Origin of the sequence: Streptomyces sp. NPDC006529 (genome assembly GCF_040611795.1) — a bacterium.
Classification (GTDB): Bacteria; Actinomycetota; Actinomycetes; order Streptomycetales; family Streptomycetaceae; genus Streptomyces.
Genome location: NZ_JBEXPB010000011.1, coordinates 1 through 115343, shown reverse-complemented (window position 1 = coordinate 115343; position 115343 = coordinate 1). Strand labels below are relative to the sequence as shown.

At 72.3% G+C, this 115343-nt stretch carries 100 protein-coding genes, 1 pseudogene and 1 riboswitch (1 of these 102 running past the window's edge); of the genes and pseudogenes, 73 read left to right on the top strand and 28 right to left on the bottom strand.

Annotation, left to right across the window (positions count from 1 at the left end; genetic code table 11):
* Window positions 1-1467, top strand: partial view of a signal recognition particle protein gene (gene ffh, locus ABZY31_RS11830; RefSeq protein ID WP_356407937.1) — the 3' portion only. 105 nt of this gene lie to the left of the window's left edge; the window shows 1467 of its 1572 coding nt (coding positions 106-1572); its start codon lies off the left edge, out of view; the stop codon is at window positions 1465-1467.
* Between the two features lie 234 nt (window positions 1468-1701).
* Window positions 1702-3534: an ATP-dependent zinc metalloprotease FtsH gene (gene ftsH, locus ABZY31_RS11825; protein ID WP_356408009.1), complete on the top strand. Its 1833-nt coding sequence runs from the start codon at window positions 1702-1704 to the stop codon at window positions 3532-3534.
* 36 nt (window positions 3535-3570) lie between these two features.
* On the opposite strand, the gene ABZY31_RS11820 is transcribed toward ftsH, so the two are convergent.
* Window positions 3571-4254, bottom strand: coding sequence for a methyltransferase type 11 (locus ABZY31_RS11820; RefSeq protein WP_356407934.1), 684 nt, complete (start codon window positions 4252-4254; stop codon window positions 3571-3573).
* A 131-nt stretch (window positions 4255-4385) separates the two neighbouring features.
* Here ABZY31_RS11820 and proS point away from each other — a divergent pair, with 131 nt between their 5' ends.
* The 18 genes and pseudogenes from proS to ABZY31_RS11730 all read left to right on the top strand — a co-directional run bounded on the left by proS (window position 4386) and on the right by ABZY31_RS11730 (window position 19187).
* Complete coding sequence (gene proS / locus ABZY31_RS11815) at window positions 4386-5798, top strand: proline--tRNA ligase (protein ID WP_356407931.1); 1413 nt, start codon at window positions 4386-4388, stop codon at window positions 5796-5798.
* A 199-nt stretch (window positions 5799-5997) separates the two neighbouring features.
* Complete coding sequence (locus tag ABZY31_RS11810) at window positions 5998-6597, top strand: hypothetical protein (protein ID WP_356407929.1); 600 nt, start codon at window positions 5998-6000, stop codon at window positions 6595-6597.
* A 210-nt stretch (window positions 6598-6807) separates the two neighbouring features.
* Window positions 6808-7248: a 30S ribosomal protein S16 gene (gene rpsP, locus ABZY31_RS11805; RefSeq protein WP_330332868.1), complete on the top strand. Its 441-nt coding sequence runs from the start codon at window positions 6808-6810 to the stop codon at window positions 7246-7248.
* Between the two features lie 2 nt (window positions 7249-7250).
* A complete protein-coding gene (locus ABZY31_RS11800) occupies window positions 7251-7490 on the top strand; it encodes an RNA-binding protein (RefSeq protein ID WP_330332869.1) in 240 nt (79 codons plus the stop codon).
* Between the two features lie 96 nt (window positions 7491-7586).
* Window positions 7587-8189: a ribosome maturation factor RimM gene (gene rimM, locus ABZY31_RS11795; RefSeq protein ID WP_356407927.1), complete on the top strand. Its 603-nt coding sequence runs from the start codon at window positions 7587-7589 to the stop codon at window positions 8187-8189.
* A complete protein-coding gene (trmD, locus tag ABZY31_RS11790; RefSeq protein ID WP_356407925.1) occupies window positions 8189-9010 on the top strand; it encodes a tRNA (guanosine(37)-N1)-methyltransferase TrmD in 822 nt (273 codons plus the stop codon). The genes rimM and trmD overlap by 1 nt, the downstream gene beginning before the upstream one ends.
* Window positions 9011-9142: 132 nt before the next feature.
* Window positions 9143-9493, top strand: coding sequence for a 50S ribosomal protein L19 (gene rplS, locus ABZY31_RS11785; RefSeq protein ID WP_356407922.1), 351 nt, complete (start codon window positions 9143-9145; stop codon window positions 9491-9493).
* Window positions 9494-9539: 46 nt separating this feature from the next.
* Window positions 9540-10313, top strand: a complete 774-nt coding sequence (gene lepB, locus ABZY31_RS11780) for a signal peptidase I (protein ID WP_356407919.1) — start codon at window positions 9540-9542, stop codon at window positions 10311-10313.
* Window positions 10314-10404: 91 nt separating this feature from the next.
* Window positions 10405-11118 (top strand): annotated as a pseudogene (lepB, locus tag ABZY31_RS11775) (signal peptidase I); the annotation flags it as partial.
* A gap of 165 nt (window positions 11119-11283) precedes the next feature.
* Complete coding sequence (gene lepB, locus ABZY31_RS11770) at window positions 11284-12153, top strand: signal peptidase I (protein ID WP_356407916.1); 870 nt, start codon at window positions 11284-11286, stop codon at window positions 12151-12153.
* Between the two features lie 45 nt (window positions 12154-12198).
* On the top strand, window positions 12199-12978 hold the full coding sequence (gene lepB / locus ABZY31_RS11765; protein ID WP_356407913.1) for a signal peptidase I: 780 nt from the start codon (window positions 12199-12201) through the stop codon (window positions 12976-12978).
* Window positions 12965-13456 carry an NUDIX hydrolase gene (locus ABZY31_RS11760; protein WP_356407910.1) on the top strand — a complete coding sequence of 164 codons (492 nt, stop codon included), beginning with the start codon at window positions 12965-12967 and terminating at the stop codon, window positions 13454-13456. Before lepB (ABZY31_RS11765) ends, ABZY31_RS11760 begins: the two co-directional genes overlap by 14 nt.
* A gap of 55 nt (window positions 13457-13511) precedes the next feature.
* Window positions 13512-13820 (top strand): DUF2469 domain-containing protein, encoded by a 309-nt coding sequence (locus ABZY31_RS11755; protein WP_005311352.1) that lies wholly within the window; start codon window positions 13512-13514, stop codon window positions 13818-13820.
* 347 nt (window positions 13821-14167) lie between these two features.
* The gene (locus ABZY31_RS11750) at window positions 14168-14557 is read left to right on the top strand and encodes a YraN family protein (protein WP_356407908.1); all 390 of its coding nucleotides are present in this window, start codon (window positions 14168-14170) and stop codon (window positions 14555-14557) included.
* On the top strand, window positions 14557-16191 hold the full coding sequence (locus ABZY31_RS11745) for a YifB family Mg chelatase-like AAA ATPase (RefSeq protein ID WP_356407905.1): 1635 nt from the start codon (window positions 14557-14559) through the stop codon (window positions 16189-16191). Before ABZY31_RS11750 ends, ABZY31_RS11745 begins: the two co-directional genes overlap by 1 nt.
* Complete coding sequence (gene dprA, locus ABZY31_RS11740) at window positions 16188-17492, top strand: DNA-processing protein DprA (protein ID WP_356407902.1); 1305 nt, start codon at window positions 16188-16190, stop codon at window positions 17490-17492. The genes ABZY31_RS11745 and dprA overlap by 4 nt, the downstream gene beginning before the upstream one ends.
* 251 nt (window positions 17493-17743) lie before the next feature.
* Window positions 17744-18577: an RNA polymerase sigma factor WhiG gene (gene whiG, locus ABZY31_RS11735; protein ID WP_356407899.1), complete on the top strand. Its 834-nt coding sequence runs from the start codon at window positions 17744-17746 to the stop codon at window positions 18575-18577.
* 52 nt (window positions 18578-18629) lie between these two features.
* On the top strand, window positions 18630-19187 hold the full coding sequence (locus tag ABZY31_RS11730; RefSeq protein ID WP_356408006.1) for a helix-turn-helix domain-containing protein: 558 nt from the start codon (window positions 18630-18632) through the stop codon (window positions 19185-19187).
* Between the two features lie 46 nt (window positions 19188-19233).
* On the opposite strand, the gene ABZY31_RS11725 is transcribed toward ABZY31_RS11730, so the two are convergent.
* Complete coding sequence (locus ABZY31_RS11725) at window positions 19234-19752, bottom strand: M23 family metallopeptidase (protein ID WP_356407896.1); 519 nt, start codon at window positions 19750-19752, stop codon at window positions 19234-19236.
* 248 nt (window positions 19753-20000) lie between these two features.
* On the opposite strand from ABZY31_RS11725, the gene rpsB reads away from it, so the two are divergent.
* The 9 genes from rpsB (at window position 20001) to ABZY31_RS11680 (ending at window position 30003) form a co-directional block, all read left to right on the top strand.
* Complete coding sequence (rpsB, locus tag ABZY31_RS11720) at window positions 20001-20936, top strand: 30S ribosomal protein S2 (protein WP_356407894.1); 936 nt, start codon at window positions 20001-20003, stop codon at window positions 20934-20936.
* 135 nt (window positions 20937-21071) lie between these two features.
* On the top strand, window positions 21072-21908 hold the full coding sequence (gene tsf, locus ABZY31_RS11715; protein ID WP_356407892.1) for a translation elongation factor Ts: 837 nt from the start codon (window positions 21072-21074) through the stop codon (window positions 21906-21908).
* A 162-nt stretch (window positions 21909-22070) separates the two neighbouring features.
* The gene (pyrH, locus tag ABZY31_RS11710) at window positions 22071-22850 is read left to right on the top strand and encodes a UMP kinase (protein ID WP_267011952.1); all 780 of its coding nucleotides are present in this window, start codon (window positions 22071-22073) and stop codon (window positions 22848-22850) included.
* A 68-nt stretch (window positions 22851-22918) separates the two neighbouring features.
* Window positions 22919-23476, top strand: a complete 558-nt coding sequence (gene frr / locus ABZY31_RS11705; RefSeq protein ID WP_356408003.1) for a ribosome recycling factor — start codon at window positions 22919-22921, stop codon at window positions 23474-23476.
* Complete coding sequence (locus tag ABZY31_RS11700; RefSeq protein WP_356407889.1) at window positions 23476-24543, top strand: phosphatidate cytidylyltransferase; 1068 nt, start codon at window positions 23476-23478, stop codon at window positions 24541-24543. The genes frr and ABZY31_RS11700 overlap by 1 nt, the downstream gene beginning before the upstream one ends.
* 118 nt (window positions 24544-24661) lie before the next feature.
* Window positions 24662-25774 (top strand): 23S rRNA (adenine(2503)-C(2))-methyltransferase RlmN, encoded by a 1113-nt coding sequence (gene rlmN, locus ABZY31_RS11695; protein WP_356407886.1) that lies wholly within the window; start codon window positions 24662-24664, stop codon window positions 25772-25774.
* Window positions 25775-25884: 110 nt separating this feature from the next.
* Window positions 25885-25993, top strand: a riboswitch (TPP riboswitch).
* A 97-nt stretch (window positions 25994-26090) separates the two neighbouring features.
* Window positions 26091-27185, top strand: coding sequence for a thiamine ABC transporter substrate-binding protein (locus tag ABZY31_RS11690; RefSeq protein ID WP_356407883.1), 1095 nt, complete (start codon window positions 26091-26093; stop codon window positions 27183-27185).
* 176 nt (window positions 27186-27361) lie between these two features.
* Entirely contained in the window at window positions 27362-28978 is a 1617-nt protein-coding gene (locus ABZY31_RS11685; RefSeq protein WP_356408000.1) for an iron ABC transporter permease, read from the top strand.
* Window positions 28978-30003: an ABC transporter ATP-binding protein gene (locus ABZY31_RS11680; RefSeq protein ID WP_356407880.1), complete on the top strand. Its 1026-nt coding sequence runs from the start codon at window positions 28978-28980 to the stop codon at window positions 30001-30003. The genes ABZY31_RS11685 and ABZY31_RS11680 overlap by 1 nt, the downstream gene beginning before the upstream one ends.
* 395 nt (window positions 30004-30398) lie before the next feature.
* Here the strand turns inward: ABZY31_RS11680 and ABZY31_RS11675 are convergent, their stop codons facing one another.
* From ABZY31_RS11675 to ABZY31_RS11650, 6 genes are all read right to left on the bottom strand, one after another.
* Entirely contained in the window at window positions 30399-31304 is a 906-nt protein-coding gene (locus tag ABZY31_RS11675) for a hypothetical protein (RefSeq protein ID WP_356407877.1), read from the bottom strand.
* Window positions 31305-31353: 49 nt separating this feature from the next.
* The gene (locus tag ABZY31_RS11670; protein WP_356407874.1) at window positions 31354-32487 is read right to left on the bottom strand and encodes a Rossmann fold nucleotide-binding protein; all 1134 of its coding nucleotides are present in this window, start codon (window positions 32485-32487) and stop codon (window positions 31354-31356) included.
* A gap of 26 nt (window positions 32488-32513) precedes the next feature.
* On the bottom strand, window positions 32514-33593 hold the full coding sequence (locus ABZY31_RS11665; RefSeq protein WP_356407872.1) for a hypothetical protein: 1080 nt from the start codon (window positions 33591-33593) through the stop codon (window positions 32514-32516).
* Entirely contained in the window at window positions 33575-34411 is an 837-nt protein-coding gene (locus tag ABZY31_RS11660; protein WP_356407869.1) for an ATP-binding cassette domain-containing protein, read from the bottom strand. Before ABZY31_RS11660 ends, ABZY31_RS11665 begins: the two co-directional genes overlap by 19 nt.
* Window positions 34412-34581: 170 nt before the next feature.
* The gene (locus tag ABZY31_RS11655; protein ID WP_356407866.1) at window positions 34582-35961 is read right to left on the bottom strand and encodes an aspartate aminotransferase family protein; all 1380 of its coding nucleotides are present in this window, start codon (window positions 35959-35961) and stop codon (window positions 34582-34584) included.
* On the bottom strand, window positions 35946-36449 hold the full coding sequence (locus ABZY31_RS11650; RefSeq protein WP_356407864.1) for an Lrp/AsnC family transcriptional regulator: 504 nt from the start codon (window positions 36447-36449) through the stop codon (window positions 35946-35948). Before ABZY31_RS11650 ends, ABZY31_RS11655 begins: the two co-directional genes overlap by 16 nt.
* Window positions 36450-36618: 169 nt before the next feature.
* Here ABZY31_RS11650 and ABZY31_RS11645 point away from each other — a divergent pair, with 169 nt between their 5' ends.
* The 3 genes from ABZY31_RS11645 (at window position 36619) to ABZY31_RS11635 (ending at window position 39931) form a co-directional block, all read left to right on the top strand.
* Window positions 36619-38058: a gamma-aminobutyraldehyde dehydrogenase gene (locus tag ABZY31_RS11645; protein WP_356407861.1), complete on the top strand. Its 1440-nt coding sequence runs from the start codon at window positions 36619-36621 to the stop codon at window positions 38056-38058.
* A 107-nt stretch (window positions 38059-38165) separates the two neighbouring features.
* On the top strand, window positions 38166-39344 hold the full coding sequence (locus tag ABZY31_RS11640; RefSeq protein ID WP_356407859.1) for a spermidine/putrescine ABC transporter substrate-binding protein: 1179 nt from the start codon (window positions 38166-38168) through the stop codon (window positions 39342-39344).
* A gap of 92 nt (window positions 39345-39436) precedes the next feature.
* Window positions 39437-39931: a hypothetical protein gene (locus ABZY31_RS11635; protein ID WP_356407856.1), complete on the top strand. Its 495-nt coding sequence runs from the start codon at window positions 39437-39439 to the stop codon at window positions 39929-39931.
* Here ABZY31_RS11635 and ABZY31_RS11630 read toward each other — a convergent pair.
* The 5 genes from ABZY31_RS11630 to ABZY31_RS11610 form a co-directional block, all read right to left on the bottom strand.
* A complete protein-coding gene (locus ABZY31_RS11630) occupies window positions 39921-41117 on the bottom strand; it encodes a serine hydrolase domain-containing protein (protein ID WP_356407854.1) in 1197 nt (398 codons plus the stop codon). The two genes, ABZY31_RS11635 and ABZY31_RS11630, sit on opposite strands and share 11 nt — an antisense overlap.
* 162 nt (window positions 41118-41279) lie before the next feature.
* On the bottom strand, window positions 41280-42023 hold the full coding sequence (locus ABZY31_RS11625; RefSeq protein WP_356407851.1) for a response regulator transcription factor: 744 nt from the start codon (window positions 42021-42023) through the stop codon (window positions 41280-41282).
* Window positions 42020-43111: a histidine kinase gene (locus ABZY31_RS11620; RefSeq protein ID WP_356407997.1), complete on the bottom strand. Its 1092-nt coding sequence runs from the start codon at window positions 43109-43111 to the stop codon at window positions 42020-42022. Before ABZY31_RS11620 ends, ABZY31_RS11625 begins: the two co-directional genes overlap by 4 nt.
* Before the next feature lie 128 nt (window positions 43112-43239).
* The gene (locus ABZY31_RS11615; RefSeq protein ID WP_356407848.1) at window positions 43240-43929 is read right to left on the bottom strand and encodes a glycerophosphodiester phosphodiesterase; all 690 of its coding nucleotides are present in this window, start codon (window positions 43927-43929) and stop codon (window positions 43240-43242) included.
* A gap of 33 nt (window positions 43930-43962) precedes the next feature.
* Window positions 43963-44988, bottom strand: coding sequence for an adenosine deaminase (locus tag ABZY31_RS11610; protein ID WP_356407845.1), 1026 nt, complete (start codon window positions 44986-44988; stop codon window positions 43963-43965).
* A gap of 113 nt (window positions 44989-45101) precedes the next feature.
* Between ABZY31_RS11610 and ABZY31_RS11605 the strand changes: the two genes are divergently transcribed.
* Entirely contained in the window at window positions 45102-45857 is a 756-nt protein-coding gene (locus ABZY31_RS11605) for a DUF4190 domain-containing protein (RefSeq protein ID WP_356407842.1), read from the top strand.
* 34 nt (window positions 45858-45891) lie between these two features.
* Here ABZY31_RS11605 and ABZY31_RS11600 read toward each other — a convergent pair whose 3' ends face one another.
* Together ABZY31_RS11600 and ABZY31_RS11595 are read right to left on the bottom strand one after the other, a co-directional pair.
* Complete coding sequence (locus tag ABZY31_RS11600; protein WP_356407839.1) at window positions 45892-47535, bottom strand: TROVE domain-containing protein; 1644 nt, start codon at window positions 47533-47535, stop codon at window positions 45892-45894.
* A gap of 337 nt (window positions 47536-47872) precedes the next feature.
* Window positions 47873-48424, bottom strand: coding sequence for an NADAR family protein (locus ABZY31_RS11595; protein WP_356407836.1), 552 nt, complete (start codon window positions 48422-48424; stop codon window positions 47873-47875).
* 174 nt (window positions 48425-48598) lie between these two features.
* On the opposite strand from ABZY31_RS11595, the gene ABZY31_RS11590 reads away from it, so the two are divergent.
* The 8 genes from ABZY31_RS11590 to ABZY31_RS11555 all read left to right on the top strand — a co-directional run bounded on the left by ABZY31_RS11590 (window position 48599) and on the right by ABZY31_RS11555 (window position 58331).
* The gene (locus tag ABZY31_RS11590; RefSeq protein ID WP_356407833.1) at window positions 48599-50113 is read left to right on the top strand and encodes a gamma-aminobutyraldehyde dehydrogenase; all 1515 of its coding nucleotides are present in this window, start codon (window positions 48599-48601) and stop codon (window positions 50111-50113) included.
* 48 nt (window positions 50114-50161) lie between these two features.
* The gene (locus ABZY31_RS11585; RefSeq protein ID WP_356407830.1) at window positions 50162-51415 is read left to right on the top strand and encodes a spermidine/putrescine ABC transporter substrate-binding protein; all 1254 of its coding nucleotides are present in this window, start codon (window positions 50162-50164) and stop codon (window positions 51413-51415) included.
* Window positions 51416-51500: 85 nt separating this feature from the next.
* Entirely contained in the window at window positions 51501-52652 is a 1152-nt protein-coding gene (locus tag ABZY31_RS11580; protein ID WP_356407827.1) for an ABC transporter ATP-binding protein, read from the top strand.
* Window positions 52649-53569, top strand: coding sequence for an ABC transporter permease (locus tag ABZY31_RS11575; protein WP_356407824.1), 921 nt, complete (start codon window positions 52649-52651; stop codon window positions 53567-53569). The genes ABZY31_RS11580 and ABZY31_RS11575 overlap by 4 nt, the downstream gene beginning before the upstream one ends.
* A complete protein-coding gene (locus tag ABZY31_RS11570) occupies window positions 53569-54375 on the top strand; it encodes an ABC transporter permease (RefSeq protein WP_356407821.1) in 807 nt (268 codons plus the stop codon). Before ABZY31_RS11575 ends, ABZY31_RS11570 begins: the two co-directional genes overlap by 1 nt.
* A 26-nt stretch (window positions 54376-54401) precedes the next feature.
* Window positions 54402-55820, top strand: coding sequence for an FAD-dependent oxidoreductase (locus tag ABZY31_RS11565; protein ID WP_356407818.1), 1419 nt, complete (start codon window positions 54402-54404; stop codon window positions 55818-55820).
* A gap of 155 nt (window positions 55821-55975) precedes the next feature.
* Complete coding sequence (locus ABZY31_RS11560; protein WP_356407815.1) at window positions 55976-56452, top strand: hypothetical protein; 477 nt, start codon at window positions 55976-55978, stop codon at window positions 56450-56452.
* 70 nt (window positions 56453-56522) lie between these two features.
* Window positions 56523-58331 carry a glycoside hydrolase family 18 protein gene (locus ABZY31_RS11555; RefSeq protein ID WP_356407812.1) on the top strand — a complete coding sequence of 603 codons (1809 nt, stop codon included), beginning with the start codon at window positions 56523-56525 and terminating at the stop codon, window positions 58329-58331.
* Here ABZY31_RS11555 and ABZY31_RS11550 read toward each other — a convergent pair.
* Both ABZY31_RS11550 and gabT read right to left on the bottom strand, forming a co-directional pair.
* Entirely contained in the window at window positions 58270-58773 is a 504-nt protein-coding gene (locus ABZY31_RS11550) for a phosphatase PAP2 family protein (protein ID WP_356407809.1), read from the bottom strand. The genes ABZY31_RS11555 and ABZY31_RS11550 overlap by 62 nt on opposite strands.
* Window positions 58774-59301: 528 nt before the next feature.
* Complete coding sequence (gene gabT / locus ABZY31_RS11545) at window positions 59302-60636, bottom strand: 4-aminobutyrate--2-oxoglutarate transaminase (RefSeq protein WP_356407806.1); 1335 nt, start codon at window positions 60634-60636, stop codon at window positions 59302-59304.
* Window positions 60637-60900: 264 nt separating this feature from the next.
* Between gabT and ABZY31_RS11540 the strand changes: the two genes are divergently transcribed.
* The 11 genes from ABZY31_RS11540 (at window position 60901) to ABZY31_RS11490 (ending at window position 76970) form a co-directional block, all read left to right on the top strand.
* Entirely contained in the window at window positions 60901-63201 is a 2301-nt protein-coding gene (locus ABZY31_RS11540) for an ATP-binding protein (protein ID WP_356407803.1), read from the top strand.
* A 108-nt stretch (window positions 63202-63309) separates the two neighbouring features.
* A complete protein-coding gene (locus ABZY31_RS11535) occupies window positions 63310-64896 on the top strand; it encodes a PucR family transcriptional regulator (RefSeq protein ID WP_356407800.1) in 1587 nt (528 codons plus the stop codon).
* Between the two features lie 268 nt (window positions 64897-65164).
* Window positions 65165-66610 (top strand): aldehyde dehydrogenase family protein, encoded by a 1446-nt coding sequence (locus tag ABZY31_RS11530; protein WP_356407797.1) that lies wholly within the window; start codon window positions 65165-65167, stop codon window positions 66608-66610.
* Between the two features lie 154 nt (window positions 66611-66764).
* The gene (locus tag ABZY31_RS11525; RefSeq protein ID WP_356407794.1) at window positions 66765-68699 is read left to right on the top strand and encodes an acyl-CoA dehydrogenase family protein; all 1935 of its coding nucleotides are present in this window, start codon (window positions 66765-66767) and stop codon (window positions 68697-68699) included.
* A gap of 59 nt (window positions 68700-68758) precedes the next feature.
* Window positions 68759-69502, top strand: a complete 744-nt coding sequence (locus ABZY31_RS11520; RefSeq protein WP_356407791.1) for a hypothetical protein — start codon at window positions 68759-68761, stop codon at window positions 69500-69502.
* Window positions 69503-69570: 68 nt separating this feature from the next.
* Window positions 69571-70821, top strand: coding sequence for a 1-deoxy-D-xylulose-5-phosphate reductoisomerase (dxr, locus tag ABZY31_RS11515; protein WP_356407788.1), 1251 nt, complete (start codon window positions 69571-69573; stop codon window positions 70819-70821).
* Window positions 70818-72119 (top strand): site-2 protease family protein, encoded by a 1302-nt coding sequence (locus ABZY31_RS11510; protein ID WP_356407785.1) that lies wholly within the window; start codon window positions 70818-70820, stop codon window positions 72117-72119. The genes dxr and ABZY31_RS11510 overlap by 4 nt, the downstream gene beginning before the upstream one ends.
* Window positions 72120-72350: 231 nt before the next feature.
* Complete coding sequence (gene ispG / locus ABZY31_RS11505) at window positions 72351-73508, top strand: flavodoxin-dependent (E)-4-hydroxy-3-methylbut-2-enyl-diphosphate synthase (RefSeq protein WP_356407782.1); 1158 nt, start codon at window positions 72351-72353, stop codon at window positions 73506-73508.
* A gap of 164 nt (window positions 73509-73672) precedes the next feature.
* Window positions 73673-74518, top strand: coding sequence for a GNAT family N-acetyltransferase (locus ABZY31_RS11500; protein WP_356407779.1), 846 nt, complete (start codon window positions 73673-73675; stop codon window positions 74516-74518).
* Window positions 74519-74623: 105 nt separating this feature from the next.
* On the top strand, window positions 74624-75193 hold the full coding sequence (locus tag ABZY31_RS11495) for a GNAT family N-acetyltransferase (protein WP_356407776.1): 570 nt from the start codon (window positions 74624-74626) through the stop codon (window positions 75191-75193).
* 79 nt (window positions 75194-75272) lie between these two features.
* Window positions 75273-76970 carry a proline--tRNA ligase gene (locus ABZY31_RS11490; RefSeq protein WP_356407773.1) on the top strand — a complete coding sequence of 566 codons (1698 nt, stop codon included), beginning with the start codon at window positions 75273-75275 and terminating at the stop codon, window positions 76968-76970.
* A 312-nt stretch (window positions 76971-77282) separates the two neighbouring features.
* Here the strand turns inward: ABZY31_RS11490 and ABZY31_RS11485 are convergent, their stop codons facing one another.
* From ABZY31_RS11485 to ABZY31_RS11470, 4 genes are all read right to left on the bottom strand, one after another.
* Window positions 77283-78170: a slipin family protein gene (locus ABZY31_RS11485; RefSeq protein ID WP_356407770.1), complete on the bottom strand. Its 888-nt coding sequence runs from the start codon at window positions 78168-78170 to the stop codon at window positions 77283-77285.
* A gap of 73 nt (window positions 78171-78243) precedes the next feature.
* A complete protein-coding gene (locus ABZY31_RS11480; protein ID WP_356407767.1) occupies window positions 78244-79161 on the bottom strand; it encodes an aminoglycoside phosphotransferase family protein in 918 nt (305 codons plus the stop codon).
* A 16-nt stretch (window positions 79162-79177) separates the two neighbouring features.
* A complete protein-coding gene (locus tag ABZY31_RS11475; RefSeq protein ID WP_356407764.1) occupies window positions 79178-79663 on the bottom strand; it encodes a ferritin-like domain-containing protein in 486 nt (161 codons plus the stop codon).
* On the bottom strand, window positions 79660-80262 hold the full coding sequence (locus ABZY31_RS11470; protein WP_356407761.1) for a hypothetical protein: 603 nt from the start codon (window positions 80260-80262) through the stop codon (window positions 79660-79662). The genes ABZY31_RS11475 and ABZY31_RS11470 overlap by 4 nt, the downstream gene beginning before the upstream one ends.
* A 155-nt stretch (window positions 80263-80417) precedes the next feature.
* On the opposite strand from ABZY31_RS11470, the gene rimP reads away from it, so the two are divergent.
* From rimP to ABZY31_RS11430, 8 genes are all read left to right on the top strand, one after another.
* Entirely contained in the window at window positions 80418-80930 is a 513-nt protein-coding gene (gene rimP, locus ABZY31_RS11465) for a ribosome maturation factor RimP (RefSeq protein ID WP_356407758.1), read from the top strand.
* 2 nt (window positions 80931-80932) lie between these two features.
* Complete coding sequence (nusA, locus tag ABZY31_RS11460) at window positions 80933-82006, top strand: transcription termination factor NusA (protein ID WP_356407755.1); 1074 nt, start codon at window positions 80933-80935, stop codon at window positions 82004-82006.
* Between the two features lie 127 nt (window positions 82007-82133).
* Window positions 82134-82406: a YlxR family protein gene (locus tag ABZY31_RS11455; protein WP_356407752.1), complete on the top strand. Its 273-nt coding sequence runs from the start codon at window positions 82134-82136 to the stop codon at window positions 82404-82406.
* A gap of 166 nt (window positions 82407-82572) precedes the next feature.
* On the top strand, window positions 82573-85725 hold the full coding sequence (gene infB / locus ABZY31_RS11450; protein WP_356407750.1) for a translation initiation factor IF-2: 3153 nt from the start codon (window positions 82573-82575) through the stop codon (window positions 85723-85725).
* Window positions 85726-85888: 163 nt separating this feature from the next.
* The gene (locus tag ABZY31_RS11445) at window positions 85889-86182 is read left to right on the top strand and encodes a DUF503 domain-containing protein (protein ID WP_356407747.1); all 294 of its coding nucleotides are present in this window, start codon (window positions 85889-85891) and stop codon (window positions 86180-86182) included.
* Window positions 86183-86208: 26 nt separating this feature from the next.
* On the top strand, window positions 86209-86658 hold the full coding sequence (gene rbfA, locus ABZY31_RS11440; protein ID WP_356407744.1) for a 30S ribosome-binding factor RbfA: 450 nt from the start codon (window positions 86209-86211) through the stop codon (window positions 86656-86658).
* A complete protein-coding gene (truB, locus tag ABZY31_RS11435) occupies window positions 86655-87563 on the top strand; it encodes a tRNA pseudouridine(55) synthase TruB (RefSeq protein WP_356407741.1) in 909 nt (302 codons plus the stop codon). Before rbfA ends, truB begins: the two co-directional genes overlap by 4 nt.
* Before the next feature lie 334 nt (window positions 87564-87897).
* Window positions 87898-88854, top strand: coding sequence for a bifunctional riboflavin kinase/FAD synthetase (locus ABZY31_RS11430; protein ID WP_356407738.1), 957 nt, complete (start codon window positions 87898-87900; stop codon window positions 88852-88854).
* A 72-nt stretch (window positions 88855-88926) separates the two neighbouring features.
* Here ABZY31_RS11430 and ABZY31_RS11425 read toward each other — a convergent pair whose 3' ends face one another.
* The 3 genes from ABZY31_RS11425 to eccE form a co-directional block, all read right to left on the bottom strand.
* A complete protein-coding gene (locus ABZY31_RS11425; protein ID WP_356407735.1) occupies window positions 88927-91767 on the bottom strand; it encodes an SCO5717 family growth-regulating ATPase in 2841 nt (946 codons plus the stop codon).
* A gap of 374 nt (window positions 91768-92141) precedes the next feature.
* Window positions 92142-92840: a hypothetical protein gene (locus ABZY31_RS11420; protein ID WP_356407732.1), complete on the bottom strand. Its 699-nt coding sequence runs from the start codon at window positions 92838-92840 to the stop codon at window positions 92142-92144.
* A gap of 13 nt (window positions 92841-92853) precedes the next feature.
* On the bottom strand, window positions 92854-94083 hold the full coding sequence (gene eccE / locus ABZY31_RS11415) for a type VII secretion protein EccE (RefSeq protein ID WP_356407729.1): 1230 nt from the start codon (window positions 94081-94083) through the stop codon (window positions 92854-92856).
* 356 nt (window positions 94084-94439) lie between these two features.
* Here eccE and eccB point away from each other — a divergent pair, with 356 nt between their 5' ends.
* The 4 genes from eccB (at window position 94440) to ABZY31_RS11395 (ending at window position 98179) form a co-directional block, all read left to right on the top strand.
* Window positions 94440-96044 carry a type VII secretion protein EccB gene (eccB, locus tag ABZY31_RS11410; protein ID WP_356407727.1) on the top strand — a complete coding sequence of 535 codons (1605 nt, stop codon included), beginning with the start codon at window positions 94440-94442 and terminating at the stop codon, window positions 96042-96044.
* Window positions 96045-96058: 14 nt separating this feature from the next.
* Window positions 96059-97390, top strand: a complete 1332-nt coding sequence (mycP, locus tag ABZY31_RS11405) for a type VII secretion-associated serine protease mycosin (protein WP_356407725.1) — start codon at window positions 96059-96061, stop codon at window positions 97388-97390.
* A gap of 129 nt (window positions 97391-97519) precedes the next feature.
* Window positions 97520-97840: a WXG100 family type VII secretion target gene (locus tag ABZY31_RS11400; RefSeq protein ID WP_356407723.1), complete on the top strand. Its 321-nt coding sequence runs from the start codon at window positions 97520-97522 to the stop codon at window positions 97838-97840.
* A gap of 48 nt (window positions 97841-97888) precedes the next feature.
* Complete coding sequence (locus ABZY31_RS11395; RefSeq protein WP_356407720.1) at window positions 97889-98179, top strand: WXG100 family type VII secretion target; 291 nt, start codon at window positions 97889-97891, stop codon at window positions 98177-98179.
* Between the two features lie 77 nt (window positions 98180-98256).
* Here ABZY31_RS11395 and ABZY31_RS11390 read toward each other — a convergent pair whose 3' ends face one another.
* Together ABZY31_RS11390 and eccCa are read right to left on the bottom strand one after the other, a co-directional pair.
* A complete protein-coding gene (locus tag ABZY31_RS11390; RefSeq protein WP_356407719.1) occupies window positions 98257-98490 on the bottom strand; it encodes a DUF397 domain-containing protein in 234 nt (77 codons plus the stop codon).
* Between the two features lie 112 nt (window positions 98491-98602).
* The gene (gene eccCa, locus ABZY31_RS11385) at window positions 98603-102556 is read right to left on the bottom strand and encodes a type VII secretion protein EccCa (protein WP_356407716.1); all 3954 of its coding nucleotides are present in this window, start codon (window positions 102554-102556) and stop codon (window positions 98603-98605) included.
* A gap of 241 nt (window positions 102557-102797) precedes the next feature.
* On the opposite strand from eccCa, the gene eccD reads away from it, so the two are divergent.
* The 6 genes from eccD (at window position 102798) to ABZY31_RS11355 (ending at window position 109935) form a co-directional block, all read left to right on the top strand.
* Window positions 102798-104312, top strand: coding sequence for a type VII secretion integral membrane protein EccD (gene eccD, locus ABZY31_RS11380; RefSeq protein ID WP_356407713.1), 1515 nt, complete (start codon window positions 102798-102800; stop codon window positions 104310-104312).
* A gap of 182 nt (window positions 104313-104494) precedes the next feature.
* Window positions 104495-104782 carry a 30S ribosomal protein S15 gene (gene rpsO, locus ABZY31_RS11375; protein ID WP_356407710.1) on the top strand — a complete coding sequence of 96 codons (288 nt, stop codon included), beginning with the start codon at window positions 104495-104497 and terminating at the stop codon, window positions 104780-104782.
* A gap of 288 nt (window positions 104783-105070) precedes the next feature.
* Complete coding sequence (locus ABZY31_RS11370; RefSeq protein ID WP_356407994.1) at window positions 105071-107293, top strand: polyribonucleotide nucleotidyltransferase; 2223 nt, start codon at window positions 105071-105073, stop codon at window positions 107291-107293.
* The gene (locus tag ABZY31_RS11365; protein ID WP_356407707.1) at window positions 107290-108666 is read left to right on the top strand and encodes a pitrilysin family protein; all 1377 of its coding nucleotides are present in this window, start codon (window positions 107290-107292) and stop codon (window positions 108664-108666) included. Before ABZY31_RS11370 ends, ABZY31_RS11365 begins: the two co-directional genes overlap by 4 nt.
* A gap of 44 nt (window positions 108667-108710) precedes the next feature.
* Entirely contained in the window at window positions 108711-109463 is a 753-nt protein-coding gene (gene dapB / locus ABZY31_RS11360) for a 4-hydroxy-tetrahydrodipicolinate reductase (protein ID WP_356407704.1), read from the top strand.
* A 19-nt stretch (window positions 109464-109482) separates the two neighbouring features.
* Window positions 109483-109935: a hypothetical protein gene (locus tag ABZY31_RS11355; protein WP_356407701.1), complete on the top strand. Its 453-nt coding sequence runs from the start codon at window positions 109483-109485 to the stop codon at window positions 109933-109935.
* A 52-nt stretch (window positions 109936-109987) separates the two neighbouring features.
* On the opposite strand, the gene ABZY31_RS11350 is transcribed toward ABZY31_RS11355, so the two are convergent.
* Together ABZY31_RS11350 and ABZY31_RS11345 are read right to left on the bottom strand one after the other, a co-directional pair.
* The gene (locus tag ABZY31_RS11350) at window positions 109988-110554 is read right to left on the bottom strand and encodes a PH domain-containing protein (RefSeq protein ID WP_356407699.1); all 567 of its coding nucleotides are present in this window, start codon (window positions 110552-110554) and stop codon (window positions 109988-109990) included.
* A 101-nt stretch (window positions 110555-110655) separates the two neighbouring features.
* Entirely contained in the window at window positions 110656-110895 is a 240-nt protein-coding gene (locus ABZY31_RS11345; protein WP_356407696.1) for a hypothetical protein, read from the bottom strand.
* 195 nt (window positions 110896-111090) lie between these two features.
* Between ABZY31_RS11345 and thyX the strand changes: the two genes are divergently transcribed.
* From thyX to ABZY31_RS11330, 3 genes are all read left to right on the top strand, one after another.
* A complete protein-coding gene (gene thyX, locus ABZY31_RS11340; RefSeq protein ID WP_356407694.1) occupies window positions 111091-111852 on the top strand; it encodes an FAD-dependent thymidylate synthase in 762 nt (253 codons plus the stop codon).
* A 236-nt stretch (window positions 111853-112088) separates the two neighbouring features.
* Window positions 112089-112988: a 4-hydroxy-tetrahydrodipicolinate synthase gene (gene dapA, locus ABZY31_RS11335; protein ID WP_356407691.1), complete on the top strand. Its 900-nt coding sequence runs from the start codon at window positions 112089-112091 to the stop codon at window positions 112986-112988.
* Window positions 112989-113141: 153 nt separating this feature from the next.
* On the top strand, window positions 113142-114827 hold the full coding sequence (locus ABZY31_RS11330; protein ID WP_356407688.1) for a ribonuclease J: 1686 nt from the start codon (window positions 113142-113144) through the stop codon (window positions 114825-114827).
* The last annotated feature ends 516 nt before the right edge of the window (window positions 114828-115343 follow it).

Sequence of the window (115343 nt, the reverse complement as noted above, 5' to 3'; positions counted from 1 at the left end):
ATCGCCCTCCTCGAGGCCGACGTCGCCCTCCCCGTCGTCCGGTCCTTCATCGCGAAGGTCAAGGAGCGCGCCCTCGGCGCGGAGGTCTCCAAGGCCCTCAACCCCGGCCAGCAGGTCCTCAAGATCGTCAACGAGGAACTCGTCGGGATCCTCGGCGGCGAGACCCGCCGCCTGCGGTTCGCGAAGACCGCCCCGACCGTGATCATGCTCGCGGGCCTCCAGGGTGCCGGTAAGACCACCCTCGCCGGAAAGCTCGGCTTCTGGCTCAAGGGCCAGGGACACGCCCCGCTGCTCGTCGCGTGCGACCTCCAGCGCCCCAACGCGGTCAACCAGCTCAGCGTGGTCGCCGAGCGCGCGGGCGTCGCGGTCTACGCGCCCGAGCCCGGCAACGGCGTCGGCAACCCGGTCCAGGTCGCCAAGGACTCCATCGAGTACGCCCGTACCAAGCAGTACGACGTCGTGATCGTCGACACCGCGGGCCGCCTCGGCATCGACGCCGAGCTGATGCGCCAGGCCGCGGACATCCGCGACGCCGTCAGCCCGGACGAGATCCTCTTCGTCGTCGACGCGATGATCGGCCAGGACGCGGTCAACACCGCCGAGGCCTTCCGCGACGGCGTCGGCTTCGACGGCGTGGTGCTCTCCAAGCTCGACGGCGACGCCCGCGGCGGCGCCGCGCTTTCCATCGCGCACGTCACCGGCAAGCAGATCATGTTCGCCTCGAACGGCGAGAAGCTCGACGAGTTCGACGCCTTCCACCCGGACCGCATGGCCGGCCGGATCCTCGACATGGGTGACATGCTCACCCTGATCGAGCAGGCCGAGAAGACCTTCAGCCAGGCCGAAGCCGAGAAGATGGCGGCGAAGCTGGCGAAGGGGCCGAAGGAGTTCACGCTCGATGACTTCCTGTCCCAGATGGAGCAGGTCCGCAAGATGGGCTCCATCTCCAAGCTGCTCGGCATGCTGCCCGGCATGGGGCAGATCAAGGACCAGATCAACAACATCGACGAGCGCGACGTCGACCGCACCGCGGCCGTCATCAAGTCGATGACCCCGGCCGAGCGCCAGGACCCGACGATCATCAACGGCTCCCGCCGCGCCCGTATCGCCAAGGGCGCCGGCGTCGAGGTCAGCGCCGTGAAGTCGCTCGTCGAGCGGTTCTTCGAGGCCCGCAAGATGATGTCCCGCATGGCCCAGGGCGGCGGCATGCCCGGGATGCCGGGCATGCCGGGCATGGGCGGCGGCCCCGGCCGGCAGAAGAAGCAGGTCAAGCAGGCCAAGGGCAAGCGCAAGAGCGGCAACCCGATGAAGCGCAAGGAAGAGGAGGCCGCGGCCGCCCTGCGCAAGGAGCAGGGCCCGCAGGCCGCCCCGGCGGACGGTGACGCGGGCAACCCGTTCGGCCTGCCCACCGGCCCGGGCGGCCAGGACTTCGAGCTCCCCGACGAGTTCAAGAAGTTCATGAAGTAGCACGTCACGGGGCGCTCGCGCCCGGAGGGGCCCCGGTCGCGGCAAGCGGCCGGGGCCCTTCGCACGTCCGGAAGCACTTCGTGGGGCGATGATCCAGTTTGTGGCTTAATGTCGGCCGGGAGGACGGCAGAAGGAGGCCTCGTGCCCAGCCCCACCCCCGTACCGCCGCGCGACCGGGCCGACACGCCCTGGCGCTCCGAGGGCGCCCCGCCCGCCCCGCCGCCCAAGAAGAAGATGCCCGGCGGCTGGCGCGGACTGATCCTGACCGCGCTCGTCGTCTACCTGCTCACCAACCTCGTGCTCTCCTTCTTCAACGAGGGCGACGAGCCGACGATCCCGTACACCGAGTTCAGCAAACAGGTCACCAGCGGCAACGTCTCGAAGATCTACTCCAAGGGCGACGCGATCCAGGGCGAGCTGAAGAACAAGCAGCCCCGGCCCGCCGGTGACGGGGACGGCGACTACACCAAGTTCACCACCCAGCGCCCCGCCTTCGCCGACGACCAGCTCTGGTCCAGCCTGACCGCCAAGGGCGTCGTCGTCACCGCCTCCCCGGTCGTGGAACACCGCAGCTTCCTCGCCAACCTGCTGATCTCGCTCGCCCCGATGCTGCTGCTCGTCGGCCTGTGGGTGCTCGTCGCCCGCAGGATGAGCGGCGCCGGGATGGGCGGCCCCGGCGGACTCGGCCGCAAACAGCCCCCCAAACCCGTCGAACTGGAGGGGAGCGAGCGCACCACCTTCGAGGACGTGGCCGGCATCGACGAGGTCGAGGGCGAACTGAGCGAGGTCGTCGACTTCCTCAAGAACCCCGAGCGCTACCACCGGATGGGCGCCCGGATGCCCGGCGGCGTGCTGCTCGCCGGCCCGCCCGGCACCGGCAAGACCCTGCTGGCCCGCGCGGTCGCGGGCGAGGCCGGGGTGCCCTTCTTCTCCGCCTCCGCCTCCGAGTTCATCGAGATGATCGTCGGCGTCGGCGCCTCCCGGGTCCGCGAACTGTTCACCGAGGCCCGCAAGGTGGCCCCCGCGATCATCTTCATCGACGAGATCGACACCATCGGCCGGGCCCGCGGCGGCGGCGCGGGCATGGGCGGCCACGACGAGCGCGAGCAGACCCTGAACCAGATCCTCACCGAGATGGACGGCTTCTCCGGCTCCGAGGGCGTCGTCGTCATCGCCGCCACCAACCGGGCGGACGTCCTCGACCCCGCCCTCACCCGGCCCGGCCGCTTCGACCGCACGGTCGTCGTCTCCCCGCCCGACCGCGGCGGCCGCGAGGCCATCCTGCGCATCCACACCCGCGACATCCCGCTCGCCGACGGGGTGAGCCTCGCCCAGGTGGCCCGCACCACCCCCGGGATGACCGGCGCCGAACTGGCCAACCTCGCCAACGAGGCGGCCCTGCTCGCCGTCAAGCGGGAGCAGCGGGAGGTCACCCAGACCGACCTGTCCGACGCCCTGGAGAAGGTCCAGCTCGGCGCGGAGCGGCCGCTGGTCATGCCGGAGGACGAGCGCCGCCGGACGGCGTACCACGAGAGCGGCCACGCGCTGCTCGGCATGCTCCAGCCGGGCGCCGACCCCGTCCGCAAGATCACCATCGTGCCGCGCGGCCGCGCCCTCGGCGTCACCCTCTCCACCCCGGACGCCGACCGGTACGCCTACACCGAGGAGTACCTGCGCGGGCGCATCATCGGCGCGCTCGGCGGGATGGCCGCCGAACAGGTGGTCTACGACGTCATCACCACCGGCGCCGAGAACGACCTCGAACAGGTGACGAAGCTGGCCCGCGGCATGGTCGCCCGCTGGGGCATGAGCGAGCGCGTCGGCAGGCTGACCGCGATCCCCTCGGACGGCCAGGGCCCCTACGGCCTCGCCGCGGCCCCCGCCACCCTCGACGCGGTGGACCACGAGATGCGGCGGATCGTCGACGAGTGCTACGAGACGGCCCGCCGGCTCCTCGTCGAGAACCGCGACAAGCTCGACGCCCTCGCCGAGGCCCTCCTGGCGAACGAGACCCTGGAGGAGGCGGCGGCGTACGAGGCGGCGGGCATCACCCGGCTGGTGAAGTAGCCGCGGGCGCGGGGCCGGCCGCCCCGCGCCGCCGCGTCAGGCCGTACGGGCGATCACGTACCGGAAGATGTTCGGCAGCCACACGGACCCGTCGGGCCGCTCGAACGGGTGCAGCGCCTCCACCAGTTCCTTCTCCGCCTGCACCGGGTCCGAGCGGTCGTAGAGCCCCGTCGACAGCAGGCCCCGCGCCGCGCTCTCCATATCCGCGTAGCCGAAGGGGCAGAACACCCGCCCCGAACCGTCCGGCCGCAGCCCGGCCGCCGCCACCAGCGCGTCCAGGTCCACCGGTACGGGCCCGCCGCCCGGCAGCGCCGGGACCGTGCAGCGCTCCGGCGGCCCCCAGTCGGCCAGCACCACCGCGGCGCCCCGCCGCAGCGCGCCCACGGCCGCGGGCAGCGCCCGGGGATCCGGTCCCACACAGGTCAGCACGGAGTACGCGCCCGGGCCCGGCCCGGGTCCGGGCGGCGCGCCCAGCACCTCCAGTCCCCGCTCACCGGCCAGGGCCCGCAGCGCGGGCCGTTCCTCCACCCCGGTCGCCCGGGCACCCCGGCCCGCGGCCAGCAGCAGGCCGAGCCCGGCCCCGCAGTCCAGGCCGAGGACCCGGTCCCCCGGCCCGACCTCCAGCCGGTCGTAAACCGCTTCGTAGAGCGGTACCAGCATCCGTTCCTGGATCTCCGCCCAGTCCCGGGCAACGAGAGTCGCCGTCGGCGTCGGTGTCATCGAGAGAGCGCTCCTGATTCCGTGTAGCCCCGTGGCCCCCGTTGCCAGGGAACTCCCCATTCGCCCCCGCGTCCAGAGGAGCGCCCGACCCGATTCACGCTCGGCGCGCCGGGCGCCGTACCATTCGCGCCATGGCAAAGGCACCCGTTCTCACCCCCCAGGCGGAGGATTTCCCCCGCTGGTACCAGGATCTGATCAACAAGGCCGAGCTGGCCGACAACGGTCCGGTGCGCGGCACCATGGTCATCCGGCCGTACGGCTACGGCCTGTGGGAGCGGATGCAGCAGGAGATGGACGCGCGCATCAAGGACGCGGGCGCCCAGAACGCGTACTTCCCGCTGTTCATCCCGCAGTCGTACCTGACGAAGGAAGCCGAGCACGTCGAGGGCTTCGCCCCCGAGCTGGCGGTCGTCACGCACGGCGGCGGCAAGGAGCTTGACGAGCCCGTCGTGGTCCGCCCCACCTCCGAGACGATCATCAACGACTACTTCTCGAAGTGGGTCCAGAGCTACCGCGACCTGCCCCTGCTGATCAACCAGTGGGCGAACGTGGTGCGCTGGGAAATGCGTCCGCGCATCTTCCTCCGTACGAGCGAGTTCCTCTGGCAGGAGGGCCACACGGCCCACGCCACCTACGAGGACGCCCGCGCGTACGCCGCCCGGATCCACCGGGACGTCTACGGCGACTTCATGACGAACGTGCTCGGCATCGACGTCGTGCTCGGCCGCAAGACCGCCAAGGAGCGCTTCGCGGGCGCCATCAACACCCTCACCCTCGAGGGCATGATGGGCGACGGCAAGGCGCTCCAGCTGGGCACCAGCCACGAGCTGGGCACCAACTTCGCCAAGGCCTTCAACACGCAGTACCTGTCGAAGGAAGGCAAGCAGGAGCTGGTCTGGCAGACCTCGTGGGGCGTCTCGACCCGCATGGTCGGCGGCCTGATCATGTCCCACGGCGACGACAACGGCCTGCGGGTGCCGCCGCGGCTGGCGGCCGTGCAGGTCGTGGTCATGGCGATCAAGGGCGACGAGGCCGTCGCGAAGGTGCGCGAGCTGGGCGACCAGCTCAAGGCCGCCGGCATCCGCGTGCAGGTCGACGACCGCGTCGACACCCCCTTCGGCCGCCGCGCCGTGGACTGGGAGCTCAAGGGCGTACCGGTGCGCATCGAGATCGGCCCCCGCGACCTGGAGGCCGGTACCGCGATGCTGGCCCGCCGCATCCCGGGCGGCAAGGAGCCGGTGCAGATCACGGCCCTGGCCGAGCTGCTGCCCACGGTGCTGGAGGAGGACCAGGCGCAGCTGCTGCGCGAGTCCCGCGAGCGCCGTGAGGCCCGTACCTCCGACGTCGCGACCATCGGGGAGGCCGCGGAGGCCGCCGTCGCCGGCGGCTGGGCGCGCATCCCGTGGGCCGACCTCGGCCCCGAGGGCGAGGCCAAGCTCGCCGAGCAGGCCGTCTCCGTGCGCTGCCTGATCGCCGAGGACGGCTCCGTGCCGCTGGCGGACGACGCCCCGGGGACCCTCGCGATCGTGGCGCGTTCCTACTGAGGTGACCGGAAGTGACGCAGGGGGTGCCCCCGGAAGGTGACTGACCACCTCCGGGGGCACCCCCATACGTACCGACTCCTCCGGAGATCTGCGCACCCGGCCTCATCAGGACGCATGAGACTGAACTGACTGGTACGTGCAAAAAATTTGGAATGGCCCGGAATCGGAACACCGGGGCACCCCGGCTCGTTGTCACGACGTGAGCACGACACCACCTGTTCTCGCCGCAGAGCTGGCGCAGGCGTGGGCCGATATTCAGCGGTACCACCCCGAGCTGCCTGACCTTGCCGCGCCCGAGTCCCTGATCGGAGAGTCCTCGTCCGCCTGCGGCGCGGAACTCTCCTTCGAGCGACTGCTGCACGAGGCAGTCCACGGCATCGCCGCAGCCCGCGGTGTCCGTGACACGTCGCGTGCCGGCCGCTACCACAACCGCAGATTCCTCGCGATCGCCGAGGAGATGGGGCTGGACCACTCCGAAGAGCCCCATGCCAGCAGCGGGTTCTCGCTGGTCGCCCTCAACCCCGAGGCGAAGAAGCGGTACCGGCCGACCATGGAGCGCCTCCAGCGCGCCCTGAAGGCCCACACCGCCGCCACCGCCGCGGACACCAAGCGCAGCTTCCGCGGACCGGCCGCCCGGCACGGCTCCTCCGGCGGCGGCGTGCGCGTCAAGGCCGTCTGCGACTGCGGGCGCAACGTCCGCGTCGTGCCCTCGGTGCTGGCCCAGGCGCCGATCGTGTGCGGCGGCTGCGGCAAGCCCTTCCGCATCCCCGAGGCGGTCCTCGCCGCCGCGGCGTCCTGAGCGCGGCCCGGCGGCGGGCCGGGCGGCCGCGGGCGGGGGCGGCCCCGGGAGGAAGCGCCGCGGGCATGTGGCACAATGGCTAGCTGTACTCGACAGTCGAACAGGACCCCTCTCTCCTACGGCTGACGCGTCCATCGGGCACCCGAGTACCGCAACCCCACGTGGCATCTCATGTGCCCAACCACGTCAAGTTCAGGAGACACCACTCCAGTGGCAGTCAAGATCAAGCTCAAGCGCCTCGGCAAGATTCGCCAGCCGCACTACCGCATCGTCGTCGCCGACTCGCGCACCCGCCGCGATGGCCGTGCGATCGAGGAAATCGGTCTGTACCACCCCACGTACAACCCCTCTCGCATCGAGGTGGACGCCGAGCGCGCGCAGTACTGGCTCTCCGTCGGCGCCCAGCCGACCGAGGCCGTCCTGGCGATCCTGAAGCTCACCGGTGACTGGCAGGCGCACAAGGGCCTCCCGGCCCCCGCGCCGCTGCTGCAGCCGGAGACCAAGGAAAGCAAGCGTCGCACCTTCGACGAGTTCGCCAAGGCCCTCGAGGGCATCGGCGAGACCAAGGGCGAGGCCATCACGCAGAAGGCCAAGAAGGCCGACAAGAAGGCGGACGAGGCTGAGGCCGCCGCCGAGTCGACCGAGGCCTGATCATGCTCGAGGAGGCTCTTGAGCACCTCGTGAAGGGCATTGTGGACAACCCCGACGAAGTGCAGGTCGCCTCGCGCACCCTGCGTCGCGGGCAAGTGCTCGAGGTCCGGGTCCACCCGGATGACCTCGGAAAGGTGATCGGCCGCAACGGTCGCACCGCACGTGCCCTGCGTACCGTCGTGGGCGCCATCGGCGGCCGTGGCATCCGCGTCGACCTCGTCGACGTGGACCAGGTCCGCTGAGGACGCGTCCATCGCAGGAATGAAGCACCGGCACGGGCCGGGGAGGGCATCTGTGCCCTTCCCGGCCCGTCGTCGTCTGAACAGGAGAAAACAAGCGTGCAGCTCGTAGTCGCGCGGATCGGCCGCGCCCATGGGATCAAGGGTGAGGTCACCGTCGAGGTCCGCACCGACGAACCGGAGCTGCGGCTCGGGGTCGGGGCCGTCCTCCAGACCGAACCGCTGTCGGCGGGTCCGCTGACCATCGAGACCGGACGCGTCCACAGCGGCCGGCTCCTGCTCCGCTTCGCCGGGGTCAAGGACCGCACCGCCGCCGAGGCGCTGCGCAACGTCCTGCTGATCGCCGACGTGGACCCCGAGCAGGTCCCGGAGGACCCGGAGGAGTTCTACGACCACCAGCTGATCGACCTGGACGTGGTCCTCGCCGACGGCACCGCGGTCGGCCGGATCACCGAGATCTCGCACCTGCCCTCGCAGGACCTCTTCATCGTCGAGCGGCCGGACGGCACCGAGGTGATGATCCCCTTCGTCGAGGAGATCGTCCTGGAGATCGACCTGTCGGAGCAGCGCGCGGTCATCGACCCGCCGCCGGGACTGATCGACGACCGGGCGGTGATCGCTTCCGAGCGCGACGCCGACGCGGACGCCGACACCACCGCCGCCGATGCCGACACCACCGAACCCGCCGAGGGCGATGCCTGATGCGGCTGGACGTCGTCACGATCTTCCCGGAGTACCTCGACCCCCTCGACGTCTCCCTCGTCGGCAAGGCGCGGGCGCGCGGCCAGCTGGACGTGCACGTCCACGACCTGCGGGAATGGACGTACGACCGGCACAACACGGTCGACGACACCCCCTACGGCGGCGGCCCCGGGATGGTCATGAAGACCGACCCGTGGGGTGAGGCGCTCGACAGCGCCCTCGCCGACGGCTACGAATCCGGCGCCCACGGCCCGGTCATGGTCGTCCCCACCCCCAGCGGGCGCCCGTTCACCCAGGAACTCGCCGTCGAACTGGCGGAGCGGCCCTGGCTGATCTTCACGCCCGCCCGGTACGAGGGCATCGACCGCCGGGTGATGGACGAGTACGCCACGCGCATGCCGGTCTACGAGGTCTCCATCGGGGACTACGTGCTGGCCGGCGGCGAGGCGGCCGTCCTGGTCATCACCGAGGCCGTGGCCCGGCTGCTGCCCGGAGTCCTCGGCAACGCCGCCTCGCACCAGGACGACTCCTTCGCCCCCGGCGACATGGCCAATCTGCTGGAGGGGCCCGTCTACACCAAGCCGCCCGAGTGGCGCGGGCGCGGCATCCCGGAGGTCCTGCTCAGCGGGCACCACGGGAAGATCGCCCGCTGGCGCCGGGACGAGGCGTTCCGCCGCACGGCCCGCAACAGGCCCGATCTGATCGAGCGGTGCGAGGCGTCCGGCTTCGACAAGAAGGACCGCGAGATCCTCTCCGTCCTCGGCTGGACCCCGACGCCCGACGGCCGATTTTGGCGCAGGCCCCCCGCCGTGGAAGAATAGGCGGCTGCTGTACGCCCACGCGCGCCCCTGCCACAGGGGGACCGTCGCCCGTCGGTCGGGACAGCACCCGAATTCTCTCCGGAAACCCGCTCGGCGGCCTGTGGCGTCGTGCGAAGAAAGCAGACGAAGAACATGTCTCACGTGCTCGATGCCGTCACCGCCGGCACCCTGCGTTCGGACCTCCCGGCCTTCCGTCCGGGTGACACCGTCAACGTCCACGTCCGCGTGATCGAGGGCAACCGCTCCCGTATCCAGCAGTTCAAGGGCGTCGTCATCCGTCGCCAGGGCTCCGGCGTCAGCGAGACCTTCACGGTCCGCAAGGTCTCCTTCAGCGTCGGCGTGGAGCGTACCTTCCCGGTGCACTCGCCGATCTTCGAGAAGATCGAGCTCGTCACCCGCGGTGACGTGCGTCGCGCCAAGCTGTACTTCCTCCGTGAGCTCCGCGGCAAGGCCGCGAAGATCAAGGAGAAGCGCGACCGCTGAGGTCCCCTCCGGTGTCCGGAGGCGGCCGGATAGGCTCGCCCCCGATATGGACACCGAGGCATCTCACACGCAGCGCGGCCGTACCTCCCCCGTCGAGGGGGAGGCGCGGTCGCGTTTCGCGTTTTCCGGGGCCCGGCTGCGGCGCCCCGGCTGGTTCACCTGGCGCCGCGCCGCTCTGCTCGGGGTCGTCTGCACCGTCTTCCTGCTGCTCCTCAGCCACTTCGCCGTGCAGCCCTTCCTGATCCCGAGCCGCTCGATGGAGCCCACGCTGGCGGTCGGCGACCGGCTGCTGGTGAACAAGCTGGCGTACGGACCCGGGGACGGGCCGAAGCGCGGGGACGTCGTCGTCTTCGACGGGACGGGGTCCTTCGTACCGGAGCACGCGGGGGGCGGCGGCAATCCGGTGGGCGGCGCGCTGCACGACGTCGCGTCGGCCCTCGGGCTCGCCGAACCGTCCGACACCGACTTCGTGAAGCGGGTCGTCGGCGTCGGCGGCGACGACGTGGTGTGCTGCGACGCGGGCGGGCGGCTGAAGGTCAACGGGGTCCCGGTCGAGGAGCCCTACCTGTATCCGGGGGACACGGCCTCGACGGTGCCCTTCCGGATCGTCGTACCGCTTGGCACCCTGTGGGTCATGGGTGATCACCGCTCCCAGTCCCGCGACTCCCGGGACCACCTCGGGGAGCCGGGCGGCGGGATGGTGCCGGTGGACAAGGTGATCGGGCGGGCCGACTGGATCGGCTGGCCCGCGTCCCGCTGGCGGACCCTGGGCGCGGCTGGCCCGGCAGGCGCGGCGGTTTCCGGCGGCCGACGTGGGTAGCCGGGGCCGGGGGCACGGCGAGGAGCCGCAGCCCGCCCGTACCGCTCCCGCGGCCGACGCGCAGACTTCCGATCCCGAGCTGGTCGTGCTCGGCGGCCGGGCGGAGCGGCGCAGGCTGGCCCGCAAGGTCAAACGGCGCAGGCGCACCCGGCGGGTCGGCGAGCTGCCGCTGCTCGTGGCGGTGGCGCTGTGCATCGCCCTGGTCCTCAAGACCTTCCTCGTCCAGGCCTTCTTCATCCCGTCGGGCTCCATGGAGCAGACCATCCGGATCGGCGACCGCGTCCTCGTGGACAAGCTGACGCCCTGGTTCGGCTCCAGGGTCGGGCGGGGCGACGTCGTCGTCTTCAAGGACCCGGGCGGCTGGCTGCGCGGCGAGTCCGCCCGGCCCGCACCCGACCCGGTGGTCGTCAAGCAGATCAAGCAGGGCCTGACCTTCATCGGACTGCTGCCCTCCGCCGACGAGCAGGACCTGATCAAGCGGGTCGTCGGCGTGGGCGGCGACACCGTCAAGTGCTGCGACGCCCAGGGCCGGGTCACCGTCAACGGAGCGCCGCTCGATGAGCCGTACGTGTCTCCCGGCAACGCCCCCTCCGAGATCATGTTCGAGGTGAAGGTCCCCGCGGGCCGGCTCTTCGTCCTCGGTGACCACCGGGCCAACTCCTCCGACTCGCGCTACCACCTCGACGAGGCCTTTCAGGGCACGATCGCCGAAAGCGGTGTGGTGGGCCGGGCCATCGTGATCGCGTGGCCCTACGGCCACTGGCGGGAGTTCGACCAGCCCGCCACCTTCCTGTCGGTGCCGGACCAGCCGCGGCGCGGCCGCCGCGGGCGTCGCGGGCCCGCTCCGTTCGCATAGTGTGTGCCAGGTCTCCCGCGCCTTACTTAGGGAACTCCCGCTCGTTAAGGGAGGGGAGGGCCCCGCCGGTTCGGCGCGGGCGGCACATCGGAGTGAGGAGTGGATGTGGGGGACGTGGCGGTAGGCGCACGATCCGGACGCGACGAGCCCGAGGAGCGGCCGGAGGCGGCCGTCGAGGGCGAGGCCCACGACGACGAGGGCGCTCCGCGCGCGCAGCGCTCCTTCTGGAAGGAGCTGCCGCTCCTCATCGGCATCGCGCTGGTGCTGGCCCTGCTGATCAAGACCTTCCTGGTCCAGGCCTTCTCGATTCCGTCCGAGTCCATGCAGAACACCCTGCAGAAGGGTGACCGGGTCCTCGTCGACAAGCTCACCCCGTGGTTCGGTTCCGAGCCGGAGCGCGGTGAGGTCGTGGTCTTCCACGATCCGGCGAACTGGCTGGACGGCGAGCCCACTCCGGACCCCAACATCGCGCAGAAGGTCCTCAGCTTCATCGGTCTGATGCCCTCGGCCGAGGAGAAGGACCTGATCAAGCGGACCATCGCGGTCGGCGGGGACACCGTGGAGTGCAAGAAGGGCGGCCCGGTCGTCGTCAACGGCAAGCAGCTCGACGAGCCGTACATCTTCCCCGGCAACACCCCTTGCGATGACAAGCCGTTCGGCCCGCTGACGGTCCCCAAGGGCAAGATCTGGGTGATGGGCGACCACCGCCAGAACTCGCAGGACTCCCGCTGGCACCAGGAGGACTCGACCGGTGGCTTCGTGCCGGTCGACGAGGTCGTCGGTCGCGCCGTGGTCGTCGCCTGGCCGGTCACCCGCTGGTCCACGCTGCCGGTGCCGGACACCTTCGACCAGCCGGGCATCGACAAGCACCCCGCGGCGACGGCGCTCGGTGCGGCCGCTCCCGCCGGTCTGGGCCTCGCGACGGCGCTGCCGATCGTGCTGTGGCGCAGGCGGAAGCTGACCGGGACGCCTACCGCCGGGTAGGGTGCCGCCCAGGTCGACGATCTCCGAGGTGCTGGGGGCGCTGTTATGGGCGGAACGCAAGGTGCGATACGTGGTGGAGACGGCCGCGGCGGCCTCGGCAATGTCTTGTCGGGGATCGTCGTGGCCGTTGGTTTCGCCCTCTTCCTCGGCGGTTTCGTGTGGGGCGCGCTGGTGTACCAGCCGTACACCGTGCCGACCGAGTCGATGGTGCCCACGGTGCAGGCCGGGGACCGGGTGCTGGCCCAGCGGATCGACGGCTCCGCGGTGCGCCACGGAGACGTGGTGATCTTCACGGATACGGTGTGGAGCGACTCGCCGATGGTCAAGCGCGTCGTCGGGCTCGGCGGCGACACCGTGCGCTGCTGTGACGCGGCCGGCCGGCTGACCCTGAACGGGAAGCCGCTGATCGAGCCCTACATCGCAGACCCGGCGTCCACGGGGCTCGCCACCGGTTCGGGCAAGGCGTCGGACGTCACCTTCGAGGTCACCGTGCCGCAGGGCAAGCTCTTCCTGCTGGGCGACCGGCGCGCGATCTCCCTCGACTCACGGGCCCACCTCCAGGAAGCCGGGCAGGGCATGGTCCCGCTCACCTCGGTGAGCGCCCGGGTGGACGCGCGGGCCTGGCCGGACCCCTCGATGCTGGCGCGGCCGACGACGTACGACGCGCTGCCGGGCGGCACCTCCCGTCCGGGCCCGCTGCGGCTCCAGCTGGCCGCGGTGGTGGCCGGGGCGGCGCTGGTGGTCCTCGGGGCCGCCTACGGGCCGCTGGCGAGGATCCTCGGGCGTACGGGACGGCGACGGGAGCGCGCCGGTGCCCGGGGGTGAGGTCCGCCAGGTGTCCCGGGTGATCCTGCTGGACCCGGCGGACCGGATCCTGCTGCTGCACGGGTTCGAACCGGACGATCCCGCCGAGAGCTGGTGGTTCACCCCCGGCGGCGGGCTGGAGGGCGCCGAGAGCCGCGAGCAGGCCGCGCTGCGGGAGCTGGCGGAGGAGACCGGGATCACCGAGGTGGAGCTGGGGCCGGTGCTCTGGCAGCGCCACTGCGCGTTCCCCTTCGACGGGCGCCGCTGGGAGCAGGACGAGTGGTACTTCCTGGCCCGGACGCAGCGCACGGAGGTCGTCACGGACGGGTTCACCGAACTGGAGCGGCGCAGCGTCACCGGAGCCAGGTGGTGGACCTCCGAGGAACTTCTCGCGGCCCGTGAGACGGTGTACCCGACCAAACTCGGCGAGCTGCTGCGCACGCTGCTCGCGGAGGGTCCGCCGGGTGCGCCGGTGATCCTGGCCCCGGAAATCGTTTAGGGGCGCGCGGGCCTGGCGCACAATAGGTGGACGCACGGCTGAAGGGGAACATGCCATGAGCGCCGAGGACCTCGAGAAGTACGAGACCGAGATGGAGCTGAAGCTCTATCGCGAGTACCGCGACGTCGTCGGGCTGTTCAAGTACGTGATCGAGACCGAACGTCGTTTCTATCTGACCAACGACTACGAGATGCAGGTGCATTCGGTCCAGGGCGAGGTCTTCTTCGAGGTCTCGATGGCGGATGCCTGGGTCTGGGACATGTACCGGCCGGCCCGGTTCGTCAAGCAGGTCAGGGTCCTGACGTTCAAGGACGTGAACATCGAGGAGCTCAACAAGAGCGACTTGGAGCTGCCGGGCAGCTGAGGGGGGAGCCTCCCGGGGTGCCGGCCCGGGACGTGAGCAGACAGCCGATTCACCCGAGAGGGTGAGTCGGTTGTCCACAACACCCGGCTTGTCCACCAAGATCCACAGTGTGCCCGGTACCGCGGGATCGTCGGTGCCGGAGGTGGTGCCGGATGGACGCGAAGGGCGTGGCACAGCGAGGGGCGTCGGCTCGGCCGACACCGGCGGTACGGGGGCCCGGGGTGCCGGGACCGGCGGTAGGGGAGCCCGGGGTCTCGGGGCTGGAGGTACGGGTGCCCGGGGTGCCGGGGCCCGCGGTGGGGACACCGGCGGTACGGGCGCCTGCGGTGCGGGGACCTTCGGTACGGGTGCCCGCGGGCCCGGCGGCGGCCCGGCAGGCGCTCGGGCGGTACGGCGAGGAACTGGCCGCCCGGCGGCTGACCGGCGCCGGGATGACCGTGATCGCCCGGAACTGGCGCTGCCGGGGCGGTGAGATCGACATCATCGCCCGCGACGGGGACGCCCTCGTCGTCTGCGAGGTGAAGACCCGCCGGGCGGGGCGCTCCGGGCACCGGATGTTCGAGCACCCCATGGCCGCGCTGCGCCCGGGCAAGACCGACCGGCTGCGGGTGCTCGCCGGCCGCTGGCTCGCCGATCACGGCGGACCGCCCGCGGGCGGGGTCCGCATCGACCTGATCGGGGTGGTGCTGCCCCGGCGCGGGGCGCCCGTGGTGGAACACGTCAGGGGGGCCGCCTGATGGGCTTCGCGCGGACCTGCTCGGTGGCGCTCGTGGGCGTCGAGGGCGTGGTGGTCGAGGTCCAGGCCGACCTCGAACCGGGGGTGGCCGCCTTCACCCTGGTCGGGCTGCCCGACAAGACCCTGGTGGAGAGCCGGGACCGGGTGCGGGCCGCCGTGGTGAACTCCGGCGCCGAGTGGCCCCAGAAGAAGCTCACGGTGGGGCTCAGCCCCGCCTCCGTGCCCAAGTCCGGCTCCGGGTTCGACCTCGCCGTCGCCGCCGCCGTCCTGGGCGCGGCGGAGCGCCTGGACCCGGCGGTGATCGCGGACCTGCTGCTCATCGGCGAACTCGGGCTCGACGGGCGGGTGCGGCCCGTGCGCGGGATCCTGCCCGCCGTGCTCGCCGCCGCCGAGGCGGGGTACCGGCAGGTGGTGGTGCCGCAGCAGTGCGCGGCGGAGGCGGCGCTGGTGCCCGAGGTGTCGGTGCTGGGGGTGCGGAGCCTGCGCCAGCTGATCGCGGTGCTGACCGACGGGGAGGTGCCGGACGAGGGGCCGCCGGACGCCTTCGGGCGCCCCGATCCGATGACGGCGGGGCTGGTGGTTCCCTGGGCCGGCCTGGGCGCGGGGCTGGCGAGCGGGGGGTACGGGGCTGGCGCGCCGCCCGACCTCGCGGACGTGGCGGGGCAGCGCGGAGCCCGGCGGGCGCTGGAGGTGGCCGCCGCGGGCGGGCACCACCTGTTCCTCACGGGGCCGCCGGGGGCGGGCAAGACCATGCTGGCCGAGCGGCTGCCCGGGATCATGCCGCCGCTCACCCGCCAGGACTCCCTGGAGGTCACCGCCGTCCACTCGGTCGCGGGCATCCTGCCGCCGGGGGAACCCCTGGTCACCGTGGCGCCGTACTGCGCTCCGCACCACTCCGCGACCATGCAGTCCCTGGTGGGCGGGGGGAACGGGATGCCGCGGCCCGGCGCCGTGTCGCTGGCCCACCGAGGCGTCCTGTTCCTGGACGAGGCGCCCGAGTTCAGCGGGCGGGTACTGGACGCGCTGCGGCAGCCGCTGGAATCGGGGCAGGTGGTGATCGCGCGGGCCGCCGGGGTGATGCGGCTGCCGGCCCGGTTCCTGATGGTGCTCGCCGCCAACCCCTGCCCCTGTGGGCGCCACACCCTGCTCGGCGCGGGCTGCGAATGCTCGCCCTCGATGGTCCGGCGCTACCAGGGCAGGCTCTCCGGGCCGCTGCTGGACCGGGTGGACCTGCGGGTCGAGGTGGAGCCGGTCAGCCGGTCCGACCTCGTGGGCCGGGGCGACGGGGGCGATCGGGGCGAGACCAGCGAGGTGGTGGCACGGCGCGTGGCCGGTGCCCGGGCCCGGGCGGCGGAGCGGCTCGCGCAGACCCCCTGGCGGATCAACGCCGAGGTGCCGGGCCACGAGCTGCGCACCCGCTGGCTCCCCGCGCCGGGCGCCCTCGCCCAGGCCGAACGGGACCTGGAGCGGGGCCTGCTCACCGCGCGCGGCCTGGACCGGGTGCTGCGCGTCGCCTGGACGGTGTCCGACCTGGCCGCCAAGGACCGCCCCGACGCACAGGACGTCGCGGTGGCCCTCGAACTGCGCACCGGCATCGTCCGCGGTGTCGCCCTCCCGCAGGGACGCGCGTCATGACCCCGGCGGCAGCGGCGGAGGAGGAGCGGCGGGCCCGCGCCGCGCTGACCAGGGTGTTGGAGCCCGGGGACGAGCGGGCCGGGCGCCTGCTGCGGGAGCGGGGCGCGGTCGCGCTGATACGGGAGCTGACCGCACCCGGCCCCGGACCACGGGAGCCGGCCGGGGGCAGCCCGGGACCACGGGACCTGACGGCGCCCGACCCCGGGTCATGGGGCCATGACGGGCCCGATGCGGGAGCGGGAGACCCGGGATCGCGAGGCCCGACGGCGCCCGGCCCCGGACCACGGGACCTGAGGGCGCCCGACCCCAGATCGCGGGGACCGGCCGGGCCGGGGCCCCGTGCGCTCGACGGCTACCGCAGGCGGGCTGCGGCCGCGGATCCCGACCGGGACCTGGCCGCCGCGGAGGCGGTCGGCGCCCGCTTCGTCTGCCCGGGCTCGCCCCACTGGCCGACCCAGCTGGACGACCTCGGCGACGCCCGCCCCGTCGGCCTGTGGCTGCGGGGCCTGCCCGACCTGCGCACCTGGGCCCTGCGCTCGGTCGCGGTGGTGGGGGCGCGGGCCTGCACCCCGTACGGCGCGCACATGGCGCAGACCCTGGCCGCCGGGCTCGCCGAGCGGGGCTGGGTGGTGGTGTCCGGGGCGGCGTACGGCGTCGACGGCGCGGCCCACCGCGGGGCGCTCGCCGCGGGCGGGGCGACGGCGGCGGTGCTGGCCTGCGGCGTGGACGTCTCCTACCCGCGCGGACACGCCGGACTGCTCGGCCGGATCGCCGAACAGGGGCTGCTGATCGGCGAACTCCCGCCGGGCAGCCACCCCACGCCGAGCCGGTTCGTCCTGCGCAACCGGGTCATCGCGGCCCTGACCCGAGGGACCGTGGTCATCGAAGCAGCCCACCGCAGCGGATCCCTGGTCACCGCCCGGCGGGCGGGGGCGCTCGGCCGTTTCGTCATGGGCGTCCCCGGGCCGGCCACCAGCGGGCTCTCGGCCGGGGTGCACGAACTGCTGCGTGGTGAAGGGGTGCTGGTTACGGACGCCGACGAGGTGGTCGAGCTGGTCGGCGGGATGGGGGAACTGGCCCCCGAGCGGCACGGACCGGTCCTCGCCCGGGACCTGCTGCGGCCGGAGACCGCCCGGGTGCTCGACGCCCTGCCGGCCGGACGGGCCGTCAGGCCGGCCGATCTCGCACATGCCACCGGCACCGGCACCGATGAAGTCATCGGCAGACTGTACGAACTTCACTCTCTGGGGTTCGTCGAACGGCAGGGCGACGATTGGAGGTTGATCAGGCACACACTTTGAGGAGCCACTCGAACCGGTGGCGCTCGGCGAGGCGGTCATTGACCTGGGGCGTTCCGGTGAAAGAGTGAAGCCGATGAGAGACGCGGTCTTCCCGGTGGCAGCCGCCGGGACCGTGCGCGCGGCGCCGGTCCCGGGCCTCCCGTGCGAGGCGGGGGGCCCCGGCGCCCCCGCGCGATCCCGTACTCTTCGCGCACCGCGACACTCTCGTCACGCTACGCTCCCAAGGAATCCGGCTCCGGCAAAGGCGAAGCATGCCCCAGCACATCTCAGGGTCTGACCGCGCTGCGGTGCCCCCCGCTGCCCGTGGCAGCGTGCGGACCACCGCGCCCTCGTCCCTGGACGTGCTCTGGCGCTCGTACAAGGAATCGGGGGACGAGCGTCTGCGGGAACAGCTGATCCTGCACTACTCGCCGCTGGTCAAGTACGTTGCCGGCCGAGTGAGCGTGGGGCTGCCGCCCAACGTGGAGCAGGCCGACTTCGTCTCCTCGGGCGTCTTCGGACTGATCGACGCCATCGAGAAGTTCGACATCGAGCGGTCCATCAAGTTCGAGACCTACGCGATCACCCGGATCCGGGGTGCGATGATCGACGAACTGCGGGCCCTGGACTGGATCCCGCGCTCGGTCCGGCAGAAGGCGCGGGCCGTCGAGCGGGCGTACGCCACCCTCGAAGCCCAGCTGCGCCGCACCCCGACCGAGATCGAGGTCGCCGACGAGATGGGCGTCGCGCTGGAGGAACTGCACGCGGTCTTCAGCCAGTTGTCGCTCGCCAACGTGGTCGCCCTGGAGGAGCTGCTGCACGTCGGCGGCGAGGGGGACCGCCTCTCGCTGATGGACACGCTGGAGGACACCGCCGCCGACAACCCCGTGGCGGTGGCCGAGGACCGCGAGCTGCGCAGGCTGCTCGCGCGGGCCATCAACACGCTCCCGGACCGGGAGAAGACGGTGGTGACCCTCTACTACTACGAAGGGCTCACCCTGGCCGAGATCGGCCACGTCCTCGGGGTCACCGAGAGCCGGGTCAGCCAGATCCACACCAAGTCGGTCCTCCAGCTGCGGGCCAAGCTCGCGGATGTGGGGCGCTGAGCCCGCACCACCTCCGTACAGTGGTCGCGTGCCCAGGATTCGAGCGGCCTCCGTGGCCGAGCACCGGACGATGCAGCGAGGCGCCCTGCTGGACGCCGCGCGCTCCCTGCTGTCCGAAGGCGGGACGGAAGCGCTGAGCTTCCCCGCCCTCGCCGAGCGGACCGGTCTCGCCCGGTCCTCCGTCTACGAGTACTTCCGCTCCCGCGCGGCCGTGGTCGAAGAGCTGTGCGCGGTGGACTTCCCCGTCTGGGCCGCCGAGATCGAGGCCGCGATGGAGCGCGCCGCGACCCCGGAGGCGAAGATCGAGGCGTACGTCCGCAGCCAGCTGGGCCTGGTGGGCGACCAGCGGCACCGGGCCGTGGTGGCGATCTCCGCCAGTGAGCTGGACGCCGGCGCCCGGGAGAAGATCCGGGCCGCGCACGGCGCTCTGATCGCGATGATCGTCGAGGCGCTGGCCGCCCTGGGCCACGAGCACCCGCGGCTGGTCGCGATGCTGCTCCAGGGGGTCGTCGACGCCGCCGTGCGCCGGATCGAGCTGGGCGCCGGCGAGGACCCGGCCGCGGTCACCGAGACCGCCGTGTCCATGGCCCTGCGCGGTGTCCGCGGCTGAACCCCGGAATCCCGGGACCGGACCCCTGAACCGCGCACCCCCGCCGTCAGGGACCCCGCGGCAGCAGCCGGGGTGCCGGTCGCGGGAGCAGGGTCAAGGGGTTCAGGTAGCTCTCGCCCGCCAGCAGGCCCCAGTGCAGGCACGGGGTCGCGCAGTGACCGCCCGCTTCGAGCACCGCGACCGGGAGCCCCGCGCTCACCTCGTCCCCTTCGGCGACCAGCGCCCGTACCGGCTCGTACGTCGTGCGCAGGCCGCCCGGCAGGGTGAGCGAGAGCACCCCGCGGCCCGCGACCCGGCCGGCGAAGTGCACCCGGCCCGGTCCCACCGCGCGGACCTCCGTGCCCACCGCGGCGGTCAGGTCCACGCCCCGGTGGCCCGCCGCGTACGGGGTGGGCGGCGGCTCCCACCACCGCGCCACCCGGAGCGGAGCGGGCACCGGCCGCCCGCCCCCCGCGGCGGACACCGGTCCGGACACGCGCTCCGGCAAAGGCCCCGGCAAGGGCGTCGGCACCGTCAAGGACACCGACGCCAGCAGGGTCGTCAGCAGCGGGATCAAGGTCTTCATGCCCCACGGTCCCGCACCCCGGAGCGCCCCCGCCGGGGCCTGTGGACAGCGGGCAGCGTGTGGATATCGGCGTCACCCGCACACCGCCGGGTCCCGTACACTTCTTGTGGCGATCCGGGTCACCGGGTCGACTTCGCACGCCCCAGCAGCGGCCCGTCAGGCCGCGTCGCAGCGTCTCTCGGTCCCCTGGTCGGGGGCAGGGCGCGGTGGGGCGTCAGGAACCAAACCGAGAAAACAAGGAGATGGCCATGGCCGTCGTCACGATGCGGGAGCTGCTGGAAAGCGGCGTCCACTTCGGTCACCAGACCCGTCGTTGGAACCCGAAGATGAAGCGCTTCATCTTCACGGAGCGCAACGGCATCTACATCATCGACCTGCTCCAGTCGCTGTCGTACATCGACCGCGCCTACGAGTTCGTCAAGGAGACCGTCGCCCACGGCGGCTCCATCATGTTCGTCGGTACCAAGAAGCAGGCCCAGGAAGCCATCGCCGAGCAGGCGACGCGCGTGGGCATGCCGTACGTCAACCAGCGGTGGCTCGGTGGCATGCTCACCAACTTCTCCACCGTCTACAAGCGCCTCCAGCGTCTGAAGGAGCTTGAGGCGATCGACTTCGAGGACGTCGCGGCCTCGGGTCTCACCAAGAAGGAGCTCCTCGTGCTCTCGCGCGAGAAGGCCAAGCTGGAGAAGACCCTCGGCGGTATCCGCGAGATGTCGAAGGTTCCCAGCGCCGTCTGGATCGTCGACACCAAGAAGGAGCACATCGCCGTCGGTGAGGCGCGCAAGCTCCACATCCCGGTCGTCGCGATCCTCGACACCAACTGCGACCCCGACGAGGTCGACTACAAGATCCCGGGCAACGACGACGCGATCCGCTCCGTCACCCTGCTCACCCGCGTGATCGCCGACGCCGTCGCCGAGGGCCTCATCGCCCGTTCCGGTGCCGCCACCGGTGACTCGAAGCCGGGCGAGAAGGCCGCCGCCGAGCCGCTCGCCGAGTGGGAGCGCGACCTGCTCGAGGGCGACAAGAAGGCTGACGACGCTGCCGAGGCTCCGGCCGAGGCCGCCGCCGTCGAGGCCGACGCCGCTGTCGAGGCTCCGGCCGCCGAGGCCCCGGCCGCCGAGGCCGAGGTCGCCGCCGAGCCCGTCGTCGAGGCTCCGGCCGCCGACGCCGAGCAGGCCTGACCCACTGAGAGCGCCCGGCGTACACCCGCCGGGCACTCCGGGCACGGACGATGACGGCGGGGGAGCCGCGCCACGAGCGCGTCTCCTCCGCCGTTCACCCGTAGATCCACGACTTCGAGAGAGAATCACAGACTCATGGCGAACTACACCGCCGCTGACGTCAAGAAGCTCCGCGAGCTGACCGGCGTCGGCATGATGGACTGCAAGAACGCTCTGGTCGAGTCCGACGGCGACGTCGACAAGGCCATCGAGGCGCTCCGCATCAAGGGCCAGAAGGGCGTCGCGAAGCGCGAAGGCCGTTCTGCCGAGAACGGCGCCGTCGCCTCCCTCATCTCCGACGACCACACCTCCGGTGTCATCGTCGAGCTGAAGTGCGAGACGGACTTCGTCGCCAAGGGCGACAAGTTCCAGGCCGTCACCAACCAGCTGGCCGCCCACATCGCCGCGTCCAACCCGGCCGACCTCGAGGCGCTGCTCGCGTCCGAGATCGAGCCCGGCAAGACGGTCCAGGCGTTCGTGGACGAGGCCAACGCCAACCTCGGCGAGAAGATCGTCCTGGACCGCTTCGCGCAGTTCACCGGCGGTTACGTCTCCTCGTACATGCACCGCACCATGCCCGACCTGCCGTTCCAGATCGGCGTCCTGGTCGAGCTGGACAAGGAGAACGCCGAGGTCGCCCGCGGCATCGCGCAGCACATCGCCGCGTTCTCCCCGAAGTGGCTCTCCGAGGACGAGATCCCGGCCGAGATCCTCGAGTCCGAGCGTCGCGTCGCCGAAGAGGTCACCCGCGCCGAGGGCAAGCCCGAGGCTGCCCTGCCGAAGATCGTCGAGGGTCGCGTCAAGGGCTTCGTCCGCGACAACACCCTGCTCGGCCAGGCCTACGCCCTGGACGCCAAGAAGTCCGTCCAGAAGGTTCTGGACGAGGCCGGTGTCACCCTGGTGCGCTTCGCGCGCATCAAGGTCGGCATCTGAGTCCGTCCGTACGCGACGGACACCGGACCCCGGTAGGGTCTGAGGCAGTCGTCCGCGTTCGCGCCGGTCGACCGCAGATCTGACGAGGAGGCCATTGCCGTAGAGGGAACCGCGAGGACCCACCGGCAATGGCCTCCTTCGTATGTGCACGAGGAGATCTCCATGAATCAGGGCGTGGACCCCCACACCGCTTCCGACGACAAGAGCGACCACGAGAAGAAGGGTCGCCGCTTCATGCTCAAGCTGTCCGGCGAAGCCTTCTCCGGCGGCGGCGGGCTGGGCGTCGACCCTGACGTCGTGCACGCCATCGCCCGTGAGATCGCGGCCGTGGTCCGCGACGGCGCCGAGATCGCGATCGTGATCGGCGGCGGCAACTTCTTCCGCGGCGCCGAGCTCCAGCAGCGCGGCATGGACCGGGCCCGGTCCGACTACATGGGCATGCTCGGCACCGTGATGAACTGCCTCGCCCTCCAGGACTTCCTGGAGAAGGAGGGCATCGACTCCCGGGTCCAGACCGCCATCACCATGGGGCAGGTCGCGGAGCCGTACATCCCGCTGCGCGCCGTGCGCCACCTGGAGAAGGGGCGCGTCGTCATCTTCGGCGCGGGCATGGGCATGCCGTACTTCTCCACCGACACCACCGCCGCCCAGCGCGCCCTGGAGATCGACGCCGAGGCCCTGCTGATGGGCAAGAACGGCGTGGACGGGGTCTACGACTCCGACCCGAAGAAGAACCCGGACGCGGTGAAGTTCGACGCGCTGGAGTACAGCGAGGTGCTGTCCCGCGACCTCAAGGTCGCCGATGCCACGGCCATCACGCTGTGCCGCGACAACAAGCTGCCGATCCTGGTCTTCGAACTGCTCGCCGAGGGCAATATCGCCCGCGCCGTCAAGGGTGAGAAGATCGGCACGCTCGTCAGCGACCAGGGCACCCGGGCCTGACACGGGCGCCCGGGGCCGGCCGGCCCCGCCAGCCTGAACCATCCATTCAAGACATGCAGGAGCACGTGGTGATCGAAGAAACCCTCCTCGAGGCCGAGGAGAAGATGGAGAAGGCCGTCGTCGTCGCCAAGGAAGACTTCGCGGCGATCCGCACCGGCCGCGCGCACCCGGCGATGTTCAACAAGATCGTGGCCGACTACTACGGCGCCCTCACGCCGATCAACCAGCTCGCGTCCTTCGCGGTGCCCGAGCCGCGCATGGCGATCGTCACGCCGTTCGACGCCTCCGCCCTGCGCAACATCGAGCAGGCCATCCGCGACTCCGACCTCGGCGTCAACCCGAGCAACGACGGCCGCATCATCCGGGTCACCTTCCCCGAGCTGACGGGCGAGCGCCGCAAGGAGTACATCAAGGTCGCCAAGACCAAGGCCGAGGACTCCAAGATCTCCATCCGCTCCATCCGCCGCAAGGCGAAGGACACCCTCGACAAGATGGTGAAGGACAAGGAGGCCGGCGAGGACGAGGTGCGCCGCGCGGAGAAGGAGCTCGACGACGCCACCGCGAAGTACGTCACGCAGGTCGACGAGCTGCTGAAGCACAAGGAAGCCGAGCTGCTCGAAGTCTGATGAACGACTCTCCCTGGCGGGCGGAGCCGGTTCCGGCGGGTCCCGCATACGATGCGCGGGTGGGCCCGCACACTCGGCCCATGCCCATCGTGCCCGATGCCGCCGGCCGTGACTTCGACGACCGGGAAGCACGCGATCCGGGGGCCGCCGACGCCGGCGGCCCCCTGTTCCGCGCCGAGACGCCGCCGCAGGAGCCCATGTCCACCCCACCTTCGCAGGCCCCGCAGGGCGCCTCGCAGCCCCCGCAGAAGAAGCGGGCCGGCCGTGACCTGCGTGCCGCCATAGGGGTCGGCATCGGCCTCGGCGCGGTGATCTTCGCCTCGCTGTTCATCGTCAAGGCCGTCTTCGTCGGCGTCGTCGTCGTCGCGGTCGTCGTGGGGCTGTGGGAGCTGACCTCCCGCCTCCAGGAGAAGAAGGGCATCCGGGCCCCGCTGGTACCGCTCGCGGTCGGCGGCGCGGCCATGGTCATCGCCGGGTACGTGCGGGGTGCCGAGGGCGCCTGGATCGCGATGGCCCTGACGGCGCTCGCCGTGCTCGTGTGGCGGATGACCGAACCGCCGGAGGACTACCTCAAGGACGTCACGGCGGGCGTGTTCGCCGCGTTCTACGTGCCCTTCCTGGCCACCTTCGTCGCGATGCTCCTCACCGCCGACGACGGCCCGCAGCGGGTGGTCACCTTCCTGCTCCTGACGGTCGTCAGCGACACCGGGGCGTACGCGGTGGGCTGGCGCTTCGGCAAGCACAAGCTGGCCCCGCGCATCAGCCCCGGAAAGACCCGCGAGGGGCTCTTCGGTGCGGTGGCCTTCGCGATGGCGGCCGGCGCGCTGTGCATGGAGTTCCTGATCGACGGCGGTGCCTGGTGGCAGGGCCTGCTGCTGGGCCTGGCCGTCGCGGTCAGCGCCACGCTGGGAGACCTCGGCGAGTCGATGATCAAGCGGGACCTGGGCATCAAGGACATGGGCACGCTGCTGCCGGGGCACGGCGGGATCATGGACCGGCTGGACTCGCTGCTGCCGACCGCGCCCGTGGTGTGGCTGCTGCTGGCGGCGTTCGTTGGTACCGGCTGAGCCCTCGGGGAGACCGGGGGAATCCGTCCGAGAGGGGCGGAACCGCCCGGGCGGTTACCCTTGAAAGGCGCGCTGCTTCTTGCGGTGCGCCTTTCGTCTTTACCGAGGAGTACCTGCCATGGCCCGCCCTGTTCCGGGAGAGCTCACTTTCGTCGCCCCGCGCGGAGCCAAGAAGCCCCCGCGGCACCTGGCCGACCTCACCCCTGAGGAGCGGCGCGAGGCGGTGGCCGCGATCGGTGAGAAGCCCTTCCGGGCCAAGCAGCTGTCGCAGCACTACTTCGCCCGGTACAACCACGACCCGGCGCAGTGGACGGACATCCCCGCGGCCTCGCGCGAGAAGCTCCGCGAGACGCTGCTCCCGGACCTGATGTCGGTCATCCGCCACATCTCGTGCGACGACGACACGACCCGCAAGACCCTGTGGAAGCTGCACGACGGCACGCTCGTCGAGTCGGTGCTGATGCGCTACCCCGAGCGGGTCACCATGTGCATCTCCTCGCAGGCCGGCTGCGGCATGAACTGCCCGTTCTGCGCCACCGGCCAGGCGGGCCTGGACCGCAACCTCTCCACCGCGGAGATCGTGCACCAGATCGTCGACGGCATGCGCGCCCTGCGCGACGGCGAGGTGCCCGGCGGTCCGGCGCGCCTGTCGAACATCGTCTTCATGGGCATGGGCGAGCCGCTGGCCAACTACAACCGTGTGGTCGGCGCGATCCGCCGGCTCACCGACCCGGAGCCCGACGGCCTCGGCCTGTCGCAGCGCGGCATCACCGTCTCCACGGTCGGCCTGGTCCCGGCCATGCTCCGGTTCGCCGACGAGGGCTTCAAGTGCCGCCTCGCCGTCTCGCTCCACGCCCCCGACGACGAGCTGCGCGACACCCTGGTGCCGGTGAACACCCGCTGGAACGTCCGCGAGGTGCTGGACGCGGCCTGGGAGTACGCCGACAAGTCCGGCCGCCGGATCTCCATCGAGTACGCGCTGATCCGCGACATCAACGACCAGGCCTGGCGCGGTGACCGTCTCGGGCGGCTGCTCAAGGGCAAGCGCGTCCACGTGAACCTGATCCCGCTGAATCCCACCCCGGGCTCGAAGTGGACCGCCTCGCGCCCCGAGGACGAGAAGGCCTTCGTCGAGGCGATCGCGCGGCACGGCGTGCCGGTGACCGTACGGGACACCCGCGGCCAGGAGATCGACGGCGCCTGCGGTCAGCTCGCCGCGTCCGAGCGCTAGGAGCACGGGGAACACCGGGAGTGCCCGGAGCGGCCGGAGTGGTCGGCCGCCCGGTGCCGGGCTGACCCGGTGGTTCGGCCGCGGGGTACCCTGTGGCCGAAACCAACTGCATATTCCGACAGGGGAGCGCCACAGCGCTGAGAGTGCGGTAACCGTCACCGCAGACCCTCTGAACCTCGCCCGGGTCATTCCGGGTAGGAAGTTCGGTCACCACTCAAGCTGTTGCGCCCTGCCCGGCGACCGCTCCCGCGTCCACGTGCGCGGGGCGCCGGGCGGGGCCGCGTCTTCTCCTGGTCATCCCAGGAGGAAGCATTTCATGAGCACCACCCAGAAGATCGCGGGCAGCGCGCTCGCCGTCGCGCTCGGCATCGCCGCGCTCGCCGCGTGCGGCGACGCCAAGGACACCTCGGCGGGCGCGGGCGACGCGGCCAAGCCCAAGACGATCACCCTCGTCAGCCACGACTCCTTCAACGTGACCCCGGCCGTCCTGAAGGAGTTCGAGCAGCAGAGCGGTTACACCGTCAAGGTCCTCAAGAGCGGCGACGCGGGCGCCGCCCTCAACCAGGAAATCCTGACCAAGGGCTCGCCGCGCGGCGACGTCTTCTTCGGCGTCGACAACACCCTGCTCTCGCGCGCACTCGACAACGGCATCTTCACCCCGTACGAGGCCAAGGGCCTCGCCGGCGTCGGCGCCGAGTACCAGCTCGACAAGGAGCACCGGGTCACCCCGGTCGACTCCGGCGACATCTGCGTCAACTACGACAAGGCGTACTTCGCCGACAAGAAGATCGCCCCGCCGCAGACGCTGGACGACCTGGTCAAGCCGGAGTACAAGAACCTGCTGGTCACCGAGAACGCGGCGACCTCCTCGCCCGGCCTCGGCTTCCTCCTCGCCTCCGTCGGCGCGCACGGCGAAGACGGCTGGAAGGACTACTGGACCAAGCTCAAGGCCAACGGCGTCGAGGTCGTCGACGGCTGGGAGCAGGCCTACAACGAGCGGTTCTCCGGCTCCGCGGGCGGCAAGAAGGCCAAGGGCGACCGCCCGCTGGTCGTCTCCTACGCTTCCAGCCCGCCGGTCGAGGTCCTGTACGGCGAGCCGCAGCCGGCCGAGGCACCGACGGGCGTCGCCACCGGCACCTGCTTCCGCCAGATCGAGTTCGCGGGCCTGCTCAAGGGCGCGAAGAACGAGGAGGGCGGCAAGGCCCTGGTCGACTTCCTGGTGAGCAAGAAGTTCCAGGAGGACATGCCCCTCCAGATGTTCGTGAACCCGGTGGTCAAGGACGCGAAGCTGCCGGAGCTCTTCACGAAGCACGGCGTGGTGATCGACAAGCCGCAGACGGTCGCCCCCGACGCCATCGCGAAGAACCGCGAGCAGTGGGTCAAGGCATGGTCTTCGCTCGTCGTGAAGTAGACGCCGCGAAGGAGTCCGATGCGGCGCCGGGGGGCGCCGCGCCGGACTCCGGCGCCGGCCGGGGCGAGGGGCCCCTCACGGGCCCCGGGCCCGGCCCCGGCCTCCCTTCCGGTTCGGGCCCCGGGACGCAGCCGGGCGCCGAAGGACGCCGGGCCGTCGCGGTGCGACTTGCCCTGATGGCCGTGCCCCTCGCCTTCTTCGGCCTCTTCTTCGCCTACCCGGTCGCCGCGATCGTCGGCCGCGGGCTGAAGAGCGACGGAGCGTGGCACTTCGGCCGCATCGGCGAGGTGCTCGCCCGGCCCGACATCGGCGACGTGCTGTGGTTCACCACCTGGCAGGCGCTGGCCTCGACCGCGCTGACGCTGCTGATCGCGCTGCCCGGTGCCTACGTCTTCGCCCGCTTCGAGTTCCCCGGCAAGCGCCTCCTGCGCGCGGTGGTCACCGTTCCGTTCGTGCTGCCCACCGTGGTGGTCGGCACCGCCTTCCTGGCCCTGGTCGGACGCGGCGGGATGCTCGACGAGCTGTGGGGCGTCCGCCTGGACACCACCGTCTGGGCGATCCTGCTCGCCCACGTCTTCTTCAACTACGCCGTCGTCATCCGCACGGTCGGCGGCCTGTGGGCGCAGCTCGACCCGCGCCAGGAGGAGGCCGCCCGGGTGCTCGGAGCGGGGCGCTTCGCGGCCTGGCGGCGCGTGACCCTGCCCGCGCTCGGCCCCGCCGTCGCCGCGGCCGCCCTCATGGTGTTCCTGTTCACCTTCACCTCCTTCGGCGTCGTGCAGATCCTCGGCGGACCGGCGTACTCCACCCTGGAGGTGGAGGTCTACCGGCAGACCGCGCAGCTGCTGGACCTGCCGACGGCCGCCGTCCTGACGATGGTGCAGTTCGCGGCCGTCGGCGCCATCCTCGGCGTCCACGCCTGGACCGTGCGCAAGCGGGAGACCGCGCTCCGCCTGGTCGATCCGGCGCGGACCGCGCGGCGGCCGCACGGAACCGGGCAGTGGCTGCTGCTCGCCGGGGTCCTCGCGACGGTGGCCCTGCTGGTCGTGCTGCCGCTCGGGGTGCTGGTGGAACGCTCCTTCGACGCCCCCGGCGGGTACGGGCTCACCTACTACCGGGCGCTGGCGGACCAGGGCGCCGGGGGCGGGACCTTCCTGGTGCCGCCGCTGGAGGCGATCTGGAACTCGCTGCAGTACGCCCTCGCCGCCACCGGCATCGCGCTGGTCGTCGGGGGGCTCGCGGCCGCGGCGCTCACCCGGCGCGGGGGCCGTTTCGTACGCGGCTTCGACGCGCTGCTGATGCTCCCGCTGGGCGTGTCCGCCGTGACGGTCGGCTTCGGTTTCCTGATCACCCTGGACGAACCGCCGCTGGACCTGCGGACGTCGTGGATCCTGGTGCCGCTGGCCCAGGCGCTGGTCGGCGTCCCCTTCGTCGTACGGACCATGCTGCCCGTCCTGCGCGCGGTGGACGGGCGGCTGCGCGAGGCCGCGGCGGTGCTCGGAGCCTCACCGCTGCGGGTCTGGCGGGAGGTGGACCTGCCGCTGGTGCGGCGGGCGCTGCTGATCGCGGCCGGGTTCGCCTTCGCGGTCTCGCTCGGCGAGTTCGGCGCGACCGTCTTCATCGCGCGGCCCGACCACCCGACGCTGCCCGTGGCCGTGGCCCGGCTGCTGGGGCGTGCGGGTGGGATGAACTACGGGCAGGCGATGGCCCTGAGCACGATCCTGATGCTGGTGTGCGCGGTGTCCCTGCTGGTGCTGGAGCGACTGCGACCCGACAAGACCTCCGGAGAGTTCTGATGACCCTGCTGGAACTGAGCGGAGTGTCGGTGCGCTTCGGCGAGCGCACGGTCGTGGACGCCGTGGACCTCGCGGTCGCCGAACACGAGACGGTGTGCGTGCTGGGCCCCAGCGGCAGCGGGAAGTCCACGCTGCTGCGGGTCGTCGCCGGGCTCCAGGCGACCGCCGCCGGGCGGGTGCTGCTCGGGGGCGCCGACCAGCGGGGAGTGCCGGTGCACCGGCGCGGGGTGGGCCTGATGTTCCAGGACCACCAGCTCTTCCCGCACCGGGACGTCGGCGGGAACGTGGCCTTCGGGCTGCGGATGCGGGGGGCGGCGCGGCCGTCGTACGAGGCCCGGGTGGCCGAACTGCTGGAGATGGTCGGGCTCCCGGGCGCGCAGCGCCGGGCCGTGGCCTCCCTGTCCGGGGGCGAGCAGCAGCGGGTGGCGCTGGCCCGCGCGCTGGCTCCCTCGCCGCGGCTGCTGATGCTCGACGAACCGCTGGGGCAGCTGGACCGGGGGCTGCGGGAGCGGCTGGTGGTCGAGCTGCGGGGACTTTTCTCCCGGCTGGGCACGACCGTCCTGGCCGTGACGCACGACCAGGGCGAGGCCTTCGCGCTGGCCGACCGGGTGGTGGTCATGCGGGACGGGCGGATCGCGCAGGCCGGGACCCCGTTGGAGGTCTGGCAGCGGCCGGCGTCCGAGTTCGTGGCGCGGTTCTTGGGCTTCGAGAACGTGGTGACGGCGACGGTGTCGGGGGGTGTCGCCGACACGGTGTGGGGCCGGATCCCGGTCCCGGCGGGATCCCCGGAAGGACCCTGCCGGGTGCTGGTCCGGCCCGCGGGGGTGGTGCCGGGGGGACTCGGCGGCCTGCCGTGCGTGGTGGAGGCGCGGACCTTCCGGGGGTCGCACGTGGCGCTGCTGCTGAGGGCGGGGGCGGGGCCGGTGCTGGAGGCCGAGTGTGATCTGGCCGGGGCGCCGGAGCCGGGGGACCGCGTGGCGGTCCGCTTCACCCCGTCCGAGGTGGTCGTCCTCCCGCCCCGGTAACGGCCCCGGCCGTACGCGTGCGCAGCCCGCCCCACCCATGGGTGCGGTGCTGGGGTGATGCCGACCCGCGGGCCTTCGCCCGGATCCCACCGGAAGGCTGCCCGACCCGTCCTCCGGAGGCGCCTCAAACGCCGGCGGGGCTGGGGTTGCGTGCGCTGAGCCGTTGGCGAGCCCGCCGGGGACTGGGCTTGCGTGCGCGTAGCCGTGAGGCTCAGGCCTCCGGGCGACTCGGGACGCCCGGAGGGCATTTTCAGCCTGCCCGGCGTTTGAGGGCCCGCCGGAGGCCACACAGGGGCGACCCGGGCTGGGATGCCCGGGAAAAGTCAGCCCGCCCGGCGTTTGAGGGCACCTCGGCGGAGGCTGCCGTGCCCCGGGGGGACCGGGGGAGGCAGGGGTCAGGGGACCGGGAGGGGGGATGGGGTCGGGGCGGGGGACTCGGCGGCTTCGTGGTTGCCGAACCAGGCCACCGCCACCGCACCCGCCACCGCCAGGACGAAGCCGAGTACGGCCAGCCACGCCAGCCCGGGACGCGACGCGTCACCGAGCCACAGCACACCGATCGCCCCCGGCAGCACCGTCTCGCCGACGACCAGCGCCGCCGTCGCGCCGTTCACCGAGCCGATCTGCAGGGCCACGGTGTGCAGGTACATGCCGCCGGTCCCGGCGATGAGGATCGCGTACAGGGCCGGGTCGGCCAGCAGCGACCCCAGAGCGAAGGGCTCGACGCCGTCGAGGATCCGTACGCCGACCCCGAGCGCGCCGAACGCCAGGCCCGACAGCAGACCCGCGAGGATCGCGGCCCGCCCGCCGAGGAACCGTACGGCCACCGTCCCGCCGACGATGATCAACACAGTCACCGCCAGCAGCCACCAGTGCGTGGCGGCCGCGGCGTGGTGCCCGCCCTCGTGGCCCGCGGCGGTCGCCAGCAGCACCAGCGCCCCGCAGACGACGCCGATGGAGGTCCACTCCTTGCGGGTCAGCCGGATGCCGAGCAGCTTCACGCTCAGCACCGCGGTGATCACCAGGTTGGCGCTGATCACGGTCTGGGACAGGAAGAGCGGCAGCAGCCGCGCGGCCAGCGCGCCGAGCCCGAACCCCACGAAATCCAGGATCGTGCCGACGATGAACTCCCAGGTCATCGCGGCCTTGGCGGTGGAGGCGAGGTTCGGGCCGCCGTGTTGGGTGACCCCCGCGCCGGCATCGGAGCTCCGGGCCGCCTTGCGGGAGCCGACGGCTTGCAGGACGGATCCCGTGCCGTAGCAGATGGACGCCGCGACAGCGGTCAGCAGGCCTATGAGCACAGAAGGCTCCGTTCACGTCTGGCAGATTTTGCGTTCCTATTACTCTTACTCATGCCAGACGGCGCAGAGGCCCGCCGAGTTGCCTCGTCCCCTGAACGAATGACGCGAGCACCGCCGGAACCTCCTCGACGGAGTCGACCAGGGCGATCCGGGACTCCATCGGCCGGCCCGCCGCGAGGGAGCGGAGCAGCGGCCACACCGGCAGCCGCTCGGTCCAGTGCTCGCGGTCGACCAAAATCATCGGGGCGGGCTCGCCCCGGGAGCCGTAGTAGTTCGGGGTGGCGTTGTCGAAGACCTCCTGGACCGTCCCGGCCGCGCCCGGCAGGAACACCACGCCGGCGGTGGACCGGGCGAGGAGCCCGTCCTCGCGGACGGCGTTCGCGAAGTACTTCGCGATGTGGCCCGCGAAGGCGTTCGGCGGCTCGTGACCGTAGAACCAGGTGGGGATGCCCACCGAGTCGCCTCCTCCGGGCCAGCGTTCCCGGACGGCGAAGGCCGCCCGCGCCCAGTCGGAGACCGACGGGGCGAACGACGGCGCCTTGGCCAGCATCTCCAGCGCTTCCGGCAGCGCCTCGTCCGGCGCCGGGGCGAGGTACGCGCCGAGGTTGGCCGCCTCCATCGCACCGGGGCCGCCACCGGTGGCGACGGTCAGACCGGCCCGGGCCAGGCTCCGGCCCAGCCGGGCCGCGCCCGCGTAGGCCGCGCCGCCGCGGACCAGGGCGTGGCCGCCCATGACGCCCACCACCGGCGCGTCCCCGAGGTGCTCGTCGAGCGCGTCCGAGATGGCGTCGTCGTGCAGCGAGCGCAGCATGGAGGAGAAGACGTCGCCATCGGCCTTCGTCTCCTGCAACCAGGCGTACGCCTCGGCGTCCGGGGTCGCCTCGTAGCCGGCGGGGAGCGAGGCGAACAGCTCTTCGGGGGTGTAGAGCAGCCCCCGGTAGGGGTTGAACGGAAGGTCCGGCACCGGAGGGAAGACCAGGGCCCCGTCCGCGCGCACCTTCGCGGCGGCGTCCGGCTCCATGGGGCAGCCCAGGAAGACGGCGGCGGAGGTGTCGCACGACAGCAGGGGCAGGGTCCGCTCCAGCAGGTTGACCGACTGGATGCGGTAGCCGCTCAGGTCCCCGCGGGCGACGACCTGGTCGAATTCGGCGAGTGTCTCGATCTCGATGTCCGGGTAAGCCATTCCGCCCACACTAGGGGCTGAACGCGTCAGCGGGTCAGGGCCAGCACCGTCAGCTGCGCCACACCCCAGCTGAGCGGCGCGCACAGGACGAGCAGCGCGCCCGCCCGCAGGAGCACCGCGCCGCGCAGGACGCCGCCCGCGCCGCCGAGGCCCCGCAGGGTCTCGCGGGCGGGGGTGCGCACCTGGCGGATCTCGACGGCGGTGATCAGCAGGGTCGCGGCCGCGCAGAGGCCGACGAGCGCGGCCGCGGGCCCGGTCAGCGGGCCCAGCGGCACCTCCAGCCCCCCGCGCTCGCGCAGCGCCAGGGCGGTCAGCGCCCCCGCGGCCACCGCGCACAGGACGCCGAGGGGGCGCCCGACCCGGGGCGCCTCCTCCTGGAGGGTCCGCCCGGCGAGCAGCCGCAGCGCGCCCGGACGCACCGCCTGGACCAGCGTCCCGCAGGCGTAGGCCAGGCCCGGCCCCGCCAGGGACAGCCCGACGGCAATCAGCGTCCAGCCCGCGAGCATCCCGGGTCCGCCCCGGCCCGTGTACGCCTCGACGGCGAGCCCGCAGGCGGTGAGTGAGATGCCCCACGGCAGCTCGGCCTGCGGGGCGCGCCGCGCCCGGGACCGCGGCCGCAGGGCGAGCGCGGCGGTCACCGAGGCGATGAGCGGTACGAGCGCGAGCAGGGTGAGGGCGGCGGCGAGCGGCAGCGGCTGGTCGGCGTGCAGCAGCTTCGCCCCGGCCCCGTCGAAGGGCAGTCCGGAGACCTCCCCGCGCAGGTGCAGGAAGGCGGCCAGGGCGAGCGCGCTGCCCAGGGCGCAGGCGATGGCGGTGGAGATCGCCGCGACGAGACCGAGGCGTACGGGCCCCAGCCCGGCCGCGTCCATGCCCTCGGGGGGCCGGGTGGCCGGATCGGTACGGGCCACCGCGACGGCGAAGTGCACGGTCGCGGCGAGCGGCACGAGGGTCCACAGCAGCCGGGGGAACGATCCGGCGGGCCCGGCGAGCGCGCCGGCCAGCACGTAGAGCAGCAGGAAGCCGGTCCCGGCCGACGCGGCCGCGACCAGGAGGCGGCGGAACTGGACGAGCGGCCGGGAGCCCCGGGTCAGGCGGAGAGCGAGCACGCGCCCTGGCCCTCCGCTTCGTCCGGCAGCCCGAGGGCCGCGGTGCCGGCATCGGTATCGGTATCGGTACCGGGCTGGGCGTCGGCGTCGGTGTCCGCGCCTGCGCCCTTGGGCGGGGCGGAGTCCGCGGCGCGGCCCGCCGAGGTGGCCGGGCGGCCGTCCAGGAGGGCCACGCGGCGGTCGGCGACCTCCGCGGTGCGCTCGTCGTGGGTGGCCAGCAACACGGTGATCTCGTGCGACCGGGCGGCGGTGGTGAGGGTGCGCAGCAGCGTGGCCTGCTCGGCGCGGTGCAGGGGGGCCGTCGGCTCGTCCGCAAAGATCACGGAGGGCTCGCCGACCAGGGCCCGGGCCAGCGCGACCCGCTGCGCCTCGGCGCGGGTCAGGGCGCCGGGCCGCTTGCGGGCGAAGCCGCCGATGTCGAGCCGGTCCAGCCATTCGCAGGCGGCGCGCTTGGCGGCGCGGTGCGAGGCGCCGGAGAGGAGCAGCGGCAGCGCCGCGTTCTCCCACACCTTCAGTTCGGGCAGCAGTCCGGGCTCGGGGCCGATCCAGCCGAACCGGTCGCGGCGCAGCCGCTCCCGGGCCACCGCGCCCATGGTGTGCACGGGGACGCTGTTGAACCACACCTCGCCCTGTTCGGGCACGAGCTGCCCGGACAGGCAGCGCAGCAGCGTGGTCTTGCCGCTGCCGCGGGGGCCCGTGACGGCGAGGACCTCACCGTGGCGGACGCCGACCGAGACACCGATGAGGCCGGGCGAACCGCTGTGGGAGTAGTGCAGGGAGCGTGCCCAGAGCACGTCGTTGTCCGGTGGAGCAACCATGGCGTACACCTCCGTCCGGGGGAACGAAGCGGAGCCTGCTTGGTCACTGGCGCCGCAATGAGATGTAAGGAGATGAACGTCCCGGTCGGCTACAGCACACGGCCCGGACCCCCTCGTTCTCACTCGAACGGAGGATCCGGGCCGTGGGGACCGGCGGAGCCGGGGCCGCTCTAGAGCTTGGTCCACGCCTCGGTGAGCACCGAGCGCAGGATGCCCTCGATCTCGTCGAAGGTGCCCTGATCGGCGATCAGCGGCGGGGCCAGCTGGATGACCGGGTCGCCGCGGTCGTCGGCGCGGCAGTACAGGCCGTTCTCGAAGAGCGCCTTGGAGAGGAAGCCGTAGAGCACGCGCTCCGTCTCCTCGTCCGTGAAGGACTCCTTGGTGTTCTTGTCCTTGACGAGCTCGATGCCGTAGAAGAAGCCGTTGCCGCGGACGTCACCGACGATCGGCAGGTCGTGCAGCTTCTTCAGCGTCGAGAAGAAGGCGTCCTCGTGGTCCAGCACGTGCTGGTTGAGGCCTTCCTTGTCGAAGATGTCGAGGTTGGCGAGGGCCACGGCCGAGGAGACCGGGTGGCCACCGAAGGTGTAGCCGTGCAGGAAGGTGTTGTCACCCTTGTAGAACGGCTCGGCGAGCTTGTCCGAGATGATGCAGGCACCGATCGGGGAGTAGCCCGAGGTCATGCCCTTGGCGCAGGTGATCATGTCCGGGACGTAGTCGAACTTGTCACAGGCGAACATCGTGCCGAGGCGGCCGAAGGCGCAGATCGTCTCGTCGGAGACGAGCAGCACGTCGTACTGGTCGCAGATCTCGCGGACGCGCTGGAAGTAGCCGGGCGGCGGCGGGAAGCAGCCACCGGCGTTCTGCACCGGCTCCAGGAAGACGGCGGCGACGGTGTCCGCGCCCTCGAACAGGATCTCCTGCTCGATCTGGTCGGCGCACCAGCGGCCGTAGGCCACCGGGTCGTCGCCGTGGATCGGGGCGCGGTAGATGTTGGTGTTGACCACCTTGTGCGCGCCGGGGACCAGCGGCTCGAAGGGGGCCTTGAGGGCCGGCAGGCCGGTGATGGACAGGGCGCCCTGCGGGGTGCCGTGGTAGGCGACCGCGCGGGAGATGACCTTGTACTTGGTGTGCTTGCCCTGGAGCTTGAAGTACTGCTTGGCCAGCTTCCAGGCGGTCTCGACGGCCTCGCCGCCACCGGTGGTGAAGAAGACCTTGTTCAGGTCGCCGGGGGCGTAGTGGGCGAGGCGCTCGGCCAGCTCGACGGCCTTGGGGTGCGCGTACGACCAGATGGGGAAGAACGCGAGTTCCTGCGCCTGCTTGTAGGCGACCTCGGCCAGTTCCTTGCGGCCGTGACCGGCGTTGACCACGAACAGTCCGGCCAGACCGTCCAGGTAGCGCTTGCCCTTGTCGTCCCAGATGTAGGTGCCCTCGCCCCGGACGATGGTGGGGACGGGCGCGTTCTCGTAGGACGACATGCGGGTGAAGTGCATCCACAGGTGGTCGTACGCGGTCTTGGAGAGGTCCTGGCTCACGGTTATCGGGTTCCCCACATGTAGGTCTGCTTCTTCAGCTTCAGGTAGACGAAGCTTTCGGTGGATCGCACGCCGGGGAGCGCGCGGATCTTCTTGTTGATCGTGTCGAGCAGGTGGTCGTCGTCCTCGCAGACGATCTCCACCATCAGATCGAAGGAGCCCGCGGTCATCACCACGTACTCGCACTCGGCCATCGCCGTCAGCGCGTCGGCCACCGGATCGAGGTCCCCCTCGACATTGATGCCGACCATCGCCTGACGCCGCAGCCCCACGGTGAGGGGGTCGGTGACGGCCACGATCTGCATGACGCCCTGGTCGAGCAGCTTCTGCACGCGCTGGCGCACGGCGGCTTCGGACAGGCCGACGGCCTTGCCGATCGCTGCGTAGGGACGGCGACCGTCCTCCTGCAGTTGCTCGATGATCGCCAGGGACACAGCATCGACCGAAGGGGACGGTTGTCTGTTCCTGGAATCTGCGCTTCGACTGACCACACCCTCACTGTGCACGAGGAGTCGTCTGTTCCGCAAGCCATGACCGATGTATTTCGTTGTTCGAGGGCTCGGATAGCGCGGATTTCGCAGTTCGTGGCGTCCGGCTCTGTCGAAAGCGTCTCCCCAGCGGCTAGGCTGGGGTTTTGTCTCAACCGTTGGACATGTGATCAGGAGAGTGGCTGTAGTGACCAGCGAACTGCGTCGTCTGCGCAACTACATCGGCGGGGAGTTCAAGGACGCCGCCGACGGGCGGGTCACCGAGGTGGTCAACCCCGCCACCGGCGAGGTGTACGCGACCGCCCCGCTGTCCGGGCAGGACGACGTCGACGCCGCCATGGCCGCCGCCGCGGCCGCCTTCCCGGGCTGGCGCGACACCACCCCCGCCGAGCGGCAGAAGGCCCTCCTCAAGATCGCGGACGCCTTCGAGGCGCGCGCCGAGGAGCTGGTGGCCGCCGAGTCCGAGAACACCGGCAAGCCCCTCGCCCTGACCGCGAGCGAGGAACTGCCGCCGATGGTGGACCAGATCCGCTTCTTCGCGGGCGCCGCGCGCCTGCTGGAGGGCCGCTCGGCCGGTGAGTACATGGAGGGCATGACCTCCATCGTGCGCCGCGAGCCGGTCGGCGTCTGCGCCCAGGTCGCCCCGTGGAACTACCCGATGATGATGGCCGTGTGGAAGTTCGCCCCGGCCATCGCGGCGGGCAACACCGTGGTCCTCAAGCCCTCGGACACCACCCCGGCCTCGACGGTCCTGATGGCCGAGATCATGGACGCGATCCTGCCCAAGGGCGTCTTCAACGTCGTGTGCGGCGACCGGGAGACCGGCAAGGCGATGGTCGAGCACGCCACCCCGGCGATGGCCTCCATCACCGGTTCCGTGCGCGCGGGCATGCAGGTCGCCGAGAGCGCCGCGAAGGACGTCAAGCGCGTCCACCTGGAGCTGGGCGGCAAGGCCCCGGTCGTCGTCTTCGAGGACGCCGACATCGCCAAGGCCGCCGAGGACATCGCGGTCGCCGGCTTCTTCAACGCCGGCCAGGACTGCACCGCGGCCACCCGCGTCATCGTCCACGAGTCGGTCCACGACGAGTTCGTCGCGGCGCTCGCCAAGAACGCGGCGGACACCAAGACGGGTCAGCCGGACGACGAGGACGTGCTCTACGGCCCGCTGAACAACCCGAACCAGCTCAAGCAGGTCTCCGGTTTCATCGAGCGCCTCCCCGCGCACGCCAAGGTCGAGGCGGGCGGCCACCAGGTCGGCGAGAAGGGCTACTTCTACGCCCCGACCGTGGTCTCCGGGCTCCGCCAGGATGACGAGATCATCCAGAACGAGGTCTTCGGACCGGTCATCACCGTCCAGTCCTTCACGGACGAGGCGCAGGCCCTGGAGTACGCGAACGGCGTCGAGTTCGCCCTCGCCTCCTCGGTGTGGACCAAGAACCACGGCCGCGCGATGCGCATGTCCAAGAACCTGGACTTCGGCTGCGTGTGGATCAACACCCACATCCCGCTGGTCGCCGAGATGCCCCACGGCGGCTTCAAGAAGTCCGGCTACGGCAAGGACCTCTCGGCCTACGGCTTCGAGGACTACACCCGGATCAAGCACGTGATGACCTCGCTCGACGGCTGACCGGTCGCCGGCCCGCCGGCGCATCGTCCACCCGCGTTCGCGGAAGGGGCGGGCGGTAGACAACATGTCTATTGCCCGCCCCTTCGGCATTCGCCCAGTCTGGGCGCATGCCTGAACTCGCTCTCTCCCGCCGCGCGGCACTGCGCGGCCTCGGCGCCGCGGGCCTGCTGGCCGGCCTCGTCGGCTGTGGTGTGCCCGCCGCGTACGTCCCGGAAGACCGGCGGGAGGGGGCGGACCGGTCGGCCGACGACCGGAGCCTGGCCTTCGCGAACTGGCCGCTCTACATCGACACCGACGAGGCGGACGAAACCCGGCGCCCGACGCTGGACGCCTTCTCGGAGCGCACCGGGACCGCGGTGAAGTACACCGAGGAGATCAACGACAACGACGAGTTCTTCGGCAAGGTCAGCCCGGCCCTGATGAACCACCAGGAGACCGGCCGCGACCTGATCGTGGTCAGCGACTGGATGGCGGCCCGCTTCGTCCGGCTGGGCTGGGCCCAGACGATGAACCGGGCGGCGCAGCCGAACGTCACCGCGCACCTCGACCCGCAGCTGCGCTCCCCGGCCTTCGACCAGGGCCGCCTGCACACCGTCCCCTGGCAGTCCGGGATCACCGGCATCGCCTACAACCGCAAGGCGCTGGGGCGGGAGATCAAGTCCGTCAAGGACCTGTGGCACCCGGACCTGGCGGGCAAGGTGACGCTCTTCTCCGGGCTCGACGAGTCCTTCTCCCTGCTCATGCAGGGCAACGGCGTGGACGTCACGCGGTGGACCGAGACCGACTTCCACCGGGTGTGCGACCAGGTGGAGGAACTGGTCCGCAAGAAGCACATCCGCCGCTTCACCGGCAACGACTACACCTCCGACCTCAGCAAGGGCGATGTGCTCGCCTGCCAGGCCTACTCCGGCGACGCCATCCAGCTCCAGGCCGACAACCCCGACATCGAGTTCGTGGTGCCGGAGGAGGGCGCCGAACTCTGGGCGGAGAGCCTGCTGATCCCCAACCTCGCCCGCCACAAGGCCGCCGCCGAAGCCCTCGTCGACCACTACTACCAGCCGGAGGTCGCCGCGGAACTGGCCGCCGCCGTCAATTACGTCTGCCCGGTGCCCGCCGCCCGTGAGGTGCTGGCCGGCTCCGACGACAAGGAGACCGCCGAACTGGCCGCGAACCCGCTGATCTTCCCCGACGGCGACATGCGCAAGCGGCTGGCCGTGGCCCGGGACATCCCGGCCGCGCAGCGGCAGCCCTTCGCGAAGCGCTGGAACGCCATCGTCGGCCTCTGAGCCGCGGGGCGGTCCGTCACGGTCGGGCCACGGAACTGAACGCGTTCAGGATTTTTGCTGAACGTGTTCAGAAATCGGCGTACCCTTCGATCATGAGCGAAAGAAGCGTGCTCCTGCGCCGCATCCGTGCCTGGCTGGCCGTGTTCCTCGTCTGCCTCGTCCTCAGCGGTCTCACGGCCTTTCCCCTCGTCAGCGAGCTCCGGTGGGCCAACTCCCTGGTCTCCCACGAGTGGCTGCGCCGGGTCGGTGAGGGGCTGGACCGCGCCGACGCGGACTACCCCTTCCTCCTCTACGGAACCGACTGGCTCGCCTTCGCCCACCTCGTGATCGCGGTGTTCTTCTACGGGGTCCACCGCGATCCGGTCCGCAACATCTGGATCGTCGAGGCGGGCATGATCGCCTGTGCCGGCATCATCCCGCTGGCCCTGATCTGCGGGCCGATCCGCGGCATCCCGTTCGGCTGGAGCGTCATCGACATGGCCTTCGGGGTGTTCGGCGTCATCCCGCTCCTGATGCTGCGCCGCATGATCAAGCGGCTGGAGGCGATGGCCGACGTACCGGCGGGGGCGGCGGCCCTCACTTCTTGAAGGCGGCCAGCACCAGCTTCTGGGTTATGGGGTTGGCCTCCAGGCCCTTGGCGTCCGTGGAGTTGACCGAGTAGACCAGGGTGCGGGACAGGTCGCGGGTGCCGCCGATCGCCGTGTTGTACCCGTACCGGCCGCCCGTCTTGCCCCAGGCGACCACGCCGCCCGGCAGCAGGAACCGTCGCAGGCCGGCCGACATGTCCGCGTCCTTCCCGTCGACGCCCTTCACCGCCGGCACGGTGAACATCTCCTCCAGCTGGGCCTTCGGCACGATCCGTCCGCTGAAGAGGGCCACCGTGAAGCGTTCCAGGTCCGCCGTGGTCGAGATGAGGTCGCCCGCCGCGAACTCGCGGGAGGAGTTCCAGTCGCTCACATCGACCAGCTCCGTGCTCCCGTCGGCCCCGGGTACGGCCTGGTAGCCGTGGTGGTGCGGCCCGGGGATGCGGACCCGCACGGGCCCCGGGAAGGAGGTGTCCCGCAGCCCCAGCGGCTTGATGATCCGGGCCTCGACGGCCTTCGCGTACGGGGTCCCCGTCAGCTTCTCGATCAGCACGCCCAGGACCGTGTAGCCGATGTTGAGGTACTCCTGCTTGGTGCCCGGATCGAAGGCCGGCCCCTTCGCCACCGCGTTGGCGATCATGGCGTGCGGGTCGGCGATGTCGAACCGGTGGGCGTAGGCATCGGCGAACGCGTCCCCCGGACCGTCGGCCGGCCGGAGGCCGCTCGTGTAGTCGAGCAGCTGGCGCACCGTCACGGGCCGGAAGGTGCCGGGCAGCAGCCCCGGCAGGTAGCGCTGAACGGGCTGGTCGAGGCCCACCCTGCCCTCGGCCACCAGCTGGAGCACCACCGCGGCGGTGAAGGTCTTGGTCACCGACCCCACCCGGAACCGGGCCTCCGTGATGGCCGGGTGGCCGGTGCGGACGTCCGAGACGCCCGAACCGCCCTGCCAGCTGCCGCTGGTGCCCCCGACGCGGACCAGCGCGGCCGTCGCGTCCTTGTTCCCGGCGCCGAGCCCCGCGATCGCCTCCGCCAGGGCCGTCGCGTCGGGCGTCGAAGCCACCACGGGCGCAGCGGGCGCTGCGGACGTCACGGCGGATCTCGGGGCCGCACTCGCCTGGGCGACGAGCGGACCGGACGCGATGCCCAGGGCCACGGTGACGGCGATCAGTGTGCGCGTACGAACGTTCATGGTGTTCCCCCGTGAAGTGCGGTGCGGGCTCCGGGCCCTTTGCGGCCCCGGCCCTCGATGACTCCATGGTGCTGCTCGCGGGGGTGGTTGCGGATCACCGCTGAGAGGGGTCTTCAGCGGTATGACAACTCACCGGCGCGGGGGAGCCGACACGCCCACTCCTCACTCTGCAGAGCGAGATACCACAGAGGGAGACACTCCGGAGGGAGAACCTCCGGCCGCCGTCCCCGCCGCGATCAGCCCCGTCTCGTACGCGCAGATCACCGCCTGGATCCGGTCCCGCAGGCCAAGCTTCGCCAGCACGTTGCCCACGTGCGACTTGACCGTGTGCTCGCTGACCACCAGCGCGGCCGCGATCTCCGCGTTCGACAGCCCCCGCCCCAGGTGCAGCAGGGTCTCCCGCTCCCGGGCCGTCAGCCCCGCCAGCCGCCGCGCCGCGGCGGCCTCGGCGGCCGGGTCCGCCGACCCGGGCCGGCCCCCCGCCGTCGCGGCGGTGTACTCCTCGATCAGCCGCCGGGCCGCCGAAGGCGCCAGCAGCGACTCGCCCGCCGCCACCACCCGCACCGCGTGCACCAGATCGTCCCGCCGCACGTCCTTGAGCAGGAACCCGGCCGCCCCCGCGTGCAGGGCCTCGTACAGGTACTCGTCCGCGTCGAAGGTCGTGAGCATCACCGCCCGGCAGGAGCTCGTCGCCGAGATCGTCCGGCACGCCTCGATCCCGTCCATGACCGGCATCCGGATGTCCAGCAGCGCCACGTCCGGCGCGAGGCCGCGCACCGCGGCGACCGCCGCCGCGCCGTCACCCACCTCCGCGACGACCTCGATGTCCTCCTGGGCGTCCAGGATCATCGCGAAACCGCTGCGCACCAGCTCCTGGTCGTCCGCGACCACCACACGGATCGTCAATTCCCCACCCCCTGCCGCGAGGTTACAAGGCTGACGCGCAGCTCGAAGCCGCGTCCGCCCGGCGCCGGACCGGACCGCGCCGTTCCGCCGTGGGCCGCCGCCCGCTCCCGTATCCCGATCAGCCCGTGGCCCCCGCCCGGCCCCGCTCCCGGGCCCCCGCGCGGCCCCCGCCCGTCGTCCGTCACCGTCACCGCGAGCGTCCCCGCCCCGTACTCCAGGGTGACCGCGACCCGCTCGGCGCCGGCGTGCTTCACCACGTTCGTCAGGGCCTCCTGCACGACCCGGTGCACGGTCGCCCCCAGCGCCGCGGGCAGTGCGCGCACCGCGCCGGTGCGCTCGTACGACACCTCCAGCCCGCTGCCCCGGACCCGGTCCAGCAGCTCCGCCAGCTCCTCGATCCCCGGCTGCGGCCGCCGCGGGGAGGCGCCGTCGGTCCGCAGCACCCCCAGCATCGTCCGCAGCTGGGCCATCGCGTCCCGCCCGGTCTCCGCGATGGCGTCGAAGGCCGCCTCGGCCCGCTCGGGGGCCCGGCGCACCGCCACCGGACCGGCCTCCGCCTGCACGATCATGATGCTGACCGCGTGCGAGAGGACGTCGTGCATCTCCCGGGCGATCCTGGCCCGCTCCCGCGCTGCGGCCTGTTCCGCCTCGATCCGGTTCGCCCGTTCCAGCTGCTCCGCCCGGTCCTCCACCGCGGCCGTGTAGGCCTGCCGGGTGTGCTGGAGTCGCCCCAGGGCGTACGCCGCGGCCGAGACGAAGAAGGTGAAGAGCAGCTCGCGCGCCGTACCGGTGCTCCAGCCCACGGACAGGGCGACCACGAGGACCGCGAGCGCGCCCACCGCCATCCGGACCCGGGCCGGACAGAGCAGGGCGACGGTGTAGAAGGAGATCAGTCCCGCGTACGGAAGCGGCTGCCCCGGTCCGTCCAGCGCCAGCCTGTACACCCCGCCGAGCAGCAGGATCGCCACCAGTACGGTCACCGGGGCCCGCCGCCGCCAGACCAGCGGCAGCACGCCGAGCGTGGTCATCGCGTACGCCGCCCAGTCCGCGGGCGGCAGCTCGGCCGACCGCGGCACCACGAACGGCATCGTGACGGCCAGCTGCACCAGCAGCGTCAGCCCCCAGTCCTGCGCGCGCGGATCGGCCCGCCGGATCCGGTGGGCGAACTCCCCGAACTCCCCTCGGATCCGGTGAGCGAGCTCCCCCCGGCCCCGTATCACCGCCCGGTGCCGGCCCGTACGGCGGCCAGCGCGTCGATCCGGTTCGTCGTGACCGAGTCCACCCCGGCCGCCAGCACCCTGCGCATCGACCGCTTCGTGTCCGGGGTCCACACCGAGACCCGCAGCCCGTCCGCGTGCAGCGCGTCCACCAGCGGCCGGTCCACCAGCCCGAAGCGGTAGTTGAGCCAGGCGGGCGCCACCGCGTCCAGCAGCACCCGGCGCGGCGGGCTCAGCGAGGTCCACGTCAGGGCGATCTCCGCACCCGGATCGGCGGCCCGGACGGCCAGCATCGTGCGCCCGCCCGCGCAGTAGTAGGCCCGCTCGCGCGCCCCGCACTCGCGCACCTGGCCCACCACCGTCCGCACCGCCTCCGCGCTCGCGCCCGGCAGGTCGATCATCACGCGTCCCGCGCCCGTGGCGATCAGCGCCTCCCGCAGGGTCGGCACCCCTGCGCCGGTCAGTTCCCGCAGCTGCGCGGCGCTCAGGGCGTCGAGCCGGACGTCGTGGCCCCACAGCCGCTGGAGGGTGTCGTCGTGCAACAGCACCGGGACCCCGTCGCGGGTCAGGCGGACGTCGATCTCGACGGCGTCCGCTCCGCGTGCGAAGGCGGAGCGGAGCGAGGGCAGGGTGTTCTCGCGGACGCGGTAGGGATCACCGCGGTGGCCGACGGCAGTCAGAGTGCGCATGATCCCCATTCTCCGCGGGCGGGCGACGGCCTGTCAGGGAGCGAGCCACGCCTCGGTGTACGTGTCGATCTCCGCCGTCAGCCGCGCCTTGCCCGCCGGGTCGAGGAAGGACGCCTCGACGGCGTTCTTGGCGAGCTGCGCGAGACCGCGCTCGTCCAGCTCCAGCAGGCGCGCGGCGACCGCGTACTCGTTGTTGAGGTCGGAGCCGAACATCGGAGGGTCGTCGCTGTTGATGGTGACGAGCACGCCCGCCGCGACCATCTCCTTGACCGGGTGCGCGTCCAGGTCGGTCACCGCGCGCGTGGCGATGTTGGAGGTCGGGCAGACCTCCAGCGCGATCCGGTGCTCGGCGAGGTGGGCGAGGAGTTCCGGGTCGCGCGTGGCGCTGGTGCCGTGCCCGATGCGCTCGGCGCCCAGGTCGCGCAGGGCGTCCCAGATGGTCTCGGGCCCGGTGGTCTCGCCCGCGTGCGGCACGCTGTGCAGGCCGGCCGCCCGGGCGCGGTCGAAGTACGGCTTGAACTGCGGGCGGGGAACACCGATTTCGGGGCCACCGAGGCCGAAGGAGACCAGGCCCTCCGGGCGCAGGTCCACGGCGAGCCGGGCGGTTTCGGCGGCGGCCTCCAGACCGGCCTCGCCGGGGATGTCGAAGCACCAGCGCAGGATGACGCCGAGTTCGGCCTCGGCGGCCTTGCGGGCGTCCTCGATGGCGGCCATGAAGGCCGTCTCCTCGATGCCCCGGCGGGTGGAGGAGTAGGGGGTGATGGTCAGTTCGGCGTAGCGGATGTTCTGCCGGGCCATGTCGCGCGCGACTTCGTACGTCAGGTGGCGGACGTCGTCCGGGGTGCGGATCAGGTCGACGACGGACAGGTACACCTCGATGAAGTGCGCGAAGTCGGTGAAGGTGAAGTAGTCGGCGAGCGCCTCGGGGTCGGTCGGGACCTTGGAGTCGGGGTGCCGGGCGGCCAGGTCGGCCACGATGCGCGGGGAGGCCGAACCGACGTGGTGGACGTGGAGTTCGGCTTTGGGCAGCCCTGCGATGAAGGGGTGCAGATCGGGCATGGGGAGTCTCCGTCGGGACGCGCGTGCGGGCAGGTCTGGGGGTTCATCGTAGGCAGCCCGGGGCCTGTCGGTGGCAGCCCGTAGCATGGCTGTACGAGAGAGGGGGGCGCCGCATGACCGAACACAGCCCCGAACCCAGGGACCCGTGGGCGCCGCCGGAGCGGCCGGCCGTGGACCTGGGTAAACAGCAGGGCGCGCCGGGGGGCGCCGCCGCTCCGGGCACACCGGGGGCCTCGGGCGTGCACGACCAGCCGACCATCGTCGGCATGCCGGGCGGTGAGGGCACGGGCCGTTCCTCCGGTACGACGCCCCCGCAGGGCTTCGCGCCGATACCGGGCGCGCAGGCGCCGGGCGCCCCGATACCCGGCGCCGCGCCGTCGGCGCCCGCCTACGGGTACCCGGCGCAGCCGGCCCCGCCCGCAGCCGGCGCCGGTGCGTACGGCTATCCGGCCCAGCCGGATCCGGCCGGCTACGGCTATCCCGGCTACCCGGGCCACCCGAGCCAGGGCGGCTATCCGGGCGCCTACCCGGGCGGTTACGCGGCGCCGCGCAACGGCTTCGGCATCACCGCGCTGGTCCTCGGCATCCTGGCCGTGGTCGGCTGCGTCACCAGCGTCTTCGCGATCGTCCTGGGCATCCTGGCCGTGGTCTTCGGCGTGCTGGGCCGTCAGCGGGCCGCGCGCGGCGAGGCCAACAACGCGGGGATGGCGCTGGCCGGGCTGATCCTCGGCATCGTCGGGGTCGTACTCGGCGGCCTCATGCTCGCCGCGATCGTGGTCGGCGGCTTCATGGGGGAGAACGGCAAGGACCGTTTCGGCACGGACTACGACTCCCCGGCCTCGGTCTCGCAGACACCTTTCGGCACCTGAGCCCACGCCCGCGGCGGACGCCGGGCCCGGCAGGTCACCTGCTCGGCCCGCGCCCGCCGTGCGCGTCCTGCGCCTCCCAGGGCCACCGTGCGTCGCGGCCGTCCTCCAGCAGGGGCACCATGCGGAACGCCGCGTCGGTGAGCCCCCCGAAGACGTGCCGGTTCGCACCGCCCGAGGGACCGTGGCCCACCGGGTAACCGGCCAGGTTCCAGGTGTAGACGGGAACCTCCGGCGGCACCTGTGCGGTCGGGTCCCCGGCGCGGTGGCAGGAGGCCTGCTCGTCGGTGACGATCAGCACCCGGTCGTGCCCGGCGTAGTGCCTGCGCACCGCCCCCGTGGTGTCGGTGCCGCCGAGGTGGCCGAACCGTTCCAGCACCTTCAGCAGCGACTCGTCCTTCGCGTAGGGCACGGGCGCGCTGCCCGTGCCGAAGGCGACGAGGTCGGCGTCCACCGCCCGCAGGGCCAGCGCCGATCCGAAGACCGCCGCAGCGTCCGCCCGGCTGAGTTGCGAGCGGTCGGACAGCGGCGCATCCATCGACCAGGACCGGTCGACCAGGACCAGTGTCCGGCCGGGCAGCGCGGGGACGGCTCCCAGCGAGTGCCCGAGCGCCCTCTCCAGCGGCCCGGCCCAGCGCGGGGAGGGGGCGTGCCGGTGGGCGGCCAGGTAGCGGAAGGGGAACTGCCGGGACCGGGCGAGCGTCTCCGGATCGCTGATCCGCTCCGCGACCGCCGCCGCCACCTCGTCCGAGATCCCCGCCCGGTCGAAGTTCCGCAGGTTCCGCAGCAGCGCCATCGTCCCCATGGAGGGGATGACGGCTTCCCAGGCGGCCGCGTCCAGCGGCCCCTGGAGCCACCCGGCCAGCGCCTCCCACGTCATCCCGGCCGCCGCGAGCCGCTCCGCGCCGCCGGGCCCGGTGACCACGGCCCGCCGCTCGCCGACGGGCAGCGCCATGAGCGTCCGGTGGGCGGTCAGGGTACGGGCGCCCTCGGGCGGGACCGCGGACTGCGGGTGGTGGCGCCGGTCGAGGGCGTACCGGAACAGCTCGCCCTGCCACGGCTTGGCCGGGTCGGGTGCGGCGTGCACGAGGTTGAGGACGTCGCCGAAGCGGTGGGCTCGCCGGTCGCCGGAGGTGTCGTACTTCAGCAGCGAGCGGGCGCAGTAGAGGCGGCGCGCGGCGTCGGCGACGCCGCGCTTGACGGGCTTGGGCACGGCGCGGCCGTGCGCCGCCGTCCAGTACGCGAGCAGTTCACCGGGCTCGTCGGCCCGTTGCAGCACCGAGTCGACGACCTGCCGGTTCGAGGGCCCGTCCGCGTCGGCGTCCGGCGCGGCCGCGGCGTCGAGGCGGGCCCTGACGTACTCGGCGGCTCCCACGAGCGCCGCGGTGCGCAGGTTCCCCTCGCCGCGCAGCCAGCCGAGCAGTCCCGCGGTCCAGCGCGGGTCCTCGACGGCGAGCTCGCGCACCAGCGCGGTGAAGCGGTCGTCGCGCCGGACGGCGTCCTCGTGGAAGGTCCGCTGCGTCACGAAGTGCCCGACGGCGAGCAGGAAGAGTTCCGAGCGGGCGTCACGCGAGCGGCCCGGGCCGCCCTGCGCGGTCGTGGCGGCCCCCGGGAGGGACCGTACCGGTGAGCGCGGTGCGGCGGGCGCCGCGGCGGGAGCGGGCGGGTCGAAACGCGTCATGTGGATCCCCCCACTGCGTGGAACGGGCGCACCCGCGGCCCGCTCGCGCGGAGCGCGAGCGGTCGGGGGGCGGGCGGACGAGTGGGGAAGCGCGCGAGGGGGATGCCCGAGATCAAGGTCGGTGACGGTGTAGTCGCCTGCTCTACCGGACTGAGCTACCGGCCGGAGCCGGGCGGGAGTCGAACCCGCGACACGATGATCCGGAAGGAACCGTCGCCTGCGCACCGGACACCCTCCGCGCGCGCCTCCCGAGGCCGGAAGGGCCGCGGCGTACGTCGTGCGCACACGCTCACTGTAGGAGGCGAACCCCGCGCTCAGCGACGCCTTTTTCTCCCCCTCAGCCCCCGGCCGACAGCTGCTGCCGGGCCTCCATCAGGGCGAAGCCCAGGAGGTTCAGGCCGCGCCAGCGGGTCGGGTCCAGGGCGCCCGGGTGGTCGGCCGCCAGGCCGGTGCCCCAGATGCGGTCCAGCGGTGAGGCCTCCACGAGCACCCGGTCACCGGTGCCGAGGAGGTAGGCGCGCAGCCGCGGCGTGGAGGCGAACTTGGCCACGCTGCCCGCCACCACGGTGGCGAAGCGCTCCCGTTCCCACGTCGCCGCGTCGAAGTCGCGCACCAGCCGCCCGGCCTTCTTCGCCGCGGCGGGGCTCGTCGCGTCCAGCGCCGCGCGCTCCGCGTCCGCGTCCCCGAACAGACGGGCCTTCTCGGCCATCATCCAGTGTTCGGCGGTCGCGTAGCGGACCTCACGCACAGTGAAGGGCGCGGGCCACCACTGGCTCAGACAGCTCGGTCCGAGGGCCCCGTCATGCCGGGGCGTGTGTCCCCAGAACGGCAGATACTTGACTCGTTCACCTCGGTTGACCTGCTCGATCAATGCGTCGATCCGCTCCATGCACGCGAGTCTGACAGCCGCCACGGACACTTCGTACGGGATTTGCGGTCCTCCTCGACACTTGGTCGACCGATTCCGTCGCGTAATCAAAAGGCAACAACGGAATCACTTGGCGGAGGGCATCCCCTCTGCCAGGATCGGCACTCAATTCGAGCTGTAGCTACGGAGAGCGCGATGGGCAACCGCTTCCAGGTCAAAGACCGCTTCACAGACGGCGCGCAATTCATCGACGGCCGGCTGAGAGCCGGTACCTCGGGCGCGTCACACACCGTCGTCGACCCGGCCACCGGAGACGAGGCCCTCACCTACGAGCTGGCGGGCACGGCCGATGTCGACGAGGCCGTGGCCGCCGCCAAGCGGGCGTTCCCCGGCTGGTCCGGGGCCACCCCCGGCGAGCGCTCGGACGCCCTGCACCGGCTGGCCGCCGTACTGGCCGAGCAGGCCGACGACTTCGCCCACGCCGAGTCCCTCCAGTGCGGCAAGCCGGTCAAGCTGTCCACGGAGTTCGACGTACCGGGGACCATCGACAACACCGCCTTCTTCGCGGGCGCCGCCCGCCACCTCCAGGGGCAGGCCGCCGCCGAGTACTCGGGGGACCACACCTCCTCCGTGCGCCGCGAGGCGATCGGCGTGGTCGGCTCCATCGCCCCCTGGAACTATCCGCTCCAGATGGCTGCCTGGAAGATCCTCCCGGCGATCGCCGCCGGCAACACGATCGTGCTGAAGCCGGCCGAGCTGACCCCGCTGACCTCGCTGATGTTCGCCCAGGCGGCCCAGCTGGCCGGGATCCCCGACGGCGTGATCAACATCGTCACCGGCGCGGGCCGGGTCGCGGGGGAGCACCTCGTGGGCCACCCCGACGTGGTGATGACCTCCTTCACCGGCTCCACCGGCGTCGGCAAGCGGGTGGCCGAGATCGCCACCGCCACCGTCAAGCGGCTCCACCTGGAGCTGGGCGGCAAGGCGCCCTTCCTGGTCTTCGACGACGCCGACCTGGAAGCCGCCGCCCACGGCGCGGTCGCCGCCTCGCTGATCAACAGCGGCCAGGACTGCACCGCGGCCACCCGCGCCTACGTCCAGCGCCCGCTGCACGACGCCTTCGTCGCCCGCGTGGCCGAACTGATGGAGACCGTCCGGCTCGGCGACCCCTTCGACCCCTCCACAGACCTCGGCCCGCTGGTCTCGCACGCGCAGCGCGACCGGGTCGCCGGTTTCGTCGAGCGCGCCCGCGGCTACGCCACCGTCGTCACCGGCGGCGAGATCCCCGGCGGGGACCTCGCCCAGGGCGCCTACTACCGGCCCACGCTGATCGCCGGGGCCGCGCAGGACAGCGAGGTCGTGCAGAGCGAGATCTTCGGTCCGGTGCTCGTCGTCCTGCCCTTCGACGGCGACGACGAGGGCATCGCGCTGGCCAACGACACCCCGTACGGCCTCGCGGCCTCCGCCTGGAGCCGTGACGTCTACCGGGCCGGCCGGGCCACCCGCGAGCTGAAGGCCGGATGCGTGTGGGTCAACGACCACATTCCGATCATCAGCGAGATGCCGCACGGAGGCTACAAGGCGAGTGGTTTCGGCAAGGACATGAGCGCTTACTCCTTCGAGGAATACACGCAGATCAAGCACGTCATGTACGACATCACCGCAGTCGCCGAGAAGGACTGGCACCGCACGATCTTCGGGGACAGATAACCCACGCTGCCTGACCAGCGGCCCACACCTCCCGAAAGGGCACAGTTCATGGAGCAGTTCGAGCCCGACCGCCTCTCGGCGGCGCAGCTCGCCGCGATGCGGCGCAGTCTCACCAGCGGGCGCGGCGCCCTGACCCGCCGTTCGCTGCTGCGTGCCTCCGGCGTCGGAGCGCTCACCCTCGGCGGCCTGTCGGCGCTGAGCGCCTGCGGCATCCCGCCCGCCCAGCGGACCGGTACGGGCGCCCAGGCCGCCTCGGACGACCACTCGGCCGGGGAGAAGGAGATCACCTTCTCCAACTGGACCGAGTACATGGACACCAGCGACGACGAGAAGACCCGTCCCACGTTGGACGCGTTCACCCGGCGCACCGGCATCAAGGTCAAGTACACCGAGGACATCAACGACAACGTCGAGTTCTTCGGCAAGATCCGCCCCCAGCTCGCGGCCGGCCAGGACACCGGCCGCGACCTGATCGTCGTCACCGACTGGCTCGCCGCCCGCATCATCCGGCTCGGCTGGGCGCAGAAGCTCGACCCCGCGCTGCTGCCGCACGCCTTCGCCAACCTGTCCCCGCAGTTCCGCAGCCCCGACTGGGACCCGGGCCGCGCCTACAGCTACCCGTGGACCGGCATCTCCACCGTCATCGCCTACAACGCCAAGGCGACCGACGGCAGGAAGGTCGACTCCGTCACCCAGCTGCTGGACGACCCGACGCTCAAGGGGCGGGTCGGCTTCCTCACCGAGATGCGCGACAGCGTCGGCATGACCCTCCTCGACCAGGGCAAGGACCCGGCGAACTTCACCACCGCGGACTTCGACGGCGCCGTCGGCCGGCTCCAGAAGGGCGTGGACAGCAAGCAGATCCGCCGCTTCACCGGCAACGACTACACCGCCGACCTCGACAAGGGCGACCTCGCCGCCTGCCTCGCCTGGGCGGGCGACGTCATCCAGCTCCAGGCGGGCAACCCGGACATCAAGTACGCGATCCCCGCGGCCGGTTACATCACCTCCAGCGACAACATGCTGGTCCCGGCCCATGCCCGGCACAAGGCCAACGCCGAGAAGCTCATGGACTACTACTACGAGCTCCCGGTCGCCGCCCAGCTGGCCGCGTACATCAGTTACGTCTGCCCCGTCGAAGGGGTCAAGGACGATCTCGCCAAGATCGATCCCGCCCTCGCGGACAACACCCTGATCGTCCCGGACAAGGCGATGACCGCCAAGTCCCACGCCTTCCGGTCCCTCAGCAGCGAGGAAGAGACGGCGTACGAGGAGAAGTTCACCAAGCTCATCGGCGCCTAGGCCGGCTACCCCGGCCGGCCCACCCGGCCTGCCCGTCGGCCCCCGTTCCGGCCCCCTTGACCGCATCCAACTCCGGGATCCCTCCATGACTGACAAGACCGAGGGCGGCGACGTCCGCCTCACCGGGATCAGCAAGCACTACGGCTCCTTCACCGCCGTGCACCCGCTCGATCTCACCATCCCCCAGGGCTCCTTCTTCGCCCTGCTCGGCGCCTCCGGCTGCGGGAAGACCACCACCCTGCGCATGATCGCCGGACTGGAGGAGCCCTCGACCGGCACGGTCCACCTCGGCGACCGCGACGTCACGCACCTGCCGCCCTACAAGCGCCCGGTGAACACCGTCTTCCAGAGCTACGCCCTCTTCCCCCACCTCGACGTCACCGAGAACATCGCCTTCGGACTGCGGCGCCGCGGCGTCAAGTCCGTGCAGAAGCAGGTCGACGACATGCTGGAGCTGGTCCAGCTCGGCCAGTTCGCCCGCCGCAAGCCGCACCAGCTCTCCGGCGGCCAGCAGCAGCGCGTCGCCGTCGCCCGCGCCCTGATCAACCACCCGCAGGTGCTGCTCCTCGACGAGCCCCTCGGCGCCCTCGACCTCAAGCTGCGCCGCCAGATGCAGCTGGAGCTCAAGCGCATCCAGACCGAGGTCGGCATCACCTTCGTGCACGTCACGCACGACCAGGAGGAGGCCATGACCATGGCCGACACCGTCGCCGTGATGAACGGCGGCCGGGTCGAGCAGATGGGCGCCCCCGCCGAGCTGTACGAGAACCCACGCACCACCTTCGTCGCCAACTTCCTCGGCACCTCCAACCTCATCGAGGCCGAGGTCCTGGAGGCCGGCGCCGAGGAGATCGTCGTCGGCTCCGCGGGCACGAAGCTCCGGCTGCCCGCGCCGCGATGTTCGACCACGCCCCGCGCCGGCGGGAAACTGCTGGTCGGCGTGCGTCCCGAGAAGATCTCCCTGGCCCACGCGGACGAGGAGCACACCATCGCGGCCGGCCGCAACAAGGTCCCCGGCCGGATCGTCGACTCCTCCTTCATCGGCGTCTCCACCCAGTTCGTCGTCGACAGCCCGGTCTGCGCGGAGCTGGAGGTCTACGCCCAGAACATCGAGCGGGACGCGCGCCTGGTCCCGGGCGCCGAGGTGATCCTGCACTGGAACCCCGCGCACACCTTCGGCCTCGACGCCGACCAGGACATCGACGCGGGCGCGCTGACGGTGGAGGAGGGGGCATGACCGTCACCGAAGCCCCGCCCCGGGCCGAGGGGCCGCCGGTCCACAAGCCCTCGGTGCGCAAGCGGCTCGTCCCGTACTGGCTGCTGCTCCCCGGCATCCTGTGGCTGCTCGTCTTCTTCGTCCTGCCGATGGTCTACCAGGCCTCCACCTCGGTGCAGACCGGTTCGCTGGAGGAGGGCTTCAAGGTCACCTGGCACTTCCAGACCTACTGGGACGCCTTCACCGAGTACTACCCGCAGTTCCTGCGCTCGCTGGTCTACGCGGGCACCGCGACCGCGCTGTGCCTGCTGCTCGGCTACCCGCTGGCCTACCTGATCGCCTTCCGGGCGGGGCGGTGGCGCAACCTCCTGCTGATCCTGGTCATCGCGCCCTTCTTCACCAGCTTCCTGATCCGCACCCTGGCCTGGAAGACGATCCTGGCCGACGGCGGTCCGGTGGTCGGCGCCCTGAACGCGGTCGGCTTCCTGGACGTCACCAGCTGGCTCGGGATGACCGAGGGCGACCGGGTGCTCGCCACCCCGCTGGCCGTGGTCTGCGGTCTGACGTACAACTTCCTCCCCTTCATGATCCTGCCGCTCTACTCCTCGCTGGAGCGGATCGACACCCGCCTGCACGAGGCGGCCGGGGACCTGTACGCCCGCCCCTTCACCACCTTCCGCAAGGTCACCTTCCCGCTGTCGATGCCCGGCGTGGTCTCCGGGACCCTGCTCACCTTCATTCCGGCGAGCGGCGACTACGTGAACGCGGAGCTGCTCGGTTCCACCGACACCCGCATGATCGGCAACGTCATCCAGTCGCAGTACCTGCGGATCCTCGACTACCCGACCGCGGCCGCGCTCTCCTTCATCCTCATGGCCATCGTGCTGGTGATGGTCACCGTCTACATCCGCCGAGCGGGAACGGAGGACCTGGTCTGATGCGCACTCTCCTCACCCGGCTCCGGCGCGACCTCGTGGTCATCGCGGGCCTCGGCACGCTCGCCTACATGATCCTGCCGAACCTCGTCGTCACGGTCTTCTCCTTCAACAACCCCACCGGGCGGTTCAACTACGCCTGGCAGGAGTTCTCGCTCGACGCCTGGAAGGACCCCTGCGGGGTCGCCGACCTGTGCGGCTCCCTCTCGCTCTCCCTCCAGATCGCCGTGTGGGCCACCCTCGGCGCGACGGTCCTCGGCACGGCGATCGCCTTCGCGCTGGTCCGCTACCGCTTCCGGGCGCGCGGCGCGGTCAACTCGCTGATCTTCCTGCCGATGGCCATGCCCGAGATCGTGATGGCCGCCTCGCTGCTGGCCCTCTTCCTCAACATGGGCATCCAGCTGGGCTTCTGGACGATCCTGATCGCCCACATCATGTTCTGCCTCAGCTTCGTCGTCGCCGCCGTCAAGGCCCGCGTCCTGTCGATGGACCCGCGGCTGGAGGAGGCTGCCCGCGACCTCTACGCGGGACCCGTGCAGACCTTCCTGCGGGTCACCCTGCCGATCGCCGCACCCGGCATCGCGGCGGGCGCGCTGCTCTCCTTCGCGCTCTCCTTCGACGACTTCATCATCACCAACTTCAACTCGGGCAACACCGTCACCTTCCCCATGTTCGTGTGGGGTTCGGCCCAGCGCGGTACGCCCGTGCAGATCAACGTCATCGGTACGGCGATGTTCGTCATCGCGGTACTGGTGGTCCTCGCCGGCATGACGATCGGCAACCGCCGCAAAAAGGCTCAACCCAAGTAACCGTATTCCGTAGGGAGTTGGAAGACATGGCCCCAGTTGCCATGCGCACCGCTGCACGATCCCTTTCCGAAGCACTGCCGGTCCCGTACTGGCTGGACGACCCCGGCAAGCCCGCCCCCGAGCCCGCCCTGACCGGCGACGAGCGCTGCGACCTGCTCGTCATCGGCGGCGGCTACAGCGGACTGTGGACCGCGCTCATCGCCAAGGAGCGCGATCCCGGCCGGGACGTCGTCCTGATCGAGGGCCACGAGGCGGGCTGGGCCGCCTCGGGCCGCAACGGCGGCTTCTGCGCCGCCTCCCTCACCCACGGCTTCGCCAACGGGCTGGCCCGCTGGCCGGGCGAGCTCGCGAAGCTGGAGGAACTGGGCGCCCGCAACCTCGACGAGATCGAGGCCGCCGTCGCCCGATACTCCCTGGACTGCGACTTCGAGCGCACCGGCGAGATCGACGTGGCCACCGAGCCCCACCAGGTCGAGGAACTGCGTGCACTCCACGAGGAGGCGAAGCGCCTCGGCCTCGCGGGGGGCTCCGAGTGGCTCGACCGGGACGCGCTGCGCGCCGAAGTCGACTCGCCGACCTTCCTCGGCGGGGTCTGGGACCGCGAGGGCGTGGCCATGCTGCACCCGGCCAAGCTCGCCTGGGGCCTCAAGCGCGCCTGCCTCGGCCTCGGCGTGCGGATCTACGAGAACACGCGCGGCCTGGACCTGGCCGCCTCCGGCGCCGGGATGGCCGTACGCACCCCCTACGGCCGGATCTTCGCGCGGCGGGTCGCGCTCGGCACCAACATCTTCCCCAGCCTGGTCAAGCGGATCCGCCCGTACACCGTGCCCGTCTACGACTACGCGCTGATGAGCGAGCCGCTCAACGCCGAGCAGCTCGCCGCCATCGGCTGGAAGAACCGACAGGGGCTCGGGGACAGCGCCAATCAGTTCCACTACTTCCGCATCACCGCCGACCACCGGATCCTGTGGGGCGGCTACGACGCCATCTACCCCTACGGCGGCCGGCTCGACGCGGAGCGCGACCACCGCCCCGAGACCTACCTCAAGCTCGCGGAGCAGTTCTTCACCTGCTTCCCGCAGCTGGAGGGCCTGCGCTTCAGCCACGCGTGGGGAGGGGCGATCGACACCTGCTCACGCTTCTCCGCGTTCTTCGGCACCGCGCACGCGGGCAAGGTGGCCTACGCCGCCGGGTTCACCGGCCTCGGCGTGGGCGCCACCCGCTTCGGCGCGGACGTGATGCTGGACCTGCTGGACGGCGTGCGCGGGGAGCGCACGGGGCTGGAGATGGTGCGCAGCAAGCCGCTGCCCTTCCCGCCCGAGCCGTTCGCCTGGACCGGGATCGCGCTCACCAAGTGGTCGCTGGCGCGCTCCGACGCCCGTGGGGGGCACCGCAACCTCTGGCTGAAGACGCTGGACCGCTTCGGGCTCGGCTTCGACAGCTGACGGCCCGCGCCGGGGCGTCAGGGCGCACGGCCGTCACCGCGGTGTGACCCGCTTCACCACCACGGAGTGACGGAACCCGCGTCATGACCGCCCCCGACTCCGCTCTCTCCGGGTGAGGACCTTCCTCGACGCGGAGAGAGAGCGGAGGCCGGGCGATGACAGTCCCGGAGGCCAAGACGGCAGTGGAGTGGCTGGTTTCGGCGGCGCCCGACCCCGATGCCTGCCGGTGGGAATGGGAGCACAACCCCCTCGGGGTGGCACTGCTGCCCGCCGGACGGCGCTGGGACGTGCTGATCCTGCCGGGGGAGCTGGGTCAGGCCACCCTCGACGTCCTGACCCTGCTCATCGAGAAGCCCGGCCCGGTGCTCGCCGATTTCGGCGACTCCCGGCTGGGCTTCTTCGTTCCCGCGGGCACCGCCTCGCGCTGGCTCGGTACGGGCGTGCGCGGCGCCGGGCGCGGCACCTGGATCGTGGTCCCGTACCCGGGCCGCGCCACCGGCGGGGTGCGCTGGCTGGTGGTGCCGGACGGGCACGGCACGCTCACGGATCCGGCCGTACTGGAACTGGCGATGCACGAGGCGGCGGCCCAGGTGGCCGGCTCCGCCGCGGCGAAGGAGGACCGGAAGCCTTGACAAGAGCATTGGTCTGGACCATCTTGAGCGCCACTCCTCCCCTCCATCCCCCCATGCTCCGGAGGCAGTTGTGCGCAGAAGACTGTCCGTACTTACGGCCGCCGCCCTGGCGGTGGCCGGTCTGCTGACCGCGGGCCCGCCCGCCGTGGCGGCCGACACCGACCTCGTCCGCAACGGCGGCTTCGAGTCCGGCCTCGACGGCTGGGCCTGCTCCGCGGGCAGCGGAGCCGTCGTCAGCACCCCCGTCCACGGCGGGAGTTCCGCCCTCAAGGCCACCCCGGCGGGCCAGGACCCCGCCCAGTGCGCCCAGAGCGTCACCGTCAAGCCGGACTCCGCCTACACGCTCAGCGCGTGGGTGCAGGGCGGGTACGCCTACCTCGGCGCGAGCGGCACCGGCACCACCGACGTGTCCACCTGGACCCAGTCCCCGGGCGCCTGGAAGCAGCTCACCACCACCTTCCGCACCGGCCCCGCCACCACCTCCGTGACCGTCTGGACCCACGGCTGGTACGGCCAGGGCCCGGTCCTGACCGACGACATCGCCCTGGTCGGCCCCGACCCCGGCGGGACCGGCCCCGGCCAGCCCCGGCCCCCGGCCGCCCCCACCGGCCTGACCGCCTCCGGAGCCACCGCCGACGCGCTGACCCTGTCCTGGTCGCCCGTCACCGGCGCCACCGGCTACACCCTCTACCGGGACGGCGCGGCGCCGCTCGCGGTCACCGGGACCTCGGTGACCGTCACCGGCCTGGCCGCGTCCACGGCGTACTCCTTCCAGGTCAGCGCGCGCAACGCCGCGGGCGAGTCACCGCGCGGCCCGGTCCTCTCGGCGAGCACCACCGGAGCCGGGAACCCCGGCACCCCCGGGCTGCCGGCCCACGCGCTGGTCGGCTACCTGCACGCGAGCTTCGCCAACGGCTCGGGCTACCTGCGGATGGCCGACGTGCCCTCCTCCTGGGACGTCATCGACCTCGCCTTCGGCGAACCCACCTCGGTGACCTCCGGCGACATCCGCTTCCGGCTCTGCCCCGTCACCGAGTGCCCGGGCGTGGAGAGCCCCGCCGAGTTCAAGGCGGCGATCAAGGCCAAACAGGCCGCGGGCAAGAAGGTGCTGATCTCCATCGGCGGCCAGAACGGCCAGGTCCAGCTGGCCACCACGGCCGCGCGGGACGCCTTCGTCTCCTCCGTCGGCAAGATCATCGACGAGTACGGGCTCAACGGCCTCGACATCGACTTCGAGGGCCACTCGCTCTCCCTGGCGACGGGGGACACCGATTTCCGCAACCCCACCACCCCGGGAATCGTCAACCTGATCTCCGCCGTGAAGACGCTGAAGGCCAAGTACGGCCCCGGCTTCGTCCTGACCATGGCCCCCGAGACCTTCTTCGTCCAGCTCGGCTACCAGTACTACGGCTCCGGTCCCTGGGGCGGCCAGGACCCGCGCGCCGGCGCCTACCTGCCGGTCATCCACGCCCTGCGCGACGACCTCACCCTGCTGCACGTCCAGGACTACAACTCGGGCTCGATCATGGGCCTCGACAACCAGTACCACTCCATGGGCGGCGCGGACTTCCACGTCGCCATGACCGACATGCTGCTCACCGGCTTCCCCGTCGCGGGCGACGCCGCACGGGTCTTCCCGCCGCTGCGCCCCGACCAGGTGGCCATCGGCCTGCCCGCCACCACCAACGCGGGCAACGGCCACACCGCGCCCGCCGAGGTGAACAAGGCCCTGGACTGCCTGACGAAGAAGACGAACTGCGGGAGCTACCAGCCCCACGGCAGCAGGCCGGCGCTGCGCGGCCTGATGACCTGGTCGGTCAACTGGGACCGGTTCGGCGGCTGGGAGTTCTCGAAGAACTTCCACGCGTACTTCGGCTGACGGCGCCCACGAAGAGGAGCAGCGGCAGGCACAGCAGCCAGCTGGCCAGCACGTCCAGCGGCCAGTGGAACCCGCGCAGCACCAGGCCGGTGGCCGTGGCCCCCGCGAGCAGCAGGGCCGCGGCCATCGGCCACGGGCGCCGGGCGTACGGGCCCACGAGCAGGGCGGCGCCCACGTAGGCGACGGCCGAGGTGGCGGTGTGGCCGGAGGGGAAGTACCCCGAGGCCCACGGCTCCAGCGGGCCCGGCCGCGCGGTCCAGGCCTTGAGCGGCACGACCAGCGCGGGCACCAGGGCCATCGCGAGGGCCGCGGCCAGCGCGGGCCGCCACCGCCGGGCGCGGTGGACGGCGTACGCCATGGCGAGCAGCAGGACCGGCACGGCGACCTGGACGTTGCCGAGGTCGGAGAGGCGTTCGGTGACCGCGTCGGGCACGGTGCGCACTACGGCGCGGCTCAGCCGCTCGTCCGGGACGAGCAACGGGCCCGCGGCCAGGACCTGCCAGGTGATCAGTGCGAAAGCCGCCCACGCGGCGGCGGCCGGCGCGAGGAGCCGGAAGCGGGAGCGCGGGGGGAGGGGGGACCGAAAGGCCGGCCGTCCCGGAACAGGGGGGGTGGTTCCGGGACGGCCGCCCGGACCGGGTTGCCGCCCACCCCGGGGGGTGTGGAGTGAACGGCTGTCCGATCGGTGAGGAGTGTGCGCGAACGCATGCCCGGTACGGCGCTGGGGAAGCCCGTTGCCAGGGTCGCCCGCGGAATCCCGCGGGCGGGCTGTTTCACTCATCTGCAGAAACCGTACGTCAGCGAAAGGGGGACCGACAGCGAGAACGCGCTCCCGCCATCGGCCCCCCACACCTTCTTCACAGCGCCCGACCGTTACCGGCGGTATCGGTCGAGCAGGGGATCGAGCGTGGTGCTCGGGTGTTCGCCCGCGCCCGCACGCCGCCCTCCCCGGGTCCCGTCAGGGACCGCCTCAGATGGTCGCGAACGCGCTCTCGATGATGTCCAGGCCCTCGTTCAGCAGGTCCTCGCCGATGACGATCGGGGGCAGGAAGCGGAACACGTTGCCGTAGGTGCCGCAGGTGAGGACCAGCAGGCCCTCGGCGTGGCAGGCCTTGGCCAGCGCGGCCGTGGCGGCCGGGTTCGGCTCCTTGGTCGCGCGGTCGGTGACCAGCTCGATCGCGATCATCGCGCCGCGGCCGCGGATGTCACCGATGATGTCGAACTTCTCCGCCATCGCGGTCAGGCGGGCCTTCATCAGGGACTCGATCTTCTTCGCCTTGGCGTTGAGGTCGAGCTCCTTCATCGTCTCGATGGAACCGAGCGCGCCGGCGCAGGCCACCGGGTTGCCGCCGTAGGTGCCGCCCAGGCCGCCCGCGTGCGCGGCGTCCATGATCTCGGCGCGGCCGGTGACGGCCGCGAGCGGCAGACCGCCCGCGATGCCCTTGGCGGTGGTGATCAGGTCGGGGACGATGCCCTCGTCCTCGCAGGCGAACCACTGGCCGGTGCGGCAGAAGCCGGACTGGATCTCGTCGGCGACGAAGACGATGCCGTTGTCGTTGGCGAACTTCACGATCGCGGGCAGGAAGCCCTTGGCCGGCTCGATGAAGCCGCCCTCGCCGAGCACCGGCTCGATGATGATCGCGGCGACGTTCTCGGCGCCGATCTGCTTGACGATCTGGTCGACCGCCTGCGCGGCGGCCTCGGGGCCGCAGTTCTCGGCGCCGGTCGGCCAGCGGTAGCCGTAGGCGACCGGGACGCGGTAGACCTCGGGCGCGAACGGGCCGAAGCCCTGCTTGTACGGCATGTTCTTCGCCGTCATGCCCATGGTCAGGTTGGTGCGGCCGTGGTAGCCGTGATCGAAGACGACGACGGCCTGGTGTTTGGTGTACGAACGCGCGATCTTGACCGCGTTCTCGACGGCCTCGGCGCCCGAGTTGAACAGGGCCGACTTCTTGGCGTGGTCGCCCGGGGTCAGCTCGGCCAGCGCCTCGCAGACCTCGACGTACCCCTCGTACGGCGTGACCATGAAACAGGTGTGGGTGAAGTCGGCGAGCTGCGCGGAGGCGCGGCGCACGACGGCCTCGGCGGAGGCGCCGACCGAGGTCACGGCGATGCCGGAACCGAAGTCGATCAGGCGGTTGCCGTCGACGTCCTCGATGATGCCGCCGCCCGCGCGGGCCGTGAAGACGGGGAGCACGGAGCCGACGCCGCCGGCCACCGTCTGGAGGCGGCGGGCCTGCAGCTCCTGCGACTTGGGGCCGGGGATCGCGGTGACGATGCGGCGCTCCTGCGGGACAGCGGTCATAGGGGGCTCCTGGGGGGTTTCGGACGCACTTGTGTCGTTGTCCGCAGGCTAGGCCCGGTGGAGGGGGTAGGGCATGCGCCGATCGGGAGTGGTGTCCGCGTGTCCTTGTCCGTGGCGGCCATAGGAGCGATCCGGCGCGCCCCTCGTGGATCATGACGGGGTACGGGCCGCGGAGCGCCCCCGGCGGCTAGATTGAGCGCGCGGCACGGCACGCACGCGGCACGCCGCGCACAGCGCGGTGAACGGGCAGGGGGCTTGGGGTTCATGGACACCGACGGGACGCACGGCGCCGAAGGGGCGCAGGGCGCGCACGGGGCGTACGAGACGCCCGGCGGGCACGGCACGCCCGCGCACGGCACGCCCGCGCACGGCACGCCGGGTGCGTACGGCGCGCCCGCGTCCGGCGCGCCCGGCCCGGGCCCGGCCCGGGAGGCGCTCCGGCCGGGCCAGGTGCCCCGGCCCGCGGGGCCGCCGCCCGCGCTGCCCCCGCTGCCTCCGCTGCCCAAGGAACGGCCCGGAGCGGACGGCCCGCGGCCCGCCGGGTCCCCGCCCCGGCCCGCCCACGCCCCCGGCGGCGGGCCCACCCTCGCCGACTGGCTGCGCACCCCGCGCCGCGCCGACGGCCCGGGCCTGTGGACGTACGGCCACGTGCCGCGCGCCGCCGTCGCCCCCGAGCTGACGCCGCTGCGCCAGCTGATCAGCGGCGCCCTGATCTCGCTGCTGGCCGGACTGCTGCTGTGGTCCCTGCTGTGGAACGGCTACCTCGGCGGCTTCTGGCTCTGGCCGCTCTACGCCTTCACCCCCGACGCCTGGAACCACGACTCCTTCTCCGTGGCCGCCGCCTACGTCTGGTACGGCCTGGTCATGCTGGCCCTCGTCATCGGCTTCGGCCGCCTCGGCCGCTGGCCCGAGCTGCTGCGCCGGCTCCTGCGGCCCGCCGCTCGGGCCGCGCACCCCAGTGCCCCCGCCCGCATCGAACCCGGCAGCGCCGAGGACCCCGTCGGCTGGCAGCAGCTGCGCGCCGCCGGTCTCGCGGAGGCCGCCGAGCGGCTCGGCGCCGACATCGCGGCCGGCCGGATGAACGACGTCGACTACACCCGGATCCGGCGCGCCTGGGAGTCCGTGCGGGCCGACCCCTCCCGGCTGCGGGCTTTCGCCGAGGCGGTCCACACCAAGGGCGCCGGGGCCTGCGTCCACCCGTCCGGCGCCCGCGACCTGCCCGTCCGCGCCGCCCGGCACGACCTGCTGGCCCGCCAGGTCCTCCTCGGCACCGTCGAGGACGGCCCCCGCAACCCCTACCCCCGGCGCGGCACCTGCCTGGCCCTGGACCCCGCCGTGCTGGGCACCTCGCTGCTCGCGGTCGGGCCCTCCGGCACCGGCAAGACGCGCCGCCTGGTGCGGCCCGTCGTCGAATCCCTCGCCCTCCAGGCCCTGGCCGGGCAGGCCGCCGTCATCGTGGTCGCCGCCGCCGGGGCCCAGCTCGGCCCCGACGCCGCCTACGACGTCGTCGTGCGCATCGGCGACCCCGGCTCCGCCTACGACCTGGACCTCTACGGCGGCACCACCGACCCCGACGAGGCGGCCACCCTGCTCGCCGACGCCTTCGTCGGGGACGTCGCGGGGCTCGACGTGCGCCGGGCCGCCACTGCCCTGGCCCAGCTGATCGGTCCCTTCCGGGCGGCGTACGGCCGCTTCCCCGCCGTCCCCGAACTGCGCGAGCTCCTGGACCAGGTGCCCGCCACCCTCGCCGCCCTGCGGGCCCGGCTGGAGAGCGCCGGCCAGTACCCGATGCTGCGCGAACTCGACGCGCGCGAGCGCCAGCACGGGTCGACCGCCGACCCCGGTCCGGCGCTCGCCGACCGGGTGGCCCTCCTCGACCGGCCCGCCTTCGCCTCCTTCTTCGACGTCGGCGCCGGTGACGCCACCGGGCGGCCCTTCTCGCTGCGCTCCTTGGAACACCCCGTCCGGGTCCGGATCGACCTGCCCGAACGCGGGCACGCCGACGCCTCCCGGATGCTGGCCCGGCTCCTGCTCGCCCAGTTCACCGCCGCCGCGACGCTGCGCACCGACCGCTCCCTCTTCGCCTTCCTTGCCTTCGACGACGCCTCGCACACCCTCACCCCGGAGACCGTGCGCGGGGTCCAGCGACTGCGCTCGGCCCACGCCGGGGTCCTGCTCACCCTGCGCACCCTGGACGACGTACCGGAACCGCTGCGCACCCCGCTGCTCGGCGCCGTCGGCTGCCGGATGGCCTTCTCCGGGGTCACCACCTGGGACGGCAAGCGCTTCGCCGAGGCCTGGGGCACCGAATGGGTGGAGGCCCGGGACGTCACCAGCCGGACCGTCTTCGCCGACCAGCCGCTCACCCGCGCGATCCACGCCTTCCGCAAGCTGGTCACCGGCAAGGCGGTGACCACCGACGCCGTCACCGTCCGCCAGGTGGAACGGGAACGGTGGTCGGCCTCGGACCTGGCACACTCCGTGCCGCCGGGGCACGCCGTCCTCTCGCTGACCTCGGTGGACGGGGAACGGGCGGCTCCGCTGCTCGTCTCCCTGGCGGGCTGAGCGCGGGCGGCCCGAGCGCGGGCCGCGACCCGTACGGGGTGGCAGAATCGAGGGGAGCCGTTCCTACGACACGGCTAAATCCCCCTCGCCAAAGGCCGCTGGTAACCGATGCCGCTCACCCTCGCCTCGCTCGTGCAGAACTCGGCGCTCAAACTCGGCGTGCGGGCCGGGGAGAGCCGCCTGGACACCCCCGTCCGCTGGGCCCACGTCAGCGAGCTGGCCGACCCCGTCCCCTACATGGAGGGCGGCGAGCTGCTGCTGATCACCGCGATGAAGCTGGACGCGGAGGACCCCGAGGAGATGCTCCGCTACGTCCGCAGGCTGGCCGCCGCCGGAGTCGTCGGCCTCGGCTTCGCGGTCGGCGTCAACTACGAGGCGGTCCCCGAGGCGCTGGTCGAGGCCGCCCGCGCCGAGGACCTGCCCCTGCTGGAGGTGCCGCGCCGGACCCCCTTCCTCGCGATCAGCAAGGTCGTCTCGGCGGCCCTCGCCGCCGACCAGTACCGGGCCGTCACCGCCGGCTTCGAGGCCCAGCGCGAGCTGACCCGGGCCGCGCTCTCCGCCGACGGCGCTGCCGAACTCCTGGCGAAGCTCGCCGCGCACGTCCACGGCTGGGCCGCGCTCTACGACACCTCCGGCGCGGTCGTCGCCGCCGCCCCCGAGTGGGCCGCGCGCCGGGCCGCCCGGCTCACCCCCGACGTCGAGCGGCTGCGCGAGCGGCCCGCCCCCGCCAGCGCCGTCGTCGGCGGCTCCGAGGACCGGGTCGAACTCCAGTCCCTGGGCACCGGGCGGCGCGCCCGCGGCGCCCTCGCCGTCGGTACGGGCGCCCCGCTGGGCACCGCCGAGCGGTACGCCGTGCACTCCGCCGTCGCCCTCCTCACCCTCACCACCGAACGCTCCCGCTCCCTGCACGACGCCGAATCCCGGCTCGGCGCCGCCGTGCTGCGGCTGCTGCTGGACGGCCAGACCGACCACGCACGGGCCGTCGCCGGCGACCTCTACGGCGGACTCCTCGACGCGCCCTTCCGGCTCGTCATCGCCGAACCCGCGCTGCCCGGCACCGCCCAGCCCGAAGGCCTCGCGCTGCTCGCCGACGCCGTCGAATCGGCCGCCGCCCGCAGCGGCGAGGCGCTGCTGGTGGTGACCGAGCCGGGCAGGCTGCTGGTGCTCGCCGCCGACGGGGGAGCCGCCGCCGGGGCGGTGTCCGACCACGCCGAAGCGCTCGAAGCCCGCCGCGGCCGCGACACGGTCGGCCCGGAACCGGACGAACTGGTCATCGGCGTGTCCGCGCCCGCCGCGCCCGCCGGCGCCGCGGGCGCCCACAAGCAGGCCGACCAGGCCCTCGTCGTCGCCCGGCGGCGCGGCCGCCCGCTGGTCGAACACGACGAGCTGGCCGCGGGCTCCGTCCTGCCGCTGCTCGCCGACGACGCCGTACGGGCCTTCGCGGACGGGACCCTGCGCGCCCTGCGGGACCACGACGCCACCGGCCGCGGGGACCTGGTCGCCTCGCTGCGGGCCTGGCTCTCCCGGCACGGGCAGTGGGACGCGGCCGCCGCCGAGCTGGGGGTGCACCGGCACACGCTGCGCTACCGGATGCGCCGGGTCGAGGAGATCCTGGGCCGCTCCCTGGACGATCCGGACGTCCGGATGGAGCTGTGGCTGGCCCTGAAGGTCACCGGCGCCGACGCGCCGTCCTGACCCGTCGGGGCGGCCCCCGGAGGGCGGGCCGACGTGCCTCTCCGCCCGCCCGGTCGGCGGACGCGCCTCCGGCGGCGCCTCAAACGCCGGCGGGGCTGGATGTGCTGCGGTCCGCCGGACGGGCCACCGCGGGGCCGCCCGTCCCCTGACAAACCGGCGCACCGCGGCCCGGCGCCACTCCACGCCGGACAAGCGCCGAATCCGCGGCGGAGTCCTACGGTGGGAGGGACAAGGACTCCGCACACACTCCGAAGGGCCGGGATTCGCCATGACTTCCACCCACGCCTTCTGGCTCGCCGGTCGCCAGGCCACCGGCGAGGACAGCTTCGACGTCACGTCCCCCTGGGACGGCCGCGTCGTGGGCACCGTCAGCGTGCCCACCGACGCGCAGGTCGAGGAGGCCGTGGCGGCCGCCCACGCCGTGACCGCGGAGTTCTCGGCGACCCCCGCCCACGTACGGGCCGCCGCCCTGGACCACGTGTCCAAGCGGCTCACCGAGCGCACCGAGGAGATCGCCCAGCTGATCTCCGCCGAGAACGGCAAGCCCATCAAGTGGGCCCGCGGCGAGGTCGGCCGCGCGGTGTCCGTGTTCCGGTTCGCCGCCGAGGAGGCCCGCCGTTTCAACGGCGGCGAGGCCCAGCGCCTGGACACCGACGCCGGCGGCGTCGGCCGCCTCGCGCTGACCCGCCGCTTCGTCAAGGGCCCGGTCCTCGGCATCGCGCCGTTCAACTTCCCGCTGAACCTGTGCGCCCACAAGGTGGCCCCGGCCATCGCCGTCGGCGCGCCGATCATCCTGAAGCCCGCCCCGGCCACCCCGCTCTCCGGTCTGATCCTCGGCGAGCTGCTCGCCGAGACCGACCTGCCGGCCGGCTCCTGGTCCGTGCTGACCGTGGCCAACGACAAGATGCCGGCCCTGGTCAAGGACGAGCGGCTGCCCGTCATCTCCTTCACCGGCTCCGACACCGTCGGCTACGCCATCCAGCAGTCGGTGCCCCACAAGCACTGCACCCTGGAGCTCGGCGGCAACGCCGCGGCCGTCGTCCTGGACGACTGGTCCTCCGAGGCCGACCTCGAATGGGCCGCGACCCGGATCGCGACCTTCTCGAACTACCAGGCCGGCCAGTCCTGCATCTCGGTGCAGCGCGTGATCGCCGACGCCTCCGTCTACGACCGCCTGGTCGAGAAGGTCGTCGCCAAGGTCCAGGCCCAGGTCACCGGCGACCCGTCCGACGCGGGCACCGACGTGGGCCCGCTGGTCTCCGAGGACGCCGCCAAGCGCGTCGAGTCCTGGGTGGACGAGGCCGTGGCCGCGGGCGCCAAGCTGCTGACCGGCGGCAAGCGCGAGGGCGCCTCGTACGAGCCGACCGTGGTCGCCGAGCTGCCCGCGGGCGTCAAGCTCGCCTGCGAGGAGGTCTTCGGACCGGTCCTGACCCTGCAGAAGGTCGAGAACGTCGACGAGGCCTTCGCCGCCGTCAACGACTCGAAGTTCGGCCTGCAGACGGGCGTCTTCACGCGGAACATCCAGACCGCCTTCCGCGCCCACCGCGAGCTGGAGGTCGGCGGCGTGATCGTCGGCGACGCGCCCTCCTACCGCGCCGACCAGATGCCCTACGGCGGCGTGAAGCAGTCCGGCGTGGGCCGCGAAGGCGTCCGCTACGCCATGGACGACTACACCTACGAGCGCGTCCTGGTCCTCACGGGCCTCGACATCTGAGCCGACTGCGGCGGCCACGAGCCGACGGCCCGAACCCACTGTGCGGGGGTTCGGGCCGTCCCCTTTTCCCGACGGCTCCGAGCGGGTACGACTCCCTGGTGGCACCGACCGGTAATCACCCGATCATCCGATTCGGCGGCGAGGTGAGCTGCGCATGTCCGCAACACAGCCCAAGGTGACCGAGCGCGAGGCACGGCAGGTCGCGGAGGCGGCCCGGGAACAGGACTGGCGCAAGCCCAGCTTCGCCAAGGAACTCTTCCTCGGGCGCTTCCGGCTCGACCTGATCCACCCCCATCCGCTGCCCGCCCCCGAGGACGTCCGGCGCGGCGAGGCCTTCCTGGAGCGGCTGCGGGCCTTCTGCGAGAGCGAGATCGACGGCGCCCGCATCGAACGCGAGGCGCGGATCCCCGACGAGACCGTGCGCGGCCTCAAGGAACTCGGCGCCCTCGGCATGAAGATCGACACCAAGTACGGCGGCCTCGGCCTCACCCAGGTGTACTACAACAAGGCCCTGGCCCTCGTCGGCTCCGTCAGCCCCGCCATCGGCGCCCTGCTCTCCGCGCACCAGTCCATCGGCGTCCCGCAGCCGCTCAAGCTCTTCGGCACCCAGGAGCAGCGGGACCTCTTCCTGCCGCGCTGCGCCCGCACCGACATCAGCGCCTTCCTGCTCACCGAACCGGACGTCGGCTCGGACCCGGCCCGCCTCGCCACCACGGCCGTGCCGGACGGGCAGGACGGCTACGTCCTGGACGGCGTGAAGCTCTGGACCACCAACGGCGTGGTCGCCGACCTGCTCGTCGTCATGGCCCGGGTGCCGAAGTCCGACGGCCACAAGGGCGGCATCACGGCCTTCGTGGTCGAGGCGGACTCGCCGGGCGTGACCGTCGAGCACCGCAACGCCTTCATGGGCCTGCGCGGGCTGGAGAACGGCGTCACCCGGCTGCACCAGGTCCGGGTCCCGGCCGCGCACCGGATCGGCCCCGAGGGCGCCGGTCTGAAGATCGCCCTCACCACCCTCAACACCGGCCGGCTCTCCCTGCCCGCGATGTGCGTCGGCGCCGGCAAGTGGTGCCTGAAGATCGCCCGCGAGTGGTCCGGGGCCCGCGAGCAGTGGGGGCGGCCCGTCGCCCGGCACGAGGCCGTCGGCGCCAAGATCTCCTTCATCGCCGCCACCACCTTCGCCCTGGAGGCGATGGTCGACCTCGCCTCGCAGATGGCCGACGAGGACCGCAACGACATCCGCATCGAAGCCGCGCTGGCCAAGCTGTACGGCAGCGAGATGGCCTGCCTGATGGCCGACGAACTGGTCCAGATCCGCGGCGGCCGCGGCTTCGAGACCGCCGAGTCCCTCGCCGCCCGCGGCGAACGGGCCGTCCCCGCCGAGCAGATGCTCCGCGACCTGCGCATCAACCGGATCTTCGAGGGCTCCACCGAGATCATGCACCTGCTGATCGCGCGCGAGGCCGTCGACGCCCACCTGGCGGTGGCGGGCGACCTCATCGACCCCGACAAGGCGCTGGGCGACAAGGCCAGGGCGGGCGCCAGGGCCGCCGGGTTCTACGCCCGCTGGCTGCCCAAGCTGGCGACCGGACCCGGGCAGGTCCCCGGCTCCTACCGCGCCTTCCACCCGGACGGGCATCCCGACCTCGCCACCCACCTGCGGTACGTCGAGCGCGGCGCCCGCAAACTCGCCCGCTCGACCTTCTACGCGATGTCCCGCTGGCAGGGCCGGATGGAGACCAAACAGGGCTTCCTCGGCCGGATCGTCGACATCGGGGCCGAACTATTCGCCATGAGCGCCGCCTGCGTCCGGGCCGAGCACCTGCGCGCCACCGGCGAGCACGGCCGCGAGGCCTACCAGCTGGCCGACGCCTTCTGCCGGCAGTCCCGGCTGCGGGTCGAGGAGTTGTTCGGCCGCCTGTGGGCCAACACCGACGACCTGGACCGCACGGTGGTCGAGGGCGTGCTCGGCGGGGTCTACACCTGGCTCGAAGAAGGCGTGCTGGACCCCTCCGGCGACGGCCCCTGGATCGCCGACGCCACCCCCGGACCCTCCGCGCACGAGAACGTGCACCGGCCCATCCGCTGATCTCCCGCACAATCGTGTCCTCTGCATGATCCGAACGGGACGGGAACACGATGAACAGGGTGGGGAACACGGCGCCGCGGCACGCGGCGGGGGCGGCCACGGCGGTACTGCTCCTGGTCGCCGCCGCCACCGCGTGCGGCGGCCAGCAGGACCGGGAGACGGGCGTGCCCGCGCCCCGGGCGACGGCCACGAGCACGCCGCCCCCGGCGGCCCAGGGCCCGGCAGCGGACAAGCTCAAGGCCCTCGCCCTCGCACCCGGCGAGAAGGCCGGCGCCTACGAGGCGGACGAGCCGGTCCTCGACGAGCCGATGAACGAGTCGTACGAGGCCACCCCGGCCGCCTGCCGGCCGCTGACCAGCCTCGGCCGGGCGGGCCACCGCGCCCAGGCCTACGTGAAGACCGACGTGCCCGACGAGATGCGGGCCGTCGTCACCGAGATCCTGCTGCGCTCCTACGACGGAGCCGGCGCGAAGGCGGCCCTGGCCTCCCTGGCGGCCGCGGGCAAGAGCTGCGCGGGCGGCTACACCGAGGACCGGATGCTCGCCGAGGGCCGGATCCTGCGGGTGGAGACCGTACCGCCGCCGAAGCTCGGGGACGAGGCGCAGGCGTACCGGATCGTCGTCCAGGACGTGAAGGACAAGAACCTCTCCCTCTTCAAGTACCTGACGGTGATCCGCTCCGGCTCCGTCACGCTCTCCTTCCGCTCCGACGTCCTCGACATCAAGGACTTCGGCGGCGTGCCGCCGGAGGTCGTCACCGCGCAGTGGGAGAAGTTCGCCAAGGGGGCCGGGGCCGCCTCCTAGGAAGACTCCCGGACACCGGTCGGGGAGAGGGTGTCCGGGCGGCCCGGCGATGCGGCAACAATAGGGGGATGAGCGACAGCCCATCCCCCCTCGCCGACCCGCACCTCCTCTTCGACGCCGCGGCCGGCCGCCGGGACATCGTCGTCCTCGGGTCCACCGGTTCCATCGGCACCCAGGCCATCGACCTCGTCCTGCGGAACCCGGACCGGTTCCGGGTGACCGCGCTGTCCGCCGCGGGCGGTCGCGTCGGCCTGCTCGCGGAGCAGGCCCGGCTGCTGCGGGTGAAGACGGTGGCGGTGGCCCGCGAGGACGTCGTACCGGCCCTGAAGGAAGCGCTGGGCGACCAGTACGGCGCGGAGCCGATGCCCGAGATCCTGGCCGGACCGGACGCCGCGGCCGAACTCGCCGCCTCCGAGTGCCACACCGTCCTCAACGGCATCACCGGTTCCATCGGCCTCGCGCCGACCCTCGCCGCGCTCCGCGCCGGGCGCACCCTCGCGCTCGCCAACAAGGAATCGCTGATCGTCGGCGGCCCGCTGGTCAAGGAGCTGGCCCGGCCGGGCCAGATCATCCCGGTGGACTCCGAGCACGCCGCGCTCTTCCAGGCCCTCGCGGCCGGCACCCGGGCGGACGTGCGCAAGCTGGTGGTCACCGCCTCCGGCGGCCCCTTCCGCGGCCGCACCCGCGCCGAACTGGCCGACGTCCGGGTCGAGGACGCCCTCGCGCACCCGACCTGGGCCATGGGCCCGGTCATCACCGTGAACTCCGCGACCCTGGTCAACAAGGGCCTGGAGGTCATCGAGGCGCACCTCCTCTACGACATTCCCTTCGACCGCATCGAGGTCGTCGTCCACCCGCAGTCCTACGTGCACTCGATGGTCGAGTTCACCGACGGCTCCACCCTCGCCCAGGCCACCCCGCCCGACATGCGCGGCCCCATCGCGATCGGCCTCGGCTGGCCCCAGCGCGTCCCCGACGCGGCCCCCGCCTTCGACTGGACCAAGGCCTCCACCTGGGAGTTCTTCCCGCTGGACACCGATGCCTTCCCGTCCGTGGGCCTGGCCCGGCACGTCGGCACCCTGGGCGGCACCGCCCCCGCGGTGTTCAACGCGGCGAACGAGGAATGCGTGGAGGCCTTCCTGGCCGGCCGGCTGCCGTTCACAGCAATCATGGATACGGTCGCAGCCGTGGTCGACGAGCACGGCACCCCGCGCTCGGGAACCTCTCTGACCGTCCCGGACGTCCTGGAGGCGGAGACCTGGGCACGGGCCCGGGCCCGGGAGATGGCGGCGCAGGCCGCAGTGGAGGCGCGCGCATGACGATTCTGATGACCGTGATCGGCATGCTCATCTTCGTGGTGGGACTGCTGGTCTCGATCGCCTGGCACGAGCTGGGCCACCTCTCGACGGCCAAGCTGTTCGGCATCCGCGTGCCGCAGTACATGGTCGGCTTCGGCCGGACCATCTGGTCCCGCAAGAGGGGCGACACGGAGTACGGGCTCAAGGCCATCCCGATGGGCGGCTACATCCGCATGATCGGGATGTTCCCGCCGGGCGAGGACGGCAAGGTCACCGCCCGCTCGACCTCCCCCTTCCGGTCGATGATCGAGGACGCCCGTTCGGCGGCGTACGAGGAGCTCCAGCCCGGCGACGAGGACCGGCTCTTCTACACGCGCAAGCCCTGGAAGCGCGTCATCGTGATGTTCGCGGGCCCCTTCATGAACCTGGTCCTCGCCCTCGCGATCTTCTTCGGCGTCTGGATGACCTTCGGGGTCACGCAGCAGACGACCAAGGTGGCCTCCGTCTCCGACTGCGTCCTCAAGCAGAGCGACAAGCGCACCACCTGCCGGCCGGGCGACCAGGTGGCCCCGGCCAAGGCCGCCGGGCTGCGGGCCGGCGACCGGATCGTCGCCTTCGACGGGCACCGGGTCACCGACTGGTCCGTGCTCCAGCAGAAGATCCGCGACACCATCGGCCCGGTCACCGTCACCGTCGTGCGCGACGGCCGGGAGCTGGAGCTGCGGCCCACCCTGATCGAGAACACGGTCGGCAAGACGGACGGCCACGGCGGCTACGTCAAGGGCCAGTTCGTCACCGCGGGCTTCTTCGGCTTCGGCCCGGCGACCGAGACCGAGGCGCTCTCCTTCGGCCAGTCGGCCACGCACATGGCCGACGTCGTGGACCAGAGCGTGAGCGGCCTGCTCAAGCTCCCGGCCAAGATCCCGCCGCTGTGGAACGCGGCCTTCGGCGACGGCGAGCGCGAGCCGGACTCCCCGATCGGCATCGTCGGTGCGGCCCGCATCGGCGGCGAGATCGCCAACCTCGACATCCCGGCCACCGACCGGCTCGTGATGTTCCTGAACCTCGTCGGGATGTTCAACCTGGCGCTGTTCCTGTTCAACATGCTGCCGCTGCTCCCGCTCGACGGCGGGCACATCGCGGGCGCCCTGTGGGAGTCGGTCCGGCGCACGGTCGCCCGGGTCTTCCGGCGCCCCGACCCGGGCCCCTTCGACGTGGCCAAGCTGATGCCCGCCGCCTACCTGGTGGCCGGGGTCTTCGTCTGCTTCACGGCGCTGGTCATGGTGGCCGACGTGGTGAACCCGATCAAGATCAGCTGACCGGGGTCCCCGCGGCGGCCACCGCCCGCCGCGGGGGCCGCCGTTCGGCTGATCGTCGTACCGCACTCCGCGGCGCGTCGGCCACGAATCGTGTCCGACTCCCTACGTTTGGGTGGTGCGGCCCCTCGGATGCGCGGGGGCCGTGCCGATTGGCGTAATCTCGAAGGCTGGAGCCCGCCGATCTCGGGACCTCGATCCATGCCTTGATCCACACTTGGGGTTGCTCAGCAGATGACTGCCATCTCTCTCGGAATGCCGTCCGTGCCGACCAGGCTTGCCGACCGCCGCGTCAGCCGCAAGATCCAGGTCGGCTCGGTCGCCGTCGGCGGTGACGCACCCGTGTCGGTGCAGTCCATGACCACGACGCGGACCTCCGACATCGGCGCCACCCTCCAGCAGATCGCCGAGCTGACGGCCTCCGGCTGCCAGATCGTGCGCGTGGCCTGCCCGACCCAGGACGACGCCGACGCCCTCGCGGTCATCGCGAAGAAGTCGCAGATCCCGGTCATCGCCGACATCCACTTCCAGCCCAAGTACGTCTTCGCGGCGATCGACGCGGGCTGCGCCGCGGTCCGCGTGAACCCGGGCAACATCAAGCAGTTCGACGACAAGGTCAAGGAGATCGCGCGCGCCGCCTCCGACGCCGGCACCCCGATCCGGATCGGCGTCAACGCGGGCTCCCTCGACGCCCGGCTGCTGAAGAAGTACGGCAAGGCCACCCCGGAGGCGCTGGTCGAGTCCGCGCTGTGGGAGGCCTCCCTCTTCGAGGAGCACGGCTTCGGCGACATCAAGATCTCGGTCAAGCACAACGACCCCGTCGTGATGGTCAACGCCTACCGCCAGCTGGCCGCCGCCTGCGACTACCCGCTCCACCTGGGCGTCACCGAGGCCGGCCCCGCCTTCCAGGGCACCATCAAGTCCGCGGTCGCCTTCGGCGCGCTCCTCTCCGAGGGCATCGGCGACACCATCCGCGTCTCCCTGTCGGCCCCGCCGGTCGAGGAGATCAAGGTCGGCCTGCAGATCCTGGAGGCGCTGAACCTCAAGCAGCGCCGTCTGGAGATCGTCTCCTGCCCCTCCTGCGGCCGCGCCCAGGTCGACGTCTACAAGCTCGCGGAAGAGGTCAGCGCGGGCCTGGACGGCATGGAGGTGCCGCTGCGCGTCGCCGTCATGGGCTGCGTCGTCAACGGCCCGGGCGAGGCCCGTGAGGCCGACCTCGGCGTCGCCTCCGGCAACGGCAAGGGCCAGATCTTCGTCAAGGGCGAGGTCATCAAGACCGTGCCCGAGTCGAAGATCGTCGAGACCCTCATCGAAGAGGCGCTCAAGATCGCCGAGCAGATGGAGCGGGACGGCGTGGCGTCCGGCGAGCCGCAGATCTCCGTCGCCGGCTGAGCAATACCCGCGCGGCTCCCGACCCACCCGCGGATCCGCCCCGGCCCCGTCCCCGCAGCTCGCGGGCGGGGCCGGGGCCTTCGTGTGCCGCTGCGGGCGCCATCCCACGGGTGCGCCGGGTACAGTGCGGAGATCAGCGGACGTGCACGGTGAGGCCCCCTACAGTGTTGACGCAGACCACCACCCGGGTCCTGGAACCCAGCGATCTCGACGCCGCGCTCGAAGTACTCGGCCGCGAGCCCGTCGCGAACGCCTTCGTCACGTCCCGGGTCCAGGTCGCGGGCCTCGACCCCTGGCGGCTGGGCGGCGAGATGTGGGGCTGGTACACCGACGGCCACCTCACCTCCCTGTGCTACGCGGGCGCGAACCTGGTCCCCGTCTGCGCCACCCCCGAGGCCGTACGAGCCTTCGCCGACCGCGCCCGGCGCACCGGCCGCCGCTGCTCCTCCATCGTCGGGCCCGCCGACGCCGCCGGACCGCTGTGGCGGCTGCTGGAGCCGCACTGGGGCCCAGCCCGCGACGTCCGCTCCCACCAGCCCCTGATGACCATCGAGCAGCCGTCCTCCGAGATCGCCGCGGACCCGCTGGTCCGCCGGGTCCGCAAGGAGGAGATGGACATCATCATGCCCGCGTGCGTGGCCATGTTCACCGAGGAGGTCGGCGTCTCCCCGCTCGCCGGGGACGGCGGCCTGCTCTACCAGGCCCGGGTGGCCGAACTGGTCGCCGCGGGGCGCTCCTTCGCCCGCATCGAGGACGGCAAGGTCGTCTTCAAGGCCGAGATCGGCGCGGCCACCGCCCGCGCCTGCCAGATCCAGGGCGTCTGGGTCGACCCCGCCCACCGCGGCCTCGGCCACTCCGAGACCGGCATGGCGGCCGTGGTCGAGTACGCCCTGCGGGACATCGCCCCGGTCGTGAGCCTCTACGTGAACGACTTCAACACCGCCGCGCGGGCCTCGTACCGGCGGGTGGGCTTCCGCGAGGTCGGGGAGTTCATGAGCGTCCTGTTCTGACCGATGCCCTCCTACCGCGCCCCGGTGTCGTATGCCGCCGTCCCGTGTCAGCGGCGTGTGCCAAGTCCGTACCGGGCGCGGGCGGCGCGAAGTAAGGTCGGCCGCATGCTGCCTACCCCCGGGGGCGACCCCCGCCACCCCGCCGGCGTCACCCTCGGTCCGCTCGACCTGGCCGCCCGCGTGGACGAGGCCCTGCGGGTCCAGGCCGTCGCCTTCGGGCTCAGCGAGGAGGAGGTGGCCATCCGGCGCTACATCGTGCAGCGCCACATGGTCTGCCCCGGCGCCCGCGCCCTCGGCGCCTACGGGGACGACGGCGCCCTCGTCGGATTCGTCTACGGGATGCCCAACGACCGTACGCACTGGTGGTCCACGGTCGTCGAGCCGCACCTGCGCGCCGGCGGCCACGACGGCTGGCTCGACGGCTCCTTCGTCATCACCGAACTCCACGTCCACCCCGCCTTCCAGGGCCGGGGCGTCGGCCGCGCCCTGATCACCCGCATCACCGACACCGCCGCCGAACCGCGCTCGATCCTCTCCGCGATCGACACCGACAGTCCGGCCCGCGCGCTGTACCGCGGGCTCGGCTACACCGACCTCGCCCGTCGCGTGCACTTCCCGAGCGCCCACCTGCCCTACGCGGTGATGGGCGCCCCACTGCCCCTGCTGCGGCCCTGACTGCCCGTCACAGGCTGTCCGGGCGGGGCCCCGCGTAATGGATTGTCCGGGGCCCCGGCGCCCCCGGTAGCCTCGCGTCATGTCAACGCAACACGTGCAGCGCATGTCCCGCCTGATGGCCAAGACCCTCCGCGAGGACCCGGCCGACGCGGAGACCCTCAGCCACAAGCTCCTCGTCCGCGCGGGCTACGTACGCCGCAGCTCGGCCGGCGTGTGGAGCTGGCTGCCGCTCGGCAAGCGGGTCCTGGAGAACGTCTCCCGCGTCGTCCGCGAGGAGATGGACGCGATCGGCGCACAGGAGGTGCTGCTGCCGGCGCTGCTGCCGCGCGAGCCGTACGAGGTGAGCGGGCGCTGGACGGAGTACGGCGACCTGCTCTTCCGGCTCAAGGACCGCAAGGGCGCCGACTACCTGCTCGGCCCCACGCACGAGGAGATCTTCACCCTCGTCGTCAAGGACCAGTGCACGTCCTACAAGGACCTGCCGGTGATGCTCTACCAGATCCAGACCAAGTACCGCGACGAGGCCCGGCCGCGCTCGGGCGTGCTGCGCGGCCGCGAGTTCCAGATGAAGGACTCCTACTCCTTCGACGTCGACGACGAGGGCCTCGCCGAGTCCTACGCGCTCCACCGCGCCGCCTACCAGCGGATCTTCACCCGCCTCGGGCTCGACCACCGCATCGTCTCGGCCGTCTCGGGCGCCATGGGCGGCTCCGCCTCCGAGGAGTTCCTCGCCCCCGCCGCCGCGGGCGAGGACACCTTCGTCGACTGCCCGTCCTGCGACTACGCGGCCAACACCGAGGCCGTCACCTTCGCCCTGACGCCGGTCGCGGGCGAACACGGCCCGGCCGAGGACATCGCCACCCCCGACACCCCCACCATCGAATCGCTGGCCGCGCACCTCGGCGTACCGGCCTCCGCCACGCTGAAGAACCTGCTGGTCAAGGTGGACGGCGAGATCGTGGCCGTCGGAGTACCGGGGGACCGCGAGGTGGACCTGGGCAAGCTGGGCGAGCACCTGGCCCCGGCCGTCGTCGAGTTGGTGACCGCCGAGGACTTCGCCGGCCGGCCCGACCTGGTCCGCGGCTACGTCGGCCCGCAGGGCCTGGAGAAGGTCCGCTACCTGGCCGACCCCCGCGTCGCGCCCGGCACCTCGTGGGTCACCGGTGCCAACCGCCCCGACACCCACACGCGCAACGTGGTGTGCGGACGGGACTTCGAGGTCGACCAGTACCTCGACGTGGTCGTCGTCGAACCCGGCGACCCCTGCCCGGCCTGCGGTACGGGGCTGCGCCTGGACCGGGCCATCGAGATCGGCCACATCTTCCAGCTGGGGCGCAAGTACGCGGACGCCTTCGGGCTGGACGTCCTCGGCAAGGAGGGCAAGCCGGTCCGCGTCACGATGGGCTCGTACGGCATCGGCGTCTCCCGGGCGGTGGCGGCCCTGGCCGAACAGAGCGCGGACGACCGCGGCCTGTGCTGGCCCGCGGAGGTCGCCCCGGCCGACGTCCACGTGGTGGCGGCGGGCAAGGCGGTGCCGCTCGCGCTCGCCGAGCGGGCCGCCGGGGCGCTGGCCGCGGGCGGGAAGCGGGTCCTGCTGGACGACCGGCCCGGGCTTTCGCCCGGCGTGAAGCTGACGGACGCCGAGCTGATGGGCGTGCCGTGGATCCTGGTCGCGGGCCGCCGCTCCGCCGACGAGGTGGTCGAACTCCAGCACCGCGCCACCGGTGTCCGCGAAGAACTCCCCCTCGCGGAAGCCCTGTCCCGCCTCCTCCCGTAACCGGCCCCGGGCGCCGGCCCCCCGCCTCCGGCGGCGCCTCAATCGCCGGCGGGGCTGGGGGGTCGGGGTGCGCGGGCTCCCCGGCCCTGGTCGCGCAACGCCCGTGAGGCGTGAGGTGTGCGGCCGCGTGGCCCTGCGCTCCGGGGCGCCTCAAACGCCGGCGGGGCTGAAGGGTGGGCGCCCGGCGGTCATCCGTCTCGCGGGGTCACCGGGCACGTCCCACCGGGCCGAGCCGTCCGCATCCGGCCGGGCAAAACCAGCCCCGCCGGCGTTTGAGGCGCCCCGGAGGCAGAGGGGTCAGCTGGGCGACGGTTACTGATCCCCGTCCCGGAGGGGGGCAGCAGGGGCGCCCTGGTCCAGGGCCGCCGGTCCAGCCGGGGGCGCGGCCGTGCCGCCGGGAGCCGGAGCCGCCGCCACTGGACCCGCCACAGGGCCCGGCGCCGGGGCCGCGCGCTCCAGGAAGCGCAGGAGTTCCACCGGAAACGGCAGGACCAGCGTGGAGTTCTTCTCCGCCGCCACCGCCACCACCGTCTGCAGCAGCCTCAACTGCAGCGCCGCCGGCTGCTCCGACATCACCTCGGCCGCCTCGGCCAGCTTCTTCGACGCCTGGAGCTCCGCGTCCGCGTTGATCACCCGGGCCCGCCGCTCGCGGTCCGCCTCCGCCTGCCGGGCCATCGACCGCTTCATCGTCTCCGGCAGGGACACGTCCTTGATCTCGACCCGGTCGATCTGCACGCCCCACCCCACCGCCGGGCTGTCGATCATCAGCTCCAGCCCCTGGTTCAGCTGCTCCCGGTTGGACAGCAGGTCGTCCAGGTCGGACTTGCCGATGATGGAGCGCAGCGAGGTCTGCGCCATCTGGGAGACCGCGAAGCGGTAGTCCTCCACCTCGATGATCGCGTTCGCCGCATCGACGACCTTGAAGTACACGACGGCGTCCACCCGCACCGTGACGTTGTCCCGCGTGATGCCCTCCTGAGCGGGCACCGGCATCGTCACGATCTGCATGTTGACCTTGCGGAGCCGGTCCACCACCGGGAGGACCAGCGTGAACCCGGGCCCCCGGATCCCCTCCCGCAGCCGGCCGAAGCGGAACACCACGCCCCGTTCGTACTGCTTGACCACCCGGGCCCCGGCGCCCAGCAGCACCGCGACACCGGTTCCCGCGGCGATTCCCGCTGTCAGCAGCTCCTCGACCATGACGGCCTCCTGCCCGACAAGTCCACCTATCGGCGGTATGCCCGGCAGCGGCCGCGCCAACCGGCCCGACCGCCTACAGCCAGCCCGCGAACTCCAGCAGCAGCTCGCCGTCCCGCCGCCGTCCCGCCGCCAGCGCCCGCACCCCGGACTCCACCGCCCGGAAGAGCGTCCAGCCGCGCAGCCGGTCCCGGTCCACCTCCAGCGAGTCCGCCAGCCGGTTCACCCGCCGCCTCGCGCCCGACGCGCCCGCCGAGGTGGCGACCTGGTCCTCCAGCCGGTCCCGGCACAGCCGGGCGAGGTCGTACTCCCGGTCGCCGACCAGCGGCTCCGGACCGACCGTCAGCCACGGCGCCCGCTCGCCCGCCAGCACCTTGCCCTGGCGGAAGTTCCCGTGCAGCAGCGCCTCTTCACCCGGCAGCGCCACCAGCTCCTCCCGGGCCGCGAGGGCCGCCGCGACCAGCGGCTCGGCCTGCGCGGGCGCGGTCGTGAACACCGCGCACTGGCGCCCCGTACGCTCGGCCACCGTCTCGAAGGGGTGGTCCGCCGGGGGCGCCACCCACAGCCGCCGGATCGTGCCCGCCGCCTCCAGCAGCGCCTTCGCGTCCGGCAGCGAGCGCAGCGAGACCTCCGGCTGGAGCCGCTCCAGGAGCAGCGCGCCGTCGTCCTCGCCCCCGCCCGCGGCCGCGTCCGCCGTGTCGAGGACGCGTACGGCGCCGAAACCCGCCCAGTGGTCCAGCGCGGCCCGCTCCCGGTCCGGCCGGGCCCCCGGCGGCGCGATCTTCAGCGCGGCCGGGCTGCCGTCTGGATAGCGCACCAGGACCACCAGACTGCTGCGGCCGCCGGGGGCCTGCACCCGCTGGGCGAGCACCCCGCGCCGGGCCAGCGCCTTCCCGGCCAGCTCGGGCAGCCGCCCCAGCCACTGGGTGTTCTGCGACGGATCCGGCGTCTCGCCGAGCGCCCGTACGAGCCGCTCCGGCGGTTCGAAAGCCATGCGTGCGGGGTCCCTTTCAGCTGTTGCGGACTCGTTCAGCGCGTTCCGCGAGCCCAGGGAAGGCTACGCCGCCGCCGCGCCAGCGTGCCGCGCGGACCGCGGCCGCGCTCAGCGCGTCGGCCGCCTCCCGGCGCAGCGGACCGTCCGCGGCGCGCACCAGATCGGAGTACGCGCCCGCCACCCGCTCCTCGATCTCGGCGGCGAGCCGCTCCGCGTCGCCCGGGGTGCGGACCGGGAACGGCAGCGCGTACGCCGCCTCCGCGGGCTGCGGAGACCCGCCCAGGTCGCGCACGGTGCGGGCGAGCGCGTCACGGCGGGCGAGGTGGACTCCGTAGGCGTCCCGCGCCTCGCCGGAGCGCTCGGGCGCGACCCGGGCGCCGATCACCCCGTAGCCGTAGGCCGCCGCGTGCTCGGCGGCCAGTACGGCCTGGGCGGCGGTCAGCGGGCGGCCGCCGTTGCGGGTGGGTTCCGGCGCCTGCGCGCGGGTCACGGGTCTGGTCACGCCTTGCCTCCGGAGTTCGGGCCGAGCAGGTAGGTGTGCACGGCGCCGCACGCGGCCACCGAGGCGAGCAGCCGGGCCAGCTCCCCCGAGGTCCCGGCCAGGGCGATCGTGCGGGCCTCGGCCAGGTCCCGCTCGGCGGTCGCGAGCGCGGCCAGCGCCTCCGCGGGCTGGGCGGGCACCGGGTCGGCGTTCTTCCCGGCGGTCTTCCCGGGCGGGTTGCCGGCCGCGCCCGTCCCGGGATCCGGCGCGGGGGACCCCGGGGCCGCGGACCCGGAGGGCGAGGGGGACGGCTTCGGGGCGCCGTCGTCCGGGGCCAGCGCCCCCACGTGGGCGGCGACCGCCGAGCGCAGCGGGGCGAGCCGCCCGGCCAGCGGCGGATGCGCGGCGATGGTGGCGTCGTAACGTTCCAGCAGCAGTTCGCTGTCCCGTACCGCGCCCTCCCGGATCGGCCGTTCGGGTGGTGCCTCGGCACTCTCGGCGGCCACCCCGCCCCCCGAACAGCCGGTGAGCAGCGCGGCACCGGCCGCACCCGCGGCACCGGTCAGCAGGCTCCTTCGCGAAGGCATGGTCCAGGGCACGGCGGCGTCCTCGGTGGTCACGGCGGTCAGGAACGGGGGCAGGCAAAGATCACGGTACCCGGGGCTCCGTCCACAGGGCGGACGGCAACACCCCCCGCGACCGGATACCCTGTTGACCTGACACGCGACACACGCGACGGAACCACAACAGCACACGCGGCCGAGGAGTCACCCGGATGAGCACCACCCAGAGCGACAGGCTGCGCGCATTGCTGGAGCCGCTCGTCGCCGCCCAGGGCCTGGACCTCGAAGAGATCGAGATCTCCAAGGCGGGCAAGCGCCGCATGCTGCGCATCATCGTGGATTCCGACGAGGGCGTGGAGCTGGACACCTGTGCCGAGCTGAGCCGGGTGGTCTCCGAGACGCTGGACGCGACCGACGAGATGGGTGAGGACGAGTACGTCCTCGAGGTGAGTTCGCCGGGCGCCGACCGCCCGCTGACCGAGCACCGCCACTACGTCCGGGCGATCGGCAGGCTCGTGAAGTTCCAGCTGGCCGCCGAGGGGGAAAAGGATGCCGGCGAAGTGATCGCCCGCATCCTCGACGTCGACGACGAGGGCATGGACCTCGAAGTACCGGGCGTGAAGGGCCGCAAGGCGACCGCCCGCCGCATCGCGTTCGCCGACATCGCCAAGGCGCGGGTCGAAATCGAGTTCAACCGCAAGGACAAGAAGGAAGAGGAGGCGTAGCCGTGGACATCGACATGAGTGCCCTGCGGGGTCTGGTCCGGGAGAAGGAGATCTCCTTCGACCTGCTGGTCGAGGCGATCGAGTCCGCTCTCCTCATCGCGTACCACCGCACCGAGGGAAGCTTCCGGCGCGCACGCGTCGAGCTGGACCGCACCAACGGCCACGTGGTCGTGTGGGCGAAGGAGGACCCGCGGGATCTGGAGGAGGGCCAGGAGCCCAAGGAGTTCGACGACACCCCGTCGGACTTCGGCCGGATCGCCGCCACCACCGCCAAGCAGGTGATCCTGCAGCGTCTGCGCGACGCGCAGGACGACCAGACCTTCGGCGAGTTCCTCGGCCGCGAGGGCGACGTCATCACCGGCGTCGTGCAGCAGGGCAAGGACCCCAAGAACGTGCTGGTCGACATCGGCAAGATGGAGGCCATGCTGCCGGTGCAGGAGCAGGTGCCGGGCGAGGAGTACACCCACGGCCTGCGTCTTCGTACGTACGTCGTCCGGGTGGCCAAGGGTGTCCGCGGTCCGTCCGTGACCCTCTCGCGCACCCACCCCAACCTGGTGAAGAAGCTCTTCGCCCTGGAGGTCCCGGAGATCGCCGACGGCAGCGTGGAGATCTGCGCGATCGCCCGCGAGGCCGGTCACCGCACCAAGATCGCGGTGCGCTCCACCCGCTCGGGCCTGAACCCGAAGGGCGCCTGCATCGGCCCGATGGGCAGCCGCGTGCGCAACGTCATGGCGGAGCTGCACGGCGAGAAGATCGACATCGTCGACTGGTCGGACGACCCCGCGGAGATGGTCGCGAACGCGCTGTCACCCGCCCGGGTGAGCGAGGTCGAGGTCGTCGACTGGGACACCCGCTCCGCCCGGGTCACCGTGCCCGACTACCAGCTGTCGCTGGCCATCGGCAAGGAGGGCCAGAACGCCCGCCTCGCCGCGCGGCTCACCGGCTGGCGCATCGACATCCGCCCCGACACGGAGCAGCCCGCCGAGGACGGGGCGGTCGCCGACCGCTCCGACCGCGGCGAGCGCTCCGACCGGGGCGGCGACCGCGACCAGCGGTCGGACCGTCCGGTCCGTTAAGGGCCGGTCGGGGAATAAACCGGTACCGGTCGGAGGTTCTCGGCCGGTAGACAGGTGATTACACGACGACGTCCGTTCGATTTTTCGCCCGTAGGGGTGAGGTCGGTGCGGGGAGGTAGACTTAAGCGTGTCTGGCCGGACGCATGCCCGCGCATGCCCTGAACGCACCTGTGTGGGGTGCCGGGAGCGAGCGGCCAAGAACGACCTGCTGCGCATCGTGGCGGTGGGGGACGCATGCGTCCCCGATCCTCGCGGTACGCTGCCCGGCCGGGGTGCCTACGTGCACCCCGCCGTGGTCTGCCTCGACCAGGCGGTACGCCGACGCGCGTTCCCCAGGGCCTTCAAGTCCTCGGGACCGTTCGACACGGTGGAGCTGCGCAAGGCCGTAGAAGGGCCGTAGAGGCACAGCGCAAGAATAGAAGTTGCACGGCACGGATAACCGTGCGGTCAGGTACCTCGCGAGTTGGAAGTAGGTCGAGATTGCGATGAGCACTCGATGAGTACGCGATGAGTACGCCCATGAAGTAGCGACGGTCCGGCGTAACCCGGACCTAAAAGGAGCATTAGTGGCTAAGGTCCGGGTATACGAACTCGCCAAGGAGTTCGGTGTAGAGAGCAAGGTCGTCATGGCCAAGCTCCAAGAACTCGGTGAGTTCGTGCGTTCGGCGTCCTCGACGATCGAGGCGCCGGTCGTACGCAAGTTGACTGACGCACTGCAGGGCCCCGGCGGCAACGCCGGCAAGTCCGCTGCGAAGCCCGGCGCGCCCCGCAAGGCCGCGCCCGCCAAGCCCGGGGCTCCCACCCCGGGTGCCGTTGCACGTCCCGCGGCGCCCAAGCCCGGCGCCCCGGCCCCCAAGCCGGTCGTCGCCGAGGCCCCGGCCGCCGCGGCGCCCAGCGCCCCCGCGCCGGTGACTCCGGCCGCCTCCGGCCCGCGTCCCGGCCCGAAGGCCCCGGCCGCCCCGAAGCCCGCCGTCCAGGCGCCCGCTCCGGTCGCGACCGAGTTCACCGCGCCGCCCTCGGCCCCCGCTGCCCCGCAGCGCGCCGAGCGCACCGAGCGTCCCGCCGGTGCGACCCCCGGCCCGCGTCCCGCGCAGCAGCGTCCGGCCGCGGCCCCGGGTCAGACCGGTGCCCGTCCCGGCGCGCCGCGTCCGGCCGGCCAGGAGCGTCCGGCCCAGGGACAGCGTCCCGCCGCCGGCGGTCAGGCCGCCCGTCCGGGTGGTGCCCGTCCCGCGGGTCCCCGTCCCGGCAACAACCCCTTCACCTCCGGTGGCTCCACCGGCATGGCGCGTCCGCAGGCTCCCCGCCCGCAGGGTGCCCCCCGTCCCGGTGCCCCCGGCGCCGGCGGCCAGGGTGCTCCGCGTCCGCAGGGCGGTCCCGGTGGCGCTCCGCGTCCCCAGGGCGGCGCCGGTGCGGGTCGTCCGACCCCGGGCGGCATGCCCCGCCCGCAGGGCGGCGCTCCGCGTCCGGGTGGTGCTCCGGGCGGTAACCGTCCGAACCCCGGCATGATGCCGCAGCGTCCCGCTGCCGGTCCCCGTCCCGGTGGCGGCCCCGGCGGTGCCGGTCGCGGTCCCGGTGCGGGCGGTCGTGGTCCCGGCACCGGTGGTGCCGGTCGTCCCGCCGGTGGCGGCGGCTTCGCCGGCCGTCCGGCCGGTCCCGGCTCGCGTCCCGGTGGCGGCGGCGGCTTCGGCGGCCCCCGTCCCGGTGGTGGCGGCTTCGGCGGCGGTCCTGGTGCGGGTGGCGGTGGCCGTCCCGGCTTCGCCGGCCGTCCCGGTGGCCCCAATGCCCGTGGTGGCACGCAGGGCGCCTTCGGCCGTCCCGGTGGTCCCGCGCGTCGTGGACGCAAGTCCAAGCGCCAGCGTCGCCAGGAGTACGAGGCCATGCAGGCCCCGTCGGTCGGCGGCATCATGCTGCCGCGCGGTCACGGCGAGACCGTTCGCCTGTCGCGCGGTGCGTCCCTCACCGACTTCGCGGAGAAGATCAACGCCAACCCGGCGTCGCTCGTCGCCGTGATGATGAACCTCGGCGAGATGGTCACTGCCACGCAGTCCGTCTCCGACGAGACGCTCGAAATGCTGGCCGGCGAGATGAACTACGTCGTTCAGATCGTCAGCCCGGAGGAAGAAGACCGCGAGCTGCTCGAGGGCTTCGACATCGAGTTCGGCGAGGACGAGGGCGGCGAGGAATACCTCATGCCGCGTCCGCCGGTCGTGACCGTCATGGGTCACGTCGACCACGGTAAGACCCGACTGCTCGACGCCATCCGCAAGACGAACGTCGTTGCGGGCGAGGCCGGTGGCATCACGCAGCACATCGGTGCGTACCAGGTCGGTACCGAGGTCAACGGTGAAGAGCGCAAGATCACCTTCATCGACACCCCCGGTCACGAGGCGTTCACCGCCATGCGTGCCCGTGGTGCCAAGTCGACCGACATCGCGATCCTCGTGGTCGCGGCCAACGACGGCGTCATGCCGCAGACGATCGAGGCGCTCAACCACGCCAAGGCCGCCGGCGTCCCGATCGTCGTCGCGGTCAACAAGATCGACGTCGAGGGTGCCGACCCGGTCAAGGTGCGCGGTCAGCTCACCGAGTTCGGTCTGGTCGCCGAGGAGTACGGCGGCGACACGATGTTCGTCGACATCTCCGCCAAGCAGGGTCTGCACATCGACTCCCTGCTGGAGGCCGTCGTCCTCACCGCCGACGCCTCGCTCGACCTGCGCGCCAACCCGGAGCAGGACGCTCAGGGTATTGCGATCGAGTCCCACCTCGACCGCGGCCGCGGTGCCGTCGCCACCGTCCTCGTCCAGCGCGGTACCCTCCGCGTCGGCGACACGATGGTCGTGGGCGACGCCTACGGCCGTGTGCGCGCCATGCTCGACGACAAGGGCAACAACGTCGAGGAAGCGGGTCCCTCGACCCCCGTCCTGGTCCTGGGTCTCACCAACGTCCCCGGCGCCGGCGACAACTTCCTCGTCGTCGACGAGGACCGCACCGCCCGTCAGATCGCCGAGAAGCGTGCTGCGCGCGAGCGCAACGCCAACTTCGCCAAGCGCGTCCGCCGGGTGTCCCTGGAAGACCTCGACTCGGTCCTCAAGGCCGGTCTGGTCCAGGAACTCAACCTCATCATCAAGGGCGACGCGTCCGGTGCGGTCGAGGCTCTCGAGTCCTCGCTGCTCCAGCTCGACGTCGGTGAAGAGGTCGACATCCGCGTCCTGCACCGCGGTGTGGGTGCGGTCACCGAGTCCGACATCTCGCTGGCGATGGGCTCCGACGCCATCGTCATCGGTTACAACGTCCGTGCGGCCGGCCGTGCCGCGCAGATGGCGGACCGCGAGGGCGTCGACGTCCGCTACTACTCGGTGATCTACCAGGCCATCGAGGAGATCGAGGCGGCCCTGAAGGGTCTCCTCAAGCCGGAGTACGAAGAGGTCGAGCTCGGTACGGCGGAGGTCCGCGAGGTCTTCCGCTCGTCCAAGCTGGGCAACATCGCCGGTGTCCTCATCCGCTCGGGCGAGGTCAAGCGCAACACCAAGGCGCGGCTCCTGCGCGATGGCAAGGTCATCGCCGAGAGCCTCACCATCTCCGGTCTGCGCCGCTTCAAGGACGACGTCACCGAGATCCGCGAAGGGTTCGAGGGCGGTATCAACCTCGGCTCCTACAACGACATCAAGGTCGACGACGTCATCGCGACGTACGAGATGCGCGAGAAGCCGCGCGCGTAAGCGCGGGGCGGTTCGCACCGTGTCGTAACAACGCAGTACCGGGGCCGGTCGGCGGAATATCCGTCGATCGGCCCCGGCCGTTGCGTGTACGGTTCTGGTGTCCCTGCCGAGCGACGGCCCGGCAGGTCGCCTAACCCGAACCGGCGGGACATCCGGCCACCGCATGTACGTGGGGACTCTGTCCTTCGATCTGCTCCTCGGCGATGTTCATTCGCTGAAGGAGAAACGCTCCGTCGTCCGGCCCATCGTCGCCGAGCTCCAGCGCAAGTTCTCTGTGAGCGCGGCCGAAGTGGGCGACCAGGACCTGCACCGCAGGGCCGAGATCGGGGTCGCTCTGGTGAGCGGGGACACGGGCTTTTTGTCGGACGTACTGGACCGCTGTGAGCGGCTGGTCGCGGCACGTCCGGAAGTGGAGCTGCTGTCGGTACGACGGCGGGTCCACGGTGATGACGACTGACTGCAAGAAAAGAAGGAGACGGACCAGTGGCCGACAACGCGCGCGCGAAGAAGCTGGCAGACCTCATCCGGGAGGTGGTCGCCCAGAAGCTCCAGCGTGGAGTCAAGGACCCGCGTCTCGGTACGCACGTGACGATCACCGACACCCGGGTCACCGGTGACCTGCGGGAGGCCACGGTCTTCTACACGGTGTACGGCGACGACGAGGACCGGGCCAGTGCGGCAGCCGGACTGGAGAGCGCCAAGGGCGTTCTGCGCTCGGCGGTCGGCCAGGCGGCCGGCACCAAGTTCACCCCCACGCTGACCTTCGTGGCGGACGCCCTGCCGGAGAACGCCAAGACCATCGAGGACCTCCTCGACAAGGTCCGCGCCTCCGACGCCCAGGTGCGCGAGGCGTCCTCGGGCGCCACGTTCGCGGGCGAGGCCGACCCGTACAAGAAGCCCGGCGAGGACGACGAGGACGCAGCCGCGGAATGAGCACCGACCGCACGCCCCCGCCGGACGGCCTTGTCATCGTCGACAAGCCGTCCGGCTTCACTTCGCACGACGTGGTCGCCAAGATGCGCGGGATCGCCAGGACCCGCCGCGTCGGCCACGCCGGCACGCTCGACCCGATGGCGACGGGCGTCCTCGTCCTGGGCGTCGAGAAGGCCACCAAGCTCCTCGGCCACCTCGCGCTGACCGAGAAGGAGTACCTCGGTACGATCCGCCTCGGCCAGAACACCCTGACCGACGACGCCGAGGGCGACCTCACCTCCTCCACGGACGCCTCCGGGGTCACCCGCGAGGCCGTGGACGAGGGCATCGCCAAGCTGTCCGGCGAGATCATGCAGGTCCCGTCCAAGGTCAGCGCCATCAAGATCAACGGCGTACGGTCCTACAAGCGCGCCCGTGACGGGGAGGACTTCGAGATCCCGGCCCGGCCGGTCACCATCTCCTCCTTCCAGGTCTACGACATGCGCGAGGCCGAGGCCGAGGACGGCACCAAGGTCGTCGACCTCGTCGTCTCCGTCGTCTGCTCCAGCGGCACGTACATCCGCGCCCTCGCGCGCGACCTGGGCGCCGACCTCGGCGTCGGCGGCCACCTCACGGCGCTGCGGCGCACCCGGGTGGGCCCGTACAAGCTGGACCGGGCGCGCACCCTGGACCAGCACCAGGAGGAGCTCACCGTCATGCCGATCGCCGACGCGGCGGCAGCGGCGTTCCCGCGCTGGGACCTCGACGCGCGGCGCGCCTCGCTGCTCGGCAACGGGGTACGGCTGGAGATGCCGGAGGAGTACCCGGTGGGCCGGTCCGTCGCGGTCTTCGGGCCGCAGGGCACGCTCCTCGGGCTGGTGGAGAACAAGAACGGCAAGGCGAAGTCCCTGGCGGTCTTCGTCTGACGCCGTCCGGCGTCGTTCGACGTGGAGCGGTGAGCGCTCAGGAACTGCCGCTCACCGCTCCACGACCCCCCTCGGGTAGGTCTTTATCCACCCGGGCCCCCTTATTCACCCGTCCGGGCAGGCGCTCGGAGTGAAGAGAGGGAGTGAAGGGGGGCGCTTTTGTATCGGGTCTCCGACGCGCTGGGGGCCGGGCCGACGATGAGGTGCCGCGGTGGACTTTGACGTGCCCCTGACCTGAGCAAGATGCCGATGCGGGCCCCGGAGCAGCGGCATGGCAGTCTTAGACCTGCAATCCCTACGGGTACAACACGGGTTCGGGCGAGGAGCGGTCACAGTGCAGCGCTGGCGTGGCTTGGAGGACATCCCCCAGGACTGGGGACGCAGCGTCGTCACCATCGGCTCGTACGACGGTGTGCACCGGGGTCACCAGCTGATCATCGGACGAACGGTGGAGCGGGCGCGCGAACTGGGGGTGCCGGCCGTCGTCGTCACCTTCGACCCGCACCCCAGCGAGGTCGTGCGCCCCGGCAGCCACCCCCCGCTGCTGGCCCCGCACCACCGGCGCGGCGAACTGATGGCCGAGCTGGGCGTCGACGCCCTGCTGGTGCTGCCCTTCACGGCGGAGTTCTCACAGCTGTCCCCGGCCGACTTCATCGTCAAGGTCCTGGTCGACAAGCTGCACGCGCGCGCCGTCATCGAGGGCCCGAACTTCCGCTTCGGCCACCGGGCCGCCGGGAACGTCGCCTTCCTCACCGAGCTGGGCGCGACCTACGACTACGAGGTCGAGGTCATCGACCTCGTCGTGCGCGGCGCGGCGGGCGGCGGCGAGGCCTTCTCCTCCACGCTCGTGCGCCGCCTGGTCGCCGAGGGCGACATGGAGGGCGCGGCCGAGATCCTCGGCCGGCCGCACCGGGTCGAGGGCGTCGTGGTGCGCGGCGCCCAGCGCGGCCGGGAGCTGGGCTATCCGACGGCGAACGTCGAGACCCTGCCGCACACGGCGATCCCGGCCGACGGCGTGTACGCGGGCTGGCTGACGGCCGACGGCGAGCGGATGCCCGCGGCCATCTCGGTGGGCACGAACCTCCAGTTCGACGCGACCGAGCGGACGGTCGAGGCGTACGCCATCGACCGCGTGGGCCTCGACCTCTACGGTCTGCACGTGACCGTCGACTTCCTGGCCTACGTGCGGGGGATGGCGAAGTTCGAGTCGCTGGACGGGCTGCTGGAGGCGATCGCGGACGACGTGAAGCGGGCGCGGGTGCTGACGGACGTGTACGACGCGCAGCGCTGAGCGGAGCGCTCGCCCGAACGGGTGAGGGCCCGTACCGTCCTTGGACGGTACGGGCCCTCACCCGTTCGGGCGTTACCGGCGCGGGTCTTGCGGCGGCGCAGGCGGCGGCTGCTGCGCCGGCGGCTGCTGGGGCCAGCCCTGGCCGGGCTGCGGCTGCTGCGGCGGGTAGGGCTGGCCGTAGGGCTGCGGGGGCTGCTGCTGGGGTTGGTGGGGCTGCTGAGGTTGCGCGGGCTGCTGGGGTGCGTACGGCTGCTGCTGCGGCTGGCCGTACGGGCTGTGCGGCGGGTACGGGTAGGGCTGCTGCGGGGCCTGCGGGGCCTGCGGGGCCGGGGCCGTCTGGGGTCCGCCCTGCCAGTGCGGCTGCGGCTGGGACTGCTGGGCGCGGACGAAGTCCTCGGCGACGAGGGCCGAGAGGTTGAAGTACGCCTCGCGCGTCTTGGGCCGCATCATGTCGAGGTCCACCTCGGCGCCGGCCGACAGGTGCTCGTCGAAGGGCACCACGACCACCCCGCGGCAGCGGGTCTCGAAGTGCTGGACGATGTCCTCGACCTTGATCATCTTGCCGGTCTCGCGGACCCCCGAGATGACGGTGATCGAGCGCGAGACCAGGTCCGCGTAGCCGTGGGCGGAGAGCCAGTCGAGCGTGGTGCTGGCGCTGCTCGCGCCGTCGACGGACGGCGTGGAGATGATGATCAGCTGATCGGCCAGGTCCAGGACCCCGCGCATCGCGGAGTAGAGGAGCCCGGTGCCCGAGTCCGTCAGGATGATCGGGTACTGGCGGCCCAGCGTCTCGATCGCGCGCCGGTAGTCCTCGTCGTTGAAGGTCGTGGACACGGCCGGGTCCACGTCGTTGGCGATGATCTCCAGCCCGGACGGGGCCTGCGAGGTGAACCGCCGGATGTCCATGTAGGAGTTCAGGTACGGGATCGCCTGGACGAGGTCGCGGATCGTCGCCCCCGTCTCGCGCCGCACGCGGCGCCCGAGGGTGCCGGCGTCCGGGTTCGCGTCGATCGCGAGGATCTTGTCCTGGCGCTCGGTGGCCAGGGTCGCGCCGAGGGCGGTGGTGGTCGTGGTCTTTCCCACTCCGCCCTTGAGGCTGATGACGGCGATGCGGTAGCAGGACATGACCGGGGTACGGATCAGCTCCAGCTTGCGCTGCCGCTCCGCCTCCGCCGCCTTGCCGCCGAACCGGAAGAGGGACGAGGCGCCGCCGGAGCCGCCCGAGCGGTTGCTCTTGGGCTTCTGCTTGGTGCGCAGGAGGCGGTCGGAGGACAGCTCCACGGCGGCCGTGTAGCCGAGCGGGGCGCCGCCGCCGGGGGAGGCCGACGCGTAGCGGGGATCCTGCGGGCCGGGCGCGCCGGGGCCACCGGGGCCGGGGCCACCCGGGCCTCCGGGGCCGGGCTGCGGCCACTGCTGGCCGAGCCGGGGGTCGCCCTGCGGGGGCGCCTGCGGGGTGTGCGGGGGCTGGGGTGCCTGCTGCGCCGGGTGCGGGGCCTGCTGCGGGGCCTGCTGACCCCATGGGGCGCCGGGCTGGGGCGGGTTGGGGGCGGCCGGGTAGCCGTAGCCCTGCGGGGCGTTGGGCGCCGGCGTCGGAGCCTGCGGCGCATGCGGTGCGGGGGCCGGGGGATAGCCGTACCCCTCCTGCGGTGCCGGAGCGGGCCGGTCGTCCCCGTATGAGGGGAACGCGGGCGGCAGCGGCGGCAGTTCGCCGGAGGCGGCGGGCGCCATGGGTGCGCCGGACGCGGACCACGGCGGCGCGGGAACGGCGTCCCGCGGCTCGTCGGCGGCCGGGAACGGTGCCCTCCCGTCGCCCGTCGGGGCGTGGCCGGGAGCCGCGGGGTACGGCGTGGGCGCGTCGCCGGTGGGCGCGTAGCCGGACGCGGGAGCGGAGGCCGCTCCGGGCGCGCTCCGGTAGGGGTCGGGGACGGCCTCCGTGGACGCCGGGTGGGCCGCCGGGGCGGCGGCCTCGGCCGCGCCGGGGTCCTCGGACGCGCTCGCGGGGGCGGATCCGGCCGCTCCCGCCGACGCGTCCGGCTCCGGGACGGCCGTCGGGGCCGTGGCGCCGTCGGCCTCCTTGCCCGGGACGGGCGAAGCGGGGGCGGGGTCCGCCGGGTGCGGTGCGTCCGCGCCGGAGGACGGTACGGACACGCCCTCGGCGGGGGTGGCACCGGGACCGCGGCCCGCGCCGGGACCATCCGGGAACGCGCTCGCCGCGTCGCCCGAAGGGGTGAAACCGGGAGCACCGGCGTCGGTGTACGGCGCCGGGGCGTCCGCGGCCGGGGCGGCGTACGGCGCGCCCGCACCGGCACCGGCCTCCTGGCCCGCCGCCGAAGCGGTGGTGGCGGGGAACGGCGTACCGACCCCCTCGGCCGGGGCGGAGCCGCCCGAGCCCGGCGTCGCAGCGGGCGCGCCGGGGTACGGCGCACCGGCGCCCGGGGCCGTACCCGCCGCGCCGGAGAACGGCGTACCCGCGCCCCCCGCACCGGAGGAGCCGCCCGCATCCGCGGACGGAACCGCACCGGCGCCCGCATCAGTACCGGCACCGGCAACCGCGCCGGAGCCACCCGTGCCCGCCCCGCCCGCGGCGTCCGCATCCGCACCGGGAACGCGCGCCGCCGGGAACGGGGAGCCCCCGGGCGGCGTTTCGGCCGGCCCGGAAGAGGCGGGCCGGGACGGGACCGGGGCGATCCGCATCGTCGACGGGGACGTGACATCGCCCGGCCGGTGGGGTTCGAAGCCGCTGCCCGCCGGGAGGTCCGGCGGGGTCGGGCCCGCCGGGGCGTCCTGCGTGTACCAGGCCGGCGGGGTGTAGTCGATGGTGAACTCGCCCGTCACATCGGGCTCCGCGTCGGACTGATCGTCCGTCGGGACGTCCCACGTCCCGCCGCGGCTCTCGTTCCGATCGCCGTTCACTGGTCCTCCTGGTCTGGTCGAGCACTGGTCCGGCGGCCCCCATCGGCACCGCGCCCACCGTCAGCCTAATCGCGCCCGGGACCGGCCCCCCGACCCGGCCCGCCGCTGGTACGGACCCGGTACACAGCCCGACCGCCCCCGGACCCGGCCCGGCCGTCCGACGCGTCCCACCGGCCACACCGCCCGGGAAGGCCGACGGGAGGGCCCGCGCGAACGTCCCGGAAAACACCGCCCCGGACCGCCCCGACCGGCGTGACGAGGAGCGTCCCCCGCACCCGCTCACCCCACGCTTGCCCGCCCCGCACCCGCCGCAAGCCCGCACACCGGCCCGGCCCGCCAACCCGGCCCCGGAGGCCGGCCCCGCACGCCCCGGTTCAGTCGATCCGCCGCGCCGGCCCCAGCAGACCCGTCTCCGCGTCCGTGCCCTGCGTCATGACGAACTGGCGGTCCCGCGGCGTGCACCACAGTGTCACGCCGTCACCCAGCGTCGGCAGCGACTCCACCGCACCCCGCGGCAGGTGCATCAGCCGCCCGATCTGCGCCGCCTCGTCGGGCGACACCCGCTGCACCCCCACCAGCGAGGACTGCTGGAGCAGCCGCGGCGCGGTCGGGCTCAGGTACGGCAGCAGGGTCAGCACCGACTGCCACGGCCCGGCCACCACCCGGCCGCGCGGCGGCCGCATCCCGCAGTCCCGGATCACCAGGACGGGGCTGCCGGCCGACGCCCCCTGCGGGGGCACCCGGCCCACCTCGTGCAGGGTCACGCACTGCTGCCCGCCGCCCGCGGCCTGCGCCAGCCCGGACCAGACCTGCGCGCGCCCGGTCTCCACCGCGACCCGCGCCCCGGTCGCCGCCGCGCGCAGCGCCAGCACCTGGGCCGTCCACAGGCCGCCGATGAGCGTGACCTCGTACGGCGTGGGGCGGTTGACGCCGAGCACCGCCGGACGGTTCTCGGCGTCCACGCCGATGACCACTCCGTCGTCCCCGATCGGCAGGGCGAGTGCGTCGAGGTCCGCGGCGGGCATCGCGTGCCGCTCCCGGCGCGGACCGACCAGCCCGTATCCCACTCTCATCGTGATCCCGTCCTCATCGTGCGCCTCCCAGCGGCAGCGAAGCCAGTACGCCCGGCAGCTGTTCGCGGTCCAGCCGGACCAGGCCGGTGCGCACCCCGCGCGCCGTGGTCTCCAGCGCCCGGCGCGCCGCGACCAGTTCCTCGTCGCTGCGCCCGGTGATCCGGACGTGCCCGGTCAGGGTCACCCCGTGCCGCTCCGCCGGGGCCAGCGTGAGGCTGAAGTTGGTGGCCAGCGCGGGCAGCGAGGTCAGCAGGGCCACGAACTGGGGCAGCGGCGCGGCGCCGCCGCCCAGCTGCGGCCAGCGCGAGATCCAGTACGTCGTGTGCCGCCGGTCGTCGCAGCGCCAGGTCCGCGGGGTCTCCTCGGTGCGCCGCCCGGGCGTGCCCGAGCGGCCGGCGGCGCGGCCCGCCTGGGTGATCGCCATCGGGTTCGCGCAGGAGGAGGTCGCCAGCGCGGCCGTCAGCTCCTGCTCGGTCAGGACCGTGGCCCGGAACCCGGCGCCGGCGAGGCGGCTGGCCAACTGGTCGGCCGCGCGCACCACACAGCGCTGCGCGCCCGCCAGGCCGCCGCCGCGGGCGGCGACCGCCTCCGGGCACAGTTCGGGGTCGAGCTTGAGGGCGATCCAGGTGAGGCGCACGGCCGGCGCACCCGTCAGGGCCTGCAGGGGCGCGTAGTTGCGGGTGGCCATCGACTGGGCGGGCAGGTGCGGCGCGGGCGCGGGCTGGGTGTGCTGCACCAGCTGCGCCGACTCCAGCCGGATGCCGTCCACTTCGAGGATGTCCCGGACGATGCCGAGCGGCAGCGGGCGCGCGGAGCGGTCGGGGCGCAGCGCGGTCGCGTCCGTGTCCACCTGGACGACCGCCGTCAGGAAGGTCCCGTCGCCGATCATGCCGACCGGGCGGCGGTCGCGGTCGCTGAACGTGAGGGTCCGCAGGGCCGGATCGGCCTCGACGAGCGGAGCCAGGCCGGGCTCCGTGCCGGCGGGCACGGAGGAGGAGGCGGCCCGGCGGCGCCGGGCGCGCAGCGCGAGCGCGGTGCCGATCCACTCGGGCAGCGAGCGCTGGTGCCTGCGGACGACGGCCAGCAGGAGGAGTACGGCCGCCACCACGCCGGCGGGCACCAGCAGCAGGGGGTCCACGACCCAGGCGACGAGCAGCACGGCGGCCGCGACCTGGAGCAGGACCAGCTGTTGCAATCGGAACGGTCCGAACCGCCCCGGCGTCGACCGGGTGTGCGGCGTCACGCCCGAAGCGCCGCCGGCACTCCCCGTGTTCTGCCGGGCGGGCGCTGCTGCGGGCGCCGGCGCGGCCCCGGCGGCCCGCCGTCCCCTCGCGGTCGTCCTCACTCGCGGACCTCCCCTTCCCGGGGCCAGACCCCGTGAGTTCCGGCCGCGCGGCACCTGCCCGCGTAGCCCCGGAATCTCCCCTAACCACCCCAACAAGCCCTGATTACCCCGGTACGGAAGGCACGGAGCGGCGTCCTCACCCTACCCGGCCCCTGCGCACCCTCCGTCAACAGGCATAGTAGGTGCCCGGTCCGACAATCGAGGCCCGGGGACCGGACTCACCGACCGGGCCGTGCGGGGAGAAGCAGGCGGTCATGGCATCACGACGCGATGAGCTGAACGCGTACACCTTTGCGAAGCGGCGCACCGTGGCCGCGTTCCTCCAGCCGTCCGCCACCGGCACCGAGGAGGGCGCGCCGCGCCCCCTGCGCGCGGCCGTGCCGGGCCTGGTGGTGGGAGCGCTGATCCTCGCGGCCTTCGGCGCGTGGGGCATGTTCAAGTCCCAGGCCCCCAAGGGATGGGCGGACCCCGGCGCGAACGTCATCGTCGGCAAGGACTCCACGACCCGCTACGTGGTCCTCACCACGAAGAGCGGCGGCACGACGCAGACCCGGCTGCACCCGGTGCTCAACCTCGCCTCGGCCCGCCTGCTCCTGGACCCGGACAAGTTCAAGGTCATCCAGGTCGCCGACAAGCTCCTCGACGGCGGCAAGCCCCCGCGCGGCCCGATCATCGGCATCCCCTACGCCCCGGACCGGCTGCCCGCGCCGGTCGACGCGGGCAAGGCCAAGCGCTGGGCCGTCTGCCAGCAGCCCGGCGGCAACGGGCACGGCGTGCAGACCGCCACCTTCGTCCTCGCCGACCGCGAGGCCTCCCGGCTGGACGACGCCCGCCGGGTCGCGGACGGCCAGGTGCTGTACGTGCAGAGCACCGGCCCGGCCAAGGAGCGCTTCCTGGTCGACGCCGCGGGGACGAAGTACAGGTTCCCCGAGGGCGCGGCCGGCGGCCAGGGCGCCTCCGACGCGCAGAAGCTCACCAACGCCCTGGTCGGCAGCGGCACTCCGCAGCAGGTCACCGACCAGTGGCTGGCGACACTGAAGCCGGGGGAGGACCTCTCCTTCCCGCAGCTGCCCGGCGCGGCGGGCGCGGACGCGGGGGTCCCGGGGCTGAGCACCGCCGACAACCGGGTCGGCATGGTGCTGCGCGCGGTCACCGGCTCCGGCCCGCAGCACTACGTGGTCCTGCCCGGCAAGGTCGCCCCGGTCACCGACTTCGTCGCCTGGCTGCTCATCAACGCGCCCGCCACCGACAAGCTCAACATGACCGGCAAGGCGCGCGAGGTCGACCTGCAGTCCCTCACCCCGGACACCGTCCCCTTCAAGGGCGACGCCCGCTGGCCCGCGAAGAAGTCCGCGCAGATCAACCGGACCCCCGTACCGGGCACCCCCGCCCCCGCCGCCGGTTCCGGGCAGAGCCCCGACCGGGACACCGTCTGCAACGTCCTGCGCTCGGTCGACGGCCAGGGCAACCAGACGATGAGCACCTGGGCGGGCACCGGCTACCCCATCGACATCACCGCGAGCGGCACCAGCGCCTACGTCACCCCCGGTTCGGGACTCCTCTACACCCAGACCCAGGGCAACCAGGGCACCGCCGGCGGCACCCTGTTCCTGGTGACCGACACCGGCCTGCGCTACGCCGTCCAGGCCAACGGGGACAGCGACGCCGAGCACTCGAAGATCGGGGCCGCCGACCCGAAGGCGAAGGGCTCCGACGGCCGCCCCGAAGCCAGCCAGGCGCAGATCCGGCTGGGCTACGGGAACGTCGTACCGTCCCTGGTGCCGATCGCGTGGTCCGAGTTCCTGTCGAAGGGACCCCGCCTGGACACCAACGCCGCCCGCCAGCCCCAGGGTTCGTGAGGACGCCGATGCCGATGCCGAGCCTCACGCAGATGCCGATGCAGATGCCGATGCGCGCCGCGCACACGCCCGCCGCGCGCCCGCAGCCGCGGTACCGCCGGGCCGCGCTCCGCGCCACCGCCCTCGCCCTGACGGGCGCGGCGGCCCTGACCACGGCGGGGGCCGCTGCCGCTCTCGCGGGCCCCGCCGCCACTCCCGCCCCCGCCGTCCGGCTCGCGGGCGCGGGGGAGTGCACCTTCCCCATGAAGAAGCAGATCGCGGACCGGCCGTGGGCGCTCCAGCGCCTGCTGCTCGACGCGCTGTGGGTGAAGACCAAGGGGAAGGGCGTGCGGGTCGCGGTCATCGACACCGGCGTCGACCGGGTCAACCCGCAGCTGGCCTCCGCCGTCGACGTCGGCGCGGGCAAGGACTACATCGACCCCAAGGGCGGCGACGGGACGAACGACACCGTCGGCCACGGCACCAAGGTGGCCGGCCTGATCGCGGCCCGGCCGCAGGAGGGCACCGGCTTCGTCGGCCTCGCCCCCGAGGCCACGATCATCCCGATCCGCCAGAACGACGACAGGGAAACCGGCAAGGCCGACACCCTGGCCGCCGCGATCCGGCACGCGATCGCCCAGAAGGCCCAGGTCATCAACATCTCGCAGGACACCACCGTGCCGGTGGCCGAGGAGTCCGACCTCGGCAAGGCCGTCCGCGAGGCCGTCGCCGCCGACATCGTCGTGGTCGCCTCCGCGGGCAACGACGGCATGGACGGGCAGAAGCGCAAGACCTACCCGGCGGCCTTCCCCGGCGTCCTCGCCGTCGCCTCCGTGGACCGCAACAACGAGCGGGCCGCCTTCTCCCAGCCCGGCGCCTTCGTCGGCGTCGCGGCGCCCGGCGTCGACATGGTCTCCACCGTCCCCGGCTTCGGCCAGTGCGTCGACAACGGCACCAGCTTCTCCGCGCCCTACGTCGCCGGCCTCGCGGCCCTGCTCCGTGCCCAGAACCCCAAGTGGACCGCCCCGCAGGTCATCTGGCAGATCGAGCAGTCCGCCGAGCGCGCCGTCAACGGACGGGACGACTACGTCGGCTGGGGCGTGGTCGACCCGGTCCGCGCCGTCGCGACCGACAGCGCCACCCCGCCCGCGGGGCCCCCGACCGCCGACCCGGGCCCGCCGCCCGCGGCAGCGCCCGAGGCCGCCCCGCTGGTCTTGGCAGAGACTTCCCAGGAGCGCCAGGCGCGGGTCGGGACGTACGCTCTCGGGATCGGGGCCGTCCTCATCGCCGTCATCGCCGGTACGGCGGCGGTGGCCCGGGAGACACGTCGCAGAAGGCGCCAAGCGGGGCCAAGTGCCCTGTCCTAGACCGGAGTACGGCTTTGCACTCCGTGAATCCGGCGGCCCGGCGGACATAGTTGTTGGGCCTGTCGTATGAAGTAGCTACAGTGTCAATGGACTTCACAAGTGTGATGACGGGAGAGAACCGACATGGTGATGAACCTTCAAGTCGATGACGAGAAGAAGGTCAAGCTCGCAGATGAGATCAACACGTTCCACACTGATCTCTCGGGTCGCATCAACCGGCTGAACGATGTCGTCGACCGCATCCAGGCCGGCTGGCAGGGTGCCGCCAGCAAGGAGTACGACGTACTCCAGCGCGGCGTCAACGAGAACATGAACAAGATCAAGCAGCGCCTGATCGAGCTGGAAGACGCCATGCGCATGAGCGTCAAGGGCTTCACCGCCCAGGAGCAGGAGCGCATCGCCGAGATCCGCAAGGTCAACGGCAACACCAGCTCCATCCTCGGCGTCTGACACACGCCCGCACGGCAGCAACGAACCACAACGGGAGGGAAGACAGCGATGTCACTCGCAGTCAATTACGACACCGTCGCGACCGCCGCGTCCGACGTGCGCACCACCAGCTCGCAGCTCAGCCACGGGCTCGAGAACCTCATGGGCAAGGTGAAGGCCGTCGCCGAGAGCTGGCAGGGTGAGGCCAAGACGGCCTACCTGGAGATCCAGCGCGACGTCACCACCAACATGGACCAGATGAACGCGAAGCTGGGCAACATCGCGAACCTGCTCGACAGCTCGCTCGTCGGCTACCAGGACACCGACAAGGGCAACGCGACGCGCTTCCGGATGGTCTGACCGTATCCGGCCCCGGACATGAGGGAGGGGCCCGCGCACTCGGTGCGCGGGCCCCTCCCGTACGTCCGGCCACGGTCCTACCGGAGGTCGAACTCCCCGTCGCGCGCCCCGAGGACGAAGGCAGTCCACTCCGCCTCGGTGTAGCGCAGCACGGTCCCCGGATCGAGCGAGGAGCGCATCGCCACCGCCCCGTCGGGCAGGTGCGCGATCTCGACCCGCTCCTCGTGCTCCTCGGTCCCCGGAGCGCTGATCCACTCGACACCCGAAATGTCCAGGGCGTACAGCGCGTCCTTCTCGTGTGTGTCAGCCATCGGCACGAATTCCCTTCGGCGGTGCGGGTGGTCACTGCGCGGCCACTCCCCGCATCGTACGTGCGCCCCGCCCCACCCGTCAGCGGTACCGCACCACCCGCACCGCCCGCTCCTACCGGTCCGCCAGCCAGCCCGCCTGGATCAGGGGGGTGCCGCGCTTGCGGGAGACGAAGGTGCCGCGGCCCGGGGGCATCGGGCGGGCGCGGACGTTGCCCAGGATGTCGCCCTCGTTGCGGTCGCCGGACAGGATCAGGCCCTGCGCGCCCAGCTCCTTGACCCGCTGCATGAAGGGCTCGTACGCCCCGCGCGAGGCGCCCGCCGAGCTGCGGGCCACGATGAAGCGGATGCCCACGTCCCGCGCGAACGGCAGGTTCTCCACCAGCTGCGCCAGCGGGTTCGACGCGTTCGTCGACACCAGCTCGTAGTCGTCGATGATCACGAAGAGCTCCGGACCGGTCCACCAGCTCCGGTCGCGCAGCTGCTGCGGGGTGATGTCCGGGCCCGGGGCGCGCTTGCCCATGACCGTCGCGATCGCCTCCATGTGCATCTGCATGGCCGAGGCCATCGGCGCGTACTCCAGCAGGTGCGAGGACGGCACCGCCTCCAGCAGGGTGCGCCGGTAGTCGCCGACCACGATCCGCGCCTGCTCCGGCGTGTACCGCTCGCTGATCTGCTTCGCGATCAGCCGCAGCAGCGCCGTCTTGCCCGACTCGCTCTCACCGAAGATCAGGAAGAACGGGTCGGTCTCGAAGTCGATGAAGACCGGTTCCAGGTTCGTCTCGTCGATGCCGATCGCGATGCCGTGCTGCGGGTACTCGAAGCCCTTCGGCAGCCGGTCCGCGGGCAGCTTGCGCGGCAGCAGCCGCACCGCCGGCGCCCCCGGCCCCGACCAGCCGGTGCGTACGGACTCCACGAACGCGGCGGTCGCCTCCGAGAGCTCCTCCGGACCCGCCTGCCCGTCCACCCGCGGCAGCGCCGACATGAAGTGCAGCTTCTCCGGCACCTGGCCCCGGCCCGGCGCGCCCTGCGGCACGTTCGCCGCGACCTTGCGGTCGAACTCCGAGTCCATGACGTCACCGAGGCGCAGCTCCAGGCGCCCCAGGATCTGGTCCTTGAGCGCCGCGCGCACCTCCATGTAGCGGGAGGCGGTCAGCACGACGTGGATGCCGTACCCGAGCCCGCGCGCCGCGATGTCCGCGACCACCGGCTCCAGCTGCTCGTAGTCGTTCTTGAACTGGCCCCAGCCGTCGATCAGCAGGAAGACGTCACCGAACGCCTCGTCCGCCAGATCGCCCGACGCGCGCCGCCGCCGGTAGGTCCCGATCGAGTCGATCGAGTGCGCGCGGAAGAACTCCTCGCGCCGGTTCAGCACGCCCGCGACCTCCGCGACCGTGCGCCGCACCCGCTCCGGGTCCAGCCGCGAGGCGATCCCGCCCACGTGCGGCAGGTCCTGCACCGCGGAGAAACCGCCGCCGCCGAAGTCCAGACCGTACATCTGCACCTCGCGCGGGGTGTGCGTGAGCGCGAACGACGACACCAGCGTGCGCATCAGCGTCGACTTGCCCGACTGCGGGCCGCCGACGATCAGCAGGTGCCCGGCCGCGCCCGAGAAGTCCCGGTACAGCACCTCGCGCCGCTGCTCGAACGGCTTGTCGATGAGGCCGAGCGGGACCACGAGCCCGCCGGGCCGCGTGTACCCCTCCGCGTGCAGCCCGCGCTCCGCCGAGGGCGCCAGCGCCGGCAGCAGCTGGTCCAGCGGCGGCGCCTGGTCCAGCGGCGGCAGCCACACCTGGTGCGCGGGCACGCCCTGGCCCTCCAGCCGCCCCACGATCACGTCGAGCACCGTGTCGGCGAGCGCGTCGTCCTCGCGCGCCGCCTGCGCCGCCAGGTACGCCGGGTCCGGGGCCGCGTAGACCACCGGCACCGGCGTCGCCGTGAACAGCGCGGGCCGCCGCTCCAGCGGGAAGCGGCCCACCGACAGGTCGGGACCGCCCGAGCGGTAGGTGCCCGAGACGTACGCCGCCTTGAAGCGGGTCATCTCGTCGGTACCGAACTTCAGGTAGCCGGAACCGGGCACCGACGGCAGGTGGTAGGCGTCCGGCACGCCGATCGCGGTCCGCGACTCCGCCGCCGAGAAGGTCCGCAGACCGATCCGGTACGACAGGTAGGTGTCCAGCCCGCGCAGCTTGCCCTCCTCCAGGCGCTGCGAGGCCAGCAGCAGGTGCACGCCCAGCGACCGGCCGATCCGGCCGATCTGGATGAACATGTCGATGAAGTCGGGCTTCGCCGTCAGCAGTTCGCTGAACTCGTCGATGACCAGCACCAGCGCGGCCAGCGGCTCCAGCGGGGCGCCCGCCGCCCGCGCCTTCTCGTAGTCGTGCATGTTGGCGTAGTTGCCCGCCGACCGCAGCAGCTCCTGACGGCGCTGCAGCTCACCGCGGATCGAGTCGCCCATGCGGTCCACGAGGGTCAGGTCGTCGGCCAGGTTGGTGATGACCGCCGCCACGTGCGGCATCTGCGACATGCCCGTGAAGGTGGCACCGCCCTTGAAGTCCGCGAGGACGAAGTTCAGCGTCTCCGAGGTGTGCGTGACCGCCAGGCCCAGCACCAGCGTGCGCAGCAGCTCCGACTTGCCCGAACCGGTCGCGCCCACGCACAGGCCGTGCGGCCCCATGCCCTCCTGCGCCGCCTCCTTCAGGTCCAGCATCACCGGGGCGCCGCCCTCGCCGACACCGATCGGCACCCGCAGCCGCTCACCGGCCGAGCGCGGCCGCCAGGTCCGCGCCACGTCGATGGAGGCCGCGTCCCCCAGGTTCAGCAGGTCCGTGAAGTCCAGATTGGCGAGCAGCGGCTCGTCATCGTCCCCGCCGCCCGTGCGCAGCGGCGCCAGCTGGCGTGCCAGCGCCTCCGCCGCGGGCAGCGACAGGACGTCCGGCACGCCCTCGTACGCGACGCCCGCGCCCGACTCCAGCCACAGCCGCCCCGGCCGCACCACGACCGACAGCCCGCCGCGCGGCTCGTCCAGCTCGCCCGCGACCACCTCGACGATGGTGATGCCCTGCAGCCCCTCGGCCGCCGCGAACACCGAATCCGGCGGCACCATCCCGCCGTCCAGCACGACCACGATGTGCGGCTGGTCCAGCACCGGCTGGACGTCCCGGCTGAACCGCGGCCGCCCCTCCAGCCGCGCCGCCAGAAGGTCCTCGATCTCGCCCAGGTCGTCGCCGAACAGCCGCTTCGTGCCGGCCCCGTCCACCTGCCCCGGCACCTGCGTGTGCGGCAGCCACTTGGTCCAGTCCCACACCGGCACGGCGCCCGGCGCGGCCACCACGGCCACCATCAGGTCCTCGGGGGAGTGCAGCGTGGCCAGCTGGGCGACCAGCGCCCGCGCCGTCCCCCGCGCCGCCTCCGGCTCGCCGGAGACCGTCACGTGGTAGAACGCCCGCACCGACACCGCGACCGGCAGCCCGTCCAGCGACGAGTGCACCTTCAGGAACCGCTGCATCGCGCCCGCCGTCAGCGGCTCCAGCTCGTCCACCGGCGCCGTGTCCGGCGCCACCAGCGGCGTCGCCAGCCGCTGCGCGCCCAGCCCCAGCCGGGCCTGCCCGAAGTCCTCGTCGCCGACCCGCCGCTCCCACAGACGCGAGCCCTCGGCCACCACCGACCACAGCTGCTCGGGCGCCGGGTGCAGGTACAGCTGCGCGTCGCGCTGCGCCCGCGCGGTCCGGCGCACCTGGCGCCGGGTCTGCGCGAGGTACTTGAGGTAATCGCGCCGCACATCGGCCATTTGCCCCTGCGTACCGCGCCGGTGCCGCATGATCTGCGCGATCACCATGCCCACCGTCGACACCAGCATCAGCACACCCATGATGCGCATGAACGACGGCACGTTCGGCATGAAGAAGAACACGACGGAGGAGCCCATGCCGAGCATCGGCAGGAGCTGCATCGCCATGCCTTCCTGCTGCCCGCGCGGGAGCTCCGGCGGAGGCTCCAGCCGCAGTTCGTCCGAAGGTACTTCGGGCGGCAGCGACCGTGGCGGGCGTTTGACGACGATCTGGCTCACCGGAGCATCAATCCCTCGAAAACGGACGGGACGTCGATACCGGCGCCCCCAAGTCCCGGGTGCGGAGCGGGTGTCCTCCGCGCGGAGGTGATCCTACTTGCCGACAGTCCGGCTTATGCCCGGTAGGGTGGCCGCGCGCAGCATGCGCATCCGCGAATCCGCACCGCGGAAGCCGTGCGGCGCGGGCGCGGCACACGCCGCGGCCGCGTCGGACGAGTCCGCCAACCAGGGGGTCACACAGGTGAGTACGGCCGCAACGACGGGTTTCTGCAGGGTCACCGTCGTGGCCCCCGACAGCCGCATCGACGTCGCCCTCCCCGAGGACATCGCCGTCGCCGACGTCTACCCGGAGCTGCTCCGCCTCACCGGCCAGACCCAGCCCGTCGGCGCCCCCACCGGCTACCACCTGGTCCGCCGCGACGGCACCGTCCTGGACGGCGCCCGCACCCTGGCCGGCCAGCAGGTCCTGGACGGCGAAGTGCTGAGCCTGCGCCCCTTCGCCGAATCGCTGCCGCCCGCCGTCTTCGACGACGTCTCCGACGCCGTCGCCTCCGCCGTGGTCCGCGACCGGCACCGCTGGAGCGACGACATGCTGCGCGGCGCGGGCCTCGCCGGAGCCGTCCTGCTGCTCGTCCTGATGGGCTTCGTCCTCTGGTACGCCGACCCCGTCCGCCACGACATGCACGGCCTGCCCGGCATCATCGCCGGCACCGTCGGCCTCCTGCTCACCGCCGCCGCGGGCATCCGCGCCCGGGTCTACCGTGACCGCGGCTCCGCCGTCGCCCTCGGCCTCGGCGCCCTCCCGCTCCTGCTGATCGCCGGCTCCGGGATCATCGGGCCCGACGCGGGCCAGGGGCCGGGCCGGCTCCAGTTCCTGCTGGGCTGCGTCGTCGTCCTGGTCGCCTCCGTGGCCCTGGCCGCCCTCACCCCCAGCGGCGACGCCCCCTTCGTCGCGGCCACCTTCCTCGCCGCCACCGGCACCGTCGCCACCTTCGCCGCGATCCTCACCGACGCCTCCGCGACCGCCACCGCCTCCGTCTGCGCGCCCACCGCCATCGCGCTGGTCGCCTTCCTCCCCGGCCTCTCCGCCCGCTTCGCCCGGCTGCCCATCGGCTACGCCGCCCCGCAGAGCTCCACCGACGAGTACACCGAGTACGCGGCGAGCCCGGACCGCCACGAGAACGAGGCGTACGGCGATCCCTCCTCCGACACCCCCGAGGCCGGCGCCCCCCTGGACGCCGAGCTGATCGCCGCCCAGGCCCGGCGCGGCCACGAGATGCTCCTCGGCCTGGTCGGCGGCTGCGCCGCGGTCGTCGTCGGCTCCGCCGCCGTCCTCGGCTTCTCCCACAACCTCTGGGGCCAGCTCCTCGCCTTGGGCGCCGGACTCGCCATGCTGCTGCGCGCCCGCCTCTTCCGCTACACCTCGCAGGTGGTCTGCACGCTGGCCGCCGGCCTCGCCGCCATCGCCCTGCTCGTCCTCGGCCTGGCCCTGAACCCGCCGGTCGCCATGCTGCGCGACCTCCTCCAGTACGGGGACCACGGCAGCCTGGACATCCGTACGATCTGGCTCTCGGCCGCCGTCGCCGCGGGCGCCGCCCTGCTCGCCATGATCGCGCTCGTCATCCCGAGCAAGGGTCTGTCACCCTTCTGGGGACGACTGCTCGACCTCACCGAGGCCGCCGTGCTGCTCAGCCTGGTCCCGCTGTGCCTGGCCGTCCTCGACGTGTACGCCTCGGCCCGCGCGCTCACCAGCTGAGACGGGCCGCTCCGCAGGCCTGGTAGTCTGGGTGACGGCCGTTTGTGTACGCGTTCCCGGAGCCTTCTGCGAAGCCTCTGAGAACTGCGCCCAGCGGACCCGCCTCCCGAGTTACGGAAGCTCCCCAGAGAATTCGACCTGGGGCACTCGGTGGCTACGAAGACCTATCACGAGGAGTACGCGTGCCGCTCGATGCCGCTACGAAGAAGCAGATCTTTACCGAGTTCGGCACCAAGGAGGGCGACACCGGCTCCCCCGAGGTGCAGGTCGCGATGCTCTCCCGCCGTATCTCGGACCTGACCGAGCACCTCAAGACCCACAAGCACGACCACCACTCGCGCCGTGGCCTGCTGATCCTGGTCGGCCAGCGCCGCCGCCTGCTGCAGTACCTGGCCAAGAAGGACATCGCGCGCTTCCGCATCCTGGTCGAGCGCCTCGGCATCCGCCGCGGTGCCGCGGGCGCCAAGTAAGAACGCCGTGAAGGGAGCGGTTCCCGCGAGAAGGGGACCGCTCCCTTTGCTGTACGTGCGGGACGTACCGGACGCTTTGTAGTCTGGTTCCGCAGCACAACAGAAGAGGAGGAGCGCCCTCCCTACGCCGCCGGTCCTCGGTAGTGGCACCCGGAAGGTCCGTACGCCGGGCCCCGCACCGGATGCTTCGATCGAAGACCGGCCCGCACGCCAGGAGCGCTTCTCCGAAAACCGGCCCCCGCCACACGGGCGGAGGATCGGGAGACGACGAAAATGGAGAAAACGCTAGTGGAGAACGAGACCCACTACGCCGAGGCCGTCATTGACAACGGTTCCTTCGGCACCCGCACCATCCGCTTCGAGACGGGCCGTCTGGCCCGCCAGGCCGCCGGCTCCGCCGTTGCCTACCTGGACGACGACACGATGGTGCTGTCCGCCACCACCGCGTCGAAGAAGCCCAAGGACCAGCTCGACTTCTTCCCCCTGACGGTGGACGTCGAGGAGCGGCAGTACGCGGCCGGCAAGATCCCCGGCTCCTTCTTCCGTCGCGAGGGCCGGCCCTCCGAGGACGCGATCCTCACCTGCCGCCTGATCGACCGCCCGCTGCGCCCGTCCTTCAAGAAGGGCCTGCGCAACGAGATCCAGGTCGTCGCCACGATCATGGCGCTCAACCCGGACCACCTGTACGACGTCATCGCGATCAACGCCGCGTCCGCGTCCACGCAGCTCGCCGGCCTGCCCTTCTCCGGCCCGATCGGCGGCGTCCGCGTCGCGCTGATCCGCGGCCAGTGGGTGGCCTTCCCGACGCACACCGAGCTGGAGGACGCCGTCTTCGACATGGTCGTCGCCGGCCGTGTGCTCGACGACGGCGACGTCGCGATCATGATGGTCGAGGCCGAGGCCACCGAGAAGACCATCGCCCTGGTCAAGGGCGGAGCCGAGGCCCCCACCGAGGAGATCGTCGCCTCCGGTCTGGACGCCGCGAAGCCCTTCATCAAGGTCCTCTGCAAGGCGCAGGCCGACCTCGCGTCGAAGGCCGCCAAGCCCACCGGCGACTTCCCGGTCTTCCTGGACTACCAGGACGACGTCTACGAGGCCCTCTCGGCCGCGGTCAAGGGCGACCTCGCCCAGGCGCTGACCATCGCGGGCAAGCAGGACCGCGAGGCCGAGCTGGACCGCGTCAAGGAGATCGCCGCCGCGAAGCTCCTCCCGGCCTTCGAAGGCCGCGAGAAGGAGATCTCCGCCGCGTACCGCAGCCTGACCAAGGCCCTGGTCCGCGAGCGCGTCATCAAGGACAAGGTCCGCATCGACGGCCGCGGGCTCACGGACATCCGTACCCTCGCCGCCGAGGTCGAGGCCATCCCGCGCGTGCACGGCTCGGCGCTGTTCGAGCGTGGCGAGACCCAGATCCTGGGCGTCACCACCCTCAACATGCTCCGCATGGAGCAGCAGCTGGACACCCTCTCCCCGGTGACCCGCAAGCGCTACATGCACAACTACAACTTCCCGCCGTACTCGGTCGGCGAGACCGGCCGCGTCGGTTCGCCGAAGCGCCGCGAGATCGGCCACGGCGCGCTCGCCGAGCGCGCGATCGTGCCGGTCCTGCCGACGCGCGAGGAGTTCCCCTACGCGATCCGTCAGGTGTCCGAGGCCCTCGGCTCCAACGGCTCGACCTCCATGGGCTCGGTCTGCGCCTCCACCATGTCGCTGCTGAACGCCGGTGTGCCGCTGAAGGCCCCCGTCGCCGGCATCGCCATGGGCCTGATCTCCCAGGAGATCGACGGCAAGACGCACTACGTCGCCCTCACCGACATCCTCGGTGCGGAGGACGCCTTCGGCGACATGGACTTCAAGGTCGCCGGCACCAAGGAGTTCGTGACCGCCCTCCAGCTGGACACCAAGCTGGACGGCATCCCGGCCTCCGTCCTGGCCGCGGCCCTCACCCAGGCCCGCGACGCCCGCCTCCACATCCTCGACGTGATGATGGAAGCGATCGACACGCCGGACGAGATGTCCCCCAACGCCCCGCGGATCATCACGGTCAAGATCCCCGTGGACAAGATCGGTGAGGTCATCGGCCCCAAGGGCAAGATGATCAACCAGATCCAGGAGGACACCGGCGCCGAGATCACGATCGAGGACGACGGCACCATCTACATCGGTGCCGCCGACGGTCCGGCCGCCGAGGCCGCCCGCGCCACGATCAACCAGATCGCCAACCCGACCATGCCGGAGGTCGGCGAGCGCTACCTGGGTACGGTCGTCAAGACCACCACCTTCGGTGCCTTCGTTTCCCTCATGCCGGGCAAGGACGGCCTCCTGCACATCTCGCAGATCCGCAAGCTCGCTGGTGGCAAGCGCGTGGAGAACGTCGAGGACGTGCTCGCGGTCGGCACCAAGGTCCAGGTCGAGATCGCCGAGATCGACTCCCGCGGCAAGCTCTCGCTGATCCCCGTGATCGACGGCGAGGCCGCCGACGCCGACGCTGACAAGGACGACTCCGACAAGTGATGTCGCGTAGTTCCCGAGTGACGGCCCGCACCTCTTCCGAGGTGCGGGCCGTCGCCCGTACCCAAACCCTGCTCCCGGGCGAGAACGGGATCGGCACGGTCCGCCGTACCACCCTGCCCAACGGCCTGCGCATCGTCACCGAGACGCTGCCGTCGGTGCGCTCGGCGACCTTCGGCATCTGGGCCCACGTCGGATCCCGCGACGAGACCCCCACGCTGAACGGCGCCACGCACTACCTCGAGCACCTCCTCTTCAAGGGCACCGCCAAGCGCAGCGCCCTCGACATCTCCTCCGCGATCGACGCGGTCGGCGGAGAGATGAACGCCTTCACGGCGAAGGAGTACACCTGCTACTACGCGCGGGTGCTCGACACGGACCTGCCGCTGGCCATCGACACGGTGTGCGACATGCTCACCGGCTCGCTGATCCGCGAGGAGGACGTCGACGCCGAGCGCGGCGTCATCCTCGAAGAGATCGCGATGACCGAGGACGACCCGGGCGACTGCGTGCACGACCTGTTCGCGCACACGATGCTGGGCGACACCCCGCTGGGCCGCCCCGTCCTCGGCACCGTCGACACGATCAACGCGCTGACCGCCGACCGGATCCGCCGCTTCTACAAGAAGCACTACGACCCCACGCACCTGGTCGTGGCCGCCGCGGGCAACGTCGACCACGCCAAGGTCGTCCGCCAGGTCCGCACCGCCTTCGAGCGCGCCGGCTTCGACGGCACCGGCCAGGAGCCCGTCGGCCCGCGCACCGGCACCCGCCGGATCCGCGTCGCGGGCCAGGTCGAGCTGGTCAACCGGAAGACCGAGCAGGCCCACGTGGTCCTCGGGATGCCCGGACTGGCCCGCACGGACGAGCGCCGCTGGGCGCTCGGGGTGCTGAACACCGCCCTGGGCGGCGGGATGTCCTCCCGCCTCTTCCAGGAGGTCCGCGAGAAGCGCGGCCTGGCCTACAGCGTGTACTCGTACACCTCCGGCTTCGCCGACACCGGCCTCTTCGGGGTCTACGCGGGCTGCCGCCCCAGCCAGGTCCACGACGTCCTGCGGATCTGCCGGGACGAACTGGACAAGGCCGCCACCGACGGGCTCACCGACGACGAGATCCGCCGCGCCATCGGGCAGCTCTCCGGCTCCACGGTCCTCGGCCTGGAGGACACCGGCGCCCTGATGAACCGCATCGGCAAGAGCGAGCTGTGCTGGGGCAGCCAGATGTCGGTCAGCGACATGCTGGCCCGCATCGGCGAGGTCACTCCGGACGAGGTCCGCGCCGTCGCGCAGGATGTACTGGCGCAGCGGCCCTCGCTGTCGGTGATCGGCCCGCTGAAGGAGAAGCAGGCCGCCCGCCTCGACGAAGCGGTCGCGTAGCACGGAAGCCGTCACGGACGTACGGACGTAAGGAAGCGAAAGACATGAGCAAGCTGCGCGTGGCCGTCCTCGGGGCCAAGGGCCGGATCGGCTCCGAGGCCGTCCGGGCCGTCGAGGCCGCCGAGGACATGGAACTGGTCGCCGCCCTCTCCCGCGGGGACAAGCTGGAGACGCTGGCCGAGGCCGGCGCCGAGGTCGTGGTCGAGCTGACCACCCCCGCGTCGGTCATGGGCAACCTCGACTTCTGCGTGCGCCACGGCATGCACGCCGTGGTCGGGACGACCGGCTGGACCGAGGACCGCCTCGCGCAGCTGACCACCTGGCTCTCCGGTTCGCCGCAGACCGGTGTGCTCATCGCACCGAACTTCTCCATCGGCGCCGTGCTCACCATGAAGTTCGCGGCCCAGGCGGCCCGCTACTTCGAGTCCGTCGAGGTCATCGAGCTGCACCACCCGAACAAGGTCGACGCCCCCTCCGGTACGGCGACCCGCACGGCGCAGCTCATCGCGGCGGCCCGCGCCGAGGCGGGCTGCGCCCCGCAGCCGGACGCCACGGTCACCGCCCTGGACGGCGCCCGCGGCGCCGACGTGGACGGCGTCCGGGTGCACGCCATCCGCCTGGCGGGCCTCCTCGCCCACCAGGAGGTGCTCCTCGGCGGCCAGGGCGAGACCCTGACCCTGCGTCACGACTCCCTGCACCACAGCAGCTTCATGCCGGGCATCCTGCTCGGCGCGCGGCGCGTGACGCAGACCCCGGGCCTCACCTTCGGCCTGGAACACTTCCTCGACCTCGGCTGAGCAGGCAGTAGTACTCCTTATGCGCGCGAAGATCATCTACTTCATCACGGCCGCCGTCCTGGTCTTCTACTTCGTCCTGGCCGGCCGCCAGGGCGTGACCCTGATCGGCATGGGCACCTGGATCACCGTCCCGCTCGGGCTGTCGGTCCTGGTCCTGCCCGTCGTCGGCGTGTGGTTCCTGTGGAAGAACACCCGGTTCGTCACCCGGGCCAACCAGCTCTCCACCGAGCTGGAGGCCGAGGGCGGACTGCCCGTGGACGAGCTGGAGCGGGACGCGTACGGACGGATCCTGCGGGACTCCGCCGACGAGGTCTTCGCGCGCCGCAAGGCCGAGACCGAGGACGCGCCGGGGGACTGGCGCAACTGGTTCCGCCTCGCCGTCGCCTACCACGACGCCCGCGACACCCCGCGGGCCCGCAAGGCCATGCAGCGGGCGATCGCCCTGCACGACGGAAAGGCCGTACAGGTCTGATCCCTGTACGGCCTCCCGGGCATCCCGGTATCGCGGTGTCCGCCTCAGCGGCTCAGCCCACCGGGACGGCCCGGTACTCCTCGGCCCAGGCCTCGACCACGCCCGCGGCCCGGTCGAAGGCCTCGGTGCGGGCGAGGAAGTCCGCGCTGTGGTCGGTGAGCAGCACAGGGACCGGAGCCGCGGCCCCGTCCCGCGACGCCATGGTCAGCGCCTGGCCCTGCACCGTGCGGGGCAGGCCGAGCCAGCGCACGGGCTGCTGCACCGTACGGACCTCGCCGACCTGGGACCAGGGGACGGACCGGGTCGAGAAGAACGACACCCGGCGCAGCCCCGTACGGCTCACCCAGACGCCCGCGCGCAGCAGGCGCAGCGAGGTCCCGACGACCGCGAGCGCGGCGACGGCGCAGACGGCCGCCCCGCCCCACGCGCCCGCGAACGCGATGATCATCGTCGCGAGCAGCATGAACGAGGACACCAGGAGCAGTACGGCGGCGATGGCGACCCGCCAGGGGCCGGGCCGGTAGGGCCGGCGCCAGCGGTCGGGATCGTCGTGGGGGAGCGCCGCGTCGGCATCGTCCTCGCCGTCGAGGTGCTCGGCCGTCAGGAAGGGCAGGGGCACGGCTGATCCTCACTCACATGCACATTCGGTAGGGCAGTGCCGGTGAGGCTACCCAGTCCGGTCACGGCCGACCACCTCAGGGGGGCCGGACGGGTCAGGGCTCAATGCCCCTCGGCGGCCTCGGACTGCTGGGTCTTCTCGGGTGCCTTGTACGGCTGCAGCGCGGGCATGCCGAAGAGCAGCGAGCCGACGAGCCCCGCCACCACGGTCAGTCCGACCAGACTACGGGCGGCGATCTGCCCGTAGCCGAGACGCTCGCGCGGCGGCGGGGTGACATTGCTGCGGAAACGGTCGGCCTCGGCGACGAAGGCGAACGGGACGGGTTCGCGCCGGCGGAACATGGACGTCACTCCTCACGATCGGGCCCCTGTACGGGGAGCGGCGACCCTGGTGGTCAACCCCTGCCTGTAAGGACGCGCGGCGGGTCCGATCGGTGCCGGATTTCGGCAACTTAGCCGAACCTTACGGCCGGACACCGGGCGCGGGGCGGTCCGGAGGCCCGGCGCGGGCGCCGTAGAGTGGTCGCGCCCCAAGCGATGCCCTTTGGAAGGACCCCGGTGAGCGAGACCGCCGCTTCAGACCCGAAACCCAGCTTCCGCAGCGACGTCACGGTGGAGTTGGTGAAGCACTCCGCCGCCGACTCCGACGTGCTCTGGGCGGCCCGGGTCTCCACGGCCGGGGAGCAGTCCCTGGAGGAGCTCCAGAAGGACCCCGAGCGCTCCAAGGGCCTGATCAACTACCTGATGCGGGACCGCCACGGCAGCCCCTTCGAGCACAACTCGATGACGTTCTTCATCAGCGCCCCGATCTTCGTCTTCCGCGAGTTCATGCGCCACCGCGTGGGCTGGTCCTACAACGAGGAATCGGGCCGCTACAGGGAGCTGGAACCGGTCTTCTACGTCCCGGACGCCGAGCGCAAGCTCGTCCAGGAGGGACGCCCGGGCAAGTACGTCTTCGTCGACGGCACCGCGGAGCAGCACGAGCTGACCGGCCGCGTCATGGAGGATTCGTACCGTCAGGCGTACGAGGCGTACCAGGAGATGCTCGCGGCGGGCGTGGCGCGCGAAGTGGCGCGCGCCGTGCTCCCGGTGGGGCTCTTCTCCTCGATGTACGCGACGTGCAACGCGCGCTCGCTCATGCACTTCCTCGGCCTGCGCACCCAGCACGAGCTGGCGGCGGTCCCGTCCTTCCCGCAGCGGGAGATCGAGATGGTCGGCGAGAAGATGGAGCGGCACTGGGCCTCGCTGATGCCCTTGACCCACGCGGCCTTCAACACCAACGGCCGTGTGGCTCCGTAACCCGCGCATCCCGTGCACCGCCCGGCACGTACGGATGTACGGAGGTTTGCGGGAAGTGTCCGTATTGCGACGTTTCGCAAAGTTCATCTAGGCTGATCAAACGGACCCGGCACTGCTTGAACCCCCGAGCAGGCAGTGCCGGGCTCCAACACCATCCGGCCTTCCGGGGTCGGCACCACCCTGTTGACGTGCCCCGAGGGGACACCGCGAGCGTGGCAGCGAGTAGCGTGTTACCCATGGCTCCGATCTCGACTCCGCAGACCCCCTTCGGGCGGGTCCTCACCGCCATGATCACGCCGTTCACGGCGGATGGCGCACTCGACCTCGACGGCGCGCAGCGGCTCGCCGTCCACTTGGTGGACGCAGGCAACGACGGCCTGATCATCAACGGGACCACCGGTGAGTCCCCGACCACCACCGACGCGGAGAAAGACGCCCTCGTACGAGCCGTGCTCGAAGCCGTCGGAGACCGCGCCCACGTGGTCGCCGGCATCGGCACCAACGACACCGCGCACACCCTGGAGCTGGCCCGCCAGGCCGAGCGCACCGGCGCACACGGCCTGCTCGCGGTCACGCCGTACTACAGCAAGCCGCCGCAGGAAGGCCTCTACCGGCACTTCACGGCGATCGCGGACGCGACCGGGCTGCCGGTCATGCTCTACGACATCCCCGGCCGCAGTGGTGTCCCGATCAACACCGAAACCCTCGTGCGGCTCGGGGAGCACCCGCGTATCGTCGCGAACAAGGACGCCAAGGGCGACCTGGGCCGTGCCAGCTGGGCCATCGCACAGAGCGGCCTGGCCTGGTACTCCGGCGACGACATGCTGAACCTGCCCCTGCTGTCCGTGGGCGCGGCCGGCTTCGTCTCCGTCGTGAGCCACGTGGTCACCCCCGAGCTGCGCTCCATGCTGGAGGCCTACCTCGGCGGAGACGTGCAGAAGGCGGCCGAGATCCACCAGAAGCTGCTCCCGGTCTTCACGGGTATGTTCCGCACGCAGGGCGTCATCACCACCAAGGGCGCGCTGCACCTCCAGGGCCTGCCCGCGGGCCCGCTGCGACTGCCCCTGATCGAGCTGAGCGCCGAAGAGACGGCTCAGCTCAAGATCGATCTTGCTGCCGGCGGGGTACAGGTCTGACACCGGACCCCCTGCCGGACACCCCAGACTTCACAACTGAACAAGCAGCACCAGCACCACCCACAAGACACACAGCAAGTGCACCAGTGCACGAATGACATGCCCGCCACGTGCCTTCGCAGGTACGTGGCGAGTGTGGTTGAGGAGATACTTTTGAGCCATCCGCATCCTGAACTCGGTCCCCCGCCGAAGCTCGCGAAGGGCGGCCTCCGGGTCACCCCGCTGGGCGGTCTCGGTGAGATCGGCCGCAACATGACCGTCTTCGAGTTCGACGGCCGCCTGCTCATCGTCGACTGCGGCGTCCTCTTCCCCGAAGAGGAGCAGCCCGGCATCGACCTGATCCTTCCGGACTTCTCGTCCATCCGGGACCGGCTGGACGACATCGAGGGCATCGTCCTCACGCACGGCCACGAGGACCACATCGGCGCCGTCCCCTACCTCCTCCGGGAGAAGCCGGACATCCCGCTGATCGGCTCCAAGCTGACGCTGGCCCTCATCGAGGCGAAGCTCCAGGAGCACCGCATCCGCCCGTACACCCTTGAGGTGAAGGAAGGCGAGCGCGAGAACCTCGGCCCCTTCGACTGCGAATTCATCGCGGTCAACCACTCCATCCCGGACGCCCTGGCCGTGGCCATCCGCACCGGCGCCGGCATGGTCGTGTGCACCGGCGACTTCAAGATGGACCAGCTCCCGCTGGACAACCGCCTCACCGACCTGCACGCCTTCGCGCGTCTGAGCGAAGAGGGCATCGACCTCCTCCTCTCGGACTCGACGAACGCCGAGGTCCCCGGCTTCGTGCCGCCCGAGCGCGAGATCTCGGGCGTCCTGCGCACGGTTTTCGCGAACGCCAACAACCGGATCATCGTGGCGAGCTTCGCCAGCCACGTGCACCGCATCCAGCAGATCCTCGACGCCGCCCACGAATACGGCCGCCGCGTCGCCTTCGTCGGCCGCTCGATGGTCCGCAACATGGGCATCGCGCGCGACCTCGGCTACCTGCGGGTCCCGGCCGGGCTCGTCGTGGACGTCAAGACCCTCGACGACCTGCCGGCCCACGAGGTCGTCCTGGTCTGCACGGGTTCGCAGGGCGAGCCGATGGCCGCGCTGTCCCGCATGGCCAACCGCGACCACCAGATCCGGATCGTCCCGGGCGACACCGTGATCCTCGCGTCGTCCCTGATCCCGGGCAACGAGAACGCGGTCTACCGCGTGATCAACGGCCTGACCCGCTGGGGCGCCAACGTCGTCCACAAGGGCAACGCCAAGGTGCACGTCTCGGGCCACGCTTCGGCCGGCGAGCTGCTGTACTTCTACAACATCTGCAAGCCGCGCAACCTCATGCCGGTCCACGGCGAATGGCGCCACCTGCGCGCCAACGCCGAGCTCGGCGCGCTGACGGGTGTCCCGAAGGACCGCATCGTCATCGCCGAGGACGGCGTGGTCGTCGACCTCATCGACGGCAAGGCCAAGATCACCGGCAAGGTGCAGGCCGGTTACGTGTACGTCGACGGCCTCTCGGTCGGCGACGTCACGGAGGCCTCCCTCAAGGACCGCCGCATCCTCGGTGACGAGGGCATCATCTCGGTCTACGTCGTGGTGGACAGCACCACCGGCAAGATCGTGAGCGGCCCGAACATCCAGGCCAGGGGCTCCGGCATCGAGGACTCGGCCTTCACCGCGGTCCTGCCGAAGATCGAGGAGTCCATCGCCCGCGCGGCGGCGGACGGCGTCGCGGAGCCGCACCAGATCCAGCAGCTCATCCGCCGCACCATGGGCAAGTGGGTCTCGGACGGCTACCGCCGCCGCCCGATGATCCTGCCCGTCGTGGTCGAGGTCTGAGGCTCTCCGTAGCCACCTCGTAGCGTCCTCACAGGAGCGGGGCAACCGGATTTGCATCCGGGGGCCCCGCTCCAGTACGTTTACGTCTCCCGCCTCAAGGAACCCCCCGAGCACGCACGTGCCCGGGCGCACCCGCGAGCGGGCGGTAAATCGGCCCGGGGAAACCTGATACGGTCTGAACCGCCCGAAAGGGAAAGGCCCCCAACGGCCACCGAATTCAAATCCAACTCCGGTAAACGGAGCGGGAAGAGAATCTGGTAGAGTTGGAATCGCCGGAAAGGGAAACGCGAAAGCGCGACCTGGAAAGCGAAAAGCAGGATCCCGCTTCGACCGGGAATCGGACACGAGAGAGTCTGATAGAGTCGGAAACGAAGAACGAAGCCCGGAGGAAAGCCCCAGTAGTGATACTGCGGTGAGTACAAAGGAAGCGTCCGTTCCTTGAGAACTCAACAGCGTGCCAAAAATCAACGCCAGAAGTTGATACCCCGTCCACTTCGGTGGATGAGGTTCCTTTGA

Bases quoted from the DNA above. Each gene is read 5' to 3' on its own strand.
- ftsH (WP_356408009.1), top strand. From the start codon at position 1,702: ATGCCCGGCGGCTGGCGCGGACTGATCCTGACCGCGCTCGTCGTCTAC.
- ABZY31_RS11820 (WP_356407934.1), bottom strand. From the start codon at position 4,254: ATGACACCGACGCCGACGGCGACTCTCGTTGCCCGGGACTGGGCGGAG.
- proS (WP_356407931.1), top strand. From the start codon at position 4,386: ATGGCAAAGGCACCCGTTCTCACCCCCCAGGCGGAGGATTTCCCCCGC.
- ABZY31_RS11800 (WP_330332869.1), top strand. From the start codon at position 7,251: ATGCTCGAGGAGGCTCTTGAGCACCTCGTGAAGGGCATTGTGGACAAC.
- trmD (WP_356407925.1), top strand. From the start codon at position 8,189: ATGCGGCTGGACGTCGTCACGATCTTCCCGGAGTACCTCGACCCCCTC.
- rplS (WP_356407922.1), top strand. From the start codon at position 9,143: ATGTCTCACGTGCTCGATGCCGTCACCGCCGGCACCCTGCGTTCGGAC.
- lepB (WP_356407919.1), top strand. From the start codon at position 9,540: ATGGACACCGAGGCATCTCACACGCAGCGCGGCCGTACCTCCCCCGTC.
- lepB (WP_356407913.1), top strand. From the start codon at position 12,199: ATGGGCGGAACGCAAGGTGCGATACGTGGTGGAGACGGCCGCGGCGGC.
- ABZY31_RS11755 (WP_005311352.1), top strand. From the start codon at position 13,512: ATGAGCGCCGAGGACCTCGAGAAGTACGAGACCGAGATGGAGCTGAAG.
- ABZY31_RS11745 (WP_356407905.1), top strand. From the start codon at position 14,557: ATGGGCTTCGCGCGGACCTGCTCGGTGGCGCTCGTGGGCGTCGAGGGC.
- dprA (WP_356407902.1), top strand. From the start codon at position 16,188: ATGACCCCGGCGGCAGCGGCGGAGGAGGAGCGGCGGGCCCGCGCCGCG.
- whiG (WP_356407899.1), top strand. From the start codon at position 17,744: ATGCCCCAGCACATCTCAGGGTCTGACCGCGCTGCGGTGCCCCCCGCT.
- ABZY31_RS11725 (WP_356407896.1), bottom strand. From the start codon at position 19,752: ATGAAGACCTTGATCCCGCTGCTGACGACCCTGCTGGCGTCGGTGTCC.
- rpsB (WP_356407894.1), top strand. From the start codon at position 20,001: ATGGCCGTCGTCACGATGCGGGAGCTGCTGGAAAGCGGCGTCCACTTC.
- tsf (WP_356407892.1), top strand. From the start codon at position 21,072: ATGGCGAACTACACCGCCGCTGACGTCAAGAAGCTCCGCGAGCTGACC.
- pyrH (WP_267011952.1), top strand. From the start codon at position 22,071: ATGAATCAGGGCGTGGACCCCCACACCGCTTCCGACGACAAGAGCGAC.
- ABZY31_RS11700 (WP_356407889.1), top strand. From the start codon at position 23,476: ATGAACGACTCTCCCTGGCGGGCGGAGCCGGTTCCGGCGGGTCCCGCA.
- rlmN (WP_356407886.1), top strand. From the start codon at position 24,662: ATGGCCCGCCCTGTTCCGGGAGAGCTCACTTTCGTCGCCCCGCGCGGA.
- ABZY31_RS11690 (WP_356407883.1), top strand. From the start codon at position 26,091: ATGAGCACCACCCAGAAGATCGCGGGCAGCGCGCTCGCCGTCGCGCTC.
- ABZY31_RS11685 (WP_356408000.1), top strand. From the start codon at position 27,362: ATGGCCGTGCCCCTCGCCTTCTTCGGCCTCTTCTTCGCCTACCCGGTC.
- ABZY31_RS11680 (WP_356407880.1), top strand. From the start codon at position 28,978: ATGACCCTGCTGGAACTGAGCGGAGTGTCGGTGCGCTTCGGCGAGCGC.
- ABZY31_RS11670 (WP_356407874.1), bottom strand. From the start codon at position 32,487: ATGGCTTACCCGGACATCGAGATCGAGACACTCGCCGAATTCGACCAG.
- ABZY31_RS11660 (WP_356407869.1), bottom strand. From the start codon at position 34,411: ATGGTTGCTCCACCGGACAACGACGTGCTCTGGGCACGCTCCCTGCAC.
- ABZY31_RS11640 (WP_356407859.1), top strand. From the start codon at position 38,166: ATGCCTGAACTCGCTCTCTCCCGCCGCGCGGCACTGCGCGGCCTCGGC.
- ABZY31_RS11635 (WP_356407856.1), top strand. From the start codon at position 39,437: ATGAGCGAAAGAAGCGTGCTCCTGCGCCGCATCCGTGCCTGGCTGGCC.
- ABZY31_RS11630 (WP_356407854.1), bottom strand. From the start codon at position 41,117: ATGAACGTTCGTACGCGCACACTGATCGCCGTCACCGTGGCCCTGGGC.
- ABZY31_RS11620 (WP_356407997.1), bottom strand. From the start codon at position 43,111: ATGCCGTTCGTGGTGCCGCGGTCGGCCGAGCTGCCGCCCGCGGACTGG.
- ABZY31_RS11615 (WP_356407848.1), bottom strand. From the start codon at position 43,929: ATGCGCACTCTGACTGCCGTCGGCCACCGCGGTGATCCCTACCGCGTC.
- ABZY31_RS11610 (WP_356407845.1), bottom strand. From the start codon at position 44,988: ATGCCCGATCTGCACCCCTTCATCGCAGGGCTGCCCAAAGCCGAACTC.
- ABZY31_RS11605 (WP_356407842.1), top strand. From the start codon at position 45,102: ATGACCGAACACAGCCCCGAACCCAGGGACCCGTGGGCGCCGCCGGAG.
- ABZY31_RS11600 (WP_356407839.1), bottom strand. From the start codon at position 47,535: ATGACGCGTTTCGACCCGCCCGCTCCCGCCGCGGCGCCCGCCGCACCG.
- ABZY31_RS11595 (WP_356407836.1), bottom strand. From the start codon at position 48,424: ATGGAGCGGATCGACGCATTGATCGAGCAGGTCAACCGAGGTGAACGA.
- ABZY31_RS11590 (WP_356407833.1), top strand. From the start codon at position 48,599: ATGGGCAACCGCTTCCAGGTCAAAGACCGCTTCACAGACGGCGCGCAA.
- ABZY31_RS11585 (WP_356407830.1), top strand. From the start codon at position 50,162: ATGGAGCAGTTCGAGCCCGACCGCCTCTCGGCGGCGCAGCTCGCCGCG.
- ABZY31_RS11580 (WP_356407827.1), top strand. From the start codon at position 51,501: ATGACTGACAAGACCGAGGGCGGCGACGTCCGCCTCACCGGGATCAGC.
- ABZY31_RS11575 (WP_356407824.1), top strand. From the start codon at position 52,649: ATGACCGTCACCGAAGCCCCGCCCCGGGCCGAGGGGCCGCCGGTCCAC.
- ABZY31_RS11570 (WP_356407821.1), top strand. From the start codon at position 53,569: ATGCGCACTCTCCTCACCCGGCTCCGGCGCGACCTCGTGGTCATCGCG.
- ABZY31_RS11565 (WP_356407818.1), top strand. From the start codon at position 54,402: ATGGCCCCAGTTGCCATGCGCACCGCTGCACGATCCCTTTCCGAAGCA.
- ABZY31_RS11560 (WP_356407815.1), top strand. From the start codon at position 55,976: ATGACAGTCCCGGAGGCCAAGACGGCAGTGGAGTGGCTGGTTTCGGCG.
- gabT (WP_356407806.1), bottom strand. From the start codon at position 60,636: ATGACCGCTGTCCCGCAGGAGCGCCGCATCGTCACCGCGATCCCCGGC.
- ABZY31_RS11540 (WP_356407803.1), top strand. From the start codon at position 60,901: ATGGACACCGACGGGACGCACGGCGCCGAAGGGGCGCAGGGCGCGCAC.
- ABZY31_RS11535 (WP_356407800.1), top strand. From the start codon at position 63,310: ATGCCGCTCACCCTCGCCTCGCTCGTGCAGAACTCGGCGCTCAAACTC.
- ABZY31_RS11530 (WP_356407797.1), top strand. From the start codon at position 65,165: ATGACTTCCACCCACGCCTTCTGGCTCGCCGGTCGCCAGGCCACCGGC.
- ABZY31_RS11525 (WP_356407794.1), top strand. From the start codon at position 66,765: ATGTCCGCAACACAGCCCAAGGTGACCGAGCGCGAGGCACGGCAGGTC.
- dxr (WP_356407788.1), top strand. From the start codon at position 69,571: ATGAGCGACAGCCCATCCCCCCTCGCCGACCCGCACCTCCTCTTCGAC.
- ABZY31_RS11510 (WP_356407785.1), top strand. From the start codon at position 70,818: ATGACGATTCTGATGACCGTGATCGGCATGCTCATCTTCGTGGTGGGA.
- ispG (WP_356407782.1), top strand. From the start codon at position 72,351: ATGACTGCCATCTCTCTCGGAATGCCGTCCGTGCCGACCAGGCTTGCC.
- ABZY31_RS11495 (WP_356407776.1), top strand. From the start codon at position 74,624: ATGCTGCCTACCCCCGGGGGCGACCCCCGCCACCCCGCCGGCGTCACC.
- ABZY31_RS11490 (WP_356407773.1), top strand. From the start codon at position 75,273: ATGTCAACGCAACACGTGCAGCGCATGTCCCGCCTGATGGCCAAGACC.
- ABZY31_RS11485 (WP_356407770.1), bottom strand. From the start codon at position 78,170: ATGGTCGAGGAGCTGCTGACAGCGGGAATCGCCGCGGGAACCGGTGTC.
- ABZY31_RS11480 (WP_356407767.1), bottom strand. From the start codon at position 79,161: ATGGCTTTCGAACCGCCGGAGCGGCTCGTACGGGCGCTCGGCGAGACG.
- rimP (WP_356407758.1), top strand. From the start codon at position 80,418: ATGAGCACCACCCAGAGCGACAGGCTGCGCGCATTGCTGGAGCCGCTC.
- ABZY31_RS11445 (WP_356407747.1), top strand. From the start codon at position 85,889: ATGTACGTGGGGACTCTGTCCTTCGATCTGCTCCTCGGCGATGTTCAT.
- truB (WP_356407741.1), top strand. From the start codon at position 86,655: ATGAGCACCGACCGCACGCCCCCGCCGGACGGCCTTGTCATCGTCGAC.
- ABZY31_RS11420 (WP_356407732.1), bottom strand. From the start codon at position 92,840: ATGAGAGTGGGATACGGGCTGGTCGGTCCGCGCCGGGAGCGGCACGCG.
- eccB (WP_356407727.1), top strand. From the start codon at position 94,440: ATGGCATCACGACGCGATGAGCTGAACGCGTACACCTTTGCGAAGCGG.
- mycP (WP_356407725.1), top strand. From the start codon at position 96,059: ATGCCGAGCCTCACGCAGATGCCGATGCAGATGCCGATGCGCGCCGCG.
- ABZY31_RS11400 (WP_356407723.1), top strand. From the start codon at position 97,520: ATGAACCTTCAAGTCGATGACGAGAAGAAGGTCAAGCTCGCAGATGAG.
- ABZY31_RS11395 (WP_356407720.1), top strand. From the start codon at position 97,889: ATGTCACTCGCAGTCAATTACGACACCGTCGCGACCGCCGCGTCCGAC.
- ABZY31_RS11390 (WP_356407719.1), bottom strand. From the start codon at position 98,490: ATGGCTGACACACACGAGAAGGACGCGCTGTACGCCCTGGACATTTCG.
- dapB (WP_356407704.1), top strand. From the start codon at position 108,711: ATGAGCAAGCTGCGCGTGGCCGTCCTCGGGGCCAAGGGCCGGATCGGC.
- ABZY31_RS11355 (WP_356407701.1), top strand. From the start codon at position 109,483: ATGCGCGCGAAGATCATCTACTTCATCACGGCCGCCGTCCTGGTCTTC.
- ABZY31_RS11345 (WP_356407696.1), bottom strand. From the start codon at position 110,895: ATGTTCCGCCGGCGCGAACCCGTCCCGTTCGCCTTCGTCGCCGAGGCC.
- thyX (WP_356407694.1), top strand. From the start codon at position 111,091: ATGCCCTTTGGAAGGACCCCGGTGAGCGAGACCGCCGCTTCAGACCCG.
- dapA (WP_356407691.1), top strand. From the start codon at position 112,089: ATGGCTCCGATCTCGACTCCGCAGACCCCCTTCGGGCGGGTCCTCACC.